At 64.5% G+C, this 107,813-nt stretch carries 111 protein-coding genes, 5 tRNA genes and 1 pseudogene (1 of these 117 only partly in view); 69 read left to right on the top strand and 48 right to left on the bottom strand.

The window, feature by feature from the left end; all coding sequences use genetic code 11:
* Positions 1-239: 239 nt before the first annotated feature.
* Genes tauA through FB597_RS16790 form a run of 3 tightly spaced genes read left to right on the top strand, consistent with a single transcriptional unit; the run spans position 240 to position 2,919 of the window.
* Positions 240-1,235: a taurine ABC transporter substrate-binding protein gene (tauA, locus tag FB597_RS16800; RefSeq protein ID WP_144770146.1), complete on the top strand. Its 996-nt coding sequence runs from the start codon at positions 240-242 to the stop codon at positions 1,233-1,235.
* On the top strand, positions 1,211-2,050 hold the full coding sequence (locus FB597_RS16795) for a taurine ABC transporter ATP-binding protein (protein ID WP_144770145.1): 840 nt from the start codon (positions 1,211-1,213) through the stop codon (positions 2,048-2,050). The genes tauA and FB597_RS16795 overlap by 25 nt, the downstream gene beginning before the upstream one ends.
* Positions 2,047-2,919, top strand: a complete 873-nt coding sequence (locus FB597_RS16790) for an ABC transporter permease subunit (RefSeq protein ID WP_144770144.1) — start codon at positions 2,047-2,049, stop codon at positions 2,917-2,919. Before FB597_RS16795 ends, FB597_RS16790 begins: the two co-directional genes overlap by 4 nt.
* Here the strand turns inward: FB597_RS16790 and FB597_RS16785 are convergent.
* Entirely contained in the window at positions 2,894-3,778 is an 885-nt protein-coding gene (locus FB597_RS16785; protein WP_144770143.1) for a LysR substrate-binding domain-containing protein, read from the bottom strand. The two genes, FB597_RS16790 and FB597_RS16785, sit on opposite strands and share 26 nt — an antisense overlap.
* Before the next feature lie 76 nt (positions 3,779-3,854).
* Here FB597_RS16785 and FB597_RS16780 point away from each other — a divergent pair, with 76 nt between their 5' ends.
* Together FB597_RS16780 and FB597_RS20330 are read left to right on the top strand one after the other, a co-directional pair.
* Positions 3,855-5,000 carry an MFS transporter gene (locus tag FB597_RS16780; protein WP_144770142.1) on the top strand — a complete coding sequence of 382 codons (1,146 nt, stop codon included), beginning with the start codon at positions 3,855-3,857 and terminating at the stop codon, positions 4,998-5,000.
* 156 nt (positions 5,001-5,156) lie between these two features.
* A complete protein-coding gene (locus tag FB597_RS20330) occupies positions 5,157-5,312 on the top strand; it encodes a hypothetical protein (protein ID WP_183405753.1) in 156 nt (51 codons plus the stop codon).
* Positions 5,313-5,333: 21 nt separating this feature from the next.
* Here the strand turns inward: FB597_RS20330 and epsC are convergent, their stop codons facing one another.
* On the bottom strand, positions 5,334-6,272 hold the full coding sequence (epsC, locus tag FB597_RS16775) for a serine O-acetyltransferase EpsC (RefSeq protein ID WP_141914891.1): 939 nt from the start codon (positions 6,270-6,272) through the stop codon (positions 5,334-5,336).
* Between the two features lie 367 nt (positions 6,273-6,639).
* On the opposite strand from epsC, the gene FB597_RS16770 reads away from it, so the two are divergent.
* Positions 6,640-6,876 (top strand): hypothetical protein, encoded by a 237-nt coding sequence (locus FB597_RS16770; protein ID WP_141914888.1) that lies wholly within the window; start codon positions 6,640-6,642, stop codon positions 6,874-6,876.
* 35 nt (positions 6,877-6,911) lie between these two features.
* Here FB597_RS16770 and FB597_RS16765 read toward each other — a convergent pair whose 3' ends face one another.
* Positions 6,912-8,642, bottom strand: coding sequence for a chloride channel protein (locus FB597_RS16765; protein ID WP_144770141.1), 1,731 nt, complete (start codon positions 8,640-8,642; stop codon positions 6,912-6,914).
* A gap of 209 nt (positions 8,643-8,851) precedes the next feature.
* A complete protein-coding gene (locus FB597_RS16760; protein ID WP_144770140.1) occupies positions 8,852-10,597 on the bottom strand; it encodes an acid phosphatase in 1,746 nt (581 codons plus the stop codon).
* Between FB597_RS16760 and FB597_RS16755 the strand changes: the two genes are divergently transcribed.
* A complete protein-coding gene (locus FB597_RS16755) occupies positions 10,596-10,802 on the top strand; it encodes a hypothetical protein (protein WP_144770139.1) in 207 nt (68 codons plus the stop codon). The two genes, FB597_RS16760 and FB597_RS16755, sit on opposite strands and share 2 nt — an antisense overlap.
* 271 nt (positions 10,803-11,073) lie before the next feature.
* Here FB597_RS16755 and FB597_RS16750 read toward each other — a convergent pair whose 3' ends face one another.
* The 3 genes from FB597_RS16750 to FB597_RS20390 all read right to left on the bottom strand — a co-directional run bounded on the left by FB597_RS16750 (position 11,074) and on the right by FB597_RS20390 (position 12,649).
* Positions 11,074-11,817: a Pr6Pr family membrane protein gene (locus FB597_RS16750; RefSeq protein ID WP_144770138.1), complete on the bottom strand. Its 744-nt coding sequence runs from the start codon at positions 11,815-11,817 to the stop codon at positions 11,074-11,076.
* Positions 11,818-11,955: 138 nt separating this feature from the next.
* A complete protein-coding gene (locus tag FB597_RS16745; protein WP_144770137.1) occupies positions 11,956-12,342 on the bottom strand; it encodes a hypothetical protein in 387 nt (128 codons plus the stop codon).
* On the bottom strand, positions 12,329-12,649 hold the full coding sequence (locus tag FB597_RS20390; protein WP_144770136.1) for a hypothetical protein: 321 nt from the start codon (positions 12,647-12,649) through the stop codon (positions 12,329-12,331). Before FB597_RS20390 ends, FB597_RS16745 begins: the two co-directional genes overlap by 14 nt.
* Positions 12,650-12,663: 14 nt before the next feature.
* Here FB597_RS20390 and FB597_RS16735 point away from each other — a divergent pair, with 14 nt between their 5' ends.
* Both FB597_RS16735 and purU read left to right on the top strand, forming a co-directional pair.
* A complete protein-coding gene (locus tag FB597_RS16735; protein WP_144770135.1) occupies positions 12,664-13,191 on the top strand; it encodes a polymer-forming cytoskeletal protein in 528 nt (175 codons plus the stop codon).
* Between the two features lie 280 nt (positions 13,192-13,471).
* On the top strand, positions 13,472-14,341 hold the full coding sequence (gene purU / locus FB597_RS16730) for a formyltetrahydrofolate deformylase (protein WP_141914870.1): 870 nt from the start codon (positions 13,472-13,474) through the stop codon (positions 14,339-14,341).
* A 174-nt stretch (positions 14,342-14,515) separates the two neighbouring features.
* Here the strand turns inward: purU and FB597_RS16725 are convergent, their stop codons facing one another.
* From FB597_RS16725 to FB597_RS16690, 8 genes are all read right to left on the bottom strand, one after another.
* Positions 14,516-16,156, bottom strand: coding sequence for a fatty acid--CoA ligase (locus FB597_RS16725; protein WP_144770134.1), 1,641 nt, complete (start codon positions 16,154-16,156; stop codon positions 14,516-14,518).
* Between the two features lie 157 nt (positions 16,157-16,313).
* Positions 16,314-16,622, bottom strand: a complete 309-nt coding sequence (locus FB597_RS16720) for a copper-binding protein (RefSeq protein ID WP_183405752.1) — start codon at positions 16,620-16,622, stop codon at positions 16,314-16,316.
* Between the two features lie 27 nt (positions 16,623-16,649).
* Entirely contained in the window at positions 16,650-17,120 is a 471-nt protein-coding gene (locus FB597_RS16715; RefSeq protein WP_144770133.1) for a DUF411 domain-containing protein, read from the bottom strand.
* Positions 17,121-17,182: 62 nt separating this feature from the next.
* Complete coding sequence (locus tag FB597_RS16710) at positions 17,183-17,695, bottom strand: plastocyanin/azurin family copper-binding protein (RefSeq protein ID WP_183405751.1); 513 nt, start codon at positions 17,693-17,695, stop codon at positions 17,183-17,185.
* 50 nt (positions 17,696-17,745) lie between these two features.
* On the bottom strand, positions 17,746-19,098 hold the full coding sequence (locus FB597_RS16705; protein WP_144770132.1) for a multicopper oxidase family protein: 1,353 nt from the start codon (positions 19,096-19,098) through the stop codon (positions 17,746-17,748).
* Positions 19,095-20,480, bottom strand: a complete 1,386-nt coding sequence (locus FB597_RS16700) for a TolC family protein (RefSeq protein ID WP_144770131.1) — start codon at positions 20,478-20,480, stop codon at positions 19,095-19,097. The genes FB597_RS16705 and FB597_RS16700 overlap by 4 nt, the downstream gene beginning before the upstream one ends.
* Before the next feature lie 92 nt (positions 20,481-20,572).
* On the bottom strand, positions 20,573-21,025 hold the full coding sequence (locus FB597_RS16695) for a hypothetical protein (RefSeq protein WP_141914860.1): 453 nt from the start codon (positions 21,023-21,025) through the stop codon (positions 20,573-20,575).
* Positions 21,026-21,049: 24 nt separating this feature from the next.
* Entirely contained in the window at positions 21,050-23,392 is a 2,343-nt protein-coding gene (locus tag FB597_RS16690) for a heavy metal translocating P-type ATPase (RefSeq protein ID WP_144770130.1), read from the bottom strand.
* 83 nt (positions 23,393-23,475) lie between these two features.
* On the opposite strand from FB597_RS16690, the gene cadR reads away from it, so the two are divergent.
* The gene (gene cadR, locus FB597_RS16685; protein ID WP_141914857.1) at positions 23,476-23,928 is read left to right on the top strand and encodes a Cd(II)/Pb(II)-responsive transcriptional regulator; all 453 of its coding nucleotides are present in this window, start codon (positions 23,476-23,478) and stop codon (positions 23,926-23,928) included.
* Positions 23,929-23,992: 64 nt separating this feature from the next.
* Here cadR and FB597_RS16680 read toward each other — a convergent pair whose 3' ends face one another.
* From FB597_RS16680 to FB597_RS16665, 4 genes are all read right to left on the bottom strand, one after another.
* On the bottom strand, positions 23,993-24,889 hold the full coding sequence (locus tag FB597_RS16680; RefSeq protein WP_141914856.1) for an alpha/beta fold hydrolase: 897 nt from the start codon (positions 24,887-24,889) through the stop codon (positions 23,993-23,995).
* Positions 24,890-25,041: 152 nt separating this feature from the next.
* Entirely contained in the window at positions 25,042-26,019 is a 978-nt protein-coding gene (locus tag FB597_RS16675) for a Gfo/Idh/MocA family protein (protein ID WP_141914855.1), read from the bottom strand.
* Positions 26,016-26,441: a Cu(I)-responsive transcriptional regulator gene (gene cueR, locus FB597_RS16670; RefSeq protein ID WP_141914854.1), complete on the bottom strand. Its 426-nt coding sequence runs from the start codon at positions 26,439-26,441 to the stop codon at positions 26,016-26,018. Before cueR ends, FB597_RS16675 begins: the two co-directional genes overlap by 4 nt.
* A gap of 4 nt (positions 26,442-26,445) precedes the next feature.
* Positions 26,446-28,887 carry a heavy metal translocating P-type ATPase gene (locus FB597_RS16665; protein WP_144770129.1) on the bottom strand — a complete coding sequence of 814 codons (2,442 nt, stop codon included), beginning with the start codon at positions 28,885-28,887 and terminating at the stop codon, positions 26,446-26,448.
* Between the two features lie 167 nt (positions 28,888-29,054).
* Between FB597_RS16665 and FB597_RS16660 the strand changes: the two genes are divergently transcribed.
* A complete protein-coding gene (locus FB597_RS16660) occupies positions 29,055-29,255 on the top strand; it encodes a heavy-metal-associated domain-containing protein (protein WP_141914850.1) in 201 nt (66 codons plus the stop codon).
* Between the two features lie 168 nt (positions 29,256-29,423).
* Here the strand turns inward: FB597_RS16660 and FB597_RS16655 are convergent, their stop codons facing one another.
* The 3 genes from FB597_RS16655 to FB597_RS16645 are packed head-to-tail and all read right to left on the bottom strand — an operon-like array spanning position 29,424 to position 32,091.
* Positions 29,424-30,593: a VWA domain-containing protein gene (locus tag FB597_RS16655; protein ID WP_144770128.1), complete on the bottom strand. Its 1,170-nt coding sequence runs from the start codon at positions 30,591-30,593 to the stop codon at positions 29,424-29,426.
* 19 nt (positions 30,594-30,612) lie between these two features.
* A complete protein-coding gene (locus FB597_RS16650) occupies positions 30,613-31,200 on the bottom strand; it encodes a GNAT family N-acetyltransferase (protein ID WP_141914845.1) in 588 nt (195 codons plus the stop codon).
* A gap of 24 nt (positions 31,201-31,224) precedes the next feature.
* Positions 31,225-32,091, bottom strand: coding sequence for a MoxR family ATPase (locus tag FB597_RS16645; protein ID WP_141914843.1), 867 nt, complete (start codon positions 32,089-32,091; stop codon positions 31,225-31,227).
* 243 nt (positions 32,092-32,334) lie between these two features.
* Here FB597_RS16645 and FB597_RS16640 point away from each other — a divergent pair, with 243 nt between their 5' ends.
* The 3 genes from FB597_RS16640 to FB597_RS16630 all read left to right on the top strand — a co-directional run bounded on the left by FB597_RS16640 (position 32,335) and on the right by FB597_RS16630 (position 35,610).
* Complete coding sequence (locus tag FB597_RS16640) at positions 32,335-34,584, top strand: site-specific recombinase (protein ID WP_144770127.1); 2,250 nt, start codon at positions 32,335-32,337, stop codon at positions 34,582-34,584.
* A gap of 334 nt (positions 34,585-34,918) precedes the next feature.
* Positions 34,919-35,239, top strand: a complete 321-nt coding sequence (locus FB597_RS16635; protein WP_144770126.1) for a cytochrome c — start codon at positions 34,919-34,921, stop codon at positions 35,237-35,239.
* A gap of 14 nt (positions 35,240-35,253) precedes the next feature.
* Positions 35,254-35,610: a cytochrome c gene (locus tag FB597_RS16630; RefSeq protein ID WP_141914835.1), complete on the top strand. Its 357-nt coding sequence runs from the start codon at positions 35,254-35,256 to the stop codon at positions 35,608-35,610.
* Between the two features lie 84 nt (positions 35,611-35,694).
* On the opposite strand, the gene FB597_RS16625 is transcribed toward FB597_RS16630, so the two are convergent.
* Together FB597_RS16625 and FB597_RS16620 are read right to left on the bottom strand one after the other, a co-directional pair.
* Positions 35,695-36,126 (bottom strand): DUF1841 family protein, encoded by a 432-nt coding sequence (locus FB597_RS16625; protein ID WP_141914832.1) that lies wholly within the window; start codon positions 36,124-36,126, stop codon positions 35,695-35,697.
* Positions 36,127-36,158: 32 nt separating this feature from the next.
* Positions 36,159-36,392 (bottom strand): hypothetical protein, encoded by a 234-nt coding sequence (locus FB597_RS16620; RefSeq protein ID WP_141914830.1) that lies wholly within the window; start codon positions 36,390-36,392, stop codon positions 36,159-36,161.
* Positions 36,393-36,465: 73 nt separating this feature from the next.
* Here FB597_RS16620 and FB597_RS16615 point away from each other — a divergent pair, with 73 nt between their 5' ends.
* Positions 36,466-37,662 (top strand): branched-chain amino acid ABC transporter substrate-binding protein, encoded by a 1,197-nt coding sequence (locus FB597_RS16615; protein ID WP_255517201.1) that lies wholly within the window; start codon positions 36,466-36,468, stop codon positions 37,660-37,662.
* Positions 37,663-37,698: 36 nt separating this feature from the next.
* Here the strand turns inward: FB597_RS16615 and nth are convergent, their stop codons facing one another.
* Both nth and rsxB read right to left on the bottom strand, forming a co-directional pair.
* Positions 37,699-38,349, bottom strand: coding sequence for an endonuclease III (gene nth / locus FB597_RS16610; protein WP_141914825.1), 651 nt, complete (start codon positions 38,347-38,349; stop codon positions 37,699-37,701).
* Positions 38,350-38,418: 69 nt separating this feature from the next.
* Positions 38,419-39,135 carry an electron transport complex subunit RsxB gene (gene rsxB, locus FB597_RS16605; RefSeq protein WP_144770155.1) on the bottom strand — a complete coding sequence of 239 codons (717 nt, stop codon included), beginning with the start codon at positions 39,133-39,135 and terminating at the stop codon, positions 38,419-38,421.
* 301 nt (positions 39,136-39,436) lie between these two features.
* Here rsxB and FB597_RS16600 point away from each other — a divergent pair, with 301 nt between their 5' ends.
* Entirely contained in the window at positions 39,437-40,573 is a 1,137-nt protein-coding gene (locus FB597_RS16600; protein ID WP_144770124.1) for an OpgC domain-containing protein, read from the top strand.
* A 79-nt stretch (positions 40,574-40,652) separates the two neighbouring features.
* Here the strand turns inward: FB597_RS16600 and FB597_RS16595 are convergent, their stop codons facing one another.
* The 4 genes from FB597_RS16595 to fdxA form a co-directional block, all read right to left on the bottom strand.
* Entirely contained in the window at positions 40,653-41,888 is a 1,236-nt protein-coding gene (locus FB597_RS16595) for a polyhydroxyalkanoate depolymerase (RefSeq protein ID WP_144770123.1), read from the bottom strand.
* Positions 41,849-42,052 (bottom strand): hypothetical protein, encoded by a 204-nt coding sequence (locus FB597_RS16590; RefSeq protein WP_144770122.1) that lies wholly within the window; start codon positions 42,050-42,052, stop codon positions 41,849-41,851. The genes FB597_RS16595 and FB597_RS16590 overlap by 40 nt, the downstream gene beginning before the upstream one ends.
* A 198-nt stretch (positions 42,053-42,250) precedes the next feature.
* Positions 42,251-43,324, bottom strand: a complete 1,074-nt coding sequence (locus tag FB597_RS16585) for an NAD(P)/FAD-dependent oxidoreductase (protein ID WP_141914817.1) — start codon at positions 43,322-43,324, stop codon at positions 42,251-42,253.
* Positions 43,325-43,472: 148 nt separating this feature from the next.
* Positions 43,473-43,796 (bottom strand): ferredoxin FdxA, encoded by a 324-nt coding sequence (gene fdxA / locus FB597_RS16580; RefSeq protein WP_050467130.1) that lies wholly within the window; start codon positions 43,794-43,796, stop codon positions 43,473-43,475.
* Between the two features lie 390 nt (positions 43,797-44,186).
* Here fdxA and FB597_RS16575 point away from each other — a divergent pair, with 390 nt between their 5' ends.
* The 4 genes from FB597_RS16575 (at position 44,187) to FB597_RS16560 (ending at position 49,407) form a co-directional block, all read left to right on the top strand.
* On the top strand, positions 44,187-45,431 hold the full coding sequence (locus FB597_RS16575) for an ABC transporter substrate-binding protein (protein ID WP_255515760.1): 1,245 nt from the start codon (positions 44,187-44,189) through the stop codon (positions 45,429-45,431).
* Between the two features lie 180 nt (positions 45,432-45,611).
* Entirely contained in the window at positions 45,612-46,787 is a 1,176-nt protein-coding gene (pncB, locus tag FB597_RS16570; protein WP_141914816.1) for a nicotinate phosphoribosyltransferase, read from the top strand.
* A 169-nt stretch (positions 46,788-46,956) separates the two neighbouring features.
* Positions 46,957-48,369, top strand: coding sequence for a sodium:proton antiporter (locus FB597_RS16565; RefSeq protein WP_144770121.1), 1,413 nt, complete (start codon positions 46,957-46,959; stop codon positions 48,367-48,369).
* Positions 48,370-48,426: 57 nt separating this feature from the next.
* Positions 48,427-49,407, top strand: coding sequence for a D-glycerate dehydrogenase (locus FB597_RS16560; RefSeq protein ID WP_144770120.1), 981 nt, complete (start codon positions 48,427-48,429; stop codon positions 49,405-49,407).
* 110 nt (positions 49,408-49,517) lie between these two features.
* Here the strand turns inward: FB597_RS16560 and FB597_RS16555 are convergent, their stop codons facing one another.
* Positions 49,518-49,775: an acyl-CoA-binding protein gene (locus FB597_RS16555; protein ID WP_141914813.1), complete on the bottom strand. Its 258-nt coding sequence runs from the start codon at positions 49,773-49,775 to the stop codon at positions 49,518-49,520.
* A 20-nt stretch (positions 49,776-49,795) separates the two neighbouring features.
* Positions 49,796-50,152, bottom strand: coding sequence for an FKBP-type peptidyl-prolyl cis-trans isomerase (locus FB597_RS16550; RefSeq protein WP_141914812.1), 357 nt, complete (start codon positions 50,150-50,152; stop codon positions 49,796-49,798).
* A gap of 253 nt (positions 50,153-50,405) precedes the next feature.
* Between FB597_RS16550 and FB597_RS16545 the strand changes: the two genes are divergently transcribed.
* From FB597_RS16545 to FB597_RS16525, 5 genes and pseudogenes are all read left to right on the top strand, one after another.
* Positions 50,406-51,389, top strand: a complete 984-nt coding sequence (locus FB597_RS16545; protein WP_141914811.1) for a cytochrome D1 domain-containing protein — start codon at positions 50,406-50,408, stop codon at positions 51,387-51,389.
* A 26-nt stretch (positions 51,390-51,415) separates the two neighbouring features.
* The gene (locus FB597_RS16540; protein WP_144770119.1) at positions 51,416-52,264 is read left to right on the top strand and encodes a polysaccharide deacetylase family protein; all 849 of its coding nucleotides are present in this window, start codon (positions 51,416-51,418) and stop codon (positions 52,262-52,264) included.
* Between the two features lie 47 nt (positions 52,265-52,311).
* Positions 52,312-53,298 carry a sterol desaturase family protein gene (locus FB597_RS16535; RefSeq protein ID WP_144770118.1) on the top strand — a complete coding sequence of 329 codons (987 nt, stop codon included), beginning with the start codon at positions 52,312-52,314 and terminating at the stop codon, positions 53,296-53,298.
* A pseudogene (locus FB597_RS16530) lies at positions 53,298-54,144 on the top strand (EI24 domain-containing protein). Before FB597_RS16535 ends, FB597_RS16530 begins: the two are co-directional and overlap by 1 nt.
* 100 nt (positions 54,145-54,244) lie before the next feature.
* On the top strand, positions 54,245-55,051 hold the full coding sequence (locus tag FB597_RS16525; RefSeq protein ID WP_144770117.1) for a molybdopterin-binding protein: 807 nt from the start codon (positions 54,245-54,247) through the stop codon (positions 55,049-55,051).
* Between the two features lie 441 nt (positions 55,052-55,492).
* On the opposite strand, the gene FB597_RS16520 is transcribed toward FB597_RS16525, so the two are convergent.
* A complete protein-coding gene (locus FB597_RS16520) occupies positions 55,493-56,056 on the bottom strand; it encodes a phasin family protein (protein WP_144770116.1) in 564 nt (187 codons plus the stop codon).
* Positions 56,057-56,565: 509 nt separating this feature from the next.
* Between FB597_RS16520 and FB597_RS16515 the strand changes: the two genes are divergently transcribed.
* Positions 56,566-57,423: a histone deacetylase gene (locus tag FB597_RS16515; protein WP_186442805.1), complete on the top strand. Its 858-nt coding sequence runs from the start codon at positions 56,566-56,568 to the stop codon at positions 57,421-57,423.
* A gap of 36 nt (positions 57,424-57,459) precedes the next feature.
* On the top strand, positions 57,460-58,359 hold the full coding sequence (locus FB597_RS16510) for a DMT family transporter (protein ID WP_141914805.1): 900 nt from the start codon (positions 57,460-57,462) through the stop codon (positions 58,357-58,359).
* Positions 58,360-58,364: 5 nt separating this feature from the next.
* On the opposite strand, the gene FB597_RS16505 is transcribed toward FB597_RS16510, so the two are convergent.
* A complete protein-coding gene (locus tag FB597_RS16505) occupies positions 58,365-59,186 on the bottom strand; it encodes a helix-turn-helix transcriptional regulator (protein WP_141914804.1) in 822 nt (273 codons plus the stop codon).
* Between the two features lie 155 nt (positions 59,187-59,341).
* Between FB597_RS16505 and FB597_RS16500 the strand changes: the two genes are divergently transcribed.
* Together FB597_RS16500 and pbpG are read left to right on the top strand one after the other, a co-directional pair.
* Positions 59,342-60,103, top strand: coding sequence for a class I SAM-dependent methyltransferase (locus tag FB597_RS16500; protein WP_144770114.1), 762 nt, complete (start codon positions 59,342-59,344; stop codon positions 60,101-60,103).
* Between the two features lie 365 nt (positions 60,104-60,468).
* The gene (gene pbpG, locus FB597_RS16495; RefSeq protein WP_141914802.1) at positions 60,469-61,590 is read left to right on the top strand and encodes a D-alanyl-D-alanine endopeptidase; all 1,122 of its coding nucleotides are present in this window, start codon (positions 60,469-60,471) and stop codon (positions 61,588-61,590) included.
* A 130-nt stretch (positions 61,591-61,720) separates the two neighbouring features.
* Here pbpG and FB597_RS16490 read toward each other — a convergent pair whose 3' ends face one another.
* Entirely contained in the window at positions 61,721-62,512 is a 792-nt protein-coding gene (locus tag FB597_RS16490) for an IclR family transcriptional regulator (protein ID WP_141914801.1), read from the bottom strand.
* Between the two features lie 426 nt (positions 62,513-62,938).
* On the opposite strand from FB597_RS16490, the gene FB597_RS16485 reads away from it, so the two are divergent.
* The 13 genes from FB597_RS16485 (at position 62,939) to FB597_RS16425 (ending at position 74,801) form a co-directional block, all read left to right on the top strand.
* A complete protein-coding gene (locus tag FB597_RS16485) occupies positions 62,939-63,955 on the top strand; it encodes a sulfate ABC transporter substrate-binding protein (protein ID WP_144770113.1) in 1,017 nt (338 codons plus the stop codon).
* A gap of 99 nt (positions 63,956-64,054) precedes the next feature.
* Complete coding sequence (ssuE, locus tag FB597_RS16480; protein ID WP_141914799.1) at positions 64,055-64,645, top strand: NADPH-dependent FMN reductase; 591 nt, start codon at positions 64,055-64,057, stop codon at positions 64,643-64,645.
* Positions 64,646-64,768: 123 nt separating this feature from the next.
* Positions 64,769-65,755, top strand: a complete 987-nt coding sequence (locus FB597_RS16475; RefSeq protein WP_144770112.1) for a sulfonate ABC transporter substrate-binding protein — start codon at positions 64,769-64,771, stop codon at positions 65,753-65,755.
* Between the two features lie 59 nt (positions 65,756-65,814).
* Positions 65,815-66,981, top strand: coding sequence for an FMNH2-dependent alkanesulfonate monooxygenase (gene ssuD / locus FB597_RS16470; RefSeq protein WP_144770111.1), 1,167 nt, complete (start codon positions 65,815-65,817; stop codon positions 66,979-66,981).
* Positions 66,982-66,988: 7 nt separating this feature from the next.
* Positions 66,989-67,846, top strand: a complete 858-nt coding sequence (gene ssuC / locus FB597_RS16465; protein ID WP_144770110.1) for an aliphatic sulfonate ABC transporter permease SsuC — start codon at positions 66,989-66,991, stop codon at positions 67,844-67,846.
* 202 nt (positions 67,847-68,048) lie between these two features.
* A complete protein-coding gene (locus tag FB597_RS16460; RefSeq protein WP_141914795.1) occupies positions 68,049-68,888 on the top strand; it encodes an ATP-binding cassette domain-containing protein in 840 nt (279 codons plus the stop codon).
* Between the two features lie 100 nt (positions 68,889-68,988).
* On the top strand, positions 68,989-69,204 hold the full coding sequence (locus FB597_RS16455) for a molybdopterin-binding protein (protein ID WP_006464491.1): 216 nt from the start codon (positions 68,989-68,991) through the stop codon (positions 69,202-69,204).
* An 86-nt stretch (positions 69,205-69,290) separates the two neighbouring features.
* Positions 69,291-70,121, top strand: coding sequence for an EAL domain-containing protein (locus FB597_RS16450; RefSeq protein ID WP_141914794.1), 831 nt, complete (start codon positions 69,291-69,293; stop codon positions 70,119-70,121).
* Positions 70,122-70,189: 68 nt separating this feature from the next.
* Positions 70,190-70,798, top strand: a complete 609-nt coding sequence (locus tag FB597_RS16445) for an alpha/beta hydrolase (protein ID WP_144770109.1) — start codon at positions 70,190-70,192, stop codon at positions 70,796-70,798.
* Positions 70,799-70,991: 193 nt separating this feature from the next.
* Complete coding sequence (gene cysT / locus FB597_RS16440; protein ID WP_141914792.1) at positions 70,992-71,882, top strand: sulfate ABC transporter permease subunit CysT; 891 nt, start codon at positions 70,992-70,994, stop codon at positions 71,880-71,882.
* Between the two features lies 1 nt (position 71,883).
* Complete coding sequence (gene cysW, locus FB597_RS16435) at positions 71,884-72,783, top strand: sulfate ABC transporter permease subunit CysW (protein WP_141914791.1); 900 nt, start codon at positions 71,884-71,886, stop codon at positions 72,781-72,783.
* 12 nt (positions 72,784-72,795) lie between these two features.
* A complete protein-coding gene (locus FB597_RS16430) occupies positions 72,796-73,875 on the top strand; it encodes a sulfate/molybdate ABC transporter ATP-binding protein (RefSeq protein WP_144770108.1) in 1,080 nt (359 codons plus the stop codon).
* Positions 73,872-74,801, top strand: a complete 930-nt coding sequence (locus FB597_RS16425) for a CysB family HTH-type transcriptional regulator (protein WP_141914789.1) — start codon at positions 73,872-73,874, stop codon at positions 74,799-74,801. The genes FB597_RS16430 and FB597_RS16425 overlap by 4 nt, the downstream gene beginning before the upstream one ends.
* A gap of 98 nt (positions 74,802-74,899) precedes the next feature.
* On the opposite strand, the gene FB597_RS16420 is transcribed toward FB597_RS16425, so the two are convergent.
* The 3 genes from FB597_RS16420 to FB597_RS16415 form a co-directional block, all read right to left on the bottom strand.
* Positions 74,900-75,382 carry a GNAT family N-acetyltransferase gene (locus tag FB597_RS16420; protein ID WP_144770107.1) on the bottom strand — a complete coding sequence of 161 codons (483 nt, stop codon included), beginning with the start codon at positions 75,380-75,382 and terminating at the stop codon, positions 74,900-74,902.
* A 133-nt stretch (positions 75,383-75,515) separates the two neighbouring features.
* The gene (locus FB597_RS20320; RefSeq protein ID WP_183405749.1) at positions 75,516-75,692 is read right to left on the bottom strand and encodes a hypothetical protein; all 177 of its coding nucleotides are present in this window, start codon (positions 75,690-75,692) and stop codon (positions 75,516-75,518) included.
* 276 nt (positions 75,693-75,968) lie between these two features.
* Positions 75,969-76,814 carry a M15 family metallopeptidase gene (locus tag FB597_RS16415; RefSeq protein ID WP_255517200.1) on the bottom strand — a complete coding sequence of 282 codons (846 nt, stop codon included), beginning with the start codon at positions 76,812-76,814 and terminating at the stop codon, positions 75,969-75,971.
* 104 nt (positions 76,815-76,918) lie between these two features.
* Here FB597_RS16415 and FB597_RS20535 point away from each other — a divergent pair, with 104 nt between their 5' ends.
* Positions 76,919-77,302 carry a hypothetical protein gene (locus tag FB597_RS20535; protein ID WP_255517199.1) on the top strand — a complete coding sequence of 128 codons (384 nt, stop codon included), beginning with the start codon at positions 76,919-76,921 and terminating at the stop codon, positions 77,300-77,302.
* 373 nt (positions 77,303-77,675) lie between these two features.
* Here FB597_RS20535 and FB597_RS16405 read toward each other — a convergent pair whose 3' ends face one another.
* On the bottom strand, positions 77,676-78,488 hold the full coding sequence (locus FB597_RS16405) for a phosphodiester glycosidase family protein (RefSeq protein ID WP_144770106.1): 813 nt from the start codon (positions 78,486-78,488) through the stop codon (positions 77,676-77,678).
* 422 nt (positions 78,489-78,910) lie between these two features.
* Here FB597_RS16405 and FB597_RS16400 point away from each other — a divergent pair, with 422 nt between their 5' ends.
* The 7 genes from FB597_RS16400 to FB597_RS16370 all read left to right on the top strand — a co-directional run bounded on the left by FB597_RS16400 (position 78,911) and on the right by FB597_RS16370 (position 85,154).
* Positions 78,911-80,032 (top strand): branched-chain amino acid ABC transporter substrate-binding protein, encoded by a 1,122-nt coding sequence (locus FB597_RS16400; protein ID WP_141914786.1) that lies wholly within the window; start codon positions 78,911-78,913, stop codon positions 80,030-80,032.
* Between the two features lie 98 nt (positions 80,033-80,130).
* Complete coding sequence (gene livH / locus FB597_RS16395; protein ID WP_144770105.1) at positions 80,131-81,057, top strand: high-affinity branched-chain amino acid ABC transporter permease LivH; 927 nt, start codon at positions 80,131-80,133, stop codon at positions 81,055-81,057.
* Positions 81,058-81,088: 31 nt separating this feature from the next.
* Positions 81,089-82,315 carry a high-affinity branched-chain amino acid ABC transporter permease LivM gene (locus FB597_RS16390; protein ID WP_141915010.1) on the top strand — a complete coding sequence of 409 codons (1,227 nt, stop codon included), beginning with the start codon at positions 81,089-81,091 and terminating at the stop codon, positions 82,313-82,315.
* Between the two features lie 8 nt (positions 82,316-82,323).
* A complete protein-coding gene (gene livG, locus FB597_RS16385) occupies positions 82,324-83,100 on the top strand; it encodes a high-affinity branched-chain amino acid ABC transporter ATP-binding protein LivG (RefSeq protein ID WP_141914784.1) in 777 nt (258 codons plus the stop codon).
* Complete coding sequence (locus FB597_RS16380; RefSeq protein WP_144770104.1) at positions 83,100-83,804, top strand: ABC transporter ATP-binding protein; 705 nt, start codon at positions 83,100-83,102, stop codon at positions 83,802-83,804. The genes livG and FB597_RS16380 overlap by 1 nt, the downstream gene beginning before the upstream one ends.
* Positions 83,805-83,958: 154 nt before the next feature.
* Complete coding sequence (locus FB597_RS16375) at positions 83,959-84,792, top strand: transporter substrate-binding domain-containing protein (RefSeq protein ID WP_255463901.1); 834 nt, start codon at positions 83,959-83,961, stop codon at positions 84,790-84,792.
* Positions 84,793-84,908: 116 nt separating this feature from the next.
* Positions 84,909-85,154: a hypothetical protein gene (locus FB597_RS16370; protein ID WP_144770103.1), complete on the top strand. Its 246-nt coding sequence runs from the start codon at positions 84,909-84,911 to the stop codon at positions 85,152-85,154.
* A gap of 137 nt (positions 85,155-85,291) precedes the next feature.
* Here FB597_RS16370 and FB597_RS16365 read toward each other — a convergent pair whose 3' ends face one another.
* Positions 85,292-86,068 (bottom strand): IclR family transcriptional regulator, encoded by a 777-nt coding sequence (locus FB597_RS16365; protein WP_144770102.1) that lies wholly within the window; start codon positions 86,066-86,068, stop codon positions 85,292-85,294.
* 258 nt (positions 86,069-86,326) lie between these two features.
* Between FB597_RS16365 and FB597_RS16360 the strand changes: the two genes are divergently transcribed.
* The 8 genes from FB597_RS16360 (at position 86,327) to FB597_RS16325 (ending at position 93,863) form a co-directional block, all read left to right on the top strand.
* Positions 86,327-87,160, top strand: a complete 834-nt coding sequence (locus tag FB597_RS16360) for an ABC transporter substrate-binding protein (RefSeq protein WP_186442802.1) — start codon at positions 86,327-86,329, stop codon at positions 87,158-87,160.
* Between the two features lie 110 nt (positions 87,161-87,270).
* Positions 87,271-87,969 (top strand): amino acid ABC transporter permease, encoded by a 699-nt coding sequence (locus FB597_RS16355; RefSeq protein ID WP_141915004.1) that lies wholly within the window; start codon positions 87,271-87,273, stop codon positions 87,967-87,969.
* Position 87,970: 1 nt separating this feature from the next.
* Complete coding sequence (locus FB597_RS16350) at positions 87,971-88,675, top strand: amino acid ABC transporter permease (RefSeq protein ID WP_144770101.1); 705 nt, start codon at positions 87,971-87,973, stop codon at positions 88,673-88,675.
* Positions 88,675-89,403 (top strand): amino acid ABC transporter ATP-binding protein, encoded by a 729-nt coding sequence (locus FB597_RS16345; RefSeq protein WP_144770100.1) that lies wholly within the window; start codon positions 88,675-88,677, stop codon positions 89,401-89,403. Before FB597_RS16350 ends, FB597_RS16345 begins: the two co-directional genes overlap by 1 nt.
* Positions 89,404-89,462: 59 nt before the next feature.
* Positions 89,463-90,665 carry a pyridoxal phosphate-dependent aminotransferase gene (locus tag FB597_RS16340; RefSeq protein ID WP_144770099.1) on the top strand — a complete coding sequence of 401 codons (1,203 nt, stop codon included), beginning with the start codon at positions 89,463-89,465 and terminating at the stop codon, positions 90,663-90,665.
* Between the two features lie 27 nt (positions 90,666-90,692).
* Positions 90,693-91,379, top strand: a complete 687-nt coding sequence (locus FB597_RS16335) for an RraA family protein (RefSeq protein ID WP_144770098.1) — start codon at positions 90,693-90,695, stop codon at positions 91,377-91,379.
* Positions 91,380-91,382: 3 nt separating this feature from the next.
* On the top strand, positions 91,383-92,420 hold the full coding sequence (locus tag FB597_RS16330; RefSeq protein WP_144770097.1) for an amidohydrolase: 1,038 nt from the start codon (positions 91,383-91,385) through the stop codon (positions 92,418-92,420).
* A gap of 66 nt (positions 92,421-92,486) precedes the next feature.
* Positions 92,487-93,863, top strand: a complete 1,377-nt coding sequence (locus FB597_RS16325) for an MFS transporter (protein ID WP_144770096.1) — start codon at positions 92,487-92,489, stop codon at positions 93,861-93,863.
* A 70-nt stretch (positions 93,864-93,933) separates the two neighbouring features.
* Here FB597_RS16325 and FB597_RS16320 read toward each other — a convergent pair whose 3' ends face one another.
* Positions 93,934-94,413: a GNAT family N-acetyltransferase gene (locus FB597_RS16320; RefSeq protein ID WP_141914775.1), complete on the bottom strand. Its 480-nt coding sequence runs from the start codon at positions 94,411-94,413 to the stop codon at positions 93,934-93,936.
* A 39-nt stretch (positions 94,414-94,452) separates the two neighbouring features.
* Positions 94,453-96,516, bottom strand: coding sequence for a methionine--tRNA ligase (gene metG, locus FB597_RS16315; RefSeq protein ID WP_144770095.1), 2,064 nt, complete (start codon positions 96,514-96,516; stop codon positions 94,453-94,455).
* Between the two features lie 174 nt (positions 96,517-96,690).
* Between metG and apbC the strand changes: the two genes are divergently transcribed.
* The 9 genes from apbC to FB597_RS16270 all read left to right on the top strand — a co-directional run bounded on the left by apbC (position 96,691) and on the right by FB597_RS16270 (position 101,746).
* Positions 96,691-97,779 carry an iron-sulfur cluster carrier protein ApbC gene (gene apbC, locus FB597_RS16310; protein ID WP_144770094.1) on the top strand — a complete coding sequence of 363 codons (1,089 nt, stop codon included), beginning with the start codon at positions 96,691-96,693 and terminating at the stop codon, positions 97,777-97,779.
* A gap of 83 nt (positions 97,780-97,862) precedes the next feature.
* Entirely contained in the window at positions 97,863-98,288 is a 426-nt protein-coding gene (locus tag FB597_RS16305; RefSeq protein ID WP_183405746.1) for a DUF4399 domain-containing protein, read from the top strand.
* A 150-nt stretch (positions 98,289-98,438) separates the two neighbouring features.
* On the top strand, positions 98,439-99,839 hold the full coding sequence (gltX, locus tag FB597_RS16300; RefSeq protein WP_144770093.1) for a glutamate--tRNA ligase: 1,401 nt from the start codon (positions 98,439-98,441) through the stop codon (positions 99,837-99,839).
* A gap of 94 nt (positions 99,840-99,933) precedes the next feature.
* A tRNA-Ala gene (locus FB597_RS16295) sits at positions 99,934-100,009 on the top strand.
* 70 nt (positions 100,010-100,079) lie between these two features.
* Positions 100,080-100,155 (top strand) — tRNA-Glu (locus tag FB597_RS16290).
* A gap of 61 nt (positions 100,156-100,216) precedes the next feature.
* A tRNA-Glu gene (locus tag FB597_RS16285) sits at positions 100,217-100,292 on the top strand.
* A 257-nt stretch (positions 100,293-100,549) separates the two neighbouring features.
* Positions 100,550-100,625, top strand: a tRNA-Ala gene (locus FB597_RS16280).
* Positions 100,626-100,695: 70 nt separating this feature from the next.
* Positions 100,696-100,771, top strand: a tRNA-Glu gene (locus tag FB597_RS16275).
* Positions 100,772-100,954: 183 nt separating this feature from the next.
* Positions 100,955-101,746: an enoyl-CoA hydratase-related protein gene (locus FB597_RS16270; RefSeq protein WP_144770092.1), complete on the top strand. Its 792-nt coding sequence runs from the start codon at positions 100,955-100,957 to the stop codon at positions 101,744-101,746.
* Positions 101,747-101,793: 47 nt separating this feature from the next.
* On the opposite strand, the gene FB597_RS16265 is transcribed toward FB597_RS16270, so the two are convergent.
* From FB597_RS16265 to FB597_RS16240, 6 genes are all read right to left on the bottom strand, one after another.
* Positions 101,794-102,663: an SDR family oxidoreductase gene (locus tag FB597_RS16265; protein ID WP_144770091.1), complete on the bottom strand. Its 870-nt coding sequence runs from the start codon at positions 102,661-102,663 to the stop codon at positions 101,794-101,796.
* Positions 102,664-102,714: 51 nt separating this feature from the next.
* Positions 102,715-103,017, bottom strand: a complete 303-nt coding sequence (locus FB597_RS16260) for a 4Fe-4S binding protein (RefSeq protein WP_255463900.1) — start codon at positions 103,015-103,017, stop codon at positions 102,715-102,717.
* 2 nt (positions 103,018-103,019) lie between these two features.
* Positions 103,020-103,361 (bottom strand): hypothetical protein, encoded by a 342-nt coding sequence (locus tag FB597_RS16255; RefSeq protein ID WP_370454707.1) that lies wholly within the window; start codon positions 103,359-103,361, stop codon positions 103,020-103,022.
* Positions 103,361-103,921 (bottom strand): RNA polymerase sigma factor, encoded by a 561-nt coding sequence (locus tag FB597_RS16250; protein WP_144770090.1) that lies wholly within the window; start codon positions 103,919-103,921, stop codon positions 103,361-103,363. Before FB597_RS16250 ends, FB597_RS16255 begins: the two co-directional genes overlap by 1 nt.
* Before the next feature lie 190 nt (positions 103,922-104,111).
* The gene (locus tag FB597_RS16245) at positions 104,112-104,693 is read right to left on the bottom strand and encodes a DJ-1/PfpI family protein (RefSeq protein WP_141914768.1); all 582 of its coding nucleotides are present in this window, start codon (positions 104,691-104,693) and stop codon (positions 104,112-104,114) included.
* Positions 104,694-104,787: 94 nt separating this feature from the next.
* Positions 104,788-105,705, bottom strand: a complete 918-nt coding sequence (locus tag FB597_RS16240) for a LysR family transcriptional regulator (RefSeq protein ID WP_144770089.1) — start codon at positions 105,703-105,705, stop codon at positions 104,788-104,790.
* Between the two features lie 227 nt (positions 105,706-105,932).
* Between FB597_RS16240 and FB597_RS16235 the strand changes: the two genes are divergently transcribed.
* Together FB597_RS16235 and FB597_RS16230 are read left to right on the top strand one after the other, a co-directional pair.
* Positions 105,933-107,162, top strand: coding sequence for an ABC transporter substrate-binding protein (locus FB597_RS16235; RefSeq protein WP_144770088.1), 1,230 nt, complete (start codon positions 105,933-105,935; stop codon positions 107,160-107,162).
* A 79-nt stretch (positions 107,163-107,241) separates the two neighbouring features.
* Positions 107,242-107,813: the start of a CoA-acylating methylmalonate-semialdehyde dehydrogenase gene (locus FB597_RS16230; RefSeq protein ID WP_144770087.1), read on the top strand. 937 nt of this gene lie beyond the right edge of the window; 572 of the gene's 1,509 nt are visible here — the first part of the coding sequence; the start codon lies at positions 107,242-107,244; its stop codon lies beyond the right edge, outside the window.

Below are 107,813 nucleotides of genomic sequence, written 5' to 3'. Positions count from 1 at the left end.
GCCTTCTTTTGCTTACTTTTCTTGGCGAGACAAGAAAAGTGAGCGGCTGCCGGGCCGCCCCCGGCGCTCCGCTGCGACCGGAGAAAGATAAGCATAGAGCCAGTACATCTGCACGCAGCAAGACCAGACTACCCAGCCCCCCCCCCTCAAAAAAACGCATAAGCATCCACAGAAATATTCGTGTCTCCAGAAAAGCCGCCTTCCTATACTGGAATCCCCAAAATCCACCAGAACAAAAAATGAAGAAATTCCTGAAGACCCTGGCAATCTCAGCCACGCTGCTGGCAGCGACCAACGCACTGGCCCAATCGAAAGAGGTCGTCATCGCCTACCAGGACATGGTGGTGCCATGGCGCTATGCCCAGGATGCGCAGGCGCTGGAAAAGAAGACCGGCTACAAGGTGAGCTTCCGCAAGCTGGCCAGCGGCGCCGACGTCATCCGCGCGCTGGCTTCGGGTTCGGTGCAGATTGGCGAGGCCGGTTCGGCGCCGATCGCTTCCGGCTTGTCGCAAGGGCTGGATATCCAGCTGTTCTGGATCCTCGACAACATCAACGACGCCGAGGCGCTGGTGGCGCGCAACGGCAGCGGCGTCAATTCGCTGGCCGATCTGAAGGGCAAGCGCCTGGCGGTGCCGTTCGTGTCGACCTCGCACTTTCACACCTTGCTGGCGCTGGAAAACGCCAAGGTCGATCCGCGCGGCGTGAAGATCGTCAACCTGCGTCCGCCCGAGATCGCGGCGGCTTGGGAACGCGGCGACATCGACGCCACCTTCATCTGGGATCCGGTGCTGGCCAAGGCCAAGAAGAATGGCGCCGTGCTGACCACCTCCGGCAAGATTGCCCGTGAAACCGGCAAGGCCACCTTCGACGGCATCGTCGTCTCCAGGGCATTCGCCAAGGACAACGACGCTTTCCTGACCGAACTGGTCAAGGTGCTGGCCGAGACCGACGACAACTACCGCAAGAACAAGGCTGCCTGGAGCGCCGACTCGCAGCAGGTGAAGGCTGTCGCCAAGTGGTCCGGCGCGGAAGCCGCCGAAGTGCCGGCCAGCCTGGCGCTGTATGAATTCCCGACCTTGCAGCAGCAGGCGTCGGCCGAGTGGCTGGGCGGCGGCGCGGCCAAGTCGCTGGCGGCTACCGCGGCGTTCCTGAAGGGCCAGGGCACGATCCAGAACGTGTTGCCGGATTATTCGGCTGGCGTCAATGCCACATGGGTACGCAAGGCGGCGCAGTGAGCCATTGCGCTCCCTTGAACGCCGGCCAACCCGCCGGCGGACGGATCGAAGCGCACCGCTTGTCGGTGCGTTTTGCGTCTGCGCGGGCGGACGATCCGCTGGCGTTGGCCGGTGTCGACTTGTCCATCGCGCCGGGCGAATTCGTGGTGGCGCTGGGGCCGTCCGGCTGCGGCAAGACCACCTTGCTCAATTGCCTGGCCGGCTTCATCGGGCCTTCGCAGGGCGAGGTGCTGCTGGATGGCGTCCCGGTTACCGGGCCGGGCCCGGCGCTGGGCGTGGTGTTCCAGAAGCATGCGCTGATGCCGTGGCTGAATGTGGCGGATAACGTCGCGCTGGGTTTGCGCTTTCGCGGCCTGGGGCGCGCCCAGCGGCTGGCGGTGGCGCACGAGAAGCTGAAGCTGGTCGGGCTGGAGCGCCATGCGGCGTCGCCGGTGTACCAGCTCTCGGGCGGCATGCAGCAGCGCGTGGGCATCGTCCGCGCATTGGCCAACGATGCGCGCGTGCTGCTGATGGACGAGCCGATGGGCGCGCTCGATGCGCTCACCCGCGAATCGGTGCAGGAGTTGTTGGCGCAGTTGTGGGCGCGGACCGGCAAGACGGTTTTTTTCATCACCCACAGCGTCGAAGAGGCGCTGTTCCTCGGCAGCCGCGTGATCGTGATGTCGCCGCGGCCGGGCCGCATCGAACATGATTTCGCATTGCCTTTCCTGCGCCGCTATGTCGAGAGCGGCGACGCGCGCGCGGTCAAGTCGTCGCCGGAGTTCATCGCCTGGCGCGAGCGGCTGCTGCAACTGGTCCAGGGAGGCAAGCCATGAGCAATGCCAATATTGTCGCCCGGGATATCGCCGTCGCGGACGATAGCCGGCAGGCCATCCCCGCGGCATTGCCGCCGGCGCGCACCTATCCGCGCCCCGGCAGCGGGCCGACGACTGCGATCACCGCGGTTACCGTGATCGCATTGCTGCTGGGCTGGTGGGGTGTGACGGCCGCCGGCCTGATCGCACCGCTGTTCCTGCCGCCGCCGTCGGCGGTGTGGCAGGCGGCGGTGCAGGCATGGGAAGGCAACGTGCAGGGCGGTTTGCCGCTGCTGCAGCATATTGCCTGGAGCTTGTGGCGGGTGTTCGGCGCCTTCCTGCTGGCGGCCGTGACGGCGGTGCCGGTGGGCTTGCTGATGGGCAGCAGCCGGGTGGCGCGCGGCATCGTCGATCCCTTGCTGGAGTTCTACCGGCCGCTGCCGCCGCTGGCTTACCTGCCGCTGATCGTGATCTGGTTCGGCATCGACGAGACCGCCAAGCTGCTGCTGATCTACCTGGCCTGCTTCGCCCCCATCGCGGTCTCCACCCGCGCCGGCGTGGCCGGGGTGCCGGGCGAGCAATTGCATGCCGCGCTGTCGATGGGGGCCAGCCGCTGGCAACTGCTGCGCCACGTGATCCTGCCGGCGGCATTGCCGGACATCCTGACCGGCTTGCGCATTGCCATCGGTTTCGGTTGGACCACGCTGGTGGCGGCAGAGATGGTGGCGGCCACGGCGGGCCTGGGCCAACTGGTGCTCAATGCGTCGAACTTCCTGCGCACCGACGTGGTGGTGATGGGGATCGTGCTGATCGGTTTGATCGCCTACCTGTTCGACCTGGCGATGCGGCGCTTGTCGGATGCGCTTACCCCGTGGCGGCAGCACCGCTGAGCCACTTGGCGAACAGTTGCGCTTCGGCGCCGGCCTGCTGGCTGATGCCGAGATAATAGGGCGCCAGCGGCATGCGCATCTCCGGCAGCGGGCAGACCAGCCGTCCGGAGCGCAGGTCGTTGTCGGCCAGCGAGAGCGGCGACAGCGCCAGCCCCAGGCCATCCACCGCCGCCTGCAACACGAAGTGCAGATGGTCGAAATGCAGCATGGCCTGCGCGCGCGAGCGCTTCAGGCCGGCATGCTTTTTCCAGTCGTCCCAGTCGCGGCTCCTGCTGCGCGAGAGCAGCAGCGTATGGCCGGCGATGGCGCGCACGTCGGGCAGCGGGGCGTTCTTCAGCAACGCGGGCGAGGCCACCAGCAGCAGTTCGTCTTCGAGGAAGCGTTGCATCTTCAGCGTTTCCGGCCAGTTGGTCTCGCCGCGCCGGATGGCGATGTCGAACGGCGAAGGCGCGCGGCTTACGGCGGCCACGCTGGTGACCACCTGCGGTTCGATGCCGGGATAGCGTTCGACGAAGCCCGAGAGGTGCGGGATCAGCCAGCGCACCGCGAAGGAGGGGCGCACGTTGATGCTCACCGAGCGCGTCGGCGCATCTCGCATCACGCGGCGCGCGGCGGTGGCCAGCATCTCCAGCGCCGGGCTGGCTTCTTCGAAGAACTGGCGGCCGCGCTCGGTCAGCGCCACCTGGCGGATGCGGCGTTCGAACAGCGGCATGCCGAGGTAGTCTTCGAGGTTCTTGATCTGGCGGCTGACGGCGCCGTGGGTGACGTTGAGTTCCTGCGCCGCCAGCGTGAAGCTCTGGTGGCGCGCGGCCGAGAGGAAGGCGCGGATGGCGTTGAGCGGGAGGGTGAGGTCGGCCATGCGTCAGATTTTATCACGCATGGATGGAATTAATATCGTTTGTCAGGCTGCCGTCGCGCCCCGCATGATGGCGTCCATGACTTCTCCCGAACTTCGCCAGGCCGACCTCGATTCGCGCCATGCTGCGTTCTCGCTGTCGGCCGCCTTGCCCTGCGATATCGTGCTCTACCTGCTGCTGCCGATGTATGCGGAGCAGTTCCATGTAACGCTGGCCGAAGTCGGGTTGCTGCTGGCGGCCAACCGCCTGGTGCGCATCGCCGGCTATCGCTGGGTGGCGCGTTTCTATGCCCAACGCGGCGACCGGCCGACCTGCACGCTGGCGGTGTGCGCCGCCATCCTGTGCGCATTCGGTTACACCGTGGCCAGCGGCTTTTGGGCCTTGCTGCCGCTGCGCCTGTTGTGGGGCATGGCGTTCGCCGGGCTCAACCTGTCGACCCAGGCCATGTCGACCGCCAACCCGATCGGCGCGGCGCGCCGTTCCGGCCGTTCGCGCGGCGTCATCGCCATCGGCCCGATGCTGTGGCTGCCGCTGGCGGCGCTGCTGGCCAGCCATTACGGACCGCGCATGGTGTTCGCGCTGGTGGCGCTGACCGCCACGCTTGGCTTGCTGGCCGCGCGCCGCCTGCCGGCCCACGCCTATCCGGAACCGCCGGCGCGGCGCTGGAAGCTGCCCAATGCGCTGGACTGGTGGTCTTTCCTCGAAGGCTTGACGCTGGACGGCTTGTTCATCGTCGGCCTGTCCTACATGAGCAAGCAATCGTTTTCCGAACATGCCGAGCTGATCGCCGGCGTGCTGATGGCCTTGCGCTATTTCGGCGAGATCGTGTTGAGCCCGCTGGGCGGCTGGCTGGCCGAACGCTTCGGCGCGGTGCGGGTGCTGGTGGCGCTGTCGCTGGCGACTTGCGCGGCGCTGGTCGGTTTCGGCGGCGGTGCGCTGTGGCTGTTCGCCGGGCTGATCGTGGTGCTGCGCGCCTTGCAGTTGCCGCTGCTGCCGCCCATCGTCGCGGCGCGCACGCCGCCGGCCGAGCGGGTCCATGCATTGGCCGGCCGGGCCATCTGGCGCGATATCGGCGCCGGGCTGGGGCCGATCCTGGCCGGCCTGCTGCTGCCTGTGATGTCGTCGCTGTGGATCTACAGCCTGGCGGCATCCGCGCTGGCGCTGGCGGCCTTGGCTTGCGCCCGCGAACCGGCGCCGGCCAAGGCGCAGGTCGCTACCGAATAGTCGGGTCTGATACGCAGGTGTTATACGCACGGCGGATATGCATGTGCGGATTGCTTCGTTCCGGCCGGAGCGGGGCTTGGCTAGGATGGCGCACATAGCCTGCCGCATTCCTGTTCCCATTCCCCGGCGGCGGGCCCCACGACATCCGGAGCCAGCATGACCGACCATTACCTTCACCAGGAACTCGGCCCTATCGCCATCGAACCGCTGCAGCCGACCGAGCGGAAGCTTATCGGCGCGGTCTTCTTCCTCGGGCTGGCATTGCTGGGCGGCCTGTTCTTCCTGCAGCGCTGCTTGCCGCTGGCCGGCTGAGCGCCGGCCGCGATTGTATTTTTACAGTTTGCTGCACTCGCTGAGCATTTCCGCCTGCGAGACATTGCTGCCCGGCGGCACGCTGTGCGTGAGCCAGACATTGCCGCCGATGACCGAGCCCCGGCCGATGGTGATGCGGCCCAGCACGGTGGCGCCGGCATACACCACCACATCGTCCTCGACGATGGGATGGCGCGGGATGCCCTTTACCAGGGAGCCGTCGGGCTCCGACGGGAAGCGCTTGGCGCCCAGCGTGACAGCCTGGTACAGGCGCACGTTGCGGCCGATGATGGTGGTCTCGCCGATCACCACGCCGGTGCCGTGGTCGATGAAGAAACTGGGGCCGATCTGCGCGGCCGGGTGGATGTCGATGCCGGTCGCCGAATGCGCGATGTCGGCCACCAGGCGCGCCAGCAGCGGCGCGCCCAGCTGGTGCAGCGCATGCGCCAGGCGGTGGTAGATGATGGCGGTGGTGCCGGGATAGCACAGCAGGATTTCCGAAATGCTGGAGGCGGCCGGGTCGCCATGGTAGGCGGCCTGGATGTCGCTGACCAAAAGGTCGCGGATGGCCGGCAGCTGGTGCGCGAAATCGCGCGTGATGACGGCCGCGCGGCTGCGCAGCTCGGCTTCATCCTGCGGCTCGTCGGAGGCGAAATAGAGTCCGCGGCGCACCTGTTCCTTCAAGACACACAGCGCGGCATTGAGCTGGCTGCCGACGAAATAGTCGATGGTCTCGTCGGACAGGTCGGTGTGGCCGTAATGCGTGGGGAACAGCGCCGCCTGCAGGTTCTGCAGCAGCTTTTGCATCGCTTCGCGCGAAGGCAGTTCGCGGATTTCGCCGCGGTAGCGGATCTTGTTGGTGACTTCGCGCGAAGTGCGCAGGCCGGCGACGACAGCCGACAGGCCCAGCCCCGCGGTATCGGCCAGGGCGCTCAGTTCGGGGGTGTTCGAGGTATCCATGCCGGCATGCTATCAAAAATGCGCAAGCAGTGTCGGCGGCCGCAAAAAAACCGCCGGCAATGGAGGGCGGGAGCGGGGCGCAGGGGGCAAGGGAAGATGGGGAGCGATTCGCGGCGCCCAGTCCTATCTGGAAAGTGGCGCCGCTCTGTGAATCAACTCTGGGACGACTATACCGGGTAGCGCAAAGTTACGCCAATGCCATTTGGAAATATCCATATGCGGCCGATGTTTTTGCCCTGACAACTTCCCCCTGGCGGTTTCGATGCCTGCCTGACAAGGGCGCGGAAATTATCGCCCCGATCGCGTTTGCGCCCTCTGTTCGTTCGCGATTTTTGCGCCGTATAATGCAAGGTCGCGAAAGTTGCCCATGGAAAACAAGAAAATACATTCGCTTACCTACGCCGCGCAGTATCGGGATTTCGATATCAGTATCGTTGGCCTCCAACTGGCCGACGGCTGGCGCTTGTCCGTGCAGATCAATAAATGGGGGCGCCCGCCGATGGCGCTCTGGCGCGACCGCGACAATGTCTATCCCGATTTCAATTGCGCACGCACCGCGGGCCTGCAGTGGTCCAAGGAATTCATCGACGGCAGCATGCGCTGAACGCGGGGATCGGTCATCGACCGTGTCCCTCCCGCTCAGAATCCCAGCAGTTTTTCCCTTACCGACTCTTCTTCGGCATGTGCGCTGCTGGCGCGCGCCAGGTCCGACAGCGAGAGGATGCCGACCAGTTTCATGTGCTTGCGGTCGGCCACCACCGGCAGGCGTCCGACCCGCAGGCGGGCCATCGCGCCGGCAGCGGTGCGCGCGCTCATTTGCGGCAGCAGGAACGGTTCGCCGGCGGTTGCCGGCGGCGCCAGCAGTTCGCGGCAAGGTTGTGCCGGGTCGGCCTGTTCCAGGACGCGCAAGGCCAGCATGCCGGCCAGCCGGCCCTTGTCGATAACCGGGTAGTAGCGGTGCGCATGGCCGCCGCTGCGGCACAGCGCCAGCGCATCGGCTGCGTTCATGCCGATGTCGATGCCTTGCGGCGCGCGCGTCATCAGGTCATCCACATGCTGGCGTTCGAGCGGATCGATGCCGTATTCGCGGTGCACGTGCAGGCCGCGGCGCGCGATCTTCTCGGTCATGATGGAGCGCTTCATCAGCAGCACGTTCACGCCGTAGGCGACGGCCACGGTGGTCATCAGCGGCAGCAGCGCTTCGCCGGCATGCGTGAGGCCGAAGGCGAACACGATGGCCGTCAGCGGCGCGCCCAGCACGCTGCCCAGCACGCCGGCCATGCATACCAGGGCCCACAGCTCGGGCGAGCCTCCCGGCAGCCAGGGGGAGAGCACCAGGCCGAGGCCGGCGCCCATCATCAGCAACGGCGCCAGCACGCCGCCGGAGGTGCCCGAGCCGAGCGCGATGAGCCAGATGACGGCTTTGACCGCCAGCAGCGCCAGGGCGGCCGACAGCAGCATATGGTGGTGCAGCAGGTCGGCGATCACGTCATAGCCGACGCCCAGCGCGCGCGGCTGCAGCCAGCCGCCGATGCCGACTGCCGCGCCGCCGATGGCCGGCCACCACATCCAGTGCAGCGTGAGCCGGTGGAACCAGTCTTCCACCCGATACAAGGCCAGCGTCAGCGCCGCGGCCAGCACGCCGCTGGCCAGCCCGGCGGCGATGCAGGAGGCGAAGGCGAGGGCGCCCGGCGCGGCGACCTGCATGGCGAACAGCGGGCCGGCATCGAGCGCCAGCGGCCGCAGGAAACCGGCCACCGCGCAGGCCAGCGCCACCGGCAGCAGGCTGCGCGGCTTGAGTTCGAACAGCAGCAACTCGACCGCCAGCAGGACCGCCGCCACCGGCGTGCCGAAGATGGCCGTCATGCCGGCGCAGGCGCCAGCCACCAGCAGGGTTTTGCGTTCGGCCGCGGTCAGGTGCAGGAACTGCGCCAGCAGCGAGCCGATCGAGCCGCCGGTCATGATGATCGGCCCTTCGGCGCCGAACGGGCCGCCGCTGCCGATGACGATGCCGGAAGACAGCGGTTTCAATACGGCGACCCTGGGCGACATGAGGCTCTTGCCGAACAGGATGGCCTCGATCGCTTCGGGGATGCCGTGGCCGCGGATCTTTTCGCTGCCGTAGCGCGCCATCAGGCCGACGATCAGGCCGCCGGCGATCGGCAGGAAAATGGCGGCCCAGCCCAGCGTATGCATGGCCGGAGAGGCGCCGACGAAGGAGAAACGCTGGAAGTAGAACAGGTTGGTGAACAGCGCGATCAGCTTGAGCAGCATCCATGCCGCGCCGGTGCTGAGCGCGCCGATGCACAGCGCGATCGCGGAAATATAGAGCAGGCGGTTATCCGCCGTGTAGTCGCGTTTGTGTTTCATGGCGGGTTGGGGGGCTTGCCCATTCATTTTTCAAATGGGTAGCCTGTGGATTGGGATAAACGGAGAATATATCATAATGTGATATAAATTGAGAGGCGCCAGGATGCAGGTGTTGCGCGAAGCCGCGCCAGCCAGGTTTGGGCCAGGGCAATGAAAAACGCCGCCGCGATATTCTCGGGGCGGCGTTTTTCATGGAGGCGGCGTATCGATCAGGACTTGAACTGCAGCGCGTTGGTCAGGTCGCCTATGGGTTTCTGGCCGCGCGCGATCATGGCGTCGTCGCGCTGTTTCAGCCCATCCAGTCTTTCCAGGCCGAAGGTGCGGGTGATCAGGCGCAGGATGGAGGCGGTGTCGTACACGGTATGGTCGACGCTGCCCTTGCGGGCGAACGGCGACACCACCAGCGCCGGCACGCGCGTGCCGGGACCCCAGCGGTCGCCCTTGGGCGGCGCCACGTGATCCCACCAGCCGCCGTTTTCATCGACGGTGATGACCACCACCATGTTTTTCCATTGCGGGCTGGCTTGCAGGCTCTTGACGATGTGCGCGATGTGGCGGTCGCCGGAGGCGACGTCGGCATAGCCGGCGTGCATATTGAGGTTGCCCTGCGGCTTGTAGAAGGTCACCGGTGGCAGGCGGCCGGCTTCGGCGTCGGCCAGGAAGCGGTTGGTGCGCGCTTCGTCGCCCAGGCCGCCGTCGCGCAGGCGCTTGTTGCGTTCGGCCGGGTTTTCCGGGCCCAGGTTCTTGAAGTAGTTGAACGGCTGGTGGTGGTACTGGAAGTTGGGGATCTTGGGAATGCCCTTGGAGTCCTTGAACTCATCCAGCGTGGCCTGCCAGGCGCCGGCGTACCAGGCCCAGTCGATGCCTTTCTTGCTGAGCTTGTCGCCGATGTGTTCGTGCGTCTGCGGCACCAGCACGCTGGGCTGGTTGGGTTCGGCGTAGGCCGGGTTGTTGCGGTCGCGGGTCCAGGTCGGCCAGTACGGCGGGGCCATGGTGTTGACCGCGTAGCCGTCGGGCGTGAGCGCGCTCGGGCCGAACTTGGGAGCGCCTTGCAGGGCGCTGGCCGGGCTGCCTTCGGCGGGCGCCAGCTCGGTGCCCAGCGGATCGTTGTTGACGGTCTTGGCCACCTGGGTGCGTGCGACCGAGCTCATCACATTCGGATAGTAAGGGGCGGTCGCGGCGATCAGGTAGTGGTGGTTCAGGAAGGAGCCGCCGAAGGCGCCCTGGAAGAAGTTGTCGCACAGCACGAATTCGCGCGCGATATCCCACAGGCGCAGGTTGTATCTGGTGTCGGCGTAATGGCCCATCACCAGGCCGCCGGAGTCGGCCCAGGCGGCGAAGCCGTCGTTCTTGCCGCCGTTGATCTGCATCTGGTTCTGATAGAACACATGCCACAGGTCGCGCGTGACCAAGCCCAGCGGCAACGCTTCGCCTTGCGGCCCCTTGAGCGCGAAGGGCGCGTTGGGCAGGTTTTCCTGGTACTGCTTGCCGGCTGCATAGGTCACGCCTTCGACGACCTGCTCCTGGGCCAGCACGCCGTTCCAGACCGGCGGCAACTGCTTCAATATGCTGCCGTCGCGGTCGCGCTGGGTATAGTCGGCGGGCTTGAGGCCGGATAAGGGCCTTTCGACGCCGGGGAAGTCGCCGAACAGGTTGTTGAAGCTGCGGTTTTCGGCGTAGATCACGACGATGGTCCTGACGTTGTCGCGCAGGGCCCGGTCCAGCGCGGCGGTGTCGGCCGGATTGCCGTTCGGGTATGGCGCGCCGCCGCTTTGGCCATCGGTGGCGCAGGCGCCCAGGGCGCCGCCGGCGCCGAGGGCGGCCATACCGCCCATGCTGCCCAGGAAGCGGCGGCGGCTGTTGTTTGGCGGGGTGGTGGATGCCGTGGCGGCGTCCTGCTGTTCGGGAATGGGCGGATTGCTGCCGCCACGGGCGGACTCGTCGTGGATGCTCATGGGTGCTTCCTATTGGATATTGTTGTGGATGATGGCGCGGAACGGGAGGAGGATAGCGCGGCCGTATGACAGGAATGTGTCTTTTCAGGGCCGCGCCTTGGGAGACCTCGGGCGGGACGGCGGGGAGGGGCTCTGGGAGGGCGGCGCCAAGGCGCGCGGAGCCGAAGAAAAAAAAGGTAAATACGGCGGCGTTGCCATCATTTGATGGGACAGGGCAATTACAATCGCCCCACTTGCATAGGCATTAACGGACGCCGATTGGACAAGGCCGCGTGGGAATGCAGTCTTGTTGCGTGAGCCGCCCGGCTCGCGCTTGCGCCGCCGCTACTGATGGCAAGCATCGATTTCAAGGAGAATCCATGCTGCTCAAGACTTTTCAATATATCGTCATTGCCGCCGGTTTCGGCGCCTGCATGCTGTTCATGCTGCTGCTGGCGCTGACCGAACCGCTGGTCTGAGCGCCGGCCGGGCTTTCTTCATTTGCGCAGGAAGGCCGGCTTGCCGGAACGGTTGACCACGATGAACAAGGCCATCAACGCCAGGAACCCTGCGAACAGCAGGCTGGAGTTGAGGATCACGCGCGGGTATCCCAAGGTATTGACGTTGATGAAGGGATAGGGATAAAAGCCCGACAGGGCGCCGCGCCACAGCGTGATGAGCAGGTAGCCCAACGGATAGGCCAGCCACAGCAGGGATTTCTTCAGCGAAGCCTGGAACACCGGCACAAAGAAAATCCAATAGACGATCGCCAGCAGCGGCACCACCGTGTGCAGGCTTTCGTTGACCAGCGAGCGGAACCCGGTGGGTGCCCATAGCTGGCGCAGCAGCAGGTTATAGGCGATGCCGACGAAGGTCAGGTAGGCCACCACGGCCGAGATCACCGAGGGCTGGCGAAAGAAGCGGCTGATGGGCGTCTTCAGCGACAGCGCCAGCGAGGTGAAGCACAGCGCCCCCAGCAGGATGGTGAGGTTGGTCAGGTACATGGTGAGCCGGTCCAGCCCGTCGAGCACCCCGCCGCCGTGCGCCAGCAGGCGGCCGAAGGTGATGTCGGTCTGCGCTACGAAGGCGAACCAGCTGATGGCGGCGATGACCGCCGCCAGGACGCGGGCGGCATTGGAGGTGCCTGCGGCGGGGAAGATGTTGGAGCCGAAGGAGTCCAGCGACTCCTGCGATTGCTGCGATTGCTGCGAGTGCTGCGAAGGGATCTGGCGATGGTTCATGGCATGGTCCGGGAGATGGCGTTGGCGTTGCGGTGCAGCCGATGCCGGGCAAATGGCGGTGGCACGATCGCTGCATCATAAAGCGGTTTGGCCGCGCGCGCAGGCCGCATGACATTCATTTTCATCGCTTACAACGTGTCACAGAATCCGGTGCGCCCGGTCTTGCTCCACGGCCGGCGGCCGGCATGCAAATCGCGCCGCAGGGATATCTTCGGCCATGCCGGATCGAAGCCAGTTTTTTGGGGCGCGCAGATGCCGCGGGCCCGGCCGGGGATTGCCGCCCGCATGCGCCGCCGGAGAAACCCGGATCGTCCGCAACGCCGCTGGAGATGCGTGTCCGCAGGCATGGCGTGTCGCCTGCAGGCGACGGTTTTTCCCTTCAACTGTTACATCTTTTTTAGTTACAAGCGACGCGGAAATATAAATAATTTGCGGTGCGCCCATCGCGCAGATTTCGGCAGTGTCGCCTTCGTGAAGCGTCTGGACTTCACTCCATTTCTTACCTTCCCGTTCATCGTGCGACACCGGCGAGGATGGCGTTCGCGATGCGCTTCTGCGCGAATGTGGAACAGCGTTTTGCTGTTACAAAATTCTCGTGAACTTTCGAAAAGGTACTTTGCCGAACCGCACAGGTTTCTTGCATGGCAAGCATTTCCGGCATACCGCCGGCGCCCTGCAAATTCATGAACCTGTTTGTGCCGCGACGCGCATCTGTTATCCGGACCCGGGCAGAAGGTCTTTCGAATCCGCACGGCATCTGCATGCGAACCACTCGATCCACATGCGCGCCGCCTTGTTTCTTTCGTGCTTCCCGTTTTGCACGCTCTTTCAATTTCAGGAGATCACATGCTTCGCTCAGAATCCCTCTTCGGCAAACGTGAAACCAATTCGACCAATTCCCCTTTCAGCAATGCCGGCAGCACCGTCTCCCATCCTTCGGGCAGCGCCGTCTCCAGCGTGCAAAAACCTGGCCAATATCCTGCCTCGGCCAGCACCGCGGCGCCCGCCGGCGAAGAAGCCGGCAGCAAGCTTACCGTCGGCCCCAACATCAAGGTCAAGGGCGAGATCGAAGACTGCGACACGCTGGTCGTCGAGGGCCGCGTGCAGGCCACCATCAATTGCCGCGTGGTGCAAATCGCCGAGCGCGGCGCCTTCAAGGGCTCGGCCGAAATCGACCTGGCCGAGATCCGCGGCGAATTCGATGGCGACCTGACGGTGCGCCAGAAGCTGGTGATCTACGCCAGCGGCAAGGTCACCGGCAAGATCCGCTATGGCAAGCTGGTCATCGAAGAGGGCGGCCAGCTGTCGGGCGACCTCCAGGTCGGCGGCCAGGAACAGAAGGAATTGCTGCAGGCGGCCGTCAAGACTGCCTGAGCGCGCCAGTTGGTGCTGGGCTGAGCGCTTTTGCCGGCGCGAGGCCGGGCGTCGCCCAGGCGGCGTCATTTTTGTTTCCTGTTTGAAATATTTGGCGCGAATGGCCCGGGAAACCGGGGCATTCGCCCTTGCATTGCCATAAAAGAGGGTGGAATTTTGTCTGTATGGGCTCGCCATGCGACAATAGCGCCTTTCGTCTTTTTGCCGGCAAAGGAAGCGCCGGCAGCGGCTTGCCGGATCATCCGCGCGGCTGGACGTTGGCGTCTTTCAGTTCATTCTCATGGCTCACCCGGAATACATCCTCACCCTGTCCTGCCTGGACCAGCGCGGCATCGTGCATCGCGTCTCGGGCTTTTTGGCCGACCACGGCTGCAACATCATCGACTCCGCCCAGTTCGGCGACGGCCAGTCCAAGCTGTTTTTCATGCGCGTGCATTTCGCATCGGAAGACGCGGCGATGAGCGATGCCCAGCTGCGCACCGATTTCGGCGTGCTGGGCGACGCCTTGCAGATGAACTGGCAACTGCACGACGCCGCCAAGAAACCGCGCGTCATGCTGATGGTGTCCAAGATCGGCCATTGCCTCAACGACCTGCTGTTCCGCTACAAGAGCGGCCTGCTGCCGGTGGAGATCCCGGCCATCGTGTCCAACCACACCGATTTCTACCAGCTGGCCGCCAGCTACAACATTCCCTTCCACCACCTGCCGCTGGCCACCGGCGCCTCGGCGCAGGCCAAGCGCGCGCAGGAAGAGCGCATCATGGAAATCGTCAACGCCAACCAGATCGACCTGGTGGTGCTGGCGCGTTACATGCAGATCCTGTCGCCCGAGATGTGCGAAGCCCTGCGCGGCCGCGCCATCAACATCCACCATTCCTTCCTGCCCAGCTTCAAGGGCGCCAAGCCGTATTACCAGGCGCATGACCGCGGCGTGAAGCTGATCGGCGCCACTGCCCACTTCGTCACCAGCGACCTGGACGAAGGCCCGATCATCGAGCAGGGCGTCGAGCGCGTGGACCATTCCATGGGCCCGGACACGCTGACGGCGATCGGCCGCGATATCGAGTCGGTGGTGCTGGCGCGCGCGGTGAAGTGGTTCACCGAACATCGCATCCTGTTGAACGGGCATAAGACGGTGATCTTCAACTGATCGCCTGAACCGTCTTGCCACGCAAAAACGCCGTCCGGCCCGCAAGCCGAACGGCGTTTTTATTTGCGGCTATTTTCTCCGTCGTCCTGACGAAAGTCAGGACCCAGCGTGGTTCAACCGCCGTCGCGGCATCACAAACGCCGCTGGATCCCGGGCTTCGCCGGGATGACGCATTCAGGAAGCAGGATATTGTTCCCGCATCGCCCGCTTGTTGAGCTTGCCCACGCTGGTGCGTGCCAATTCCGTAACGAACTGCACCCGGTCCGGCACTCCGTAGCGCGAAATCTGGCCGCTGTCGGCGGCGGCCAGCACGTGGTTGCGGATGTCGTCGGCCGTCACCTTGCCGGCCGCCTCCGGCTTGAGCACCACCAGCGCCACCGGGCGCTCGCCCCATTTGCCGTCCTGGATGCCGATCACCGCGGTTTCCGCCACGCCCGGATGGCGCGCGATGATCTCTTCGATCTGCAATGACGACACCCATTCGCCGCCGGTCTTGATCTCGTCCTTGATGCGGTCGGTCACCTGCAGGTAGCCGCGCCGGTCGATGTGGCCGATGTCCTGCGTGTGCAGCCAGCCGCCGCGCCACAGCTCTTCTGAGGCTTCCGGCTGGTGCAGGTAGCCTTGCGTGAGCCAGGGCGCGCGCACCACCACTTCGCCGGTGCTGCGGCCATCGCGCGGGCAGTCGCGCATGTCTTCGTCGACCGTGCGGATCGCCACCAGCGGCAGCGGCCGGCCGGTCTTGACGCGCAACGCGGCATCGGTCTCGCCGCCGAGCTCATCGGTGGGCACATGGGCCAGCGTCAGGATCGGGCAGGTTTCCGACATGCCGTAGCCGGTGAAGACATCGATGCCGCGCTCGCGCGCGGCCTGGGCCAGGCTGCTGGTCATGGCCGAACCGCCGATGATCATCTTCCAGCCGGACAGGTCGGCTTCCTGCGCCGCCTCGCAGCCCAGCACCATCTGCAGGATGGTCGGCACGCAGTGCGAGAAGGTGACTTTCTCGCGCACGATCAGGCGGCAGATGGTGTCGGGCACATAACGGCCCGGATAGACCTGCTTGAGCCCGGCCATGGTCGCCACGTAGGGCAGGCCCCAGGCATGCACGTGGAACATCGGCGTCAGCGGCATGTAGACGTCGTCGCGGTGCAGGCGGCCCTGCTGCGGCGCCAGCGCCAGGCCGGCGGTCGCGCCCAGCGTGTGCAGCACCAGCTGGCGGTGGCTGAAGTAGACGCCCTTGGGCAGGCCGGTGGTGCCGGTGGTGTAGAAGGTGGTGGCGCGCGCGTTCTCGTCGAAGTCCGGGAAATCGTAGGCGGCTTCGGCTTGCGCCAGCAACGCCTCGTATTCGCCGGCGAAGCCCGGGCCATTGGGCGGCGGGGCGCCGTCGTCGGTGATCAGCACGCAGCGGGTAAGCGTGTTGAGTTCGCCGCGGATCTGCTTCAACACCGGCATGAAGTCGGAATTGACCAGCAGCACGTCGGCCTGGGCGTGGTTGAGCGTATAGGCGATCTGCTCCGGCGACAGGCGCACGTTCACCGTCTGCAGCACGCAGCCCATCATGGGGATGGCGAAGAAGCATTCCAGGTAGCGGTGGCTGTCCCAGTCCATGACGGCCACGGTATCGCCCGGTTGCAGGCCGATTTCCTTCAAGGCATTGGCCAGGCGCTGCACGCGGCGGTAGAACTCGGCATAGCTGTGGCGGCGCTCGCCGTACACGATTTCCTGGTCGGCGGCGGTAGCCAATGCGCTGTGCAGCAATTGCTTGATCAGCAGCGGATAGCCGTAGGCCGATGGGGTGGTGCCGATGGGGTGGGTCATGCCGTTCTCCTTTGGTTTCCCTGGCGCCGGGCCGGGACCTGTTCTTGGAATATAAGCGTCAGATGATAACGCCAACGGCAGCCCCGGATTGTCAGGCCGGCGACGAAATTTGCGGGCGGCAACGGTTCCCGGCCCGGCCGGGAACCGTTGCCGCGGGTCATTCCCGCGGCGCCAGCGAGGTCACGGTCAGCGCGCCATCCACGCGCTGCGCGGTGAAGTTGACCTTGTCCCCTTCGCGGGCCTTGGCCAGCAGTTCCGGCGCGGCGCGAAACACCATGGTCATCGGCGGCATCTCCAGGTTGGGAATCTCGGCGTGGCGGATGGTCAGCTTGCCGGCGCCGGCGTCGACCTTGCGGATCTCGCCCTGCACTTGCGGCGCGGCGTCCTGCGCCAGGGCGCCAAACGCGGGCAGCGCGAGCGCCGCGGCCAGCAGCAGGCGGGAGATGGTGGGGATAGCGGTAGGCATGGGATCCTTTCGTTGATATCCGGACGATCAGCCGGGGATGGCTGGGTAACGGCGATAGGTGGATGTCGAGCCGTCGGCGGCCACCAGCAGCACGTCATACGCGGCGCGCGCCTGCGGGTTGCGCGGGTCTTCCATGCCGGGCGAGCCGGCCGGCATGCCCGCCACGGCCAGGCCGGTGGCGCGCGGCTGGTCCTTGAGCAGGCGCAGGATGTCGGCGGCCGGCACATGGCCTTCGATCGCATAGCCTGCCACCTGCGCGCTGTGGCAGGAAGCCAGCCTATCGGGCATGCCGAAACGGCGGCGGTAGACGCCGGTATCGTCGACGTCGTGGCTGGCGACATCGAAGCCGGATGCCTGCAGGTGCGCCACCCACTGGCTGCAGCAACCGCAGTTGGCGTCCTTGTAGACGGCGATGCGCGGCCGGGATTGCTGCGCATGCGCCAGGGCGGGCAGCGCCAGGGCCGCCAGTGCGGCCAGGTTGAAGTGTCGTCGTTGCATGTGGTTCTCCTTTGGATTGGGGGGATTAGGGCCTGTTAACATTTAATTTGCGAGAACAGGCCCTAGTGCTGGCGGGCAGCGGCAACCGTCACGCTGCCTTTCATGCCGGCATCGTAATGGCCGGGTTGCAGGCAGCCGAATGGCACGGCGCCGGCACGGTCGAACTGCCATACAAGCTCGCCGCGCTGGCCGCCGTCCAGCGTGACCTGGTTGGCGTCGGCATGCTCCATGTCGGGGTTCTTCAGCATCGCCGCGTAATGGGCCTTGAGGTCGTCGGCGCTTCCCAGCACCAGTTCGTGCCGCAGCTTGCCGCTGTTGGTGACCACGAAGCGGATGGTTTCGCCTTGTTTCACCTGCACGCTGGCAGGCGAGAAGCGCATGCCGTCGGTCATGTCGACCTTGACGGTGCGCGCGGCGGCGCCGGGCTTGCCGGGGCGGCCGATGGCGGCATCCCCGGCCTCATGCCGGTGCGGGGCGTGCTCCATACCTTGCATGCCGGCGGCCAGCGAGGGCAGGGTTGCCGTTGCCAGCAGGGTTGCGGCCAGCAGGCGAGTGGTGGGGGTCAGGCGTTTCATCATGTTTCCTTTCTGTGATTATCGGTTCAATGCATGTCATGGGGAGGCATTCAGTGCCCGTGGCCGGGTTTCGTTGCCGGCGCGTGGTCTGGCGCGTGATGCGGAGGCGGCGCGCCGCCTTTCCATTCGTAAGCCACGCTGCCGGCCGGCGCCCGGTACCAGCCGGGATCGCGGTAATCGCCGCGCGCCAGGTTCTTGCGTACCTTGACAGTGCTGAACATGCCGCCCATCTCGATGGCGCCGTAGGGGCCGTTGCCGGCCATCATCGGCAGCGTGTTGTCGGGCAGCGGCATTTCCATGCCATCCATCGAGCCGCCCTTGTCGCCCATGGTCATGTAGTCGGGGATCAGCTTGGCTATCCTGGCGGCGAGTCCGGACTGGTCGACCCCGATCATGGTCGGCACGCCGTGGCCCATGGCGTTCATCGTGTGGTGCGCCTTGTGGCAATGCAAGGCCCAGTCGCCTTCCTCGGTGGCGTCGAACTCGATGGCGCGCATCTGGCCCACCGCGATGTCGGCCGACACCTCCGGCCAGCGCGCGGCCGGCGGCGTCCAGCCGCCGTCGGTGCCGGTGACGGTGAACTCGTGGCCGTGCAGGTGGATCGGGTGGTTGGTCATGGTCAGGTTGCCCACGCGGATGCGCACGCGGTCATTTTGCCGCACCACCAGCGGGTCGATGCCGGGGAAGGCGCGGCTGTTCCAGGTCCACAGGTTGAAGTCGAGCATGGTGCTGACCTTGGGCGTGGCCGCGCCCGGCTCGATGTCGTAGGCGTTGAGCAGGAACACGAAGTCGCGGTCCACGCGCATGAAGTCGGGATCCTTCGGATGCGTGACCCAGAAGCCCATCATGCCCATGGCCATCTGCACCATCTCATCGGCGTGCGGGTGGTACATGAAGGTGCCGGCGCGGCGCGCGGTGAACTCATAGACGAAGGTCTTGCCCGGCGGGATGCCGGGCTGGGTCAGGCCGGACACGCCATCCATGCCGTTGGGCAGGCGCTGGCCGTGCCAGTGCACCGAGGTCGCCTCGGGCAGCTTGTTGGTGACGAAGATGCGCACCCGGTCGCCCTCGACCACTTCGATGGTGGGGCCGGGGCTCTGGCCGTTGTAGCCCCACAGGTTGGCCTTCATGCCGGGGGCGATCTCGCGCACCACCGGCTCGGCCACCAGGTGGAATTCCTTGACGCCGTTCTTCATGCGCCAGGGCAGGCTCCAGCCGTTCAGGGTCACCACCGGCTGGTAGGGGCGGCCGCCGGTGGGCGCCAGCGGCGGCTGGGTCTGCGCGCTTTGTTGCAGCGGCGCTTCGGGCAGGCTGGCCGCGCCGGCGCGGCTGACGGCCGATGCCGTCACCGCCAGGGCCGAGCCTTGCAGGAAGGCGCGGCGGCTGATGTTGGTATCGTTCATGGTTGCTTTCCTTGTTGTGGAGCGGCGGTAGCGGCGGGGCCGCCCAGCGCCAGTTGCAGGCCGGCGTCGGCGATCCAGAAATCGCGCTCGGCCTCGATGGCGGCATTGACCGTGGCGGCCTGTTCGCGGGCATCGGCCAGCAGCTCGAACACGCTGATGAGCATGCCGTTGTAGCGCAGCAGGGTTTCATCGGAGACCTGGCGGCGCAGCGGCACGATGGCGTCGCGGTAACGGCGCGCCAGCGCGAAGGCATCCTGCCGTTCGCGCCAGGCCAGGCGCACCTGCGAGCGGGCGTCGAGCGCGGCGGCGGCCAGCTTGTGGGCGCTTTGCATATAGATCGCCTCGGCCCGGGCCACGCGCGCCTGGCCCCAGTCGAACAGCGGAATCTCGATATCGACCTGGTAGCCGATCTCGGGCGCCTTGCCGCTCTCCGAGGTGCGCAGTGCGCCCAGGTCGAGCACGTTGATGAAGCGGGTGGCGCGCGTCAGTCCCAGCGAATCCTGCAGGCCGGCCACTTCCAGCCGGGCGGCCTGCACATCGAGACGCTGTTCCATGGCCCGGCGTTCGATATCGGCCGCCGTCTCGATCTGCGCAGGCAAGTCGGGCAGCCGCTGCGGCAACGCGAAAGCGGGGGCGATGCCCAACAGGCGCGCCAGCGCTTCCTTGTCCTGCAGCGCCTCGCGCCGCGTGCGCGCCAGGCGGGTCTGGGCGTCGGCGTAGAACAACTGCTCGCGCGCGGCATCGAGCTTGCTGAGATTGCCGCGTCCGGCCATCCTGGCGGCCAGCTCATGTGCGGCTTCGGCGGCCTGGTTGACTTGCTCCTGATAGGCCAGGCCCTGTTGCGCAGCCAGCGCCCGGTAATAGGCCTGGCGCGTTTGCGCGGCGGTACGCAGCAGCTTGTCGGCCAGCAGCAGGCGCACCTGGTCGAAGCGGCGCGCCTCGATGCGGGAGGCGGCCGGCATGGTGAAGAGCTTCATCAGCGCCAGCGACAGGCTGCGTTCGATCTTGATGTCGCCGCCGGCATGCGTGCGGGCGAACGAGAAGCCCGGATTGGGCAGGCGTCCGGCTTGCACCAGGTCGGCTTCGGCGATGCCGAGTTCGGCGAAGGCGGCCTGCAGGTCGGGGTTGTTGATGAGCGCGATCTGCACCGCGTCGTCGGCGCTGGCCAATTGCCCGGCTTGCAATAGCCGGGCGATGCGCGTTTCGCTGCGCCGGGTATCGTCGTCCGTGCGGTTCCAGGCGGGCGTGGCGCCGAGCTTTTGCGCGGCGATGTCCTGCACCCGGCCGAAGCCGCCGTCCGGAGACAATTGCGCACAGCCGGCCAGCAGCGCGCACGCCGCCAGCACACCCGTGCGCAGGGGGAAGGAAACCAAGGGGATCATGTAATCCTCGTCTGATGATGAACGTCATCCGCCGCGCGGCGGGCGCGGCGGGCGCGGCGGGGCAGGCGTACCCGCGGGCACGCGTTCAGCGATCAGATCGAAGCAGGAGGGCGGTCGGGATTTTCCGGCAGGTAGCCGACGAAGCCGGTGGCCGGCAGCGCGATGAATTCGCGCGAGGGAAGATCGGGGGCGGGCGGCGCGTCCAGCGCCAGCGGCAGTACCGCGCCGGTGGTGCAGGCGGCGCAGTAGCTGCAGGAAGCGTTCTTGTGCTGGGCGTGGGGCGCGTCGTGCGCGGGCGCCGTATTGGCGACTGCATCGGCAACCGCATCGACAACCAGCTCGGCTTGCGCATGCTGGCCATGCCGGTGCGCCGTCGCCTGCGCATGCTCGCCCTGTTTCATGGCGTGCGCCGCATGCGCGCCGTGCCCGGCGGCAGCCGTTTGCAGCATGACCGGCGCGCAGGCTTGCAGCACGGCGGCGAACCCCTGGACGGGGATCGCCAGCGCCAGCAGCCACAGCAGGAAGATTTTCGCGCGCAGGATCATGGCGGCAAGTATAGCACCGGGCGCTTACGCGACCCGCGACGGCACCCCGCGCACCAGCCGCAGGCCGTTGAACACCACGATCAGGCTGGCGCCCATGTCGGCGAACACCGCCATCCACAGCGAGCTCATGCCGGCCAGCGCGAGCGCCAGGAACACCGCCTTGATGCCCAGCGCGATGGCGATGTTCTGCACCAGTACCGCATGCGCCTTGTTGCTCAAGCGGATGAAGTCGGGGATCTTGCGCAGGTCGTCGTCCATCAGCGCGACATCGGCGGTTTCCAGCGCCGTGTCGGTGCCGGCCGCGCCCATGGCGAAACCGATCCGGGCGCGCGCCAGCGCCGGCGCATCGTTGATGCCGTCGCCTACCATGCCGACCTCGCCATATTGCGTATCCAGCGCTTCGACAGCCTTGAGCTTGTCATCCGGCAGTTGGTCGCCGCGGGCGTCGTCGATGCCGGTCTGGGCGGCGATGGCTTGCGCGGTATGCGGGTTGTCGCCGGTCAGCATGACCACGTGCACGCCCAGTTGCTGCAGGTCGGCGACCGCCTCGCGGCTGCTCGGGCGTACCGTGTCGGCCACCGCCACCAGCAGTTGGGGCTTGGCGCCACGGCACAGCAGGGTGGTGGTCTTGCCCTGCTTCTCGAAGGCTTGCAGGCGCGCTTCCAGTGCCGGGCTGCACATGCCCAGTTCATGCACCAGGCGATGGTTGCCAAGATGGTAGAGCTCGCCGCCGATGCGCCCCCGTACGCCGCGTCCGGCCAGCGCTTCGAAGTCGCTTACCTCCAGCGCGGCGGCGCCTTCCCGGGCGGCGATGGCGCGCGAGACCGGATGGTCTGAGCGCGCGGCCAGCGAGACGGCCAGTTGCAGCAGCGCGTCCTGGTCGGCGGAAGGGGCGAGCGACACCACGTCGGTCACCGCCGGCTTGCCGAAGGTGATGGTGCCGGTCTTGTCCAGCGCCAGCGCGCGCAGCTTGCGGCCCTGTTCCAGATAGACCCCGCCCTTGACCAGGATGCCGTGGCGCGCCGCCGCCGCCAGCCCGCTGACGATGGTGACCGGGGTCGAGATCACCAGCGCGCAGGGGCAGGCGATTACCAGCAGCACCAGTGCCTTGTACAGCCAGGGATGGAAGTCGGCGCCCAGCAGCAGCGGCGGCAGTACCGCCACCAGCACCGCCATGGCGACCACGGCCGGGATATAGACTTGCGCGAAGCGGTCGACGAAGCGCTGGGTCGGCGCGCGCTGGCCTTGCGCCTGCTGCACGCTCTTGACGATGCGCGACAGCGTGGAATCGCCCTGGGCGGCGGTGACGCGCAGTACGAACGCGCCGTGCTCGTTGATGGTGCCGGCGAACACCGTGTCGCCCGGCTGCTTGGCGACCGGGATGCTTTCGCCGGTGATCGGCGCCTGGTTGATGCTGGTTGCGCCTTCGGTGATTACGCCATCGAGCGGCACGCGTTCGCCCGGCGCCACGCGCACGATGGCATCTATCGCCACCTCGCGCGCCGGCGCGCTGGCCCAGCTGCCGTCGGCGCCGCGCACGGTGGCGAGGTCGGGCGACATCGCCATCAGGCCGGCGATGGCGTTGCGCGCGCGCTCCAGCGACAGCGCCTCGATCATCTCGGCCAGCGTGAACAGCACGATCACCACCGCCGCCTCCGGCCACTGGCCGATCACGGCCGCGCCGATGACCGCCAGCGACATCAGGAAATTCATGTTGAGCGAGAAGTTGCGCAAGGCGATCCAGCCCTTCTTCAGCGTACCCAGCCCGCCCAGCGCAATGCCCAGCAGGGCCAGCGCGATCACCGGCAGCGAACGTTCGTCGCCGCTGGTCCAGGCCACGATCTCGGAACCCAGCGCGGCGATGCCGGCCAGCCCCAGCAGGACCCAGCGGCGCGCCGGGATGCGGTAGGCCGCGGCCTGCTCGATGGCGCCGGCCTGCGCGGCGGAGGCGTCCAGCGAGTCGGACTTGACCGCCGGCAGCATGTCCAATGCCTTCAGGGTGGCGACGATGGGCGCAATGGACGGCAACTGGTGCTGCACCGTCAGTTCGCGCTGGATCAGGTTGAATTCCAGCGCGCCGACGCCGTTCATCTGCCCCAGCCGCTCGCGGATCAGCTTTTCCTCGGTGGGGCAGTCCATCTTCTGGATGAAGAACACTGCCTCTTCGGTGCCGCCCGCCAGGCGCCGGGCCGCCGGCATTGCCGTTTGCAGCGCCGCGTGCGCGTGGCCGCCGCAACAGCTGCCGCCATCGGCATGCGCCTGGCTTGGCCGGGCATCATGGGAATGCTGGTCGTGGGCATGGCTGTGGTCATGATGCGCGTGATCATGGTCATGACTGTGGCGGTGTCCATGCTGGTGTGCGGCCATCGGGTTTTCCTTTTCTCCAGTGCAGCGGATTGGTTGACGGGTTATATTAGAAACCCTGGAGTAACTACAAGGTCAAGCGCACCATGGATACACTGAAAATTGGCGAACTGGCAACGCTGGCCGATTGCCCGGTCGACACCATCCGCTATTACGAGAAGGAAACCCTGCTGCCCGAGCCGACCCGCTCGCAGGCCAATTACCGGTTGTATGGCGCGCGCCATGTGGAGCGGCTGCAATTCATCCGCCACTGCCGTTCGCTGGACATGACGCTGGATGAGGTGCGCGAGCTGCTGCGCCTGCGCGATGCGCCCGAGCAGAATTGCGGCGAGGTCAATGCCTTGCTGGACAAGCACATCGGCCACGTGGCCCAGCGCATCGAACAATTGAAAGCCTTGCAGGGGCAATTGCACATGTTGCGCGCGCAATGCGACGCCGACCAGCCGGCGCGCGACTGCGGCATCCTGCAGGGATTGGCGAATCTGCCCGACGATGTGAAGCCGGCCAATCTCGGCAGCCACGGCGGCGGCTGCCACTGACCGGCGGGCATGGCGGGCCGGGGGCGGCGTTGCGCCTGCTTGCCGTACCTTGGTACTGTCTGCGTCAGCGCGCCAGCCAGGCCATCACTTCCGCGATCACTTCGTCCGGCTTTTCCCGCTGCGGAAAATGGCCGGCGCCATCGATCACCACGCGGCGATAACCGTTCCCGAACAGCTTGTCCTTGCCTTCCGAGGTCGAGGGATGGTTGGCGCCATCCTCGCCGCCATGCAGCATCAGGGTCGGCACCATGATCACGGGTGTTTGCGCCAGCGCGGCCTCCAGCCCGGCATAGGCCGGATCGCCTTCAGCGAAGCCCCAGCGGTGGCGGTAGGAGTGCAGGCAGATATCGGCCCAGTCGGGATTGTCGAAAGAAGCCGCAGTGTTGGCGAACTCGCTGTCGGCGAACGACCACGACGGCGACCAGGTCGTCCACATGAAGCGGGTGAAGGCGCGGCGGTCCTGTTTCAGTTCGTCGGCCCCGCGCGGCGTGGCGAAGAACCAGTGGTACCAGTAGTTGCGCGACTGTTGCAGCGACAGTTTCTGGCCGGCGGTATTGGTGCCCCAGCCGACCGAGAGGGTGATGCAATGGCTGATGCGCTCCGGCGTCTGCGACGCGGCAATGTAGGCGGCGCGTGCGCCCCAGTCGTGGCCGATCAGCGCGTAGCGCTGCAGCCCCAGGGCGTCGGCGAAGGCCATCAGGTCGGCGCCCAGCGCGGCCAGCTGGCCGCTGCGCGGAGTGGCGTCGGACAGGAAGCGGGTCGGCCCATAGCCGCGCAGGAACGGACGGATCACCCGATAGCCCGCCGCGCGCAAGGGGTGCAGGAGGTGGTCCCAGGTGCGCACATCGTCCGGCCAGCCATGCACCAGCACCACGGCGGGCGCATCGGCCGGGCCGCTCTCTTCAAAGGCGATGCGCAATGTGTCGGTGTCGATGAAACTCAGGTGATTGCTTTGCGGCATGGCAGGCGTTCTCCGATGGATGCAGCGATATTCGCTGTAGTGGCCGAGGATCTCAGGTAAATCATCGCAGCAGTGCCGCACCGGGACAATGTAAAAAAACCGGGCCAGGATGAAATTTCCTCATGCCAGGCGCGGCATGTCAGTCATTGCCGTCAGCCTGCAATCTTGCCCAGGATGCGATCCATCATCCATGCCGTCTGTGCGGCGCTGTCGCCGCAGGAAGGATGGCGCGCGCCGCCGGCGAGGTGCGCGCGCATGTTGGCGACGTGGTGCAACTGGATGTTTTCCGGATGGGGGATCTCCAGGCGTTCGATGCCGTCGGCAGTGGTCAATTGCAGCGCCTGCTCTTCAAATACCGAGAACGCGATCTTGCCCGCGCTGCCGGTGATTTCCACCCGGTCGGCGCGCTCGAAGCTGCCGAAGTGCCAGCTCCCGCTGCCGGTCACCCCCGACGCGTAGCGCCAGCTGGCGACGACGGCATCGCATGCGCTGTACAGGCCCTGCTGGTTGGCGCTGTTGCCGCAAGCCTGTGCGACTTCGCCGAAGAAGTGGGAAAACAGGTTCAGGCCGTGGCTGGCCAGGTCGTCGAAATAACCGCCGGGCGCAATGCGCGCGTCGGTGCGCCAGCGGTAAGTGCGGTTGAGGTCGTCCGCGGCCGGGGGCCGCGCCAGTTGCCAGTGGAGATGGCGCGGCGTGCCGATGCGGCCATCTGCAAGCCATTTCCGGACCTGTTCGAAGCGCGGCAGCGAGCGCCGGTAGTAGGCCACGAACAACGGCAATCCGGCCTGCCCGAATGCCTCGACCATGGCCAGGCATTCGGCGTGGCTGGGCGCCATCGGCTTTTCGACGCAACAGGGTTTGCCGGCGGCGGCCACCTTCAGCGCGTAATGCAAATGCGTGTCGGGCGGCGTGGCGATGTAGACGGCATCGATATCGGCATCGGCGATCAGCGCATCGGCGTCGTCGAACCAGCGCGGCACGCCGTGGCGGCGCGCATAGTCGGCCGCCAGCGCCGCGTCGCGCCGCATGACTGCGGCCAGTTCGAAGCCGGCTGTCTTCTGGTAGGCCGGGCCGCTCTTGCGTTCGGTGACGGCGCCGCAGCCGATGATGCCCCAGCGTAGCGGCTTCATGCGGCGGCCTTGGGCGCGTGTGCGCAGGAGCCGTCCCCGGCGCCCAGCGCATCGAGGATGGGGCAGTCGGGCCGGTGGTCGCCGTGGCAATTGCGCGCCAGCGTTTCCAGTGTCGATTTCATCGCCTGCAGTTCGCGGATGCGCTGGTCGAGTTCGCCGATATGCGCCTCGGCCAGTTGCTTGACCTTGCGGCTGGAACGCGACTGGTCCAGCCACAGGCCGATCAGGTCGGCGATCTGCTTCATCGAAAAGCCGAGCAGGCGCGACTGGCGGATGAAGCGCAGCAGGTGCACGTCGCGCTCGCGGTAGACGCGGTAGCCGGCATCGGTGCGCCCGGCCTTGGGGATCAGGCCGGTCTCTTCGTAATGGCGGATCATCTTGGCGCTCACGCCCGAGGCGTTGGCGGCTTCTCCGATATTCATGATGTCATTCCTGATGAGGTTTCCAGCGGCGCAGCAGCAGCGCGTTGCTCACCACGCTGACGCTGGAGAAGGCCATGGCAGCGCCGGCCAGCATCGGGTTGAGCAGCCCGAAGGCCGCCAGCGGGATGCCGACCAGGTTGTAGATGAAGGCCCAGAACAGGTTCTGGCGGATCTTGCCGTAGGTGCGGCGCGAGATGTCGATGGCGTCGGCCGCCAGGCCGGGGTCGCCGTGCATCAGCGTGATGCCGGCCGCCTGCATGGCGACATCGGTGCCGGTGGACATGGCGATGCCGACATCGGCCGCCGCCAGCGCCGGGGCGTCGTTGATGCCGTCGCCGACCATCGCCACCACGGCGGGCTTGCCGCCGATGCAGTGTTGCGCGCGCAGCGCGTCGACGGCCTGCGCCTTGTCGGCCGGGAGTACCTCGGCGCGGAAGTCGTCGATGCCGACCTGCGCCGCCACTTGCTGCGCGGCGCCGCGGTTGTCGCCGCTCAGCATGACGGTGGCGATGCCCAGTTGCTGCAAGGCGTGTACGGCGGCGGCCGCCCCCGGCTTGATCTCGTCGCCGAAGGCCAGCAGGCCGAGTACCTCGGCGCGGTCGCCATCCTTGCGCGCCAGCCAGGACAGCGTGCGGCCTTGCTGCTGGAGCGCGTCGGCGCGTGCTTGCAGCGCTTGCGTGGAGACCTGCAGTTCCTGCATCCAGCGGCTGCTGCCCAGGTAATAGGGCACGCCATCGATGTTGCCTTCGATGCCGCGTCCGGCCACGCTGCGCACTTCGGCCGCCTGCAGATGCGGCAGGCCGGGTTGCGCCGCCGCAGCGTCGACGACTGCGCGGCCCAGCGGGTGCTCGCTGCCGGACTGCAGCGCCGCCGCCAGCGCCAGCAGTTGCGCATCGTCCTGCAGCGCCTGCCATTCGGTCAGGCGCGGGCGGCCCACGGTCAGCGTGCCGGTCTTGTCGAAGGCGACGACATTGATGCGGTGCGCGATCTCCAGCGCCTGCGCATCCTTGATCAGGATGCCGTGGCGCGCGGCCACGCCGGTGCCGGCCATGATCGCGGTCGGCGTAGCCAGACCGAGCGCGCAGGGGCAGGCGATTACCAGCACCGCCACGGCATTGAGCAGCGCCTGTTCCCAGTCGCCGCCATACAGGCCCCAGCCGATCAATGTGATCAATGCCAGCACCAGCACGGCCGGCACGAAGACGGCGCTGACCCGATCCACCAGCCGCTGGATCGGCGCCTTGGCCGCCTGCGCTTGTTCCACCATGCGCACGATCTGCGCCAGCACGGTCTCGGCGCCGATGGCGCTGGTCTCGACCAGCAGCAGGCCATCGGCATTGATGGCGCCGGCCGATACCTTGTCGCCGGGTTGCTTGTCTTGCGGGCGGCTTTCGCCGGTCAGCATGGATTCATCCAGGTGGCTGCGGCCTTCGCGTACCACGCCATCGACCGGCACGCGCTCGCCGGCGCGCAGCACCACCAGGTCGCCGACCCGTACTTCGGCCAGCGGCACGTCGACATCGCGTCCGTCGCGGCGCACGCGGGCACTGTCCGGGCGCAAGGCGTTCAGGGCGGCGATGGCGTCGGCGGTCTGGCGCTTGGCGCGGGTTTCCAGCCATTTGCCCAGCAGCACCAGCGTGATCACCACCGCCGCGCTTTCGAAGTAGAGATGGGGCGCGGCCATCGCGTGGCCGGGCATGGCTTGCGCGCCCAGCCATTGGTACAGCGACAGGCCGTAGGCGGCGCTGGTGCCCAGCGCCACCAGCAGGTCCATGTTGCCCGTGAACGCGCGCAGCGCGCCCCAGCCGGCGCGGTAGAAGCGCCAGCCCAGCCAGAACTGCACCGGCGTGGCCAGCAGCCATTGCCACAGCGGCGGCAGTTCCAGCCGGATGCCGAACGGCATCAGCAGCATCGGCAGCACCAGCGGCAGCGACAGGGCGGCCGACAGCGCCACCGGCCACCAGGAGGGCAGGGCGGCCTTGGGAGCGGGTTGTGTACTTGCGGCGCCGGCCGGTGCATGGGCCTTGGCCTGGTAGCCGGCTTTTTCGACGGCGGCGATCAGGGCCGGCAGCGCGACCGCGCCCAGCGTGGCGACGCTGGCGCGCTCGGTGGCCAGGTTGACGCTGACCCCGGCCACGCCCGGTACTTTCTTCAAGGCCTTTTCCACACGCGTGACGCAGGAAGCGCAGCTCATGCCGCCGATCTCGAGCTCGGCATGGCCGGCCTTGACGCGGTAGCCGGCCTTTTCGACCGCCGCCGCCAGTTGGGCCGCATCGACATCCGTAGTGGCTTGCGCGGTGGCGCGTTCGGTGGCCAGGTTGACGGCGGCATCGGTCACGCCGGGGACGGCGCGCAGGGCTTTCTCGACGCGGTTGACGCAGGAAGCGCAGCTCATGCCTTCGATGTCGAGGCTGAACTCGCGGGCAGGGGCGGTGGTGCTTGTCATGGCGAAGGCTCCGGAAGGATGGTGGTCATGACGCCATCATCATCCTTCCCATGATGGGAAGGTCAAGCGGGATTGTCGCACGGATGCGAAAATCGGTGCTTGACCTTGCCATGGCGGGAAGGTTTAAGCTTGTGGACATACCATCCACCGATTGAAAGGAGTTCGCCATGAGTACCGTTTTCACCGTCAACGACATGACCTGCAACCACTGCGCGAGTGTCATTACCAAGGCCGTCAAGGATGTCGATGCCAACGCCAGGATCGACATCGCCGTGGCAGAAAAGCGCGTGGCCATCGACAGCGCGCTGCCGGCGCAGGAGTTTGCGGAAGCGATTGCGGAGGCGGGCTATACGCCGGTTGCTGCTTGATTGCAGTTGGCGGGAAGAGACATTTTGCTTAAACAAGCCGTCATCCCGGCGCAGGCCGGGATCCAGCGGCGTTTGCCGTATTTCTCCAGCCATTGGCACGACACTGGATCCTGACTTTCGTCAGGATGACGGCGCGAGAGGGATTGAGGTCGGCGGATACGACAGAGCTTACTTGCTCAACAACCGCATCGCCCGCTCCAGCCCGTCGATGGTGAGCGGGAACATGCGCTCGTTCATCAACTGGCGGATCAGTGTAATCGACTGCCGGTATTGCCATAGCCCTTCCGGTTCCGGATTGAGCCAGGCGAAGTGCGGGAAGGTGGCCGTGAAGCGTTGCAGCCAGACCGCTCCCGCCTCGGCGTTGTTGTATTCCACCGAGCCGCCGGGTTGCGCCACTTCGTAAGGGCTCATGGTGGCGTCGCCGACGAAAATCAGCTTGGTATCCGGCGTGTACTTGCGCAGCACGTCCCAGGTCGGGAAGCGTTCGGCGTGGCGGCGCCGGTTGTTCTTCCACAGGTAGTCGTAGACGCAGTTGTGGAAGTAGAAGAACTCCATGTTCTTGAACTCGGCGCGCGCGGCCGAGAACAGTTCCTCGGTACGCGCGATGTGGTCGTCCATCGAGCCGCCGACGTCGAACAGCATCAGCACCTTGATGTTGTTCTTGCGCTCGGGCTGCATGCGGATGTCGAGATAGCCGGCATTGCTGGCGGTGGCGCGGATGGTGTCGTCCAGCGCCAGTTCTTCTTCCAGCCCTTCGCGGGCGAACTTGCGCAGGCGGCGCAAGGCCACCTTGATGTTGCGCGTGCCCAGTTCGCGTTCGCCGTCGTAGTCCTTGTACTCGCGCGCATCCCATACCTTGACCGCGCTGCGGTTCTTGCCGACCCCGCCGATGCGGATGCCTTCCGGGTTGTAGCCGCCATGGCCGAAGGGCGAGACGCCGCCGGTGCCGATCCACTTGCTGCCGCCTTCGTGGCGCTCCTTCTGTTCATCCAGCAATTGCTTCAGGCGTTCCATCAGCTTGTCGTAGCCGAACTTCTCGATGGCCGCTTTCTGTTCCGGCGTCAGTTCGCGCTCCAGTTTTTTGAGCAGCCATTCCAGCGGGATCTCGGGCTTCTTCTCGAACAGGGTTTCGACGCCCTTGAAGTAGGCGCCGAAGGCGCGGTCGAACTTGTCGAAGTTGGCTTCGTCCTTGACCAGGGTGAGGCGGGAAAGATAGTAGAACTCATCCATCGACGGCGCGATGACCTGCTTGTCCATCGCTTCGAGCAGGGTGAGGAATTCCTTGATCGAAGCCGGCACGCCGGCGTCTTTCACGGTAAAGAAGAAATCGATCAGCATCGACGTCGGCCGCGGGCGTTCAGCGCCCCAGCTTGTACTGCAAGTGGCGCCGCACGGAGGGCCACTCGGATTCGATGATGGAAAACACCACGGTATCGCGCAGCGAGCCATCCGGCATGCGCATGTGGTTGCGCAAGATGCCGTCCTGCTTGGCCCCCAGGCGGGCGATGGCGGCGCGCGACTGCTGGTTCATCCAGTGGGTGCGGAATTCGACGGCGATGCAGTGCATGTCTTCGAAGGCGTGCGTGAGCATCATCAGCTTGCATTCGGTATTGATGCCGGTGCGCTGGGCGCTGGCGGCGTACCAGGTGGAGCCGATTTCGACGCGGCGGTTGGCGGCGTCCGCATTCATGTAGGTGGTCATGCCGCACAGCGCGCCGGTGTCGTTGCGCCGGATCACGAAGGGCAGCATGCTGCCTTGCTGCTGCAGGAGCAGGCGGCGCTCGATCTCGGCGCGCATGTTTTCCGGCTTGGGGACGGAGGTGTACCAGAGCTTCCACAGCTTGCCGTCGGAGACCGCGGCGATCAGGGCGTCGTGGTGTTCGAGGGAAAGCGGTTCGACATTGGCGAAATGGCCTTTGAGCGTGATCGGCGAGAGGAATTGCATGGCGTCTCCGGGGCGGGTGGCAAGCTAGCGGTTGTTGCGCGACATGAACACCAGGCGCTCGAACAGGTGGACGTCCTGTTCGTTCTTGAGCAGCGCGCCGTGCAGCGGCGGCACGGCGGCCTTGCCATCCTGGCTGTGCAGCGCCTCGGGCGGGATATCTTCTGCCATCAGCAGCTTGAGCCAGTCGATCAGTTCCGAGGTCGACGGCTTCTTCTTCAGGCCGGGCACGTCGCGCACTTCATAGAAGCTCTGCAGCGCCTGCGCCAGCAACTCGCGCTTGAGGTGCGGGAAGTGCACGTCGACGATCTGCTGCATGGTGTCCTTGTCGGGGAACTTGATGTAGTGAAAAAAGCAGCGGCGCAGGAAGGCGTCGGGCAATTCCTTCTCGTTGTTGGAGGTGATCACCACCAGCGGCCGGTGCCTGGCCTTGACCATTTCGCGCGTTTCGTAGACGTAGAACTCCATCCGGTCGATTTCGCGCAGCAGGTCGTTGGGGAACTCTATGTCGGCTTTGTCGATCTCGTCGATGAGCAGCACCACCGGTTCCGGCGAAGTGAACGCCTGCCACAGCACGCCCTTGACGATGTAGTTGTGGATGTCCTTGACCCGTTCGTCGCCCAGTTGCGAATCGCGCAGGCGCGAGACCGCGTCGTATTCATACAAGCCTTGCTGCGCCTTGGTGGTGGACTTGATGTGCCATTGCAGCAGCGGGCGATCCAGCGCCGCCGCCACTTCCTCGGCCAGCATGGTCTTGCCGGTGCCGGGTTCGCCCTTGATGAGCAGCGGGCGCTGCAGCGTCAGCGCGGCATTGACGGCCAGCTTGAGGTCGTCGGTGGCGACGTAGGTGGCGGAGCCGGCAAAGCGTTGCGGGCGTGCGGAATGGTCGTGCATGGGCGCGGTCCTTGGCGAGGTCTCGATTGTCGGGCAGCGCCGTCCTGTGCATGATGGGATGCAGGCAGGCGGCGCGATGATGTGGTTCTGTGCGGCCAATTTCCTGCACAGGGTGCTGCAGCGCAAGACATCGGCTTGTCAATTTGAACGAGTATAAGGGAAAACCCCGCTTGGCTTCGCGGGTTGAAATTTGCGGATTCGCCCTTATTTATGGGTTCCGCATGCATAACGCTGACAAGACACATGAAATTCCTGTTCTTCAAAATGCTGGTGGTGTGGAGACGCCTGCGGCACGGCATGCAGGCACGCTACATGGCCCGCCATGATGCCGGGTTGCAACTCGACAGCTTGATGCGCCGCGCCGATCCCGCATCGGCCTGGCATGAGCGCGCCAACTGGCTGATCGATGTTGCCGAGTGGCTGCGCCACCGGCCCGCGGTGTCGCTGCTGGATCGCCAGGCCTGGAGCCAGGTCCGCAGCCAGCGGCTGGCCTTCATGCTGGACTGGCTCGACCAGCACCGCGAGGTGCGCCGCAACGTGCAGAATGCGATGCAAAAGACCCTGCGCGAGGCCAACGGGCCGGAGCTGTTTTCCACCACCGGCCTGCCGCATGAGCCAGGCTTCTTCGGCGAACTGGCCGAACGGCTGGCGCGCATGGTACTGCCGCGCCATCTGTCCCCGACCGACCTGTCTTCGCTTTTCACCGCGCTGTTTCCCGATCCGGACGATGCCAACTGGCTGCTGGAACTGGACAATGAACTGCTGGTGCGGCTATGGAAGCTGCTTGCCGACGACGGCATTTCGCACATGTACTGGCAGCAGATCGAAGAGGCCATTACCTACCTGACCACGACGGTGATCGCCGATGGCATCAGCCCGGCCTTCCGCCAGCGCCTGGAACCCAAGATGCCGATGCGCGCCACGCCTTTCCTGGCGCTGCGGCGCGAGATCGAGGCATGGCTGCGCGCCAACCCCTACGACCCGGCCGCGCTGCGCAGCGTGCGCATGCTGGTGGCGGTGTGCCATGCGCAGACCGACCGCATCTATGCCCACCTGGACGAATACGGCGTCTCGGTCAGCCTGGTGTACCGCATCGAGCGCATGCGCGCGCACCTGCAGCGCATCGGCCGCCTCATCGATGTGCGCGCGGCCGTGCCCGGCGAACCGGGGGCGGGGCGCGTGCAGCTGTTGCTGGCCGACCTGATTTCGGCGCACCACAACCGCGGTTCGGTGCGCGGCCTGATGCGCCGCAGTTTCGCGCTGCTGGCGCGCAAGATGGTCGAGCGCAACGCCAACCACGGCGAACATGCCATCGCGCGCGACGCTGCCGGCTACCGCAAGGTGCTCAGGGGCGGCCTGCTGGGCGGCGCGGTATTGGCCGGCACGGCGCTGCTGCAGATCGGGGTAGCCAGGCTGGGCACCGCGCATTTCTTCGAGGGCGCGCTGGCGTCGCTCAACTACGCGGTGAGCTTCCTGCTGATTGCCGCCGCAGGCGGTGTGCTGGCTACGCGCCAGCCGGCCGTGACGGCGCCGGCGCTGGCCTCGCGCATGGGCGAACTGGATGCCGATGGCATGCGTAGCCTGATCGCCGAAGCGGGCTTGCTGCTGCGTTCGCAATCGGCGGCCATCTTCGGCAACCTGTTGGCGGTGGCGCCGGTGGCGGCCCTGGTTTGCGCGGCCGGCTGGTTCCTGTTCGGCGTGGTGCCGATGAGAACCGGGCAGGCGCATGCCGAGCTGGCTTCCCTGTCGCTGGTCGGCCCCACGCCGCTCTATGCCGCGCTGACCGGCGTGCTGCTGTGGCTGTCGAGCCTGGCGGCGGGGTTTGCCGACAACTGGTTCGCCTTGCGCCGCGTGCGCGAAATCATGTCCCACCAGCGCCGCCTGGTGCATGCGCTCGGCCACTTGCGCGCCGAGCGTTGCGCGGCCTGGCTGGAACGCAATGTCGCCACCATTTCCGGCAGCGTGGTGCTGGGTTTGCTGCTGGGAATGACGCCGGTGCTGGCGGAATTCTTCGGCCTGCCGCTGGAGGTGCGCCAGGTGACGCTGGCCGCCGGCACCTTGGCGGCGGCGGCATTCAGCCTCGGCTGGCAAGCGTTGGTCACGCCGGAATTCTGGCTGGCCGCCGGCGGTGTGGCCATCAGTGCGTTCTTGAGCGTGGGCGTGGCGTTTGGCTGCGCATTGGCGCTGGCCTTGCGCGCGCGCGACGTGCCGCGCCGCATGCGGCGTTTGGTCCAGAGGGCGGTGTTGCGCCGCTTCGTCACTGCGCCGGCATTCTTCATCTTTCCCGAACGCGCCGGGGCGGGCGCCGATGCGGCGGTGCACGATGAGGAAGACAGTGGCGAGGATGAGGATGGAAGCAACGGTGCAGACGATGGCGGCGGGGCCACGGCCGATATCGCCGACGGCGCGCAAACACTGGCCGAATGGCCTGGCGAGAGCGCTCGCGACAGCGAACGCAGCGTCCATCCCGAGGGGTTGCGGCGGCACGGATGAGTATTGATTGATTGCCAAGAATATACCCGTCATATTGCAGTGCATATATTGGGGTATTTCCTGCAAGTCCGCTCCAGGCGGGCTGTTGCGCCGATTTGCAGGGCGCCCGGGCGACGCCTATTGATGAAATGAGTTCTAGGTTAGAATCGAACGGTTTTTTGCGTAAGCAGGGGGAGTGGAGAGACACGCTTAAGCCGAAAGAACGGTTGAGCCACAGTAAAACAGCCAAACCTGCCGAACCAGTGTGCAAATGAACCTGTAAGACAAATTGCCGCCGGTTGCAAAAGATTCGTTTCGGAACCAGCTCTAAGTCCAATTTACTTACCCTGCGAACATGAAAAAACACCTCGTGCTTCTTGCCTTCCTTGGCGTTGTCGGCAGTGCGTCTGCGGCGGACATCGTCGGTAATGCCAAGGCTGCTGAAAATAAAGTGTCCATGTGTATCGGATGCCACGGCATCCCCGGCTACAAAGCCTCCTTCCCCGAGGTCTACCAGGTGCCCATGCTGGGCGGCCAATCCCCCAAATACATCGAAAACGCGCTGCGCGCCTACCAGAAGGGCGAACGCAGGCATCCATCGATGCAAGGCATTGCCGGCAGCCTGTCGGACCAGGATATTGCCGACCTGGCCGCCTATTATTCGCAGCAGAAGTGAGGGGGACGCACAAGATGAAAAACATTCTTACCCAGATGGCTGCGGCGTTGGCCGTATTGTCCGCCGTTGCCTTGCCGGCCCGGGCCGCCGACCTTGTTGCCGGCCGCGCGCTGGTCGAGAAGTACAACTGCGCTTCTTGCCACGGCAAGGACTACAACTCGCCGATCGATCCTTCCTATCCGAAGCTGGCCGGCCAGCATGAGGATTACCTCAAGCATGCGCTGATGGCGTACCGCCGCGGCGACACCGCCATGAACGGACGCACCAACGCCATCATGGCGGCGCAGGCCAAGCCGCTGACCGATCGGGATATCCAGAATATCGCCGCCTACCTGCATAGCCTGCCGGGTACGCTGGTGCTGCGCAAGTAAGCGGGCAATTGCCGGCGCCCCATGAAAAAGCCACGCGATACAGCGTGGCTTTTTCGTCTGATGGCGATGGCGCCGGCAGTCAAGTCAGGTTTGCGCGCGGCGCCTGATGCTGTCGATATAGGCTGCGCCATCGGGAGGCAGGCCGTTGCGCTGGGAATTCCAGATCATCTGGCCCAGGCATTCCATGATCTCGTGATGCGCCTCATGTTCGGAACCGCGGCGCTGCGCCAGCATCTGGAAGGCGGCGCGGATGCCGGGCGGCTGGTCGATGGAAATCTGTTCGGTAATCGAGAGATGCATCGACAGGTGCAGGAAAGGGTTGGACTGGCCGCGCTCGACCGAATAGTCGGTGGCGATGGCCTGTTCGACGTCGCCCAGCGCCTCTTCATATTCCGGATGCTGGATGATCCAGTCGCGTGCGATCGCTTCGAGCGGGGTCAGGACTTCGTGGCTGCGGTGCTTGCGGTAAGCGTCGCAGAAAAAGCGGCGGACATCGTGCTGGGAGGGGGTGAACATGATGCGGGGAAACGAAAATTCAAACCTCTATTTTACGCCGCATCGCGCCGGGCTTCAGGATCGCCATGCGCAGGCGGGCGCATGAGGCGATCATCGCCGGCCACCACGGCGGGATTGTCTTGAAGTAATATTGTTGCCGGGAACCAAAAGAGCGCATTGCGCCAAACATCGCGGGCATCAACGCCCCATGCTTCATCGGTGAAATGCGTCCTGCTTGTCAGCAGAACCCGGCCGGCTGGGCCGGGCACAAAGAGGGGAAATCGCATGCGTCCTGCAGGCAGTTTTTTACCGTACCTCCGTTTTCCGGGCCGTTTTCATTTTCGTCGTGTCGCGCTTGTCGTGCTGGTTGCGGCAGGGGCATTGGCCGCAGGCGCCGGGCAGGCCAAGCCGGCCGCGGCAAAGAAGGCCGCTGAGCAGCGCGAGGCGCCGGCGGCAACGGCGCAAGCCGCCGACGACGAGGGCGCGATACTGCCGGTCGGCTTTGCCGGGCCGTTGTCGGGCCCATCCGCGGGCGTGGGCAAAAGCATGCTCAACGCGGTGCGGCTGGCGCTGGACGAGGCCAACCGCCGCGGCGTGCGCATCGCCGGCAAGAATTACCGTTTCAAGCTGTTGGCGCAGGACGACCGCGCCGATGCCGCCACCGCCGAATACGTCGCGCGTTATCTGGTGAGCCAGCATGTGGTGGGCGTGGTCGGCCACTGGAACAGCGGCGCCAGCCTGGCGGCGGCGCCGGTATACCACGCGGCGGGCGTGGCCCAGATATCGCCCGCGACCATGAGCCGCAAGTTCACGGCCCAGGCCTATCCGGGCGTGTTCCGCACGATTGCCAACAACGACGCGGTGGGCCGGTTCTCCGCCGAATACGCGGTGCAAAAGCTGGGGGTGAAGACGCTGGCCACCATCGACGACCGCACGCCGTTCGGCCAGGGGCTGGCCGAACAGGTCGCCCGGACTGCGCGCGACCTGGGCATCAAGGTGATCGGCAGCTATTCGGTGAGCGACAAGACCTCGGATTTCAACGCGCCGCTGATCGAAATGCGCAAGCGCAATCCCGACCTGATCTTCTTCGGCGGCCTGGACTGGCAGGCCGGGCTACTGGCCAAGGCCATCAAGCGCCTGAAGATCGATAGCCGGCTCATGGCCTCGGCCGGCACGGTAGGCCTGCCTTTCCTGATGCAGGCCGGCGCCGATGGCAATGGCGTGCTGGTGCTGGAGCCGGGGTCGTCGCTGGAGAAGATGCCGGGCTGGAAATCGTTCCGCCAGCGCTACGGGCAGAACTTCGATACCGATATCGACCTGTATGCCACCTTCGCCTATGACGCCGCGCAGGCGCTGGTCAATGCCATCGGCCAGGCCGGCAGCGCCGAGCCGTCCGCCATCGTGCAAGCGCTGCATAAGCTGCGCTTCAATGGCGTGAGCGGCGCCATCGCCTTCAACGAGGAAGGCGACCTGCTCAACCCGATATTGACCATGTATGAGGTGCGGGAGATGCGCTGGGTGCCGGTGCTGCAGATCAATGGCGAGGCGGCGCGCTGAGGCGCGGCATTTGTCCGCCGCGCCTGATATGGCGGCCTATACGCCCTTTTGCGGCAGCGGCGTCTTCTGCTTGAACTCGCACAGGTCGGCGATCACGCAGTTCCAGCATTGCGGCTTGCGCGCGATGCAGGTGTAGCGGCCATGCAGGATCAGCCAGTGGTGGGCATCCTGCAGGAACTCCGGCGCCACGAACTTCATCAATTTGCGTTCCACCTCATCCACATCCTTGCCCGGCGCCAGGCCGGTGCGGTTGGAGACGCGGAAGATATGCGTATCGACCGCAATGGTCGGATGGCCGAAGGCGGTGTTCAAGACCACATTAGCGGTTTTGCGGCCTACGCCCGGCAAGGCTTCCAGCTCCTCGCGCGTTTGCGGCACCGCGCCGCCGTGCTGCTCGATCAGGATGCGGCAGGTTTCGATCACGTTCTTGGCCTTGGTGCGGAACAGGCCGATGGTCTGGATATAGGGGATCAGCTTGTCCACGCCAAGCTTGTAGATTTTCTGGGGCGTGTTGGCCACCGGGTAGAGCTTGCGCGTGGCCTTGTTGACCGAGACATCGGTGGCCTGGGCCGACAGCAGTACCGCGATCAGCAGCTCGAACGGTGTGGTGTATTCCAGCTCGGTGGTCGGCGTCGGATTGGCCAGGCGCAGGCGTTCGAAGATTTCGCGGCGTTTGCTCGGGTTCATGGATGTCGTTTTTCTTGTGGCGTTGGTCGGCGGTAAAAAACGGGAAAAGGGAAAGCGAGCCGCAAGGGCTCAGGACTTGCCTGCCTGCTCCTGTTCGGCTTGCAGTTTTTTCAGGCGGGCGCGCTCCAGCGCCGCCTGGATGATGGCCTTTTTGCGCGCCTGCTCGGCTTGCTGTTCGGGCGTGCCGGTTTCGGCGGCTGCCACTTCCTTGAGTTTGGCGGCGGCCTTGGCTGCGAGGCGGGCGTCATTCTCTGCCTTGTCGCGCTCGAGACGGATGCCGCGCCAATCGTGGCGCGCGCGTGCGGCGTTCGCCTGCGCTTGCGTCCAGGCCTGCCAGCCGGTGCGCCCCGGTGTGGCCTCTTCCATGACGATGCAGTCGACCGGACAGGGCGCCACGCACAGTTCGCAGCCGCTGCAGAGGTCGTCGACCACGGTATGCATCTGCTTGGCGGCGCCGACGATGGCATCTACCGGGCAGGCCTGGATGCACAGCGTGCAGCCGATGCAGGCCTGCTCATCGATCACCGCCAGCAAGCGCGGCTGTTCCCGGCCATTGGCCGGATTCAGCGGGAGGAGCGGTTGGTCCAGCAATTGCGCCAGCCGGGCAATGCCCTCGGCGCCGCCGGGCGGGCACTGGTTATAGGCGGCGCGGCCATCGGCGATCGCTTCGGCGTAGGGGCGGCAGGCCGGATAGCCGCACTTGGTGCACTGGGTTTGCGGCAGCAGGTCTTCGATCCGGTCGGCAAGATCGGGCAGGGCAGGCGGTGTGGTGGCGGATGGCGGCACGGCGAGGCAGTTTGGCAAACAACGCAAAGGCCACATTATCCGGGGAAACCGGCGTGAAGTCATGCCGTCCGACAGTCGTTTCCTGTGCCGCAGCAATCCATTTGCCCGACAAGCCGTTTTGCCGCCTTGCAGGAGGGGAAGGCGAAATGCCTTGCAGGCGCCCGCGGCTCTTAGAACGGCTTGTTATTAGGGCGAATTTCGGCTGAACTTCGACGCGCCGCAGGTATCCATTTTCCGTACCCGGATGCGCGGCACGGCATCCGTTCTCCAACCACATCGGCATGGCCGGCCAGAGCGCATCATGATCAGGTTCCCACATCCGACGGCAGGCGGACGCTCCCTCGAAGTCGACTTCTTCCGCGGCGTGGTGCTGCTGATGATCGTGGTGGACCACATTTCGGGCAGCATGCTGGGCCAGTTCACCTTGCAGCGCTTCGCCATCTTCGATGCCACCGAGGTATTCGTCTTCCTGGCCGGCTACGCCACTGCCGCCGCCTATACCGCCATCGCCGCCGAGAAGGGCGATGGGGCCGCGCGCTGGCGCTTCCTGCGGCGCGGCTGGCAGCTCTACCGTTCCTTCCTGCTGACGGTGGCGCTGATGCTGGCCATGGGCCTGCTGTTCACCGCCTTGCGGCTGCATGCGCCCACGGTCGAGTACACCGATATCGGCACCTTCATCGACGAACCGCTGCAGATCGGCATGGAGATGATCCGGCTGGCGCGCCAGCCTTACCTGTCGAGCATCCTGCCGATGTACATGCTGTTTGCGCTGGCTTCCCCGGTGATCGTGCCGTCGGTGCGCCGCCGGCCCTGGCTGGCGGTGGCGGCCAGCCTGGCGTTGTGGGGCGTGGCGCCGCTGCTGGCGCCATTGCTGCCGGCGGTGTCGCCCACCGGCTGGACGTTCAATCCCTTCGCCTGGCAATTGCTGTTCGTGATCGGCACGGTATGCCGCCTGCATCCGCTGAAGAGCTACCAGCGCGAAGATGCCGACGCCGTGCTGCGCCGGCGCAAGCTGACCCGGATTGCCGCGGCGGTGGCGGTGGTTTTCCTGTGCGTGCGCATGTTCGTGGAGTTCGATCCGGGGCCGGTCTTCAAGCAGAACCTGTCGTCGCTGCGCGTGGGCAGTTTCATGGCGGTGCTGTGGCTGGTGGCGATGATGGTGCGCCAGGGCTGGATCCTGCAATTGGCCCAGCGCCTGCCGCTGGTGGTCACGGTCGGCCGCAACGGGCTGGCGTGCTTTGTCTCGGGGACGATGGTTTCGCTGCTGGCCGATATCCTCCTGTATCTCGCCACCGGCGGCCAGCCGGGTAATTGGTCGGGACTGATGGCCGATCTGGCGGCCATCGCCGCGATGCTGGCCATCGGCGTGCTGGCGCAGGCCTGGAAGGATTACCGCCGCGCCAGGCAACGCCGAGCGCATGGCCTGCACGCGCATTGAAGCGGGTGTGCAAGAAAAGAGCCGGCGCCGCCATGACAGCGGAGGCCGGCTCTTTTGCCGTACTTGCGGATCTGCCGGATCAGGCCTTGCTGCGGATGAACTCGGCGATCTTGGGACAGACGATTTCGCGCCAGCGGCGGCCCGAGAAAATCCCGTAGTGGCCGGCCTTGGGCACGGTGAAGTGCTGCTTGCTGGCCTTGGGGATGCCGCTGCACAGTTCGTGCGCCACTTCGGTCTGGCCGGAGCCGGAGATGTCGTCCAGCTCGCCCTCGATGGTAAACAGGGCCACCGACTTGATGTCCTGCGGCCGCACCGACTTGCCTTCGATCTTCCAGGCGCCGCGCGCCAGGTCGAAATCCTGGAACACGATCTTGATGGTTTCGAGGTAGAACTCGGCCGGCATGTCCAGCACGGCGTTGTACTCGTCATAGAACTTGCGGTGCTCCTCGGCCGAGGCGTCGTCGCCGTCGCGCAGGTGCATATAGAAGTCCCAGTGGCTTTGGGCGTGGCGGCGCGGGTTCATCGCCACGAAGCCGGCATGCTGCAGGAAGCCCGGATAGACCTTGCGGCCGAAACCGGGGTAGTTGGCCGGCACACTGTAGATGACGGTGTTTTCAAACCACGCATAGGGCTTTTCGGTGGCCAGGTCGTTGACGGCGGTAGGCGATTTGCGGGCATCGATCGGGCCGCCCATCATGGTCATGCTCTTGGGCAGCTTGGGATCGTTGTCGCTGGCCATGAGCGCAATGGCCGCCAGCACCGGCACGGTCGGCTGGCACACCGAGATCACGTGCACGTCCGGGCCCAGCAGGCGGATGAAGTCCTGCACATAGTAGACGTAGTCGTGCAGGTGGAAGTCGCCTTGTTCGACCGGGACCATGCGGGCGTCGGTCCAGTCGGTGATGTAGACGTCATGCTGCTGCAGCAGTGCGCGCACGGTTTCGCGCAGCAGGGTGGCATGGTGGCCGGACAGCGGCGCCACCAGCAGCACGGTCGGCTGCTTGAGCGCGGCGATCTGGCGTGCGCCCAGATCCTTCCTGAAATGGATCAGGCGGCAGAAAGGCTTGGTCTCGACCACTTCCTCGACGATGCCGGTGGGCTTGCCGTTGACTTCCACTTCATGGATGTTGAACTGCGGTTTTTCGTATTCCTTGGACAGGCGGTACAGCAGCTCGTAGCCGGCGGCGATGCGCTGCGAGAAGGGCGTGTGGGCGAGCGGGGAAACCGGATCGGAAAACAGTTTTGCAGAGGTTTCCGCCCATTGCATCATCGGGTTCAGAAACGCGCGGTTGAATTCATGCAATTGATAAAGCATAGCTGACCTTTATACAAGCGCTGGCTGGCCTCGCCGCCCGGCAGACGGAGCGCATGGCGCCCCTGGTGGCGGATTGGCGCGGGAGCAAGCATGTGCAACAAACGTTTGGCGATGGTTTTGCGATGACGAAATGCATGAGATTGCATTTTGTCAACATTGTCCATGTTGCGACGCAGTAGCATAGCACGCTTTATTCAGGGGTCTTTATGCTGGTAAGACCAAATACAGAAAACCCGAATGAAAGTCTGGCGGGCAGTGAAAGATTCGCGGCGCGGAAATGAAAAAAGCCCCCGCATGGCGGGGGCTTGGGAGGTTCCTTGCCCTGGACAACGATCGGAAAGGCCTGGCGCGGCCGCTCCGGTTCAGTCGAATACCGGGGTTTCCACGCCCAGGATCTTGTGCAGCTTGGGCGAGGTGGTGGTGTACTGCATGTGGATCTTCTTTTCCGGGAAGATGTAGGGCGCGGCGCCGAAGGCGGCCAGCGCGGCTTCGTGGAAGCCCGACAGGATCAGCTTCTTCTTGCCCGGATAGGTGTTGATGTCGCCCACGGCGAAGATGCCCGGCACGTTGGTCTCGAACTTCTCGGTATCGACTACCTTCAACTGCTTGCGCTCGATGTCCAGGCCCCACTCGGCGATCGGGCCCAGCTTGGGCGACAGGCCGAAGAACACCAGCAGCATGTCCAGCGGCAGGCGGCGGGTGACGCCGTCGGCGCCGGTGACCTTGACCTCGGCCAGCTTGCCGTCCTTGATCTCGGTGCCGGTGACCTGGCCGACCAGGAACTGCATCTCATACTGTTCGCACAGTTCCTTCATCTTGGCCACCGATGCCGGCGCGGCGCGGAATTCTTCGCGACGGTGCAGCAGGATCACCGACTCGGCCTTGCCGACGAAGTTCAGCGCCCAGTCCAGCGCGGAGTCGCCGCCGCCGCAGATGACGATGTTCTTGCCTTCGAACTTCGCGGGGTCCTTGACGCGGTAGAACACCTGCGAGCCCTCGAACTGCTCGATGCCTTCGACCTTCAGCGTGCGCGGCTGGAACGAGCCGACGCCGGCGGCGATGAAGATGGTCTTGGTGATGAATCGGGTGCCGGTGGAGGTCTCGACGTCGAAACGGCCGTCTTCGCGCTTTTGCACCACGGTCACTTCCTGGCCCAGGTGGAAGGTCGGCTCGAACGGTTCGATCTGCTTCAACAGGTTGTCGGTCAGTTCCTGGCCGGTGCAAACGGGCACGGCCGGGATGTCATAGATCGGCTTGTCCGGATACAGCTCAACGCACTGGCCGCCCACCACCGGCAGCGAATCGATCACATGCGCCTTGATTTCCAGCAAACCGAGTTCGAACACCTGAAAGAGGCCGACAGGGCCGGCGCCGATGATGATGGCATCGGTTTCGATGGGGCCTTGGGCAACCGCACCCTTGACGTTGTTTTCCATGATTTTCCTGATATTCCTGTTCAATTATCTGAAAGCAAAATGCAAGCGGTTGCGCATCTGGCTGGCGGTGAAGAGCCTGGCTGGATGCGCAACCGCATGCTGGAGCTACTAAAGGCGCTGCTGTTCTATCCTGAAGCGTCGCGAACGATCAGCGTTGCAGGTATTGCAGCTTGTCGGTCTTGTCCTTCCATTCCTCGGCCTCGGCCAGCGGGGCCTTGGTCTTGGTGATGGACGGCCAGTTGCGGGAGAGGTCGGCGTTGAGCGCGATGAATTGCTGCTGGTCGGCGGGCACGTCTTCTTCCGCGTAAATCGCGTTGACCGGGCATTCTGCGACGCATACCGCGCAGTCGATGCATTCGTCCGGATCAATCGCGAGGAAATTGGGGCCTTCGCGGAAGCAATCCACCGGGCAAACATCCACGCAATCCGTGTAGCGGCAACGGATGCAGGAATCGGTGACAACGTGGGTCATAACTGTCCTATCTGTAAATATTCTTAAAACCGATGGCTAACTGCGCCGCAATTGATGGCAATATGGCACGGTTAAAATCATTCTGCGGCTGGTTGGCGCCATACCGGTCCTCGCTGTTTCCGATGCCGTTTCCGGCGGCCGAAAATCCCGTGCACAGCCTGCTGCAAAGCCTTGTATTTTAAGGTAATTCGATTTTTCCCACAAATGAGGCTTATACAGATTACGTATAAGTAAATAAACAATGCAGCGATAGCAAAAGCCGCCGCCAATGCCGGTCGCACGCCGCCGTAAGCAGGTTCCCGGGCCGTTTTGGCCGGGTTGCCGGAGGGTGCGGGCAGGGCGGGGCAGCACGCTGATGAACCGCCCGATTCAAGAAAAGGATGTCCCGGCGTGAACGCTGAACAGCCCAAACAAGCATATCGTTTCCGATTTTCCTCCCGGCTGGCCGGCCTGGCCGCGGCCGTCGCCTTGCTCCTGGCCCCGGCCGCAGGCGCCGCCGAGGCTATCCGCATTGGCGAAATCAACAGCCACAACAGCCTGTCGCCGGTCGGCCAGGCCTACCGCAACGGCCTGGCGCTGGCGCTGGAAGAAATCAATGCCGGCGGCGGCGTGCTCGGCCGGCCGCTGGAACTGGTGGCGCGCGACGACGACGGCGATGCCGACCAGGCCGCCCGCAACGCCCGCGAGCTGGCGCGCGACCAGCATGTCGCGGTGCTGACCGGCACCATGCTGTCCAATGTCGCGCTGGCGGTCGCGCGCGAGGCCGCGCGCAGCAAGACCGTGCTGGTGGTCGGCGATGCCTTGTCGGACGCCATCACGCTCGACAAGGGCAATCGTTACACCTTCCGGGTACGGCCTTCCACCTACATGCAGGCCGCCATGCTGGCCGAACAGGCGGCGCGCCTGCCGGGCCGCCGCTGGGCGGTGGTGGCGCCCAACTATGAATACGGCCAAAGCGCCGTGGCCAGCTTCAAGCTGTTGCTCAAGCAGGCGCGCCCGGATGTCGAGTTCGTCAACGACCAGTGGCCGGCGCTGGGCAAGATCAAGGCCGACGATGTGGTGCGGGCGATCCGCCAGGCCCGGCCGGACGCCATCTTCAACGCCACTTTCGGCGACGACCTGCAAAAGTTCGTCCAGGCCGGCAACCGCCAGCAGTTGTTTGCCGGCACGCGCGTGGTCTCCATGATGTCGGCCGGCGCCCAGAGCCTGGATCCGGCGCAAAGCGAAGCCATCCGCGACTGGATCGCCATCGGCTATCCCTGGGACCAGATCGCCACGCCCGAGCACCAGCGCTTCCTCGAGGCTTACCTGAAGAAGTTCAACCAGCGTCCGCAACTGTCGTCGGTGTTCGGCTACACCACCATGATGGCCATCGCCGCCGGCCTGAAGAAGTCCGGCGCCGCCGACGGCGATGCGCTGGTCGATGCGCTGCGCGGCCTGCAGCTGGAGTCGCCGCTGGGGCCGATCGCCTTCCGCGCGCTCGACCAGCAGGCCACGATGGGCGCCTTCGTCGGCCAGGTATCCCAGAAGGACGGCCGCGGCAGCATGAGCAACTGGCGCTATCTCGATGGCGCCGCCTACATGCCCAATGCCGTCTATGTGCGCAGCCGCCGTCCCGGCGCGGCCATGAAATAGGATTCGGGCAGGCAGGATCCGGGCAGGCAAAAGCCCCCATGCGCTGCGGGGATTCGGTTCTTTCGATCCGGGTTAAGATAGCGGCCACGGCGCAATCCGGCCCATGCAGGGTTGGAAACCTGTCCAGGTTCCGCCGGTCATCAACACATCAGCATGCGGCCGCGGCCGCATCGGAATTTCATGATCATCACTTCCTTACTCGATACCGATCTGTACAAATTCACGATGATGCAGGTGGTGCTGCATCATTTTCCCGGCGCCCAGGTCGAGTACCGTTTCAAGTGCCGCAACGAAGGCATCGACCTGACCCCCTACGTCGACGAGATCCGCGCCGAGATTGCCGCCATGTGCCGGCTGCGTTTCAAGGAAGAGGAACTGAACTACCTGCGCAGCCTGCGCTTCATCAAGAGCGACTTCGTCGATTTCCTCGACCTGTTCCACCTCAACGAGAAATACATCACGGTGCAGCCGGCCGCGTCCGGCAACGGCGAGATCGAGATCAGCGTCAAGGGGCCGTGGCTGCACACCATCATGTTCGAAGTGCCGGTGCTGGCCATTGTCAACGAAGTCTATTTCCGCGATACCCAGCGCTCGCCCGACCTGGCCGAAGGCCGCGAGCGGCTGCGCAAGAAGATCGCGCTGATCACCGGCGACAGCGAACTGGCCGGCTGCAACATCGCCGACTACGGCACGCGCCGCCGCTTCTCGCGCAGCTGGCATGCCGAAGTCATCGCTGAGATGAAGCAGACCATGGGCGCCCACTTCGCCGGCACCTCCAACGTCATGTTCGCCATGCAGCACGACCTGACGCCGCTGGGCACCATGGCGCATGAATACCTGCAAGCCTGCCAGGCGCTGGGCCCGCGCCTGCGCGACTCGCAGACCTTCGCCTTCGAGATATGGGCGCGCGAATACCGCGGCGACCTCGGCATCACGCTGTCCGACGTGTATGGCATGGACGCCTTCCTGCGCGACTATGACATGTATTTCTGCAAGCTCTTCGACGGCGCCCGCCACGACTCGGGCGACCCGTTCGAATGGGGCGAGCGCCTGATCCAGCACTACCGCGACAACCGCGTCGACCCCGCCGGCAAGGTGCTGGTGTTTTCCGACAGCCTGGATTTCGACAAGGTGCGCGCGCTCTACCTGCGCTTCAAGGACCGCGCGCGCGTGGCCTTCGGCGTCGGCACCAACCTCACCAACGACCTCGGTTACACGCCGCTGCAGGTGGTCATGAAAATGGTCCGCTGCAACGGCCAGCCGGTGGCCAAGCTGTCCGATACGCCTTCCAAGAACATGTGCGACGACCTGGCCTATGTGAATTACCTGCGGCAGGTGTTCGAGATCAAGGGCTGAAACCGGGGCAGGGCATCCGCCCCGCGGCAACCACACTTGAAAGTTTTTTGATCCAGCCCCGGTTCGCCCGCGGCCATCGGTTCGGCTGCTATAGTGTGGCTCCGCCGGTCGCGGTCGAATCCGTCCGTCCCGGCGCCAGAACCTGTTCACTACACTGCCGGGACGACATTTGCAGACCAGAGCCTTTGCGATCGCCGCTGCCGCTTTCGCCACGCCATCGTTGACGTTCGCCGCCGACCTCGACGGCGCCGCCTTGTCCGTCGCCTGGGCATTGCCGTTTGCCGGCGTGCTGCTGTCGATCGCATTGCTGCCGCTGTTGGCGCCGGCATTGTGGCACCACCATTTCGGCAAGATCGCGGCCGGCTGGGCGCTGGCCTTCTTGCTGCCTTTTGCCGCCGCGGCGGGCGCGCATGCGGCGCTGGCGGTGACAATGCATGCGCTGCTGGCCGAGTATCTTCCCTTCATCATCCTGTTGACCGCCTTGTTCACCGTGGCCGGCGGCATCTGCGTGCGCGGCAACCTGCGCGGCACTCCCGCGCTCAATACCGGGCTGCTGGCCTTGGGCACGCTGCTGGCCAGCGTGATGGGCACCACCGGCGCCGCGATGCTGCTGATCCGGCCGTTGATCCGCGCCAATGACAATCGCAGGCATGTGGTGCATGTGATCGTATTTTTCATCTTCCTGGTGGCCAATGCCGGCGGTTCGCTCACGCCGCTGGGCGACCCGCCGCTGTTCCTGGGTTTCCTCAAGGGTGTCGATTTCTTCTGGACCGCGCGCCATGTTTTCCCGCACATGGTGTTGCTGTGCGTGGCGCTGCTGGTTATCTTTTACTTCCTTGACCGCCATTACTTCCTGAACCGGGAAGAATGCAAGCCGGCCGACGCCGATCCGACGCCGGATTCGCCGATCCGTTTCGAAGGCAAGTTCAATTTCGTGCTGCTAGCCGTTATCGTGGCGCTGGTGCTGATGAGCGGAATCTGGGCGCCGGGCGTGGCCTTCGAGGTGCTGGGCACGCCGCTGGAATGGCAGAACCTGGCGCGCGACGCGGCGCTGGTCGGGGTGATCTTGCTGTCGCTGAAACTGACGCCGGCGGCGGCCCGCGCCGGCAACGAATTCAGCTGGGGGCCGATGCTGGAGGTGGCCAAGCTGTTCGCCGCCATCTTCCTGACCATCGTGCCGGTCATCGCCATGCTGCGCGCCGGCGAGCAGGGCGCCTTCGCGGCGGTGGTGCGCGCGGTGACCGGCCCCGACGGCCGGCCCAACGACGCCATGTATTTCTGGATGACGGGCCTGCTCTCGTCCTTCCTCGACAACGCGCCGACCTACCTGGTGTTCTTCAACACCGCCTCCGGCGATGCGCGCGAGCTGATGGGGGCGATGGCGTCGACGCTGGCGGCGATTTCCGCCGGAGCCGTCTTCATGGGCGCCAACAGCTACATCGGCAATGCGCCCAACATGATGGTCAAGGCCATCGCCGAAGAGCGCGGCATCCGCATGCCGTCCTTCTTCGGCTACATGGCGTGGTCTTGCGGCATCCTGGTGCCGTTGTTTATCGTCATGACCTTTATCTTTTTCATTTAGGGCCCGGCATGCCATCCGCAGCGGGCTGAACCACCACGAACAAGCAGGGAGACTGCCATGAAACAAAAGATTTTCGTATCCCGCGCCATTTCCCCCGAAGTCCTGGCGCGCCTGGAGCAGCATTTCGATGTCGAATCGAACCAGGAAGACCGCATCTTCGGCGCCGACGAACTGCTGGCCAAGGCCAAGGGCAAAGATGGCTTGTTCACCACGCCCAGCGAGCCGGTGACGGCCGCGCTGTTCGCCGCCAATCCGCAGTTGAAGGCCGTGTGCAACATGGCGGTGGGCTACAACAACATCGACATCGCTGCCGCCACCCAGGCCGGCGTGATGGCGACCAATACCCCCGACGTGCTCAATGAAACCACCGCCGACTTCGGCTGGGCGCTGATGATGGCGACCGCGCGCCGCATTACCGAGTCCGAGCATTTCCTGCGTGCCGGGCAATGGAAGAAGTGGAGCTATGACAGCTTCGTCGGCCCCGATGTGCATGGCGCGACGCTGGGCATCATCGGCATGGGCCGCATCGGCCAGGCCATCGCGCGCCGCTCGCTGGGATTCGACATGCAGGTGCTGTACCACAACCGTTCGCGCCTGAAGCCCGAGCAGGAAGCGCATGCCAACAACGCGCAATATGTCGGCAAGGAGGAACTGTTGAAACGCGCCGACCATGTGGTGCTGGTGCTGCCGTATTCCAGGGAAACCCACCACACCATCGGCGCGGCGGAGCTGGCGCTGATGAAGCCCACCGCGACCCTGACCAATATCGCCCGCGGCGGCATCGTCGACGATGCGGCGCTGATCGAGGCGCTGCGCGCCGGGCGCATCGCCGCCGCCGGCGTCGACGTGTTCGAGAACGAACCGGCCTTCAAGCCGGAATTCCTGTCGCTGACCAACGTGGTGCTCACGCCCCATATCGCCAGCGCATCGACGCCGACCCGCCTGGCCATGGCCAATTGCGCGGCGGATAACCTGATCGCCGCCTTGTCGGGCCGCACGCCGCCCAACCTGCTCAATCCTGATGTCGCCAAGTCCTGATACGCATTGAATCGGACCGGCATGGAAAACGGGCGCGCTTGCATGACAGGCGCGCCCGTTTCGTTTGCTTCGCTTTACGCACTCCGGCCGTGATGGCGGGACTGCGGAAATCAACCCTTCAAGTCATTGAACAGGTCGATGTATTGCTGTTGCGCATCGGCTTGCGCGGTGCCCTTGAGCGCGGCCCACGCATCGTATTTGGCGCGCGCCACGAAGTCGGTCATGCCGGGGCGTTCGCCGCTCACATCGCCGTTGCTGCCTTGCTTGTACAGGCCGTACATCTTCAGCAGCGTCATGTTGTCGGGACGTTCGGGCAGGCTCTTGGACTGCGCGACCGCGGCTTCGAATTGCTCTTGCAGGGTGCTCATCGCCGTCTCCTCCGGGCCGTTCAGACGGCCAGCAGTTCGACTTCGAAGATCAGCGTGGCGTTGGGCGGAATCACGCCGCCCGCGCCGCGCGCGCCATAGCCCAGCTCGGCCGGGATGATCAGCTTGCGCACGCCGCCGACCTTCATGCCTTGCACGCCTTCGTCCCAGCCCTTGATCACGTGGCCGGCGCCCAGCGGGAACGCGAACGGGTCGTTGCGATCCTTGCTGGAGTCGAATTTGCTGCCGGCGCTGCCGTCGGCGTTTTGCAGCCAACCGGTGTAGTGCACGGTGACGTGGCTGCCGGCCTTGGCTTCATCGCCCGAACCGGCGGTGATTTCTTCGTATTGCAGCCCGGAAGCTGTGGTGACTGTAGACATCGTGTTCCTTTCTGGATGGAGGGGATTGCGGTCGATTCGGTCGCAGCGGGCAGCCCTTTTTCCTTGGTCTGGTGGGGGCTGCCAGCCGCTCCGGCTGCGGGAGTCGACCGGAACGGCAGGCAGTGTAAACCAAAACCGGGATTTTTTTCAGAATGCGTCAGCCCGCTGTCAGCCGGATCGTATTTGCATGCGTTAAGGTGGCTGGACGTGCCTTCCGCACGATGAGATCAGGCTTTTTTGTGTAAAGTTCGTCATGTTGCGTCGATTTAGTCAACTTTTTTCTGTTTTTCTCCGCGCAGCATGCCTTTCGGCCATCCTGGCGGCTTCCGCCCAGGCGAACGTGGTCGTGGTGCTCAATTCCGGCGATGCTTCGGTTTCGCTGCTGGATCAGACGACTCACAAGGAAATCTCCACCTTCTCGGTCGGCAAGGAGCCGCACCACCTGATGGCCACGCCGGACAACAAGTCCCTGATCGTCGCCAGCGCCACCGGCAACCAGTTGCTGTTCCTCGATCCCAGGACCGGCGAAGTCCAGCGCCGCCTGCGCAATATCGTCGATCCTTACCAGATCGGTTTCTCGCCCGACCAGAAATGGTTCGTCGCCACCGGCCTGCGCCTGGATCGCGTCGACGTCTACAGCTATGACGGCACCGACCTCAAGCTGTCCAGGCGCATCCCGCTGGCCAGGACGCCCAGCCACATCGCCTTCGACAGCGGCAGCACCACCGCCTTCATCACCCAGCAGGGCAGCGACCAGGTCAGCGCCATCGACCTGGCCACCCAGCAGGTGAAATGGACCCTCCCGGTCGGCAAGCTGCCGGCCGGCATCATGATGACGCCCGACAACAAATACCTGCTGGTGGGCATCATGGGCAGCGATTATGTGCAGGTGATCGACTGGCGCACCCAGAAACTGGTCAAGCAGATCAAGACCGGCGCCGGCGCCCACAACTTCCGCGCCCAGGGCGACAAGCGCTTTGTCTATGTCTCCAACCGCGTCGCCAACAGCATCAATGTGATCGACATGCAGACGCTGGAAAACGTCGGCGTCATCAAGGTGCCGGGCGGCCCCGACTGCATGGAAGTGACCGACGACGGCAAGACCATGTGGGTTACCCTGCGCTGGATCAAGAAGGTGGCGGTGATCGACCTGGCCAGCCGTTCGGTCACCAAGGTGATCCCGGTCGGACGCTCGCCGCATGGCATCTACCTGTATAACCGTGCGCCGGATGTCTGAGCGCATGGCCTGAGTGTGACGGCCCGATGAAATATTCTTTTTCCCAAAGACAACTCAACGGCCTGGTCCTGGGCGCCATCCTGGCGGCCGGCCAGGCCTTTGCACAAGCGCAGCAAGCGACCCAGGCACCGGCCACGGCCGCCGCTTGCAAAGGCACGATTTACCTGACCTTCGATACCGGCAGCCAGTCGCAGGCCGAACTGATCGAGCAGACGCTGCTGCGCCACCATATCAAGGCCACCTTTTTCCTGGCCAACGAGAAGACCATCCGCGGCGACTATTCCCTGGATCCCGGCTGGCAACCGCTCTGGAAGCGCCTGGCCGAAGAGGGGCATGCTTTCGGCACGCATACCTTCGACCATGTTTATGTAGTACGCGACTTGCCGGGCGGTAAAATCGAAGTGCGCCCGCAGTTCGGCGCCCAGGCAGGCCGCAAAGAGCAGTGGACGCCGGCGCAGTACTGTGAAGAAATGCAGCGCGTGGACAAGCGCTTCGAGGCGCTGACCGGCCGCAAGCTTGATCCGCTGTGGCGGGCGCCGGGCGGCAAGCTCACGCCGAATTTGCTCAAGGCCGGCCAGGCTTGCGGCTATGCGCACGTGGCATGGGCGCCGGCCGGTTTTTCCGGCGATGAACTGCCCAGCGACAAGTTTCCCAATGAGATGCTGCTGAAGAAGGCGCTCAACGGGCTGAAGGATGGCGATATCTTCCTGGCGCACATGGGCATCTGGTCGCGCCGGGATGCCTGGGCGCCGGCCGTGCTGGAGCCGCTGGTCACGGGGCTGGAGCAGAAGGGGTTTTGCTTTGCCACGCTGCGCGACCATCCGGCTTACCGGCATTTGTTTGCCGGGGCAGGGAACGCGCCACGGCGTCCCTGATCGAAACGGGGCCGCAGGATACGATACCTATCGGATAAGACAGATTCATGATCCAGACCATTGCAGACCTCTTTGCCGCCGTCCAGGGCTGGCTGTTCGAAACCATCGTGCAGCCGCTGGTGTTTTTCATCGGCATGGGGGAGTTCGTCGAAGACGCCTTTGCCGGCACCGAGTGGGTGCTGGTGGGCATCTGCGAACTGGTGATCCTCTTTCTCATCCTGCGTCCGCTGGAATCGATGATCCCGGTGCACAAGATCACCGATCCCTACGCGCGCTGGAACGATTTCATCTACACCGTGCTGCAGCGCCTGGGCGTGATCCCCATCCTCGCCTTCCTGCTGCTCGACCCGACGCTGTCGTACGCGGCCGAGATGCTGCACCTGGAGGGCTGGGGCACCTTCAACCTCGACCAGATCTGGCCGGGCGTGACCGACCGCGCGCTGGTCAGCTTCCTGCTTTATCTGGTGGCGCTGGACCTGTGCGAATACGCGTATCACTGGGCCCAGCACAACGTACGCTGGATGTGGGCGCTGCATAGCCTGCACCACAGCCAGCAGAACATGAACCTGTGGAGCGACGACCGCAACCACGTGCTGGACGACCTGGTGCATGACATCTTCCTCGGCCTGGTGGCGCTGCTGATCGGCGTCGAACCTTCGCAATACATCCTGCTGGTGTCGCTGTCGCGCATGCTGCAAAGCCTGCAGCATGCCAACGTGCGCATCCATTTCGGCCGCATCGGCGACCGCCTGCTGGTGTCGCCGCGGTTTCACCGGCTGCACCACGCCATCGGCATCGGCCACGAAAGCCGCGGCCGCAACTCGCTGGGCGGGCATAATTTCGCCGTGCTGTTTCCGGTGTGGGACATGTTGTTTCGCACCGCGCATTTCGGCGAGGGCTTTGCCCATACCGGCGTGCGCGACCAGTTGCCGCCGCCCGCCGGGAAAGGCTGCGACTACGGACGCGGCTTCTGGATGCAGCAATGGCTGGGCATCAAGCGCCTGGTCGAATTCTCGCGCAGGAAGGCGCGCTGATGCGGCTGCTGCTGTCCTCCTTCGGGCGCGCGCTGCTGTCGCAGCTGCACATCCGCATGCTGCTGCTGACGGTGCTGCCGTTCGTGTTCTCGGTTTGCATCTGGGCGGTCGGCCTGTGGCTGGCGCTGCAGCCGATGATCGACTGGCTGCAGGACTACTTCGTGGTCCACAGCATGTTCGGCATCGCCGGCTCCGTGCTGAGCTGGTTCGGCATGGGCGCCCTCAAGACGGTGATCGTGCCCATGCTGGCGATGTGGGCGCTGCTGCCGCTGATGATCCTGACGGCGCTGGTCTTCGTCGGCCTGTTCACCATTCCCGCCATCGCCCGCCATATCGGCTCCCGTCATTACCCGCAGCTGGAAATGCGCCGGGGCGGCAGCTGGTGGGGCAGCCTGTGGACTTCGCTGTGGTGCTTCGCGGTGTTCGTGGTCGGCTGGCTGGTGACGTTGCCGGTGTCGCTGATCCCGCCGCTGGCCTTCGTCATCCATCCTTTGCTGTGGGGCTGGCTGACCTATCGCGTGATGGCTTACGACACGCTGGCCGACTATGCCAGCGCCGACGAGCGCCGCACGGTGTTGCGCCTGCATCGCTGGCCGTTGCTGGTGATCGGCACCATCGCCGGCGCCATGGGCGCCGCGCCCACGCTGCTGTGGCTGGGCGGGGCGTTGTCGGTGATCTTCTTTCCGCTGCTGGCCGCCGGCGCGATCTGGCTGTACGTGCTGGTGTTCGTGTTCACCGGGCTGTGGTTCCAGTACTACTGCCTGGAAGCATTGCAGCGTTATCGCAGCGGCCAGCCGCCGGACGATCCGGCCGGCGGCGGACGTCATCGATGCCGGGCCGCGCTGAGCGGCGCATCCTTGTCCCGATGCCCGTCCCCGTCGGCGTGCATCGGGGGAATCGGGCATAATCCCCGGAGTTTGATCAACCCCACTGGCAGAGCGGACTCATGGCATTCGGACTCATCATCATCGGCGACGAAATCCTTTCCGGCCGCCGCATCGACAAGCATTTCCCCAAGGTGCTCGAACTGTTGTCCGAGCGCGGCCTGCAATTGGGCTGGGCGGAATACGTGGGCGACGAACCGGAGCGCATCACGGCCACCCTGAAGCGCACGCTTGCCACCCGCGACATCGTGTTTTGCACCGGCGGCATCGGCGCTACGCCGGACGACCATACGCGCCAATGCGTGGCGGCGGCCCTGGGCGTGCCGCTGTCCCTGCATCCGGAGGCCAAGGAAAAGATCCAGGAGCGCATCGCCGACATGTCGCGTGAAACCGGCATCGCGCCCGACTACGACGCGCCGGAAAACCTGCACCGCCTGAAGATGGGAGAATTCCCGCAGGGCGCCTCCATCATTCCCAATCCTTACAACAAGATCCCGGGATTCTCGGTGCGCAACACCAGCGGCGAAGGGGCGCATTATTTTGCCCCCGGCTTCCCGGTGATGGCCTGGCCGATGTTCGAATGGGTGCTGGAGAGCAATTACGCCGACCTGTTCCACCGCCGCGCCTGGGCCGAACGGTCGATGCTGGTGTTCGAGTCGGCCGAATCGACGCTGACGCCGCTGATGGAACTGATCGAGGCGCAATTCCCGCTGGTCAAGGTGTTCAGCCTGCCGCACGTGGGCGACGAGAAGACGCGCCGCCACATCGACCTTGGCGTCAAGGGCGACCCGCAACAGGTTGAACCGGCGTTTGAGAAGATGCAAGAAGGCTTGCGCCAGTTGAAGGCGGAATTCCAGTTGAACAGCTAAACACTTGTCCACGCCCTCATTCGGGGGCGTTCAATTGCCAGGCCCGGTTGGCAGGAAGGCGGGGCCGATTCATCTCCCGGCCGCGGTTTGGCATGGGCGCTCATCCCGCACCACGGATAAAAAAATGCCCCGGCGGCGCCGAGGCATTTAACGGTATCGTAGGAGGAATCGGATACCGAGGAGACAATCTTTTCACGCCGGCCCGGCGCGGTTTGCCATGCGGGCCATTCACTGCCGCCGGTTGGCGCATGCACGCGGAATCGACTGGTTTGTCGTATCGGCCATTCCCTAGCCACGGCGCGCAGTTTTTCTCGCAGGCGATGAACCTGGGAGGCAACTGCGCAAATCGGGTAAAAGAACTAAAAAGCGAACCGGCCAAGCTTCATCATAGACAAAAACTTCTTGTTCGGCTCGCGTTTTTGGCGCGCCGGCTCGCAGGGCTTATTTCCTGGTGGCCTTGGTTGCTTTGGTGGTGGCCTGCGACAGTTGGTCTACGGCATTGGCGACGTTGGCTTCGACCACTTCGGCGGCCTGCTTGGCGCTTTTGGTGAACTGTTCGTAACCGGCATTGAGATTGCCGATCGTCGATTTCAGCAGGGAAATGGCTTGTTCGGAGCCGGCCGGCGCGTTCTTGGCAGCCTCGTCGATCAGCGAGATGACTTTGCGGTTGACTTCGGCGATCTGGGCCTCGGCGGTCTTGGTCAGCTCGGCCTGGGTGCTGGAGAAGATGCTGCTCAGGTGGCGGCCGTAGGCGACGGATTTTTCGACCGCCGGCTGGGCCTGGGCGGAAGACAACGAGAAGAACTCCTGCGGATCCTTGGCGGCAAACAGTTTCTGCGCGGTGGCCTGGCCTTCTTCCAGCGAAGATTTTGCCGCTTTCAGGTTCAGATCAACCAGTTTTTCCACGCCTTCAAAGGTCTTGCTCGCCAATTGGCTGAACAGCGCGATCTGTGCTTCGACATTGGCCTTGGCTGCGGCAGAAAATTGCTCGGTGTAGGTGGTCATGTTGGTACATCCTTTGGTTTGATGGGTTGATGAAAAGGGCTGTGACGAAAGGACTCTGACTACAGTGATTGCTTACGGACCGATCTGAACTGGGGGGAAGGGTTCTCCGATGTAATTTCTTATTTGAATATGATGCGTTGCACAAAACGATTCTAGTTTAAAAGGACGCAAAGTCAATGATTTTCATGTCGTGGGAAACATGATTGTTGGCATGTGATGACTCACGTTTCTTCAGTGGTGTTACCAGTGAGGAAGAGCTCAAAAAAATTAGATTCCGGCGCCGAATATTTGAGTGGCCGGAATCCATCTTTTGCTCGACTTGGAGGCATTTGCTCATCGGTGGAGGTGCTACCATCCTGCATCGCATCATTGGCGCATCCGGGGCTTCGCTTCCTTGGCATTGCTTGCGCCTTTGTTTTTCTGCCTAACTGTTTTCCTGGAAATCCGGTTTGAAAGCTTTCTACAGCGACCACTTCGTCCTGCCATTGCCGCCCGGCCACCGCTTCCCCATGATCAAGTACCGCATGATCCGCGAAGGCGCGGCGCGGGCGGTGCCGGGGCTCGAGTTTCATGAAGCCATGCCGGCTTCCGACGGCGAACTGGCGTTGGCGCACCATCCCGATTACGTCGCGCGCGCCAGCCGCGGCGAGCTGAGCGCCGCCGAGCAGCGCGATATCGGTTTTCCCTGGACGCCGCAGATGGTGGAGCGCTCGCGTCGTTCGTCGGGCGCCACCATCGCCGCTTGCCGCGCCGCCTTCAGCGAGGGCATTGCGGTCAACCTGGCCGGCGGCACCCACCATGCCTATGCCGACCGCGGCGCCGGCTTTTGCGTGTTCAACGACTCGGCCATCGCCGCACGGCTGATGCAGGCCGAACGGCGCGCTGCGCGGGTGGCCATCGTCGATCTCGATGTGCACCAGGGCAACGGCACGGCATCGATCCTGGCGCGTGACGATTCGGTATTTACGCTGTCCCTGCACGGGGAAAACAACTACCCCTTCGAGAAGGAGCGCAGCGACCTCGACGTGGCCTTGCCGGACGGGGTGGGGGATGACGACTATCTGGCCGCGCTGGCGACGGCGCTGCACAGGCTGCAGGCGGAGTTCGCGCCGCAGTTGCTGATCTACCTGGCCGGGGCCGATCCCCATGAGGGCGACCGGCTGGGCAAGATGAAGTTGAGCATGGCCGGCTTGGCGGCGCGCGACCGGGCGGTGTTTTCGTTCGCCCGCCAGCACAAAATCCCGGTTGCGGTTACGATGGCGGGCGGTTACGGCCGAGACATAGAACAGACAGTGGCCGTCCACATACAAACGATAAAACTCGCCAAGCTCCATGCCATTGACTGGAACAATGGACGCGGCGACTGAGACCGCGCACAGGCGCGGCCGATCCTGGAAGAAGAAATGACGCACTCCGCCGCCGGCAGCAGCCGGCAGAAGCAGGTCTTGCTGAGCCTGGTCCCCCTGGTGTTCGTATTGATCTGGAGCACCGGCTTCATCGTGGCCAAATTCGGCTTGCCATACGCGCCGCCGCTGACTTTCCTGCTGCTGCGTTTTGTCGGCGTGCTGGCGGTGCTGTTGCCGCTGGTGTGGTTGTTCCGCGCGCCCTGGCCGCACGGCCGCATCCGCCATGTGGCGGTGGCGGGCGTGCTGCTGCAGGCAGGCTACCTGGCGGGAGTGTGGTGCGCGATCAAGATCGGCATGCCGGCGGGATTGTCGGCCCTCATCGTCGGGCTGCAACCGATCCTCACCGCGTTCGCCGCGCCCTTGCTGGGCGAGTCGGTGCGCAAGCGGCAATGGCTGGGCCTGCTGCTGGGCCTGTGCGGGGTCGGGCTGGTGGTCGCCAACAAGATTTCGCTGATCGGGCTGTCGGGCGCCAGCATCGCGCTGTGCGTATTCGCGCTGGTCTGTATCACGGCGGGCACCTTGTACCAGAAACGCTACTGTTCCCATTTCGATCTGCGTACCGGCACCGCGATCCAGTTCCTGGCCTCGGCGCTGGTGGTGCTGCCGTTCGCCGTTGCCGTCGAAGGGCTGGACTGGCGGCTTAGCCAGGTGTCGTGGACGCCGCAATTCGTCGGCGCCTTGCTGTGGTCGATATTGGCGCTGTCGATCGGCGCCATCTTCCTGCTGTTCGCGCTGATCCGCCGCAGCGCCGCCACCAGCGTCACCAGCCTGCTGTACCTGACGCCGCCGACCACCGCCGTGATGGCCTGGCTGATGTTCGGCGAAGCCTTCAGCCTGGTCGGCGCGCTGGGCATGCTGATCGGCGTGATTGGGGTTGCCTTCGTGGTGCGCAAGTAGGGCAGTCAGTCGGCGCCGGCGCTGTCTGTCATCAGCGGCATCAGCGTCACCAGTTTCAGGTCCGGCCGGTTGGCCACGCGGAAGTTGACCTGGCGATAGCTCAGTTCGCCCAGTTGCGGATGGTGGAAGCGGCGTTCTCCGCCTTCGCGTTCGACCACGTCCTGCAGGCGCCAGGCGCGCTTGAAAAGCGCATTGTGCGCCGACAGTTCTTCCACCATCGCCGCCACTTGCGGGTCGTCCAGCAACTGCGCGCAATCGGCGCGGAATTCGGCCACCACGCGGCGCGCGCGTTGTTCCCAGTCGGCGGTCAACTGGCGCGCCTGTTCCGTGCAGAACATGAAGTGCAGCAGGTTGCGGTTGCCCGCGCGGGTATCTAGCCAGCCGGTGAACAGCTTGCGCGCCGCCGGGTTCCAGGCGACCGCGTTCCAGTAACGGTCCATCAGATAAGCGGGCGCGCGGACATTGCGCACCACCTCAAGTATTTCGGGGGCGATCACCGATTCGTCGCCATGCTCCGGCAAGACCGGATCCTTTTTTCCCGCCAGTTCGAACAGGTAGGCGCGCTTGGCGCGCGGCAGGTGCAGCGCTTCGGCCAGGCGCGACAGCGCCTGCGGCGACACCGAGTCGGTGCGGCCCTGTTCGATCCAGGTGTACCAGGTCACGCTGATGCCGCACAACTGGGCCACTTCCTCGCGCCGCAGGCCGGGCGTGCGGCGCCGTCCGCCCAGCGAGATTTGCGGCAGGCCGGCTTGCGCAGGCAGCGTCTGTTCGCGTTGGGTCTTGATGAATTCGCCAAGGGCGCGGCGTCTGGCGAGGTCGTTATCCATGCGGGTTTACGGTCGATGAAGGCGTGGAAGGATTGTTGCGCAGCGGCGAAACTATTGCTTTGGGTAATAGTATAAATGCCTAACTTGTAACAGGATAAAAAAAGTTTAGACTGGCTCATCTCATCCCACCACCGCAACAACAGGAGCCAAAGCAAATGCGTAGCCATCAGGAAGTCGTGACAGAACAATTCGGATCCACCGCCGCCGCCTATCTCACCAGCGCGGTCCACGCGCAGGGCGCAGACCTGCAGGAGCTGGCGCAGATCGCCGCCGCCATTCCTGATGCGCGCGTGCTGGACCTGGGCTGCGGCGGCGGCCACGCGAGCTTCGCGGTGGCGCCGGTGGTGCAAAAGGTGATTGCCTACGACTTGTCGGCGCAAATGCTGGACGTGGTCGCCTCGGCCGCGCAAGAGCGCGGGCTGGACAATCTGGCCGTGCGCCAGGGCAGCGCCGACAAGCTCGATTTTCCCGACGCCAGCTTCGATCTCGTGTGTACCCGCTTCAGCGTGCATCACTGGCGCAACGTGCCGCAGGCCCTGCGCGAGGTGCTGCGCGTGCTCAAGCCGGGCGGCCGCTTCATCGTCATCGATACGGCCGCGCCGGCCGACGTGCTGGCCGATACCTATGTGCAGGCCATCGAGCTGCTGCGCGACACTTCGCACGTGCGCAACATCAGCCTGAATTCGTGGCGCAAACTGCTCGGGCAGGCGGGTTTTGCGATTGCCTCGGACAAGACCTGGAAGCTGCGCCTGGAATTCGACAGCTGGGTGGCGCGCATGCGCACGCCGGCCGGCAATGTGGCCGCCATCAAGGCGCTGTGGGACAGCGCGCCGCAAGAGGTGAAAGACTATTTCGCGCTGGATGGCGCCTATTCGTTTTCCATCGATGTCGCCATGCTGCAGGCGCGCAAGCCCTGATCGCCATCCGGCGCGGGTTTTTCCTGGGCTGCTCGTCAACGGCGCAGCCCATTTTGCCGTTATTGATCTGCCTTTTTGATGGGGATAGCGGTGCCCGGCAAAGTTTTACGCTGGTATGATGTCTCGGTTTTGGTACCGGTGCTGGCAAGCCTGCGAGTCAAAGGGGCGCAAAGAATCGTTGTAAATTCGCCGTAACCATCAGAAAAACATGGGGCTGCTCAGGGGAGAGGAGCCAGGCGACAAGTAGAAAGTCGTTTAATTATCGACGCTAACTACTTAATTCTCTTGCGGAATTTCTGCTTTTTGCTACACTGCCAACGTTTCTCTTATGTATTATCCGGGTTAATTTGGGGGGAGATCCACCTATGTTCAAATCAGCGCTGGCCGTTCTTACAACCTTATTATTCATCCACGCTGGTCTGGCTCCCGCCCATGCCCAGACAACCTCCGCCGCCAAAAAAACCGTCGTCAAGAAGGCCGCCGCCAAAAAAGTGGCCGCCAAACGCACGGTAACGCCCACCAAGACTGTCAAAACCGTCGCCCGAGGCTCGCTGAACAACCGCGAGAAACTGGTGCGGAAGGTCTCCACGGTCAAAGGCCGTCGCCATGTGAGCTACCAGCGCGTATCGGCTGCGCCGTCGATCCCGGCCGTGCCGCCGGTGATGACCGCGGGCGACCTGGCTGGACTGAACATGACGCAGGACCCGCTGGCGCTGCGTTCCAACGTCGCGCTGGTGATCGACCAGGCCAGTTCGCAGGTTCTGTTTGAAAAGAATTCCAACGTGGCGCTGCCGATCGCTTCGGTCACCAAGCTGATGACCGCATTGGTCGTGGTGGAAGCGCACATGAACATGGAAGAAGTGCTCACCGTCACCGACGACGATGTCGACCGCGAAAAGCACAGCAGCTCGCGCTTGCGCGTAGGCGCGCAACTGAGCCGCGACGACATGCTGCACATCGCCCTGATGAGTTCGGAAAACCGCGCCGCTTCCGCGCTTGGCCGCAACTACCCGGGCGGCCTGCCGGCCTTCGTGGCGGCGATGAACGCCAAGGCCCGTTCGCTGGGCATGCAGGATACGCACTATGTCGATTCGACCGGCCTGTCCAGCCAGAACGTCGCCAGCGCGCGCGACCTGGCCAAGCTGGTCGTGGCGGCCTACCAATATCCGGTGATCCGCCAGTATTCGACCGATTCCAAATACATGGTCGAGCCGAGCGGCCACGCGCTGCAGTACAACAGCTCCAACCGGCTGACGTCGAACAAGGACTGGGACATCGGCCTGCAAAAGACCGGCTTCATCAACGAAGCGGGCCATTGCCTGGTGATGCTGACTCGTATCGAAGGCCGTCCTATCGTGATGGTGTTCCTCGATTCCAAGGGGCGCCTGTCGCACGTGGGCGACGCCACCCGCATGCGCAAGTGGCTGGTGGAAGATGCGCCGAAGAACCTGACTCGCGTGAAGATGGTGCGTGCCGACCAGGGTTGATGCCCCCAGGTCTTGCCGCCGGCGCCCGGGCGCCAATAAAAAAGCGAACCGTATTAAATGGTTCGCTTTTTTTATGCCCGCGTTTATACCCGCACGATGGAGGAGGGAAGCGGCGAAAGGATTGTTTCCCTCAGGCCCGGCCCCGACTGCTGTCGAATCCCAGCGCCGCGGAAATCTGGTTGGCGGTGCTGACCAGGTCTTCCACCCATTCCTCCTGCAGGCGATCGGCCGGGGCCGAAATCGACAGTCCCGCCACCAGCTTGCCGGAGTCGTCGCAGATGCCGGCCGCCATGCAGCGCACCCCCAGTTCCAACTCCTCGTTGTCGCGCGCATAGCCGAGCGCGCGCACCATGGACAATTCGCGCTCCAGCTTGGAGAGGTCGGTAATCGAATTCTTGTTGTGGCCGGCCAGCCCGGTGCGGGTCGCATAGGCGCGCACCGCCTTGGGGTCGTCCACCGACAGGAACAGCTTGCCGGTCGAGGTCAGGTGCAGCGGCGCGCGGCCACCGATGGCGCGCACCACCTGCATGCCGGAGCGCTCGGAGAAGGAACGGTCGATGTAGACGATCTCGTCGCTCTGGCGTACCGACAGGTTGATGGTCTGGTGGGTCTTGCGATGCAGGGCGCGCATGAAGTCGAGCGCGGCTTCGCGCACCGACAGGCGGCTCTTGACGATATTGCCCAGCTCCAGCAGGCGCATGCCCAGGCGGTAGGTGCCCGGTTCCACGCGGTCGACGAAACGCTTGACCACCAGGTCGTTGAGGATGCGGTGGGCCGTCGATGGATGCAGCTTGGTGGCGGCGGACAGCTCCTTGAGGCTGACCGGGTCGGGATAGGCCGCCAGCGCGTCGAGCAGCGATACCATGCGCTCGATGACCTGGATGGAAATGTTGTCCGTCTCGCCTGCCGCTTCTTTTTTCATGGTGCAGTCTGATGCGTTGCAATAGGACAGTTATACCACATTGTGAAAACAACAAAAAGTTCGGTCGTGCTTTTATAGGGGCGATTCACTCACCTGCCCCCGTGCAGGAGACATCTACGCTGGGCCAAGCCGGTCCGGCACCACCGTTCGCTCGCTCTCCGCTTTGACCTGGCCATCCGTTGCCCGTCGATGGGGGGGGCATCAAACGCCGCAACGGCGAAGTGTTTTCAGCCTGACATCATCATCGTCAGCGCTTGCTATCCGATTTGATATAAAGACGCCGCTCTTTATTCGGCGCTCCTGATCTTGCATATCTGTTTTTTGCATAACTAGAGAAGAAAGTATTCGTTCTTTTTTGGGAGGGCGCTCATTAACCTGTGCTCTCCAAACAAAAACGCATGAAGACAACACTCATTGGGAACGGATATGAAGCTCAAGAACATCATCAAGACGATTGCGGCCGCACTGGTGCTGGCGCAGGTTGCACATGTGGCCCAGGCGGCCGACATCTCGTTGCTCAACGTCTCTTACGACCCGACGCGCGAACTCTATGCCGACTACAACAAGGCCTTTTCCAAATACTGGAAGGAAAAGAGCGGCGACAACGTAACCATCAAGGCTTCGCACGGCGGTTCCGGCAAGCAGGGACGTTCGGTGATCGACGGCATCGATGCCGACGTGGTGACCCTGGCGCTGGCCTACGACATCGATGAAATCTCGGAAAAGGCCAAGCTGCTGCCGGCCGACTGGCAAAAGCGCCTGCCGCACAACAGCTCGCCCTATACCTCGACCATCGTGTTTCTGGTGCGCAAGGGCAACCCCAAGCAGATCAAGGACTGGGACGACCTGGTCAAGCCGGGCGTCTCCGTCATCACGCCCAATCCCAAGACCTCCGGCGGCGCGCGCTGGAACTACCTGGCGGCCTGGGCCTACGGCCAGAAGAAGGGGGGCAATGAAGCCGCTGCGCGCGACTATATCTCCAAGTTGTTCAAGAACGTGCCGGTGCTGGATTCCGGCGCGCGCGGCGCCACCATCACCTTCGTCGAGCGCGGCATCGGCGACGTCCTGCTGGCGTGGGAAAACGAGGCGCTGATCTCGCTCAAGGAGTGGGGCCCGGACAAGTTCGACATCGTCGTGCCCTCGGTTTCGATCCTGGCCGAACCGCCGGTGGCCCTGGTCGACAAGGTGGCGGACCGTCGCGGCACCCGCAAGGTGGCTGAAGAATACCTGAAGCACCTGTACTCGGAAGAAGGCCAGGAAATCATCGCCAAGAACTACTACCGTCCGATCGACCCGAAGATCGCCGCCAAGTATGCGTCGCAGTTCCCCAAGCTGAACCTGGTCACCATCGACAAGGATTTCGGCGGCTGGCAGAAGGCCCAGAAGGCGCACTTCGCCGATGGCGGCACCTTCGACCAGTTGTACGTGCCGAGCAAGAAGTGATTTGAGCGCAAGCACATGCAGGCCGGCTGAGCCGGCCTGCCTGCCGAAGCAAGAAAGCAAAGCAAGCAAAGCAAAGCAAAGCAAATAAAGCAGACCGACATGACCATCCTGTTGCTGGCCGGCAGCCCCTCGGCACCATCCCGTTCCACCCGCCTGTTGAACCACGTCGGCGATAAGCTGGTGCAGCTCGGCCATCGGTATGCGCGCCTGGAAGTGCGCGACCTGCCGGGCCAGGCCATCCTGCGCGCCGACTGGAACGACGCCCAGATCAAGGCCGCGCTGTCGACGGTGGAAGAGGCTTCCGCGGTCGTGATCGCCACGCCGGTCTACAAGGCCGCCTACAGCGGCATCCTGAAAGCCTTTCTCGACCTGCTGCCGCAGTTCGGCCTGACCGACAAGCTGGTGCTGCCGCTGGCCACCGGCGGCAGCCAGTCGCACATGCTGGCGCTGGACTATGCGTTGCGCCCGGTGCTGTCCTCGCTCAATCCCAAGCACGTGTTGCCCAGCATTTACGCCACCGAAGCCCAGGTCACCTGGAGCGAGGAAAGCGGACTGGCCCTCGACGCTCCCATCGCCGCGCGCGTGGAAGAAGGCGTGGCGCAGCTCTCGGCCAGCCTCCTGGCGCTGCACAAGGCGGCGCCGCAAGAATTCCGCGAAGTCCCGTTCTCGCAAGTGCGATGTAGCATTTGAGCGGCGCCCGAGGCGCGCCAACAGCAGGCGGCGAAGCAGCCGCACCGCAATCTCTTGACCCGATCAAACAACCGGCTGGTGTGGCGGAAGGCCGCCTGCACGCCCAAGCACTGGAGAGCACCCTTGAAAGCCTATAGCGACAAGAACACATCCCAACAACGCCGCGCCGCCCTGGCGCGTTTGTCGGCCGCCGCGTTGGGGGCGCTGGCGATTGCCGCCGGCGCCGTGACGAGCGCGCAGGCGCAGGAAGCCAAAGTGCTGCGCATCGGCTACCAGAAGGCCGCCAATACGTTGGTGCTGTTGAAGACGCACGGCACGCTGGAAAAACGCCTGCAGCCGCTGGGGGTGGAAGTGAAATGGGCTGAATTCGCCGCCGGCCCGCAACTGCTGGAAGCCTTGAATGTCGGCTCGGTCGACTTCGGCTATGTCGGCGAAGCGCCGCCGGTGTTCGCGCAAGCTGCCGGCGCCGATTTTGTCTACACCGCGTATGAGATCCCGACGCCTGACGCCGAGGGCTTGCTGGTGCCCAAGAATTCGCCGCTCAAGAGCGTGGCCGAGCTCAAGGGCAAGAAAGTCGCCTTCAACAAGGGTTCCGACGTGCACTGGCTGGTGGTGGCGTTGTTGAAGAAGGCCGGCCTGGCGTATAGCGACATCCAGCCGGTCTACCTGGCGCCGGCCGATGCCCGCGCCGCCTTCGAGAAAGGCGCGGTCGATGCCTGGGCCATCTGGGATCCGTTCCAGGCCGCCGCCGAGAAGCAAGTGGGCGCGCGTCGCCTGGCCACCGGCGTGGGCGCGGTGAACCACCACCAGTTCTTCCTGAGCGCGCGCGCCTTCGCCGCGAAGAATGCGCAGATAGAAAAAATCCTGCTGGAAGAAATTACCCGCGAAGGCCAGTGGGTGCGCGCCAATACCGCCCAGGCCGCGGCCCAGCTGGCGCCGATCCAGGGCCTGGATGCCGACATCATCGAAACCGGCCTGAAGCGCTACGCCCACATCTACAAGCCGGTCGATGCCGGCGTGCTGGCCGAGCAGCAGAAGATCGCCGATGCCTTCTTCGAACTCAAGCTGATCCCCAAGCCGCTCAAGGTCAGCGACGCCGTACTGAAATAAACGCAATCAATGAAATAAACAACGCGAGGCGGCGCAGGTCCGTCTCACAGGAGTCCCGCATGAACGTATTCTGGTTTATTCCCACCCACGGCGACAGCCGCTACCTCGGCATCTCCGAGGGCGCGCGTCCGGTCAGCCACGACTACATGAAACAGGTCGCGGTGGCGGCCGACACGCTGGGTTACGACGGCGTGCTGCTGCCTACCGGACGTTCCTGCGAGGACGCCTGGGTGGCGGCCGCCAGCCTGATCGACGCGACCCGCCGCCTCAAATTCCTGGTCGCGGTGCGCCCCGGCCTGACCGCGCCGACGCTGTCGGCGCGCATGGCCGCCACCTTCGACCGCCTGTCCAACGGCCGCCTGCTGATCAACGTCGTCACCGGCGGCGATCCGGTCGAGCAGGAGAGCGATGGCGTGTTCGGCAGCCATGCCGAGCGCTATGAAATCTCCGACGAGTTCCTGAAGATCTGGCGCGATGTGCTGGCCAAGACGCATACCGGCGGCGCCACCGATTTCGACGGCAAGCACCTTAAAGTCAAAGGCGCCAAGGCGCTTTATCCGCCGCTGCAAACACCTTATCCGCCACTGTATTTCGGCGGATCTTCCGATGAGGCGATCGACCTCGCGGCGGAACAGGTGGATGTCTACCTGACCTGGGGCGAGCCGCCGGCGGCGGTGGCCGAGAAGATCGCCCGCGTGCGCGCACGCGCTGCCAGGGCGGGCCGCACATTGCGCTTCGGCATCCGCCTGCATGTGATCGTGCGCGAGACCAACGAAGCCGCATGGCAGGCCGCCGATGAGCTGATCAGCCGCCTCGACGATGAAACGATTGCCAAGGCGCAGGCCAACTTCGCGCGCATGGACTCCGAAGGGCAGCGCCGCATGGCGGCCCTGCACGGCGGCCGCCGCGACCAGCTGGAAGTCAGCCCCAACCTGTGGGCCGGCGTCGGCCTGGTGCGCGGCGGCGCCGGCACCGCACTGGTGGGCGACGGGGCGACCGTGGCGGCGCGCATGAAGGAATACGCCGACCTTGGCATCGATACCTTCATCCTGTCCGGTTATCCGCACCTGGAAGAGTCTTACCGGTTTGCCGAACTGGTGTTCCCGCTGCTGCCGCGCAACCAGCGCGCAGGGCTGCCGGGATTCAACCTGACCGGCCCCTTCGGCGAGATCGTCGGCAATACCGAAGTACCCAAGTCCGCGCCGGTGCGCGTGTCGGCCAGCTGAGGCAGCCATGACGAGCGCAACCTCCAATTCCGTGGTCGATGTCTCCGGCGTGCCGGCCGAACGCGCGGGCAAATCCAAGGGCCAGGCCAGCAGAGGCCAGGGCTGGCAGAACGCTGGCTGGATAGGCTGGCTGCTGCCGCTGGCGCTGGTGATCTGGTGGGAAATCGCGGCCCAGGCCGGCTGGCTGTCGAGCCGCATCCTGCCCGAACCGTGGGCGGTGCTCAAGGCGGTCTGGAACCTGTCGGCGTCCGGCGAACTGTGGCGCCACCTGGCCGTGAGCAGCGGCCGCGCGGCTTCCGGCTTTGCCGTGGGCGCCGGGCTGGGCCTGGTGTTGGGGCTGCTGTCCGGCAGCCTGCGCTGGGCCGAACTGCTGCTCGACACTACCTTGCAGATGGTGCGCAACATACCGGCGCTGGCGCTGATCCCGCTGGTGATCCTGTGGTTCGGCATCGACGAGACGGCCAAGCTGTTCCTGGTGTCGGTGGGCGTGTTCTTCCCGGTCTACCTCAATACCTTCCACGGCATCCGTTCGGTCGACAAGGGGCTCATCGAGATGGCCAGGAGCTACGGCCTGTCGGGCTGGGCGCTGTACCGCGACGTGATCCTGCCGGGCGCCTTGCCGTCCATCCTGGTCGGGCTGCGCTTCGCGCTGGGGCTGGTGTGGGTGCTGCTGATCGTGGCCGAGACCATTTCCGCCCAGGCCGGCATCGGCTACATGACCATGAATGCCCGGGAATTCCTGCAGACCGACGTGGTGCTGGTGGGCATCCTGCTGTATGCCTTGCTGGGCAAGCTGGCCGACAGTGCGGCGCGTGCGCTGGAACGTTTCTGGCTGCGCTGGCATCCGGGCTATCAATCAACCTAGGCCCGGCAGTCGACCGCTTGCCATTTTCTGAGGATGAGCATGAAAACAATCTTTGGCAGTATCAATACAGTTAATACAGTTCTCTCCGGTGGTGAGAGCGCTATGCATGCGCCGCGTCGTCGCGCCTTGCCTGGCACGCCGATCACGGCGCCGGCGAATCCATTCAACTGCCGGATCTAGGTTGAACCCACAGGAGAACCCGATGCATATCCATGCGCAGGAAAATCAAGCAGTCAGCCGCACCGCCGCCGGCAACCGGGGCATCGGCATCCGCCTGCAGGCCTTGTCGAAGTCGTTCGGCGGACGCGAAGTCCTGCACGGCATCGACCTGTCGATCGAGCCGGGCGAGTTCGTCGCCATCGTCGGCCGCAGCGGCTGCGGCAAGAGCACGCTGTTGCGCCTGGTGGCGCAACTGGACGCCGCCAGCCAGGGCGAGGTGATCTACGGGCAAGGCCAGGGCGATCCGGAGATCCGCATCATGTTCCAGGACTCGCGCCTGTTGCCGTGGAAGCGGGTGCTGGCCAACGTGGCCCTGGGCTTGCCCAGGCAGGCCGCGCCGCAAGCCCTGCAGTCGCTGCGCCAGGTCGGTCTGGAGCAGCGCGCCGGCGAATGGCCGGCGGTGCTCTCGGGCGGGCAACGGCAGCGCGTAGCACTGGCGCGCGCCCTGGTGCACGATCCACAACTGCTGCTGCTGGACGAGCCATTGGGCGCGCTGGATGCCTTGACCCGCATCGAGATGCAGCAACTGATCGAATCGATCTGGCAGGAGCGCGGCTTCACCGCCTTGCTGGTCACGCACGATGTGCAGGAAGCGATTGCCCTGGCCGACCGCGTGCTGCTGATCGAAGACGGCCATGTCGCGCTGGACCAGCGCATCGAACTGGCGCGTCCGCGTTCGCGCGGCCAGGCGCAGTTCGCGCTGCTGGAAGAAGCCATTCTGGCGCGTGTGCTGCGCCATCCCGGCAGCGAGCAGCCGGCCGCCGGGCAAGAGTTGGAACTGTTCGCGCCGCGCGGCGTGCAGCAGGTGCAATGGGCAGTGTAAGCGTTATCTGATCAACCGCATATCAAGCGAATATCAAGCGAATTTCAACCATCGCGGCGAGGCAGGTGCCGGCGCCGCATCATCCACCAAGGAGCACAGCATGACCATCCAAGCCATCAACGTACGCAACCAGTTCAAGGGCAAAGTCAAAGCCATCATCGAAGGTTCGGTCGTGTCCGAAGTCGATGTCGAAACCCCGGCCGGCATCGTCACCTCGGTCATCACCACCCGTTCGGTGAAAGACCTGGGCCTGACCATCGGCAGCGAAGTCGTCGCCCTGGTGAAGGCGACCGAAGTCTCGATCGCCAAGCTGTAAGAGGTTCTCAGGTTCAACGGCGGCCGGCAGCCGCCGCATGCCGCTCCTTTGGCGGGGGCGGCGCATCTTTTCATGGAGCTGCCCGGATGACATCTCAGGCACTGGACGCTTATCTGGAGCGCCTCAACAAGGCGTCGCACACCGCGTCGAACGTATGGCTGGACGAGCAGCAGCGCGCGGTCGGACGCTATTTCAACACCTCGCTGACGTCGGCCTTCCAGCCGGTGCGGGCATTCGGCGACGGCGGCATCATCGCGTACGAGGCTTTCGCGCGCAGTTATTCCGGGTTCGATGACGGGCTGCATCTGTGGAAGCTGCTCGACCACGCCGCCAGCGATGACGAATCGGTGGAGCTGGACCGGCTGTGCCGCATGCTGCATGCGATCAATTATTACCGCCAGGCCAGTCCGGGCGGCGCTGCGCCCGAGCTGCACCTGTCGGTGCACGCGCGCCTGCTGGCGGCGGTCAACAGCAACCACGGCGTCGCCTACCGGCGCATCCTGTCGGTGCTGGAGCTGCCGCATGAGCGCATCGTGCTGCAACTGCCGGTGGTCACCCCCAACCAGCGCTGGTTGCTCAACTATGTGCTGGACAACTACCGCCGCAACGGTTTTCGTCTCGGGGTCTCGGCCAACAGCCCGCTGGAGGCGCTGGGGCTGCTGGACAAGGTGCGGCCCGACCTGATCAAGGTCGATGCCCGCGAATTGCCCGATCCCGACAGCGTCGGCCTGCTGTTGTTGCGCGCGGCGGAGCAGGGCGTGCGCGTCTTCTTCAAGCGCGTTGAAAACCGTGAGGTGTTCGACAAGCTGGAGCAATATGGCAGTGCGCTGGCCCAATCCATCCATGCGCAAGGCTACCTGTGGGATACCCCGGGAGCGCGCCTGCTGCCGCCGGGGGAAGGCGCACAGGCGGCCTGACCCAGGTTGCGGCTGTGGCATAGTGGACAGCCGCACTTCCATGTCCGCGACCCTTGCGCGAGGATTCCATGAACACATCGTTTTCCCGGCCCGCCACAGCTCCCGCCCCCGCCCATTTGGCGCGGCTGGCCGATTATCGCGTGCTGGTGGCGCCCGGCCTGCACGGCAGCGGGCCGGAGCACTGGCAATCGCGCTGGCAGCGGCTTTACCCAAACTTCGAGCGCGTCGAGCAAACCGACTGGAGCCAACCCGACCTGCCGCGCTGGTCGCAGCGACTGGGCGAGGTGCTGGCGCAATCCGGGCGGCCGGCGGTGATCGTGGCGCACAGTTTCGGCTGCCTGGCCACGGTGCATCGCGCCGCCGCCTTGCAGGCGGAAGCCGGCTCCGCCTTTCCCATCGCGGCAGCGCTGCTGGTGGCGCCTGCCGACCCCGGCAAGTTCGAGGTCGGCGACGAGGTCAGCTATCGCCTGAGGTTTCCCGCCCTGGTGGTCGGCAGCGAAAACGATCCGTGGATGAGTGCGCCGCGGGCCCGGCAATGGGCCAAGACCTGGGGCGCGTCTTTCCATCAGGCCGGGGCCCTGGGGCATATCAATGCCGAATCGGGGCTGGACGACTGGCTGGCGGGGCAGGAGCTGCTGCTGGGCTTGCTGGAGCAGGTAAGGCCGTCAGGCTGGTGATCTGCGCCGATATTCCGGCATCATCGTTTCCTTGCGGCAACTGCAATTCTCCTCGCGCATTCCTTTGTTCTTCCCCTTTGTCTTTATGCGGTTTTCGTCTAAAGGAATGCGAAAAATTTCGTTCTCTTTATAACTATCGGGTGCGATTATCGGCTCCCTATAGTCGCATTTGTAATAAAAAGAGAACGTCCCCATGACCGCTTCAACTGTACCCATTCCGGCGCCGCAGGCTGTTGGCGGGGCTTTCAAGCCCGCCCGGCCCACCCGCGTACTACCGGGATTTCGCCTGTCGCTGGGTTTCACCATCTTCTACTTGGCGCTGATCGTCCTGATCCCGCTGTCCGCGATTTTCCTCAAGACCTTCACCCTCACCTGGGACGGCTTCGTGCAAGCGGTGACATCGCCGCGCGTGATGGCTTCCTACCGCCTGACCTTTGGCGCCTCGCTGCTGGGCGCGGTGCTCAACGTGATATTCGGCGGCATCGTGGCCTGGGTGCTGGTGCGTTACCGCTTTCCGGGCAAGCGCATCATCGACGCCCTGGTCGACCTGCCGTTCGCGCTGCCGACCGCCGTGGCCGGCATCGCGCTGACCACGCTGTATGCGCCGAACGGCTGGCTGGGCAGCCTGCTGGCGCCGCTGGGCATCAAGGTGGCGTTCACGCCGCTGGGCGTGCTGGTGGCGCTGACCTTCATCGGTTTGCCGTTCGTGGTGCGCACCGTACAGCCGGTGCTGGAAGAGGCCGAGCGCGAGCTGGAAGAAGCCGCCGCCAGCCTGGGCGCCAACCGCTGGCAGACCTTCACGCGGGTGATCTTCCCGACGGTGCTGCCGGCGCTGTTGACCGGCTTCGCGCTGGCTTTTGCGCGCGCCACCGGCGAATACGGTTCGGTGGTCTTCATCGCCGGCAACATGCCGATGGTGTCGGAGATCACGCCGCTGTTCATCGTGACCAAGCTGGAGCAGTACGACTACGCCGGCGCCACGGCCATCGCGATGGTGATGCTGATCGTGTCGTTCCTGCTGCTGCTGACCATCAACCTGTTGCAAGCCTGGACCCGCAAGCGCGGCCAGGCGGAAAGGTCCTGACATGAGCGGAGCTGCAACTTCCATTGCCGCCGGCGCGATCAACCGCGGCGAGCCGCCGCTGACGCCGGGCGCCACGCTGGAGCCGTGGTGGGTACGCGCCCTGCTGATCGGCATCGCGCTGGTGTTCCTGACGCTGTTCCTGTTCGTGCCGCTGGTGTCGGTGTTCTACGAGGCCCTGAAAAAGGGTTGGGATGTCTATGTCGCTTCCATCGTCGAGCCCGACGCCTGGTCGGCCATCAAGCTCACGCTGCTGACGGCGGCCATCGCCGTGCCGCTGAACCTGGTGTTCGGCGTGGCCGCGGCCTGGGCCATCGCCAAGTTCGAGTTCCGCGGCAAGAACCTGTTGCTGACGCTGATCGACCTGCCGTTTTCGGTCTCGCCGGTGATCTCGGGCCTGATCTATGTGCTGCTGTTCGGTATGCAGGGCTATTTCGGCCCGTGGCTGCGCGAGCATGACATCAAGATCCTGTTCGCCGTGCCCGGCATCGTGCTGGCCACCGTGTTCGTGACCTTTCCGTTCGTGGCGCGCGAGCTGATCCCGCTGATGCAGTCGCAAGGCAACGAGGAAGAAGAGGCGGCGCTGGTGCTGGGCGCTTCCGGCTGGCGCACCTTCTGGCACGTGACCCTGCCCAACATCAAATGGGGTTTGCTGTACGGCGTGATCCTGTGCAATGCGCGCGCCATGGGCGAGTTCGGCGCGGTGTCGGTGGTCTCGGGGCATATCCGCGGCGAGACCAACACCATCCCGCTGCAGGTCGAGATCCTTTACAACGAATTCAACATCACCGGCGCCTTTGCGGTGGCTTCGCTGCTGGCCTTCCTGGCCCTGGTGACGCTGGCGATCAAGAGCGTGGTCGAGTGGCGCATCCATCATCAACTGGCCGCCGGCAACCGCGAATAAGAGGAGCAGGACATGAGCATCGAAGTCAAACAGATCAACAAGCGTTTCGGCAATTTCATCGCGCTGGACAACGTCTCGCTGAATTTCCCCGCGGGCGAACTGACTGCGTTGCTGGGGCCGTCCGGCTGCGGCAAGACCACGCTGCTGCGCATCATCGCCGGGCTGGAATCGCTCGACTCCGGGCAGGTGCTGCTGGATGGCGAAGACGCCTCGGCGCGCCATGTGCGCGAGCGCCAGGTCGGGTTCGTGTTCCAGCACTACGCGCTGTTCAAGCACATGACGGTGTTCGAGAACATCGCCTTCGGCCTGCGCGTGAAGCCGCGCAGCCAGCGGCCCTCGGAAGCGGCCATCCGCGAGAAGGTCAAGAGCCTGCTGGAGCTGGTGCAGCTGGACTGGCTGGCCGACCGTTATCCGCCGCAACTCTCCGGCGGCCAGCGCCAGCGCATCGCCCTGGCGCGCGCGCTGGCGGTGGAGCCGCGCGTGCTGCTGCTGGATGAACCGTTCGGCGCGCTCGATGCCAAGGTGCGCAAGGAGCTGCGCCGCTGGCTGCGGCGCCTGCATGACGAACTGCATGTCACCAGCATCTTTGTCACGCACGACCAGGAAGAGGCGCTGGAAGTGGCCGACCAGGTGGTGCTGATGAACAAGGGGCGGGTCGAGCAGATCGGCGCGCCGGCCGAGGTGTACAACCAGCCGGCCTCGCCCTTCGTCTATGGTTTCCTGGGCAACGTCAACCTGTTCCACGGCCGCCTGCATGAAGGCGTGCTCGACACCGGCGCGGCGCGTTTCGAGGCGCCCGGCCACGGCGACGCGCGCGATGTGGCCGGCATCGGCTTCGTGCGTCCGCACGATATCGAGGTGGAGCGTTATTCGCCCGGCGCCGAAGGCATCGTGGTGCAGCTGCGCCGTTCGCACGCCATCGGCCCGCTGGCCCAGTTGGAACTGGAGCGCGACGATAACGCGCAACTGATCGAGGCGGTGATTTCCAACGAACGTTTTTCCCAGTTGAACCTGAAGAGCGGCGAGACCCTGGTGGTCAAGCCGCGCCGCTTGCGGGTGTTTGCCGACCAGGACGGAGGGCAGGCGCAATGAATTTCCAGCAACTGCGATCCATCCGGGAAGCCGCGCGCTGCGGCTTCAACCTGACCGAAGTGGCCAACGTGCTGTTCACCTCGCAGCCCGGCGTGTCGCGCCAGATCCGCGAGCTGGAAGAGGAACTGGGGGTCGAGATCTTCGAGCGCAACGGCAAGCGCCTGACCGGTTTGACCGAGCCCGGCAAGGGCATCCTGGGCATCGTCGAGCGCCTGCTGCTGGAAGCCGAGAACCTGCGCCGCGCCAGCAAGGAATACTCCGGCGAACAGAGCGGCACGCTGTCGATCGCCACCACCCACACCCAGGCGCGCTATGTGCTGCCGCGCGTGGTGCAGGCGTTCCGCACGGCCTTCCCGCAGGTGCGCATCGCGCTCCAGCAAAGCGCGCCCGAGCATATCGCCGAATGGGTGATTTCGGGCAAGGCTGACATCGGCATTGCCACCGAAGGCCTGTCGCAGTTCAAGGAGCTGGTGTCTTTCCCCTGTTATACCTGGAGCCACGTGATCGTGGTGCCGCAGGGCCATCCGCTGCTGGGACTGGAGCGGGTCGCGCTGGAAGACCTGTCGACCTGGCCGCTGATCACCTATGACGTCGGTTTCACCGGCCGCGGCCATATCGACGAGGCATTCCGCCAGGCCGGCATCGAGCCCGATATCGTGCTGACGGCGATGGACTCCGACGTGATCCAGCATTACGTGGCGCTCGGGCTGGGCGTGGGCATCGTGGCGTCGATGGCGGTGGACCAGGCGAAGCACCAGGATCTGCTGCCCATCAGCGCCTCCCACCTGTTCAAGCCGAACATCGCGCGGCTGGCGGTGCGCCGCGGCGCCTACCTGCGCGGCTATGCCTTCGACTTCATCCAGGAGTTTGCTCCGGAACTCAAGCGGGCCGACATCGTCAGCGCGCTCAACGAAGCCAGCGCATAGTATGACGAGCCGCTGAAAAAACGCCGCTGGCCGCGTTGCGCCTCCTTGCCGTACCTTCGTACTGTCTGCGTCGGCGCGCCTTGCCAGCGGCGTTTTTTTCAGCGGCTCTGAATAGATTTGCGATAGACGATGAAGCCGGAATCAACCGCCACCGTATCGTACAGGCGGCGTGCCGCGGCGTTGGTGTGGTGGGTGTGCCAGTAGACGCGCTCGGCGCCGGCTGTGGCGGCGCGCCGGTATAGCTCTTCGATCAGCGCCCGGCCCACGCCTTTGCCGCGCGCGGCTTCGGCTGTGAACAGGTCCTGCAGGTAGCAGGTTGGGCCGATCAGGATGGTGTTGCGGTGGTAAAGGTAGTGGGCAAGGCCCAGCAGGCGGCCTTGGCTTTCGGCCACCAGCGCGTGCACCGGCTCGGCCTCGTCGTGGATGCGGGCCCAGGTGGTATTGGTGATGTCCAGCGGCAGGGCGGTCGGGCCGGAACGTCCGTAGAAGGCGTTGTAGTCGTCCCAGAGTATTTTCCATTGCGCGAAGTCTTCGCGCTGCGCTTGCCTGATCAAGACGCCTGCGGCCCCGGCTTGTTCCATGTCTTCTCCTGTCCCGTGGAAGGCACAGTATATAGACACGCGCCAGACACGCGCAGCACGTGAAAAAACCCGGGGGCGATCGCCTCCGGGCTTTTTTGCATCCGGCGGATGCCGCAGGGACTGAGCTTGCGACTTAAGCCTTGTTGACCTGGGAGGTCGAGGCGCTGCTGGCAACGGTATTGGTCGGCTGGGCCACCGGCTGGCTGGCCACCATCAGGTCGGCGAACGATACGCCGGACTTTTTCGCCGGCTGGGGCTGGGCCGCGTGAGCGCTTGCGTTATGGCTGGAAGAGACGGAATTGATCGGCATGGTGTTCATCCTCAGGAAAGCGTGTGCCACCGGGCCGCAAGAACCTGTTCATGATCTCATCGGGCCGTCCAAATGGCCTGAAATTCCATTTGGCTGATTCCCGCGGAGATGATGAACCGGTGCTAAGGCCCAGACTCGAATGTTGCCGGGAAAGTATAGGCGGGCCGGAGGCGGGCGTGACGCGCCCGCCGCGCTTTTTAACCCAAACTTACACGCCTTTACGCTGGCGCGATGAGGCAAGGCAGGCGGCGCCCCGATGACAGCGGCGCGGCGTGCTCATTTACGCAGGCGCGCTGCGCAGTTGTCGCGCAGCGCGATGTCTTCCGGCGCATCGTCATCGGCATCGCCGGCGTGGGCCGGCGCGCCTTGGCGTACGCAACTGCGGTAGCGCGCCACGTAGCGTTCGAACTCGGCGCGCGCCTGGGCGCGCGGCATGGCGGCCAGCTTGCGGATGAATTCGCGGCTGCCGATCTCGAAGTGCTGGTAGTCGATCGGCTCTTTCCAGTTGCCGCCCCAGACCAGGAAGCCGTGGTCGTAGAACACGCCGACCAGATCCTCCGCCTGGCCGGGGCGCAGCGGCGCGCGCTGCAGGGAGTCCGCGCCGGCTTGCGTCGGCAGCACTTGTTGTTGCGGGCTGCCGGCCTTGCCCACATAAGGGTTTTGCAGGGGATTGATGTCGATCGCGGCGCCGTAGGCATGCTTGGACCAGGCGCCGCCGCCGGTCATGGGCCGGCCGTTGAAGGCGGAGGTGTTGTTGGCCGCCATCGACTTTTCATCGTCGCCGTCGAAATTCTCCAGCGGCATGGCGCTGGCCAGCGGCGTCGAGCGCAGCAGCAGTTCGCCGAACAGCGATTCGACCTGCGGGGCGACGGCGTCGAGTACCACCACCGAGCCGCTGCGCGTGGCGCCGTCGAAGTCGGTGTAGTCGAAGCTGACCGTCGACAGGCGCGCGCAGGGCACGGGATTGGCCGGCGTGATCACATGGCGCGCTTTCATGGCGGCGCATTGCGCAGCGGAAACCGGGACGATATCGGCGTGCGCGGCCGGCGCGAAGGCGAGGCCGGCCAGCATGGCGGTCCACGCGCCGGCTCGGCTGATACGGGAGGCGATGATTGAGATCATAAGTCGCGATGATACGGGGTTTTTACGCCGATTTGAGCGGCCATGACGGTAAATTCCCCCTTGGATGGCTGACATGAATATGCGTCGTTCTCTGACAGGCGGGTATGGCTGAAACGGGAATAATTAAACCGTATTCGCTGATTGATGAAATGCGTTCCAAGATCAGGTTCCCAGATCAGAAGGAGTCGAATGTCGGCAAACCGATGAACTTCGGCAAATCCATCATTAACAACCTTTGGAGGCAAAATATGCTGATTCGCCACACACTCTTGGCTGCTGCCGTATTCACCACCGTTCTGGCCGGTTGCAACAAGCGCGACGAAGCGCCGGCCACGCCGCCGGCGGCAACTTCCCCGGCCGAGCCGTCCCCTCCACCGGCCAGCCCGGCGGCTCCAGCCGCTCCGGCTGCGCCATCTGCAGCGCCGCCGACTGACACGCCGCCAGCCCCGGCGGCCCCGGCGGCCGGCGATAGCGGCGAAAAGAAGTAGGCCTGGAACGGCGCTTAGCGCCGCAGGGCAAGTCCCATGCAGCGGGAACAGCGCTGCATACGCCGCGACGGCATGCCGTCGCGGCGTTTTTCATTGGCCAAGAGAAAGCGCGGCGCCAGGTCGCGCGTGTCCGGCATGGCCGGGCCTGACAGGGAGCGGCCATGCGGCGATGGCTGGCCGCAGAAGAGGCTCTGGCATCCGGCAAGCGCCGAAAATATCGCCGAACTTTTTTTTCAGGCCTTGACTCCTAGAGATGGTTGAACTGTTCCTTCAACCTCCCTCTTGCGAGGGAACTTGCCCGCGGTCATTTGCTGCGGGCTTTTTTTGTCGGATCGCGCTCGCATGCAGGCCCAGCCTGGCCCGGCCTGCGGCTTCATTGGGATGGCGGCTTTTTCATGACCGCGATCATCGCGCTGAAAGCCGGCCCTATATTCGCCTCCAGCGTGGGATACATGCGCGAGATGCTGCCGTCGAGATACAACGCATCGCTGCATTTGAGCTCGTCGCGCAGGAACACGGCGAAGTCGTAGAAGCTGATCGGGTTGCGCGCGATGGCCAGCGTCACCATTCCCTGCGCATCCAGGCACACGGCGTTGCGCACGACCGCGTTGGGCGAATTGGGATCGAAGCGCGGATTGATCTGGCCGGCCATGATCATCAGCGGCCCGGATTGCGTGGCGTAGCGGCTCAGCGCGCTCCAGCGCTCGGCCTCGGCTGAGAATGCCGAGGTTTCCACGATGTACGCCTTGTCTTCTCCCAGGATGAATACGCCATTGGGCTGCATGTAAAAGTTGCCGTAGGCATTCTGGCGCGTGTTGAGCTTGCGCAGTACGTTGCCGTTCTCGATGTACAGGCCCAGCGGTTGCAACTGCTTGTCGTAGATGCCGGCGTTGGTGGCGCACAGCATTTCCTGGTTTTGCGCGCGCAACAGGGTATCGAGCCGCGCGAAGGTGCCTAATGGCACGCCGGCCTCGTCCTTCCAGTAGGTGCGGATGACATCGGTGCGCGGGTCGGCGCGGCAGGCGCTGATGAAGGTTTGCCGGTATTGGTACTGTTTCAGGTCGGCCCCATGCGCCGGGTCCGGGCCGGCCAGGGCGAGGAGGGCGACGGCCAGCGGCAGGGCGAAAGGCAGGCTTGGGCGCAGACGGGGGCGGCGCAAGGTAAAGGGGAAAAAGGGAAAGCGCATCTGGTTGTGCAGGTCTGCCGGTTTTGCTCCCGGCTTGAACATTCACGGAAAGGGGCGGGGCCTCATTGTAAATGCCTCAGGAGAGGGGATGCCATAGGAAAAGTTCTGCCTTCGGCAACGTGCGGTGGGGCGGGCGTTTGCGGCGCAGGGCCGGCACGCCGATGTTGCGGTGCGGAGAGTGCCGTGATTTTCAAATCCAAATAAATAACGAACAAAACGTGTGAAAAATCAAATTTAAAGGGGTGGGAATGATGGGTTATGGCGATTTCTCAAAAAAAAGTTGTCGTATATGACGGCAGTGTTACACTCTGCCCCCATGTGCCGACCGGGGCCCGAAATAATAAGGGTCAGAGAATCGGCGCCCAATGTGCGCAAGCGTTTGCTGCCGCCCCTTGAAACGAAAATATCTGGAGGAAACGTCAATGAAATCCGCAAACCGTCTCACCAAGATCGCTCTGGCCGTCTCCGCAGTTGCCGCCTTTTCGGGCGTCGCGCACGCTGAAACCGTCAAGATCGCCATCGCCGGCCCGATGACCGGCGCCGTCGCCCAATATGGCGACATGGTCAAGGCCGGCGCGCTGACCGCCGTGGAGCAGATCAACGCCGCCGGCGGCGCCAACGGCAACAAGTTCGAAGTGGTGCTGATGGACGACGCCTGCGAACCGAAGCAAGCCGTGGCCGTGGCCAACAAGATCGTCAGCCAGGGCATCAAGTATGTGATCGGCCACGTGTGCTCGGGCTCGACCATCCCGGCTTCCGACATCTATGAAAACGAAGGCGTGGTGATGATCACCCCGTCGGCCACCGCGCCGCAGTTGACCGAAGCCAAGCCGCACAAGTACATCTTTCGCACCATCGGCCGCGACGACCAGCAAGGTCCCGCTGCCGCCCGCTACGTGATCGAGAAGTTGAAGCCCAAGAAGGTCGCCGTGCTGCACGACAAGCAGTCCTACGGCCAGGGCGTGGCGACTTCGGTCAAGACCGCGCTGGATGCCGCGAAGGTGCCTGTGGTGCTGTTTGAAGGCATCAATGCCGGCGACAGCGATTATTCCGCCATCGTCACCAAGCTCAAGTCGCAAGGCGTGGACTTCGTCTACTTCGGCGGCTACCACCCGGAAATGGGCCTGATCATGCGCCAGGCGCGCGAGCAGGGCGTCAAGGCCGTGTTCATGGGCCCTGAAGGCGTGGGCAACAAGGACATCACCGCCATCGCCGGCCCCGCTTCGGAAGGCATGCTGGTGACCCTGCCGGCCGACTTTGCCGCCGATCCGGCCAACGCCGCGCTGGTCAAGGCCTTCACCGCGCAAAAGCGCGACCCGAACGGCCCGTTCCAGATGCCGGCCTACTCGGGCGTGAAGATCATCGCCGACGCCATCGCCGGTTCCAAGTCGACCGATCCGACCAAGGTGGCTGCCTATATCCACGCCAACAGCTTCAAGACCCCGATCGGCACCGTGGAATACGACAAGAAGGGCGACCTGAAGTCGTTCAACTTCGTCGTCTACACCTGGCACAAGGATGCCACCAAGACCGAGGCGAAGTAATTTAGCGCTCTCGTTGGCGCGATCGTCCGACTTGACGTCAAACCGCGAAATGCCCCATTGCTGTCTGGATGGGGCATTTCCACATTTGGTCCCTTCCTATGAATGAATTGCTCCCACAACTGACCCAGCAGCTCGTCAACGGGCTCTCGCTGGGCGCGATCTATGCGCTGATCGCCATCGGCTACACGATGGTCTACGGGATCATCGGCATGATCAACTTCGCCCACGGCGAAATCTACATGATCGCGTCCTACGTCGGCCTGGTCACGCTGACGGCCATCGGCGTGCAAAGCGGCTATCCCTTGCCGCTGCTGCTGGGCGGCGCGCTGATCGTGTCGGTGCTGGTCACCGGCCTGTACGGCTGGGCCGTCGAGCGCGTGGCCTACCGGCCCTTGCGCGGCGGGCCGCGCCTGGTGCCGCTGATCTCGGCCATCGGCATGTCGATCTTCCTGCAGAACTACGTGCAGATCGGCCAGGGCGCGCGCGACATGTCGGTGCCGGTGCTGATCTCCGGCGCCTTCGAGTTCCAGATGGGCAGCGACTTCACCGTCACCGTGCCTTACTCGCGCATGGTCATCGTCGGCGTCACGCTGGTGCTGATGGCGGCGCTGACCCTGTTCATCGCGCGTTCGCGCATGGGCCGCGCCTGCCGCGCCTGCGCCGAGGACATGGGCATGGCCAACCTGCTGGGCATCGACACCAACCGCGTGATCTCCTTCACTTTCGTGCTGGGCGCGATGCTGGCGGCGGTCGGCGGCGTGCTGATCGCGCTGACCATCGGCAAGCTCAATCCCTACATCGGCTTCATCGCCGGCATCAAGGCCTTCACCGCCGCGGTGCTGGGCGGCATCGGCAGCATCCCCGGCGCCATGCTGGGCGGCGTGCTGCTGGGCCTGGCCGAGACTTTCGCCGCGGGTTACCTGCCATCGGAATACAAGGACGTGGTGTCTTTCGGCCTGTTGGTGCTGATTCTCCTGTTCCGTCCCACCGGCCTGCTCGGCAAGCCGGATATCGAGAAGGTCTGAACCCATGGGCCGTAATCTCCAAGGAGGCATGATGCCTGTCACTTTCAAGAACGCCGTGGCGGCGGCGCTGGTTACCGCCATATTGACGATCCCGTTGCTGGGCATGCAATTGCGCTTCGAAGGCTATCGCGTGGTGTTGAATACCCACTGGACGCCGGTGCTGCTGGCCATGCTGGCGGTATTCCTGTTCCAGCTGGCCAAGCCGGCGCTGGCGCGCGGGCGTGCCGGCATCAAGCTGCCGGCCTTGCCGCGCATGCAGCCGCGCAGCCAGCGCATGGCCGTGTCGCTGTTGCTGCTGGTGGCGCTGGTGTGGCCGTTCTTCGGCTCGCGCGGCTATGTCGACGTGATGACGCTGGCGCTGATTTATGTGGTGCTGGGGCTGGGCTTGAATATCGTGGTCGGTTTCGCCGGCCTGCTGGACCTTGGGTACGTCGGCTTCTACGCGGTCGGCGCGTATACCTACGCGCTGCTGAACCAGTATTTCGGCTTGAGCTTCTGGGAATGCGTGCCGTTGGCGGCTGCCGCTTCGGCGACGTTCGGCTTCTTGCTCGGTTTCCCGGTGCTGCGCCTGCGCGGCGACTACCTGGCCATCGTGACGCTGGGCTTCGGCGAGATCATCCGCCTGCTGCTCAATAACATGACCAGCCTGACCGGCGGCCCGGACGGCGTTTCCGGCATCCCCAAGCCGACCGTGTTCGGGGTGGTGATGGCGCGCAATCCGGTGACCGAGGGCGGCACGACTTTCCACGAACTGCTGGGGCTGACCTACCAGGGCGGCCACATGGTGATCTTCCTGTATTTCCTGGCGCTCTTGATGGTGCTGTTCACCTATTTCGTCACCGGCCGCCTGTTGCGCATGCCGATGGGCCGCGCCTGGGAAGCCTTGCGCGAAGACGAGATCGCCTGCCGTTCGCTGGGCATCAACCCGACCAAGGTCAAGCTCTCGGCCTTCACGCTGGGCGCGGCCTTCGCCGGCTTGGCCGGTTCCTTCTTCGCGGCGCGCCAGGGGCTGGTGACGCCGGAGTCCTTCACCTTCATCGAGTCGGCGCTGATCCTGGCCATCGTGGTGCTGGGCGGCATGGGTTCGCAACTGGGCGTGATCCTGGCCGCCATCCTGCTGACCGTGCTGCCGGAACTGGCGCGCAGCTTCGCCGAATACCGCATGCTGATCTTCGGTCTGGTGATGGTGCTGATGATGATGTGGCGTCCGCAAGGGCTGCTGCCTGCCACCCGTCCGCATGTGGAGTTACCACAATGAATCAGGCAATGAACCAACCAGCCAACACCCTGCTGGACGTTGCCGGCCTGTCGATGCGCTTCGGCGGCCTGCTGGCCGTGGACGGCGTGTCGCTGTCGGTGATGGACAAGGAAGTCTTCGCCATCATCGGCCCCAACGGCGCCGGCAAGACCACCGTCTTCAACTGCATCAGCGGTTTCTACCAGCCGACCTCGGGCGACATCCGCCTGGCGGGCGCATCGATTGCCCGCCAGCCCAGTCACCAGGTGGCGCAGCAGGGGCTGGTGCGCACCTTCCAGAACATCCGCCTGTTCAAATCGATGACGGTGGTGGAAAACCTGCTGGTGGCGCAGCATCACCAGGTCAACACCAACCTGCTGTGGGGGTTGCTGAAGACGCCGTCGTATCGCAAATCGGAGAAGGAAGCGCTGCAGCGGGCGGCCTACTGGCTCGACCAGCTGGGCCTGACCGCGCTGGCCAACCGCGAGGCCGGCACCTTGTCCTATGGCTTGCAGCGGCGCGTTGAAATCGCCCGTTGCATGATCACCAAGCCGCGCCTGCTGCTGCTGGACGAGCCTGCTGCCGGCCTCAACCCCCAGGAGAAGCAGGAGCTGAGCCAACTGATCGACCGCCTGCGCCGCGAGCATGGCGTGGCGGTGCTGCTGATTGAACACGACATGAGCCTGATCATGGGCATTTCCGACCGTATCCTGGTGATGGAACACGGCAAGCCCATCGTCACCGGCACGCCGGAGCAGGTGCGCAGCGACGAGCGCGTGATCAAGGCTTACCTGGGAGAAGAATGATGCTGCAGTTTGAACAGGTGCATACGCACTACGGCGCCATCGAGGCGCTGCATGGCGTGTCGCTCAACGTCGACAAGGGGGAGATCGTCACCCTGATCGGCGCCAACGGCGCCGGCAAGACCACGCTGCTGATGACGTTGTGCGGCCGCCCGCGCGCCTCCAGCGGCCGTATCCTTTTCGAAGGACGCGACATCACGCAATTGCCCACGCACGAGATCATGCGGCTGGGCATGGCGATCTCGCCGGAGGGGCGCCGCGTGTTCCCCAGCCTGACGGTGCTGGAGAACCTCAAGATGGGCGCGTTCTTCGCCAAGGACAGCGAAATCGGAGAGGGCATCGACTATGTCTTCGGCCTGTTTCCGCGCCTCAAGGAGCGGGCCGCGCAGCGCGCCGGCACCATGTCCGGCGGCGAGCAGCAGATGCTGGCCATCGGCCGCGCGCTGATGAGCCGTCCGCGCCTGCTGCTGCTGGACGAGCCGACGCTGGGCCTGGCGCCGCTGGTGATTGCGCAGATCTTCGAGATCATCCGCACCATCCGCGCAAGCGGGGTGACGGTGTTCCTGGTCGAGCAGAACGCCAACAAGGCGCTGGGCGTGGCCGACCGCGGCTATGTACTGGAAAACGGCCACGTGGTGCTGCACGACAGCGGCGCCAACCTGCTGGCCAACAGCGACGTGCGCAAGGCTTACCTCGGGCACGGCTGAGCGTCTCACCCGCGACAGCAAAAAAGCGCATCTCCGGATGCGCTTTTTTGCTGCCGGGCAATCCGCGCGATGGCCGGCTTGTTCTTTGCTGGAGGAATGGCATCCGGGTTTGTTTCACGCTATGCTCTCGGTTCATTTCAGGGAGAAGCAGGCAATGATTTCGGGGCGCATCAAGAAACCTGGCATGGGCGCGGCGGCATTGGCTGCCTTGCTGGTTTTTTCCGCTGCGGCGCATGCCGATCGCCTGGCCGACATCAAGGCGCGCGGTTCGCTGATCTGCGCCACGTTGCCCAACAATGAGCCGCTTGCCTTTACCGATCCTTGGACGCACCAGGTGGTCGGCTTCGACGTCGACATGTGCAGCGCCGTCGCGCGCGAACTGGGCGTGAAGATGTCGCAAAAGAGCGTAACAGTGGCAGAGCGCCTGCCGGTGCTGATCCAGGGCGATGTCGACCTGGTGGTGGCGGCGCTGGGCTATACGCGCGAGCGTGCCCGCCAGATCGATTTCACCGCCGCCCACTACCAGAATCCGATCCGCGTGATCGTGCACAGCGACTCCGGCATCTCCAAGATGGCCGACCTGGCCGACAAGCGCATCAGCGCCAACCGCGATTCCACGCCGGAGCAGGCGGCGCGGCGCATGCTGCCCAAGGCCACTGTCCAGGTCTATCCGGATACGTCTTCGGCTTTCCTCGCGCTGGCGCAGAACAAGGTCGACGGCCTGGCCTTGTCGCAGCCGTCCGGGATCCGTTTCGTCAGCGAGTCCGACGGCAAGTTCCGGTTCGTCGATGGGACGCTGCTATGGGAGCCGACCGCAATGGGCGTGAAGAAGGGCGAGCCGGCCTTGCTGGCCGCGGTCAATGCCGCGCTGGTCACGCTGGAGAAATCGGGCGAGATCGATGCCTTGTGGAACAAGTGGTATGGCCCCAAGAGTAAATTCAACATCCCGCGCGAGAAGAAGCTCACGCCCATCTCCGCCTTTCAGTGACGGCATCCGCGCGGGCGCGGGATGGCGGCAGGCTGTCCAGTGCAATTTCATATCGACGAACTATGATGTAAGGAGCCGGTAACCCGCAATGTTCGTCGTTCGACGAGATGGAGGCCATGATGACCGCGCACGAAGCCTTGACGTTGCAGATGCTCGAATGGATACAGGCGCAGCCGCATCTTTATGCGGACGTCCTGGAGGTATGGCGAACCACTTGTCCGCGGCTTTCCATCTGGGAAGATGCCTGTGCCGATGGCCTCATTGAATGCCCGCAAGGATATGCCGGGCCCGTGGCCGTATCGGCGAAAGGCCGGACATTGTTGTCGGCAAGCCGTCTCGGGCAAACCTGTCTGGCGCGCTAGCCGGGCAGGCAGCTTGCGTATTGGCGACCAGCGGCGACCAGCGCGTCTCGCCCCCCGGCCAGCACCGGCTTGGGGAAATATTCCTCAGCGCAGCGGGGCGCTTTGCCCATCCGCGCAACCGTCCCGCCCCGCCAACCTTATTGCACAGCCGCTTCGTTGAAGATGTCCGGAGACGGGTTATGGTAGACCTGCGGCGTTGCGCCCAGGCGCACGGACAATTCCTGCGCCAGCACCAGCAGCTTGCCGCGCAGCACCTCGCTGGCGGCCGGATCGAAGCGCAAGGACAGGCCGAAGATGGTCATCGCTCCCACCAGCGTATTGCCGGGGCCGAACACCGGCACCGACATGGAAGAGGAGAGCGGGTTGTTGATTCCCACCGAGATGCACACATAGCGCCCGCCCGAGCGCGCCGCATTGCCCGGCACCGAAAAGAAGCGCAGCACCTGGGCGCTGGAAGTCTGGTCGATGGCAAACAGCGAACCGGCCTTGACCGTGGCCTTGACCGACTCCGGCGATTCGGCCGCGTACATGCATAGCCGCTGGTCTTGCTGGCGGATGTAGAAGGCGGTGCTTTCGCCGGTTTCGCGCACCAGCTTTTCCAGTGCGGGCACGATGAAGTCGGCGTAGTTGAAGCGGGCCTCGAAGGCTTTGCCCAACTGGTAGGCGCGCGGCCCCAGCTGGTAGGTGCTGTCGGCGCGCTGCACGACGTAGCCGGCCTTGATGAAGGACATCATGTAGCGGTGGATCACGCTCTTGAACAGGCCCGTGTGCTGTTCCAGTTCGGTCAGCCCGAGCGGGCCGGAGGCGTCGATGAAGGCGTTGAGGATCGCCAGGCTGCGCTCGGCGCCAAGCACGGTACGGTCGGGGGCGACCTCTTTTTCCTTCTTCGTCGCTGTCTCTTTCTCTTTTTTCATAAAACGTTTTCGATTTTCCGTGATGCGGCGAGGGTATCACCTTTTTTTGCATTGATGCGTCGCACCAAAAAATATCTCGCCGCAGGTTTTCCTTGCACCGGAAACAGGCCTTTCCCACCCTCCGATACGATTTTTGCACTGCCGCGAAGCATTTTTAAGTGCATGAAAAATAAGGAGAAATTATCCTTGTTTTAAAATCATAACGACATTATGATTTATTTTAATCGAATTCGTTGTTCAACCCGGAAAGGATAGAAAATGACTTTGGCGCACATCAAGAAGACCGGCCTGGCCATTGCGGCAGCCGCTGTGACACTGGTTTTCTCCAGCGCGGCGCATGCCGATCGCCTGGCCGACATCAAGGCGCGCGGTTCGCTGATCTGCGCCACGCTGACCAGCAGCGAGCCGCTGGGCTATCCCGATCCCGCCACCCGCCAGGTGGTCGGCTTCGACGTCGACATGTGCGCCGCCGTGGCCAGGCAGTTGGGCGTGAAGCTGGAGCACAAGGGCATCTCGGTCGAGGCCCGCATTCCGGAACTGACGCTGGGCCGCGTGGACCTGGTGGTGGCCGCGCTGGGCTACACCAAGGAGCGCGCGCAGCAGATCGATTTCACCTCGATTCACTACCAGACCCCGATCAAGCTGATCGCGCACAGCAACGCCGGCTTCAGCAAGATCGAAGACCTGGCCGAAAAGCGCATCAGCGCCAACAAGGGCTCCACTCCCGAGCTGTATGCGCGGCGCATGTTTCCCAAGGCCACCATCCTGACTTTCCAGGACACCCCGGCGGCCTTCCTGGCGCTGGCGCAGAACAAGGTGCAGGGCCTGGCGTTGTCGCAGCCGTCCGGCATCCGCTTCGTCAACGAATCCGATGGCAAGTACAAGTTCCTGGACGGCGCGCTGGCCTGGGAGCCGACCGGCATGGGCGTGAAGAAGGATGAGCCGGCCTTGCTGGCAGCGGTCAACGACGCGCTCGACAAGCTGGAGAAATCCGGCGAGACCGATGCCCTGTGGAGCAAGTGGTTCGGCCCGAAAACCAAGTTCAACATCCCGCGCGAGAAGAAGCTCACGCCGGTCTCCGCTTTCCAGTAAGCCCTCACCGTTTCGCATGCGCCCCGACAGATGCCTGCCGATGGCATCGGCGGGGACGGCTCCGCCCCTTTTTCCGGGGCGGCAAGATGCATCAGCAAGAAAGCGACCTCATGCTCAATCTGGATTTCAGTACGGTATTGCACGGCCAATACCTGGACTGGCTCATCAGCGGCGCGCTGACCTCGCTGTGGCTGTTCGCCGTGGCCTGGATCTGCGCCTTCGCGCTGGCCGTCATCCTGGTGGGACTGCGCGCCCTGGCGCTGCCGCCGCTGGAGTGGCTGATCTCGGCCTACGTCAATTACCACCGCAACGTGCCCGGCCTGGTGCAGATCTTCGTGTGGTACTTCGGCATCCCGGAGCTGCTGCCTGAATCGGTGACCGGTTTCATCAACGACCACAACGGCGAGTTCATCTTCGCGCTGATCGCGCTGGCGCTCAATTCAGCGGCCTACATGTCGGAAGACCTGCGCAGCGGGTTGCGCTCGGTGGCGGCCACGCAGATGGAGGCCGCGCGCGCGCTCGGCCTGTCCTACCTGCAGGCGATGCGCGACGTGCTGCTGCCGCAGGCGATCCGCGTTTCGGTGCCGCCGCTGGTGAACCAGTCGCTGTCGTTGTTCAAGTCGACCAGCCTGGCCATGGCCATCGGGGTGGCCGAAATGACCTATTCCAGCCGCCAGATCGAGAACGAGACCTATCGTACCTTCGAGACCTTCGCGCTGGCGTCCGCGTTCTACCTGCTCGTGTCGTGGGCCATCATGGCGTTCGGCGCGTATTGCAACAGCAGGCATCTGCAAGCCAAGGAGCGCTGACATGGGCGACCTCTACAACATCATCGCCACCTACGGCGTGCAACTGTTGATCGGCGAGTTCCCGCACGGGCCGCTGGGCGGCCTGGCGCTGACGCTGATCCTGGCCGTATCCGGCCTGGTGTGCGCCTTCCCGCTGGCCGTGCTGTTCGGCATCGCCCGCACCAGTGCGATCCGGGCGGTCGCGCTGCCGGCCGCGGCCATCGTGCACACGCTGCGCGGCCTGCCGGTGCTGATGCTGATCTTCTGGGCCTACTTCATCGTGCCGCTGCTGACCGGCAAGTCGATCTCCGGCACCACCACCGTGATCTGCGCCCTGGTGGCCTACGAGGTGGCATTCCTGGGCGAAGTGGTCAAGGCCGGCATCCAGGCAATACCGAAAGGGCAGGTCGAGGCCTCGCGCTCGCTGGGCATGGGGTACTTCAGGACGCTGCAGGAGGTGGTGCTGCCGCAGGCGCTGTTCAACATGATCCCGAGCATCCTTAACCAGTTGATTTCGCTGATCAAGAACACTTCGCTGGCCTACATCATCAGCGTCAACGAGCTGACCTACGCGGCCTACCAGGTCAATGCGCAGTTGCTGACCAAACCGTTCCAGGTCTACTTCCTGCTGGCCATGACCTATTTCGTCCTCTGCTACTGCCTGAGCGCGGCGGTCGGCTTGGCCGAGCGCCGCATCAAGCAAAAACGTCAATTCAGGAGCGTGTGATGATCCGTTTCAACAATGTGAACAAGTGGTATGGCGACTATCACGCCCTGCGCAACATCAACGAGGAAATCCGGCGCGGCGAAGTGGTCATCGTGTGCGGTCCCTCGGGCTCGGGCAAGTCGACCCTGATCCGCACCCTCAACCGGCTTGAGCCGATCGACGACGGCCAGATCTATATCGACGGCCAGGACGTGCACGCCGGCGGGGTCGACATCAACCAGTTGCGCAGCCGCATCGGCTTCGTGTTCCAGTCGTTCAACCTGTTCCCGCACATGAGCGTGGCGCGCAATGTGATGCTGGCCACCATGCGGGTGCTGAAGCTGTCCGAAAGGCAAGCGCGCGAGCGCGCTATGGGCCTGCTCGACAAGGTCGGCCTGGCAGGCAAGGCCGATGCCTATCCCGGCCAGCTGTCGGGCGGCCAGCAGCAGCGCGTGGCGATCGCCCGCGCGCTGGCGATGAAGCCGCCGGTGATGCTGTTCGACGAGCCGACCTCGGCGCTCGACCCCGAAATGGTGGGCGAAGTGCTGCAGGTGATGAAGGGGCTGGCATCCGAAGGCATGACCATGGTGTGCGTGACGCACGAGATGGGGTTTGCCCGCGAGGTGGCCGACCGCATCGTCTTCATGGCCGAAGGCCAGGTGCTGGAGCGCGCCAGGCCGCAAGACTTCTTCGAGCGCGCGCAGCATCCGCGGGCGCAGAAATTCGTGGCCGATATCCGCCACGCCTGATTTCCGACTTTCCCGACCAGGACGGCACGCCGTCCGCACGACAATACGCGAGACCACACATGGCATTCATTTCCGATTCACTTTCCCGCATCAAGGCTTCGGCCACCATCGCCATCAGCCAGAAGGCGCGCGACCTGGCCGCGCAAGGCCGCAACGTGATCGCCCTGAGTTCCGGCCAGCCGGACTTCGACACGCCCGACAACATCAAGCAGGCCGCCTATGCCGCCATCGCCCGCGGCGAGACCAAGTACACCGCCGTGGCCGGCATCACCGAACTGCGCGAGGCCATCGTCGCCAAGTTCAAGCGCGAGAACGGGCTGGACTACAGCGTGGCGCAGACCATCGTCTGCAACGGCGGCAAGCAGGTCATCGCCAATGCGCTCATGGCCACCATCAATCCCGGCGACGAAGTGATCGTGCCGGCGCCTTACTGGGTGTCGTATCCGGAACTGGTGGCGCTGTGCGGCGGCGTGGTGACATATGCGCGCACCACGCGTGCGGCCGGCTACAAGCTGCGCCCGCAAGATCTGGAAGCGGCCATCACCCCGCGCACCAAGTGGCTCATGTTCAACTCGCCCTGCAATCCCAGCGGCGCCGCCTACACGCGTGCCGAGCTGGAGGCGCTGGCCGGGGTGCTCAAGCGCCATCCGCATGTGTGGATCCTGTCCGACGACATCTATGAACACCTGGTCTACGACGGCTTCGAATTCACCACCCCGGCCCAGATCGCGCCCGAGTTGTACGAGCGCACGCTGACCATGAACGGCGTCTCCAAGGCCTACGCCATGACCGGCTGGCGCATCGGCTACGCCGCCGGTCCGCAGCAACTGGTCAAGGCGATGGAAAAGATCCAGGGACAGACGACCTCGGGGCCGGGTTCGGTCTCGCAATGGGCGGCGCTGGAGGCGCTCAATGGCCCCCAGGACTACATCCGCGACAGCCGCAAGGTGTTCCAGGAACGGCGCGACCTGGTGGTGTCCATGCTCAACCAGGCCGAGGGCATCGATTGCCCGGTGCCGGAAGGAGCGTTCTACGTCTTCCCTTCGTGCGAACGCGTGATCGGCAAGCGCACCGAAGGCGGCAAGACCATCGCTACCGACGAGGATTTCGTCTCGGCGTTATTGGAAGCCGAGGGAGTAGCCCTGGTGCATGGCAGCGCCTTCGGCCAGGGACCCAATTTCCGCCTGTCGTACGCCGACGCCACCGAGCGCCTGCGCGAGGCCTGCAGCCGCGTGCAGCGTTTTTGCGCGAGCCTGCGCTGAACCGTCCATCGAAACAGGAGCAACGACATGACCGCAGGATTCCGTATCTTCGAACGCACCCGCAAGGCGGCTGCCGCCGACGTCGAGAAATTCGCCGCCATCCCGGTGGCCAACATCAGCGACTCGATGTCGCGCCTGACGGCTGCCGGCGCGCGCCTGCGTCCGCTGCATAGGGGCAGCAAGCTGGCCGGCGCCGCCATCACGGTCAGGTCGCGCCCCGGCGATAACCTGATGGTGCACAAGGCGCTGGACCTGGCCGAGCCGGGCGACATCGTGGTGGTCGACGCCGGCGGCGACATGAGCAATGCCATCATCGGCGAGCTGATGGTGGCGCATGCCATCCAGCGCAAGCTGGGCGGTATCGTCATCGATGGCGCCGTGCGCGACCTGGATGCGATCCGGGCCGGCAGTTTTCCGGTGTTCGCTGCCGGCGTCACCCACCGCGGCCCCTACAAGGACGGCCCGGGCGAGATCAACGTGCCCATCGCCATCGATGGCATGGTGGTCCGGCCCGGCGACCTGATGGTGGGCGACAGCGACGGCCTGTTGTGCGTGCCGTTGGAGGACCTGGCCGAGGTCTATGCCGCGGCCAAGGCCAAGAACGATGCCGAGGCCGCGCAGATGGCCGCCATCGCCGCCGGCCGCAGCGACCGCGCCTGGGTCGACGCCGCGCTGGTTCGCCTCCAGTGCGAGTTCGTCAAGGCGCGGGCTTGATCCATGGACGCACAGGAAACGACCGTCTCTCCCCACCTGCGCGTGCGCCAGGACTGGCTGGCGCGTACCGCGGAAGAGGCGCTGGAACCGGCGCTGCCCATCGTCGACGCCCACCATCATCTGTGGGACCGGCCTGGCGGCCGTTACCTGTTCGACGAACTGATGGCCGACATCGGCGCCGGCCACAACGTGGTCGCCACCGTTTTCGTGCAATGCCGCTCGATGTACCGCGCGCACGGCCCCGATGCGATGAAGCCGGTGGGCGAGGTGGAGTTCATCAACGGCGTGGCGGCGCAGTCGGCCTCCGGCATGTATGGACCGGCGCGGGCTTGCGCGGCCATCGTCGGCTTTGCCGACCTGATGCTGGGCGAGGGCGTGCAACCGGTGCTGGAGGCCTTGCTGCACGCCGGCAACGGCCGCCTGCGCGGCATCCGCAACACCACCGCCTGGCATGCCGACCCCGCCATCCGCAGCAACCCGCTGCCGCCGCCGCCGGGCATGCTGGCCGATGCGCGCTTTCGCCAGGGCGCGCGGCTGCTGGCGAAATACGATCTGCCGCTGGATGTCTGGGCCTACCATACCCAGCTCGATGAAGTGCTGGCGCTGGCGCAGGCCTGCCCGGAGACGCGCATCGTGCTCGACCATGCCGGCGGGCCGCTGGGCGCCGGGCCTTACGCCGGCCGGCGCGAGGAAGTGCGGCGCGAATGGGAGGCCGCGATGCGGCGCATCGCTGCACAGCCCAATGTCTGGCTCAAGCTGGGCGGATTGGGCATGCCGGTAGGCGGCTGGGATTTCCACTTGCAGGAAGCGCCGCCGGCGTCGCAACAGTTGGCCGCGGCATGGCGGCCTTATATCGAGACATGCATCGGCCTGTTCGGCGCCTCGCGTTGCATGTTCGAGAGCAACTCCCCGGTGGACAAGGGCATGTTCGGCTACGTCAGCCTGTGGAATGCGTTCAAGCGGCTCACGCAAGGCCTCGGGGCGGCGGAGCGGGACTCGCTTTTCGCGGGGACGGCGCGCGAGGTGTACCGCATCGGCTGAACCGTCCGGTGATAGGATGGCGGCCTTTCGTCGCGCCTGCGGGCGCAGCCATACAGGAAACAAGACGTGCAAGCACAGAACGATACCCGTGCATGGCAGGATGCCGACGGCTTACCCGGCAGGCAACGCATCCTGGCCATCGCCACCGTGGTGCTGGCGGTGGCCATTGCGGTGATGGACGGTTCCATCGCCAACCTGGCATTGCCGGCCATCGCGCATGACCTGCGGGCCACCGATGCCGATGCCATCTGGATCATCAACAGTTACCAGATCGCCATGGCGGTGTGCCTGCTGCCGCTGGCGTCGCTGGGCGAAGTGGCCGGTTACCGCCGGGTCTACCTGAGCGGGCTGGTGCTGTTTACCGCCGCCTCGCTGGCGTGCGCCTTGGCCGGCGATATGCTGCAGTTAAGCCTGGCGCGGGTGCTGCAGGGCATTGGCGCGGCCGGCATCCTGAGCGTGAACACCGCGCTGATCCGCTTCATCTACCCGGCCCGGCTGCTGGGCCGCGCGATCGGCTACAACGCGCTGGTCGCCGGCACCGCCACCGCGCTGGGGCCGAGCGTGGCGGGTCTGATCCTGCATTGGGCGTCCTGGCACTGGCTGTTCCTGATCAATATCCCGCTGGGCATCGCCGCGCTGGCCATCGGCTGGAAGGCGCTGCCGTTCAATCCGCTGTCCAGGCGCAAATACGACCTGAGCAGCGCATTGGTGTGCATGGTGTTCGTCGGTTTGCTGCTGTATACGGTCGATGCCGTCGGTCATGTGCAAGGCTGGGGCGTGGTGGCGCTGTGCGCGCTGCTGACCGCGGCCAGCCTGGCGTTGCTGCTCAAACTGCAGTCCGCGGCGGCGCCCATGCTGCCGCTGGACTTGCTGCGCATCCCGCTGTTTGCGCTGTCGATCGGCACCTCGTTCTGCTCGTTCGCGGCTCAGATGGCTACCTTCGTGATGTTGCCTTTCATGCTGCAGAATCATCTCGGCATGAGCGCGGCGCATGCCGGCCTGCTGCTGACGGCGTGGCCGATCGCGGTGGCGCTGACCGGGGCGCTGGCGGGCAAGCTGTCGGACCGCATGTCGGCGGGATGGCTGGGAGGCGTGGGCATGGCCATCATGTGCGTCGGCTTGCTGTCGCTGCTGGCAGTGGAGCGCACGACATCGGATCTCGCGATCGTGTTGCTGTTCGCGCTCTGCGGTTTCGGCTTCGGCCTGTTCCAGTCGCCCAACAACCGCACCCTGATCAGTGCGGCCCCGCGTTCGCGCACCGGCGGCGCCAGCGGCATGCTCGGCACCGCGCGCCTGACCGGCCAGACGGTCGGCGCATCGCTGGTGGCGCTGATGCTGACGCTGTCATCCGCGCCGTATGCGCTGGTGTTATGGAGTGCGGCCTTGTTGGCCGGGATGGCTTGTGTGGTGAGCGTGTCGCGTATCCGCTATCACACGCGGTGAGGGCGCCGCGTCAAGCAAACGATCCTGCCAACGAACGATCCTGCGGATCCGGCGCCGTTCCAGTGTTGCCTCAGTAGCGCATGACCCGGCGCATCACGATGGGCGGCGCATCGTTCGGATTGGCGCGGGTATATTCGAGCTCGGGGGCGATTTCGAAGCCGAAGGCGGCATACAGGTCGACCAGTTGCGCCTGGTCGGTGCGCACCGCCAGCCGCAGTTCGCGAACATCGGCGGACTGGGCGCGGTGGATCAGCGCTTCCATCAAGTGTTGCGAGAGGCGCTCGCCGCGGAAGGCGGGCGAGATGCCCATGCGGCGGATTTCCCAGACATCCCGTTCGGTGTCCAGCGGCAGCCAGCGCACCGAGCCGGCGGGGACTTCCCCGCGCAGCAGGATGAAGGCGCCGCCATGCTGCAGGTCTTCGATGACGTGGTCCGGTTCCTCGCGGTGGCCGGATGAGCTTGGGGCCACCTTGTTGGCCCAGCTGGTGCGGGTCAGTTCCGCGATCAGCAGGGCGTCTTCGGCGGTGGCTTCGCGTATCAGCAGTTCCATGGCGTGGTCCGGTCTTCCCGTATCGCAGACACTTGCCGGTCAGCGCACGCGCATGCCAGGTTCGGCGCCCGGCCACGGGTTGAGCACGTAGATGCCCGGATTGGCCTTTTCATCCTTGGCCGACGCCGCCAGCACCATGCCTTCGGAAATGCCGAACTTCATCTTGCGCGGCGCCAGGTTGGCCACCATCACGGTCAGCTTGCCGACCAGTTCTTCCGGCTTGTAGGCCGAAGCGATGCCGGAGAACACGTTGCGCGTCTTGCCTTCGCCGGCGTCCAGCGTCAGGCGCAGCAGCTTGGTCGAGCCTTCCACGGCTTCGCAGTTGACGATCCTGGCGATGCGCAGGTCGACCTTGGCGAAGTCGTCGATGGAGATTTCCGGGGCCAGCTCTTCGATGGCGCTTTCTGCTGCGGCCGGCGCGGCGGCGGCCGGCTCGGGCGCGTCGAACAGCGCATCCAGCATCTTGGGGTCGACGCGCTGCATCAGGTGCGCGTAGGCGTTGACGGCGTGGCCGTCGGCCAGCGGCGCATTGGCGTCGCTCCATTGGAAAGGCTGCACGTTGAGGAAGGACTCCACCTGCGCGGCCAGTTGCGGCAGCACCGGTTTCAGGTAGACGGTCAGGATGCGGAAGGCTTCCAGCAGGCGGCTGCAGACTTCGTGCAACTGCGCGTCGCGGGCGCTGTCCTTGGCCAGTTCCCACGGCTTGTTGGCGTCCACATAGGCGTTGATGGCGTCGGCCTGTTCCATTACCAGGCGCAGGGCCTTGCCGTATTCGCGTTGCTCGTACAGCGTGCGGATTTCAGCGGCCACGCCGCGCAGCCTGGCGAGGAAGGCGTCGTCGGCGGTGGCCCACTTGGTGGTTACCTTGTCGTCGAAGCGCTTGGCGATGAAGCCGGCCGCGCGGCTGGCGATGTTGACGTACTTGCCGATCAGGTCGGCGTTGACGCGCGCCACGAAGTCGTCCGGGTTGAAGTCGACGTCTTCCACCTTGGCGTTGAGCTTGGCGGCGATGTAGTAGCGCAGCCATTCCGGGTTCATGCCGATGTCGAGGTAGCGCAGCGGCGAGATGCCGGTGCCGCGCGACTTGGACATCTTCTCGCCGCTGACCGTGATGAAGCCGTGGGCGAACACGTTGGTCGGCGTCTTGCGGCCGGCGAACTTGAGCATGGCGGGCCAGAACAGCGTGTGGAAATAGGTGATGTCCTTGCCGATGAAGTGGTACTGCTCGGTCTTGTCGTCGGCCATGAAGGCGTCGAAGTCGCGGCCGGTCTTGGCGAAGTAGTTCTTCAGCGAGGCCAGGTAGCCGATCGGCGCGTCCAGCCAGACGTAGAAGTACTTGCCCGGCGCGTCCGGGATCTCGATGCCGAAGTAGGGGGCGTCGCGCGAAATGTCCCAGTCGCCCAGGCCGCCTTCGCCGTCCAGCCATTCGCGGCACTTGTTGGCCACTTCCGGTTGCAGGCGGTTATTGTCCAGCGCCCATTCGCGCAGGAAGGCCACGCACTTGGGATCGGACAGCTTGAAGAAGAAGTGCTCCGACGACTTCATCACCGGCGTCGCGCCCGACAGGGTCGAATACGGGTTCTTCAGGTCGGTCGGCGAGTACACCGCGCTGCAGTTCTCGCAGGAGTCGCCGTACTGGTCCTTGGTGCCGCACTTGGGGCACTCGCCCTTGATGTAGCGGTCCGGCAGGAACATGTTCTTGACCGGGTCATAGAACTGGTCGATGGTCTTGGTCGAGATCAGCTTGGCTTCGTCGCGCAGGGCGCGGTAGATCTCTTGCGACAACTGGTGGTTTTCCGGGCTGTCGGTCGAGCTCCAGTTGTCGAAGGCGATGTGGAAGCCGTCCAGGTATTGCTTGCGGCCGGCGGCGATATTGGCCACGAACTGCTGCGGCGTGACGCCGGCCTTTTCGGCCGCGATCATGATGGGCGCGCCGTGCGCGTCGTCGGCGCCGACGAAATGGACTTCATTGCCCTGCATTCGCTGGAACCGGACCCAGATGTCGGCCTGGATGTACTCCATGATGTGGCCGATGTGGAACGCGCCGTTGGCGTAGGGGAGTGCGGTCGTGACGAAGAGTTGGCGGGGTGCTGAAGTGCTCATTGGCAATGCTGGCTGTGCGGAAGTGAAAGGGGAAAAACGACCATTCTATCAGCCGCGGCGCCATGAGCGCAGAAGTTGCTTCTTTGGAAATGGGAATCGCCGGTTTGGCGGGCCGGGGGCAAGGCGTCCCGGGGCCGATTGGTTTAGACTTGCGGCATTCATGAAGGAGAATCAATGAGCATCACCGTGGAAGAAGTCAAGGCGGCCCTGTTGCAGGTGATCGATCCCAACACCGGGCGCGACCTCATCAGCGGCAAGGAAGCCAAGAACATCCGCGTCGAGGGCGGCCGCGTGCTGCTGGACGTGGAGCTGGGCTATCCGGCCAGGAGCCAGGTCGAGCCGATCCGCCGGCTGGTGGCCGATGCGCTGGGCAAGCTGCCGGGCGTGGCCGGGGTCGAGGCCAACGTCTATTTCAAGATCGTCGCCCATGCGGTGCAGCGCGGCATCAAGCTGAAGAGCAACGTCAAGAACATCATCGCCGTGGCCTCCGGCAAGGGCGGCGTGGGCAAATCCACCACCGCGGTCAACCTGGCGCTGGCGCTGGCGGCCGAGGGCGCGCAGGTCGGCATCCTGGACGCCGACATCTACGGCCCCTCGCAGCCGATGATGATGGGCATTTCCGGCCAGCCGGAAACCAAGGACGGCGAGACCATGGAGCCGCTGGAGAACCATGGCCTGCAGGTTTCCTCGATCGGTTTCATGATCGATCCCGACGAGCCGATGGTGTGGCGCGGCCCGATCGTCACCCAGGCGCTGCAGCAGTTGCTGGACCAGACCAACTGGCGCGAGCTGGATTACCTCATCGTCGACATGCCGCCCGGCACCGGCGACGTGCAACTGACCCTGTCGCAAAAGGTGCCGGTGACCGGCGCGGTGATCGTCACCACGCCGCAGGACATCGCGCTGCTGGATGCGCGCAAGGGCTTGCGCATGTTCGAGAAGGTCGGCATCCCGATCCTGGGCATCGTCGAGAACATGAGCATGCACGTGTGTTCCAACTGCGGCCATGCCGAGCCGATCTTCGGCGTGGGCGGCGGCGAGCGGATGTGCGCCGATTTCGGCGTCGATTTCCTGGGCGCCTTGCCGCTGACCATGGAGATCCGCCAGCAGACCGATTCCGGCACGCCGACCGTGGTGGCCGACCCGGACGGCAAGGTGGCGGAAATTTACAAGAACATTGCGCGCCGTGTCGCGGTCAAAGTGGCCGAGAAGGCCCGTGACATGACCAGCAAGTTCCCCAGCATCGTGATCCAGAACGACTGATACGGCGGATGGCAAGACGGCGGTGCGGGCCATGGGAGGGAAACGTTGTTTCATCCATTTGAAAATGAAAAGGAGATTGCCCCATGATTACCCATCGCCATCCACGCCTGCTCAAGAACGCATTTGCGGCTGCGCTGCTCATGGCCGGCTTGCTGTCGTCAGCCGCGCATGCCGCCGACAAATCGGTGTCCATCCTTGAGCCCAAGGATGGCGCCACCGTTTCCAGCCCGTTCAAGGTGAAGTTCGGCGTCACCGGAATGACCGTGCATCCCGCCAACGAAATCATCGAAGGCACCGGCCATCATCATCTGCTGATCAATCACGGGCCGATCAAGGAGGGCGAAGCCATTCCCATGGACGATACCCATTTGCACTACGGCAAGGGCCAGACCGAGGCCGACGTGACGCTGCCGCCCGGCCAATACAAGCTGACCGCCCAGTTCGCCAACGGCGCACACCAGTCCTATGGGCCGGCCATGGCCAAGACCATCAGTATCACGGTCAAGTGAGCGCGGGCAGGTTCGGCTGCATCCGGGCGGCCCGGCCGGCATGGCGTGGCCGCCTTCAAAGGCGGTAAAATACCGCTTTTCCGATTGACCACCTTTTACCGTTCGACGGCTTTGGCGTGCCAAGGCCGTTTTGGTTTTTACCTTCCGATCATGACCGCAACTACTGTCCGTACCCGTTTCGCGCCCAGCCCCACCGGCTACCTGCACCTGGGCGGCGCCCGCACCGCGCTGTTTTCGTGGGCCTATGCCCGCCGTTTCGGCGGCACCTTCGTGCTGCGCATCGAAGACACCGACCTGGAGCGTTCGACCCCGGAAGCGGTGCAGGCCATCATCGAAGGCATGCAATGGCTCGGCCTGGCGCATGACGAAGGCCCGTTCTACCAGATGAAGCGCATGGACCGCTACCGCGAGGTGGTGGCGCAGATGCTGGAGCAGGGCAGCGCCTATTACTGCTATTGCTCGCCGGAAGAAGTCGAAGCCATGCGCGAGCGCCAGCGCGCCGCCGGCGAAAAGCCGCGCTACGATGGCACCTGGCGCCCGGAGCCGGGCAAGACCCTGCCGGCCATCCCCGAAGGCCGCAAGCCGGTGGTGCGTTTCAAGAACCCGCTCGATGGCGAGGTCACCTGGAACGACGTGGTCAAGGGCCCGATCACGATTTCCAACCGCGAAATGGACGACCTGGTCATCGCCCGCCCGGACGGCACCCCGACCTATAACTTCTGCGTGGTGGTGGACGACTGGGACATGAAGATCACCCACGTCATCCGCGGCGACGACCACGTCAACAACACCCCGCGCCAGATCAACATCTTGAAGGCGCTGGGCGGCACGCTGCCGGAATACGGCCACGTGCCGATGATCCTGGGCGCCGATGGCGAGAAGCTGTCCAAGCGCCACGGCGCGGTCAGCGTGATGGACTATCCGGCGCAAGGCTACCTGCCGGAAGCGATGCTGAACTATCTGGCCCGCCTGGGCTGGAGCCACGGCGACGACGAGATCTTCTCGATGCAGCAGTTCTGCGAATGGTTCGACCTGGATCACCTGACCAAGGCGCCGGCGCAGTTCAACCCGGAAAAGCTGAACTGGCTCAACAACCACTACATCAAGCTGGCCGACAACGCGCGCCTGGCAACGCTGGCGCGGCCGCTGCTGGAAAAGGACGGCGCCTCCTTCGACGGCGCGCCCGACCTGGAAGCGGTGATCGGATTGCTGAAAGACCGCGCCCATACCGTCAACGAGATCGCGGCCGCAGCCCTGATGTTCTACCGCCAGCCGGCGCCGGAAGCGGCGCTGGTCGAGCAGCACATCACCGACGCCATCAAGCCGGCGCTGGCCGAATTTGCACAGCGTTGCGCCACCGTCGAGTGGACCAAGGAAGCGATCGCGCCGATGATCAAGGAAGTGCTGGCCGCGCACAAGCTGAAGATGCCGCAACTGGCCATGCCGCTGCGCCTGATCGTGGCCGGGCAGTTGCAGACGCCGGCGATCGATGCCGTGCTGCAGCTATTCGGTCGGGAAACGGTGCTGGCGCGCCTGAAAGGCTATTTTTGAGGCCTTTGAGGTCTGAAAGATAAACTCTTGGCCTATTTTTTAAAAAGATATTGTCTTTTGAAAACAGGTATTGCATAATCTCGCTTCTTCGCAAGGGGGTATAGCTCAGCTGGGAGAGCGCTTGCATGGCATGCAAGAGGTCAGCGGTTCGATCCCGCTTACCTCCACCAGCGACCCGCGGCAGTTTGGCGGTGATATTTCAAGCGAAGCTTGATTGAAGAAAAAATGCAGTACCGGAATGTCCCCATCGTCTAGAGGCCTAGGACATCACCCTTTCACGGTGAGTACCGGGGTTCGAATCCCCGTGGGGACGCCAGATTTCATATCGGCGTTGCAATCGTTGTCACTCATGGCAACGCAGATAATTAGCAGTGTATGTCCCCATCGTCTAGAGGCCTAGGACATCACCCTTTCACGGTGAGTACCGGGGTTCGAATCCCCGTGGGGACGCCAGGTAAAAAAATAGTCCGCCGATGTGTGAGCTATTAGGTGCCTAGCGATGTACTGAGTACATCGCGTGGGGATTCGAAGGGATTCGCTTGCAAGCGAATCCGCGGCCTGCAGAATGTAGGCGAATCCCCGTGGGGACGCCAGGTAAAAAAATAGCCCACCGATGTGTGAGTTATTAGGTGCCTAGCGATGTACTGAGTGCATCGCGTGGGGACGCAAAGATAGTAGGAGCCCGCACCCAGCGGGCTTTTTACTTCGCCGGGGGTATAGCTCAGCTGGGAGAGCGCTTGCATGGCATGCAAGAGGTCAGCGGTTCGATCCCGCTTACCTCCACCAGCGACCCGCAGCAGTTTGGCGGTGATATTTCAAGCGAAGCTTGATTGAAGAAAAAATGCAGTACCGGAATGTCCCCATCGTCTAGAGGCCTAGGACATCACCCTTTCACGGTGAGTACCGGGGTTCGAATCCCCGTGGGGACGCCAGTAAAAAATAGTCCACACGATGTGTGAGCTATGAAAGACAAGCCCGCATCGCGGGCTATTTTTTTGTCCTCACCCCACTGTCTCTACTGTCGCCGGCCCAACATTCTCCCCACAATTTTTGCGCTATCCTGCATAACACTTCACGCCCCTCCACAAGCGGCGCAACAAGAACCAGGAGCGCAAATGACAGAAGCAGCCAATCTCGCCATCGACAACCACGGCATCGCCACCATCACGCTGAACCGCCCCGATGTCCACAACGCCTTCGACGACAAGCTGATCGCGCACCTGATCGCCTTGATCGGTCAGGCGAAGGAAGATGCGCGTACCCGGGTATTGTTGCTGGCCTCGACCGGCAAGTCTTTTTCCGCCGGCGCCGACCTGGCATGGATGCGGCGCATGGCCGACGCCTCGCGCGAGGATAACCTGCGCGATGCGCGCAACCTGGCGCTGCTGATGGAAACCATCAACAGCTTTCCAGCGCCCACCGTGGCCAAGGTGCAAGGGGCGGTGATGGGCGGGGGCGTGGGGCTGGTGTCGTGCTGCGATATCGTGATCGCCTCCGAAGCGGCCTTCTTCGCGCTGTCCGAAGTCAAGCTCGGACTGGCGCCGGCGGCCATCAGCCCGTATGTGGTAGCCAAGATGGGCGTGTCGCAGGCGCGCCGCTACTTTGTATCGGGAGAACGCTTTTCGGCCATCCGCGCGGCCGCCATCGGCCTGGTGCATGAGGTGGTGCTGGCCGCCGAGCTCGACGCCAAGGTCGAGCATACCCTCGATGTCTTGCTGGGCAACGGCCCGCAAGCCATGCGTGCGGCCAAGCAACTGGCGCAGGTGGCCAATCCGCTGAAGGTCTCTCCTGAGCTGGCGCAATACACCGCCGGCGTGATCGCCGACTTGCGGGCTTCCGATGAGGGGAAAGAGGGCTTGCGCGCCTTCCTGGAAAAGGGCAGTCCGGCCTGGGCCATCAAGCGCTGAGAAAAGCTGAAAAGCTGAAAAGCTGAAAAGCTGAGAAAGAGCAGGCCCTAGGCTTCGGCCGCATCCAGCGGCCAGGCCAGCGACAGCGGCGTGAGCCGCAAACCGAATTCGGCAGCGGTGGCCGCCAGCGCCTGCGCGTCGCGCGGAGCGGCGATGCGCGCCAGCAAGTCGCGCACGGTGCATTGCAGGGATGAGCTGGCCAGCGTCTGCAACGACGCCGTGCGGATGGCCACTTCGGTGCCATTGGCCAGCTTCGCCAATTGCGCCAGGCTGTGCTCTTCCGGGCCGCCCAATTCATAGATGCCGGGTTTTCCCGCGCCCAGCGCCGCCGATTCTGCCACCGTGGCGACATCGCCCAGGTTGATCGGGCGGCTGGTGCGCTCTTCGTCGCCGTACAGCACCACCGGCGCATCCGGCGTCTGTTGCAGCAAGGCCTGTTCGAAGGGCAGCGGCTGCGGACTGCCGCGCACCACCGGGCCCAGGCGGAAGATCACGCTGCCGGACAATTGCTGCAGCACCTGTTCGGCCATGCCTTTGGCCTTGAGATACCAGTTGTCGGAGGCGGCATCGGCCAGCAGCGACGAGAAATACACCACCCGCGTGCCGCGTGCGCCGACCGCCTGTGCGATGCGCCGGGCGGTGCCGACCATGCCGCTTTCATAGGCGTTCCAGTCATCGGCCCCGAATACCCCGGCCAGCAGCACCACCGCATCGGCCGCGGCGATGGCGTCGGCGCTGCGCGGATTGCAGGTCCAGTCGGAAACGACCTCGTCGGCCACCAGCGCGGCCGGCGTGCGCACCAGCGCGGTGGCATGGGCGCCCGAATCGCGCAGCAGCAACAGCAGCAGGCGGCCGGTCGGGCTGTTGGCGCCGGCGACGACAATGCGCGGGCGGCGCGCAGGTTGAGGCTCAAGCATGCTTCCTCCGGTCAGGATGAGGGGGGCGAGGGGGCTCACTGGGGATGCCGTTCAGCGCCGTATCAGCGTGATGGCATGTTCCGGGCAAGCCTTGACGCACAGGCCGCAGGCGCGGCAGGCATCGGCATTGGGCGTGTAGGCCACTTGCATGCCGTGCACCCGCAGTTTCAGGCGGTGGATGAGGCCGAGCGCGCTGAAGTCGGCAGCATCGATGCGGCGCACCTCGAACACGTTCTCCGGGCATACCGGCACGCAATCGGCCTTGCCTTCGCAACGCTTCAGGTTGACCTGCGGCACGATGATGCCGGGCGGCTGCTTGCAATTGGCCGCCTGCATCGGAAATGCGGCGTGCATGTTCATTCGCCCCTGCGGTGGCGGCCGAACATGCAGAAGCGCGATTCCAGCCGTTCGCGTTCTTCCGGCGTCATGGCCTGCCAGCGTGCGCGCATGCGGCGTTTCTTTTCATGCCAGCCGTGGCGGCCGCGAAAACCGCCGAACAGGATGCGGCACAGCACCAGCAATCCCAGCGCGCGCCAGAAACCGATCTCGGCGGCGCCCGGGAAGATGGGCGGCACCACCCAGTTCCACAGCAGCATCACGGCGCCGCCCAGTACGACAACGCATAGCGCCAGGCCGCACAGCTTGCCCAGCCAACCCATCCTGAAACGGCGCGGGGGCCCGATCCGATCCTGATCCATCACATCTCCAATTCATCATAAATTGCCTGCAGCCGCTCGCGCAGATGCAAGACCGCATAGCGCTTGCGCGCCAGCAAAGTGTTAAGGCTGGTGCCGCTTGCGGCCGCCATTTCCTTGAAGCTGATGCCGTCGAGCTCATGCGCGACGAACACTTCGCGTTGTTTTTCAGGCAGCTCGTCGAGCGCCTGTTGCAGGGTTTCCAGCAGCACCGAGCGGGCATACGCCGCTTCCGGGCCATCGCTGTTATCCGGCAAGACCAGGTCCAGCCGCCACGCGCTGTCGGCGGCATCGACATCCTCCGCGTCGCCGGCATCGACCAGCGGCGCTTCCTTCTTCTTGCGGAAGCGGTCGATGATGCGGTTGCGCGCCACCCGGAACAGCCATGCGCTGACCTGCTCGATCGGCTCGGGCAAACGATAGGCCTGGACGAACTCGTGGAACACATCCTGGAGGATGTCCTCGGCTTCGCCGGCGTCGGCGACCCGACGGCGGATGAACCCGCCCAGCCGCGTGCGCTCGCGCAGCACGGTGGCGGTGATCTCGCTGTCTTTGTCGTTCATCGCTTGGTGGTTGGAAATCGACTGCATGCCGGGAAGACGGATCGGCAGCGGGAATATTGTGGCCGGCGCGATGTTTTTGCCGCCGGCCACAGGATTCTAAGACGGGCGCAGGGAAATTGCCTTGGATGCGCCATGTGCCAACAAAAAAGCGCATCCGCCGGGATGCGCTTTTCAGGTCAGGGACGGCAGATCAGAGCTCGATCTTGGTGCCCAGTACCTTGAGGAACTGCGCCAGCCATGCCGGATGCGCCGGCCAGGCGGGGGCGGTCACCAGGTTGCCGTCGGTCACCGCGGCATCCACGGCGATGTCGGCGAACTGGCCGCCGGCCAGCTTCACTTCCGGCGCGCAGGCCGGGTAGGCCGACACTTTCTTGCCTTCCAGCACGCCGGCGGCGGCCAGCACCTGCGGGCCGTGGCAGACGGCGGCGATGGGTTTGTTTGATTTGGCGAAGGCTTGCACCAGTTCGATCACCTTCGGGTTCAGGCGCAGGTATTCCGGCGCGCGGCCGCCGGCCACCACCAGGGCGTCGTAGCCGGCCGCGCTGACTTCGTCGAAGCTGGCGTTGAGGGCGAAGTTGTGGCCTGGCTTTTCGGAATAGGTCTGGTCGCCCTCGAAATCGTGGATGGCGGTCTTGACCTTGTCGCCGGCCTTCTTGCCGGGGCATACCGCATGTACGGTGTGGCCGACCATCTGCAGCGCCTGGAAGGGCACCATGGTTTCGTAGTCCTCGGCAAAATCGCCGGTCAACAACAGGATTTTCTTCGCTGCCATGTTCATCTCCTGAAAGGGGAAGGGGTGAAGGCCGGTTGCCGAGCCTGCGCAAGCTCCCGGGCCGGTGGGAAAACCAATTCGGGGCGGTTGTCGTTCAGGACAGCCACCGCATCTGACGCGAGTCGCCCATCAAAAAATCCCGGTTCATTTCCACGCATTCGCGCAGGTAGCGCCACAAGGCCGAGACGCGCGCCACATGCCGCTGTTCGGCCGATGCTACCAGCCAGAAGGTACGGGTGATGGCAATCTCGTGCTCCAGCACCGGCACCAGCTGTTCCGACTGCTGGGCCAGGAAGCAGGGCAAGATGGCCAGCGAGCGGCCAGCGCAGGCGGCGGTATATTGCGCCACCACGCTGGTGCTGCGGAAGGCGCGGAAGGAATCGGGGGCGACCGTGTCCTTGTAGCGCAATTCCTCGCTGAACACCAGATCGTCAATGTAACCGATGAAGTTGTGCCGCTCCAAGTCGGCAATGCTGGCAATCGGCGCATGCTGCTGCAGGTAATCGCGGGTGGCGTACAGCTTCAGCACATAGTCGGACAGTTTGGTGACCACGTAATTGCCGGACAACGGGCGCTCGATGGAGACGCTGATGTCGGCCTCATGCTTGGACAGGTTGACGAAGCGCGGCATCGGCAGCATGTCCACCGTGATGTGCGGGTTGCGCGCGCAGAAATGGGCGATATGCGGCGCCAGCACAAAGGTGCCGAAGCCTTCGGTGGCGCCCAGCCGCACCTGGCCGGAGAGCTTGCTGTTGTGCCCGCCCAGCTCTTCGGCGGCGGCGTAGACGGTGCTTTCTATCTTTTCGGCATATTCCACCAGCCGATAGCCTTCGGCGGTCAGCTTGTAGCCGTGGTTGTTGCGGTCGAACAATTGGCTGCCGACCTGTTCCTCGAAACGCTTCATGCGGCGCGACACGGTCGAATGGTCGATGCCCAGCTTCTTGGCGGCATCCACCAGCCCCTGGCTGCGCGTGAGTTCGAGGAAGATCCTGAGGTTGTCCCAGTCCAGCATGCGGTCTCCTGGTATGGCTTGCGTCGTTATTGGTTTGGCCATTGCGTTGTGCACTGATGCAAAAGCATTTTGGATTTATGTTTATTGTATCGATATTAACGCACATGCAGAATAGGGCTTGCTGATGAGGAAGCCGGCTTTCCATCGGCAAGGAGGAGTACGGCACGACCCGGCGTCCATGCAACGCCAGGCGCAGCCGATAAAAACGACAACATCAAGGAGACAAAATGCGTAAGAACGTATTGGGCCGTTCTGTCATGGCCGCAGCAGTTGCCTGTGCGATTTCCCTGCTCGGAGTGTCTGTCCCGGCCGCGGCGCAAGACGCCAACACCGTCAAGATCGGCATCCTGACCGACATGTCCGGCCCGTATTCCGCCATGGGCGGCCAGGGCTCGGTAGTGGCCGCCAAGATGGCGGTGGAAGACTGCCTCAAGGCCGAATGCAAGGGGATGAAGATCGACATCCTGGCGGCCGACAACCAGAACAAGCCGGACGTGGGCGTGACCCGCGCCCGCGAATGGCTGGACCGCGACAAGGTCGAAGCCATCGCCGACCTGACCAACTCCTCGGTGGCGCTGGCGGTGCAGAAGCTGGTCAAGGAAAAGGGCGGCATCGCCATGTACAGCGGCCCGGCCACCGGCGCCCTGACCACCGCCGAATGCGCGACCAACGGTTTCCACTGGATGTTCGACACCTATTCGCAGGCGGCCGGTGCGGCGGCTGCGCTGACCAAGCTGGGCAACAAGTCCTGGTACTTCGTCACGGTGGACTACGCCTTCGGCCATTCGCTGGAGAAGGATGCCTCCGACGTGGTCAAGGCCAACGGCGGCACCGTGGTGGGTTCGGTGCGCCATCCGCTCAATGCTTCGGATTTCTCGTCCTTCCTGTTGCAGGCGCAGGCTTCCAAGGCCCAGGTGATCGGCCTGGCCGATGGCGGCACCGACGTGGTCAACGCCATCAAGCAGGCGCGCTCGTTCGCGGTGGGCGGCAAGGACCAGCGCCTGGTGGCATTGCTGGTGTTCCTGTCCGACGTCCACGCGCTGGGCCAGGAAGCGGCCCAGGGCCTGGTCTATACCGACGGCTTCTACTGGGACTACGACGAGCAGACGCGCGCCTTCTCCAAGCGCTTCGAAACCCAGTTCAAGAACAATAAGCCGACCATGGTGCAGGCCGGCGTGTACTCCAGCGTCTATCACTTCCTGAAAGCGCGCGCCGTCGCCAAGACCGCCGACTGGAAAGTGGTGTCGCAAAAGATGCGCGAGATCCCGATCTCCGACGTGGTCATGCGCAATGCCTCGATCCGCCCCGATGGCCGCGTGATCCACGACATGTACCTGTACCAGGTGAAGTCGCCGGCCGAATCCAAGGCACCGTGGGACTACCTGAAGTTGCTGTCGGTGATTCCGGCGCAGCAGGCTTTCCGTCCGATGGACGCGGCTTGCCCGCTGGTCAAGTAACAGTTTTTCCTGCCGGGGTGGCGCCCCCTTCATTGCCGCGCCACCCCGGTTTTTCTTTCTTATCTATGGAAACCGCATCATGAGCCAAGCCAACATCCCCAACGTTCCCCTTTATCTCAACGGCGAGAAGGTGCAGTCGACTTCCAAGGAGTGGCGCGACGTGCTCAACCCTGCAACGCAGGAAGTGGTGGCGCGCGTGCCGTTCGCCACCAGGGAAGAAGTCGACCGCGCCGTCGCCAACGCCAAGGAAACCTTCAAGACCTGGCGCAACACCTCGCTGGCGCAGCGCATGCGCATCATGCTCAAGTTCCAGCAGCTGCTGCGCGACAACATCGCTCCGCTGGCCGAGCTGATCACCCGCGAGCACGGCAAGACCCTGCCCGATGCCGAAGGCGAAGTCATGCGCGGCCTGGAAGTGGTGGAGCACGCCTGCTCGATCACCTCGCTGCAGCTGGGCGAGATGGCCGAGAACGTGGCCGGCGGCGTCGACGTCTACACCCTCTACCAGCCGCTGGGCGTGGGCGCGGGCATCACCGCCTTCAACTTCCCGGTGATGCTGCCTTGCTTCATGTTCCCGATTGCGGTGGCCTGCGGCAACACCTTCGTGCTCAAGCCTTCCGAACAGGATCCGACCTCTTCGCTGTTCCTGGT

The sequence above is a fragment of the Herbaspirillum sp. SJZ099 genome, assembly GCF_007828355.1.
In the GTDB taxonomy this organism is placed as follows: domain Bacteria; phylum Pseudomonadota; class Gammaproteobacteria; order Burkholderiales; family Burkholderiaceae_D; genus Herbaspirillum.
This window is presented reverse-complemented; position numbering and strand designations above follow the sequence as displayed.

What these genes read in the sequence shown, in the direction of transcription:
- tauA (WP_144770146.1), top strand. Translation starts at nt 240, where the DNA reads ATGAAGAAATTCCTGAAGACCCTGGCAATCTCAGCCACGCTGCTGGCA.
- FB597_RS16795 (WP_144770145.1), top strand. Translation starts at nt 1,211, where the DNA reads ATGGGTACGCAAGGCGGCGCAGTGAGCCATTGCGCTCCCTTGAACGCC.
- FB597_RS16790 (WP_144770144.1), top strand. Translation starts at nt 2,047, where the DNA reads ATGAGCAATGCCAATATTGTCGCCCGGGATATCGCCGTCGCGGACGAT.
- FB597_RS16785 (WP_144770143.1), bottom strand. Translation starts at nt 3,778, where the DNA reads ATGGCCGACCTCACCCTCCCGCTCAACGCCATCCGCGCCTTCCTCTCG.
- FB597_RS16780 (WP_144770142.1), top strand. Translation starts at nt 3,855, where the DNA reads ATGACTTCTCCCGAACTTCGCCAGGCCGACCTCGATTCGCGCCATGCT.
- FB597_RS20330 (WP_183405753.1), top strand. Translation starts at nt 5,157, where the DNA reads ATGACCGACCATTACCTTCACCAGGAACTCGGCCCTATCGCCATCGAA.
- epsC (WP_141914891.1), bottom strand. Translation starts at nt 6,272, where the DNA reads ATGGATACCTCGAACACCCCCGAACTGAGCGCCCTGGCCGATACCGCG.
- FB597_RS16770 (WP_141914888.1), top strand. Translation starts at nt 6,640, where the DNA reads ATGGAAAACAAGAAAATACATTCGCTTACCTACGCCGCGCAGTATCGG.
- FB597_RS16765 (WP_144770141.1), bottom strand. Translation starts at nt 8,642, where the DNA reads ATGAAACACAAACGCGACTACACGGCGGATAACCGCCTGCTCTATATT.
- FB597_RS16755 (WP_144770139.1), top strand. Translation starts at nt 10,596, where the DNA reads ATGGGTGCTTCCTATTGGATATTGTTGTGGATGATGGCGCGGAACGGG.
- FB597_RS16760 (WP_144770140.1), bottom strand. Translation starts at nt 10,597, where the DNA reads ATGAGCATCCACGACGAGTCCGCCCGTGGCGGCAGCAATCCGCCCATT.
- FB597_RS16750 (WP_144770138.1), bottom strand. Translation starts at nt 11,817, where the DNA reads ATGAACCATCGCCAGATCCCTTCGCAGCACTCGCAGCAATCGCAGCAA.
- FB597_RS16735 (WP_144770135.1), top strand. Translation starts at nt 12,664, where the DNA reads ATGCTTCGCTCAGAATCCCTCTTCGGCAAACGTGAAACCAATTCGACC.
- purU (WP_141914870.1), top strand. Translation starts at nt 13,472, where the DNA reads ATGGCTCACCCGGAATACATCCTCACCCTGTCCTGCCTGGACCAGCGC.
- FB597_RS16725 (WP_144770134.1), bottom strand. Translation starts at nt 16,156, where the DNA reads ATGACCCACCCCATCGGCACCACCCCATCGGCCTACGGCTATCCGCTG.
- FB597_RS16720 (WP_183405752.1), bottom strand. Translation starts at nt 16,622, where the DNA reads ATGCCTACCGCTATCCCCACCATCTCCCGCCTGCTGCTGGCCGCGGCG.
- FB597_RS16715 (WP_144770133.1), bottom strand. Translation starts at nt 17,120, where the DNA reads ATGCAACGACGACACTTCAACCTGGCCGCACTGGCGGCCCTGGCGCTG.
- FB597_RS16710 (WP_183405751.1), bottom strand. Translation starts at nt 17,695, where the DNA reads ATGAAACGCCTGACCCCCACCACTCGCCTGCTGGCCGCAACCCTGCTG.
- FB597_RS16705 (WP_144770132.1), bottom strand. Translation starts at nt 19,098, where the DNA reads ATGAACGATACCAACATCAGCCGCCGCGCCTTCCTGCAAGGCTCGGCC.
- FB597_RS16700 (WP_144770131.1), bottom strand. Translation starts at nt 20,480, where the DNA reads ATGATCCCCTTGGTTTCCTTCCCCCTGCGCACGGGTGTGCTGGCGGCG.
- FB597_RS16695 (WP_141914860.1), bottom strand. Translation starts at nt 21,025, where the DNA reads ATGATCCTGCGCGCGAAAATCTTCCTGCTGTGGCTGCTGGCGCTGGCG.
- FB597_RS16690 (WP_144770130.1), bottom strand. Translation starts at nt 23,392, where the DNA reads ATGGCCGCACACCAGCATGGACACCGCCACAGTCATGACCATGATCAC.
- cadR (WP_141914857.1), top strand. Translation starts at nt 23,476, where the DNA reads ATGGATACACTGAAAATTGGCGAACTGGCAACGCTGGCCGATTGCCCG.
- FB597_RS16680 (WP_141914856.1), bottom strand. Translation starts at nt 24,889, where the DNA reads ATGCCGCAAAGCAATCACCTGAGTTTCATCGACACCGACACATTGCGC.
- FB597_RS16675 (WP_141914855.1), bottom strand. Translation starts at nt 26,019, where the DNA reads ATGAAGCCGCTACGCTGGGGCATCATCGGCTGCGGCGCCGTCACCGAA.
- cueR (WP_141914854.1), bottom strand. Translation starts at nt 26,441, where the DNA reads ATGAATATCGGAGAAGCCGCCAACGCCTCGGGCGTGAGCGCCAAGATG.
- FB597_RS16665 (WP_144770129.1), bottom strand. Translation starts at nt 28,887, where the DNA reads ATGACAAGCACCACCGCCCCTGCCCGCGAGTTCAGCCTCGACATCGAA.
- FB597_RS16660 (WP_141914850.1), top strand. Translation starts at nt 29,055, where the DNA reads ATGAGTACCGTTTTCACCGTCAACGACATGACCTGCAACCACTGCGCG.
- FB597_RS16655 (WP_144770128.1), bottom strand. Translation starts at nt 30,593, where the DNA reads ATGCTGATCGATTTCTTCTTTACCGTGAAAGACGCCGGCGTGCCGGCT.
- FB597_RS16650 (WP_141914845.1), bottom strand. Translation starts at nt 31,200, where the DNA reads ATGCAATTCCTCTCGCCGATCACGCTCAAAGGCCATTTCGCCAATGTC.
- FB597_RS16645 (WP_141914843.1), bottom strand. Translation starts at nt 32,091, where the DNA reads ATGCACGACCATTCCGCACGCCCGCAACGCTTTGCCGGCTCCGCCACC.
- FB597_RS16640 (WP_144770127.1), top strand. Translation starts at nt 32,335, where the DNA reads ATGAAATTCCTGTTCTTCAAAATGCTGGTGGTGTGGAGACGCCTGCGG.
- FB597_RS16635 (WP_144770126.1), top strand. Translation starts at nt 34,919, where the DNA reads ATGAAAAAACACCTCGTGCTTCTTGCCTTCCTTGGCGTTGTCGGCAGT.
- FB597_RS16630 (WP_141914835.1), top strand. Translation starts at nt 35,254, where the DNA reads ATGAAAAACATTCTTACCCAGATGGCTGCGGCGTTGGCCGTATTGTCC.
- FB597_RS16625 (WP_141914832.1), bottom strand. Translation starts at nt 36,126, where the DNA reads ATGTTCACCCCCTCCCAGCACGATGTCCGCCGCTTTTTCTGCGACGCT.
- FB597_RS16620 (WP_141914830.1), bottom strand. Translation starts at nt 36,392, where the DNA reads ATGCGATTTCCCCTCTTTGTGCCCGGCCCAGCCGGCCGGGTTCTGCTG.
- nth (WP_141914825.1), bottom strand. Translation starts at nt 38,349, where the DNA reads ATGAACCCGAGCAAACGCCGCGAAATCTTCGAACGCCTGCGCCTGGCC.
- FB597_RS16600 (WP_144770124.1), top strand. Translation starts at nt 39,437, where the DNA reads ATGATCAGGTTCCCACATCCGACGGCAGGCGGACGCTCCCTCGAAGTC.
- FB597_RS16595 (WP_144770123.1), bottom strand. Translation starts at nt 41,888, where the DNA reads ATGCTTTATCAATTGCATGAATTCAACCGCGCGTTTCTGAACCCGATG.
- FB597_RS16590 (WP_144770122.1), bottom strand. Translation starts at nt 42,052, where the DNA reads ATGGACAATGTTGACAAAATGCAATCTCATGCATTTCGTCATCGCAAA.
- FB597_RS16585 (WP_141914817.1), bottom strand. Translation starts at nt 43,324, where the DNA reads ATGGAAAACAACGTCAAGGGTGCGGTTGCCCAAGGCCCCATCGAAACC.
- fdxA (WP_050467130.1), bottom strand. Translation starts at nt 43,796, where the DNA reads ATGACCCACGTTGTCACCGATTCCTGCATCCGTTGCCGCTACACGGAT.
- pncB (WP_141914816.1), top strand. Translation starts at nt 45,612, where the DNA reads ATGATCATCACTTCCTTACTCGATACCGATCTGTACAAATTCACGATG.
- FB597_RS16560 (WP_144770120.1), top strand. Translation starts at nt 48,427, where the DNA reads ATGAAACAAAAGATTTTCGTATCCCGCGCCATTTCCCCCGAAGTCCTG.
- FB597_RS16555 (WP_141914813.1), bottom strand. Translation starts at nt 49,775, where the DNA reads ATGAGCACCCTGCAAGAGCAATTCGAAGCCGCGGTCGCGCAGTCCAAG.
- FB597_RS16550 (WP_141914812.1), bottom strand. Translation starts at nt 50,152, where the DNA reads ATGTCTACAGTCACCACAGCTTCCGGGCTGCAATACGAAGAAATCACC.
- FB597_RS16545 (WP_141914811.1), top strand. Translation starts at nt 50,406, where the DNA reads ATGTTGCGTCGATTTAGTCAACTTTTTTCTGTTTTTCTCCGCGCAGCA.
- FB597_RS16540 (WP_144770119.1), top strand. Translation starts at nt 51,416, where the DNA reads ATGAAATATTCTTTTTCCCAAAGACAACTCAACGGCCTGGTCCTGGGC.
- FB597_RS16535 (WP_144770118.1), top strand. Translation starts at nt 52,312, where the DNA reads ATGATCCAGACCATTGCAGACCTCTTTGCCGCCGTCCAGGGCTGGCTG.
- FB597_RS16525 (WP_144770117.1), top strand. Translation starts at nt 54,245, where the DNA reads ATGGCATTCGGACTCATCATCATCGGCGACGAAATCCTTTCCGGCCGC.
- FB597_RS16520 (WP_144770116.1), bottom strand. Translation starts at nt 56,056, where the DNA reads ATGACCACCTACACCGAGCAATTTTCTGCCGCAGCCAAGGCCAATGTC.
- FB597_RS16515 (WP_186442805.1), top strand. Translation starts at nt 56,566, where the DNA reads ATGATCAAGTACCGCATGATCCGCGAAGGCGCGGCGCGGGCGGTGCCG.
- FB597_RS16510 (WP_141914805.1), top strand. Translation starts at nt 57,460, where the DNA reads ATGACGCACTCCGCCGCCGGCAGCAGCCGGCAGAAGCAGGTCTTGCTG.
- FB597_RS16505 (WP_141914804.1), bottom strand. Translation starts at nt 59,186, where the DNA reads ATGGATAACGACCTCGCCAGACGCCGCGCCCTTGGCGAATTCATCAAG.
- FB597_RS16500 (WP_144770114.1), top strand. Translation starts at nt 59,342, where the DNA reads ATGCGTAGCCATCAGGAAGTCGTGACAGAACAATTCGGATCCACCGCC.
- pbpG (WP_141914802.1), top strand. Translation starts at nt 60,469, where the DNA reads ATGTTCAAATCAGCGCTGGCCGTTCTTACAACCTTATTATTCATCCAC.
- FB597_RS16490 (WP_141914801.1), bottom strand. Translation starts at nt 62,512, where the DNA reads ATGAAAAAAGAAGCGGCAGGCGAGACGGACAACATTTCCATCCAGGTC.
- FB597_RS16485 (WP_144770113.1), top strand. Translation starts at nt 62,939, where the DNA reads ATGAAGCTCAAGAACATCATCAAGACGATTGCGGCCGCACTGGTGCTG.
- ssuE (WP_141914799.1), top strand. Translation starts at nt 64,055, where the DNA reads ATGACCATCCTGTTGCTGGCCGGCAGCCCCTCGGCACCATCCCGTTCC.
- ssuD (WP_144770111.1), top strand. Translation starts at nt 65,815, where the DNA reads ATGAACGTATTCTGGTTTATTCCCACCCACGGCGACAGCCGCTACCTC.
- ssuC (WP_144770110.1), top strand. Translation starts at nt 66,989, where the DNA reads ATGACGAGCGCAACCTCCAATTCCGTGGTCGATGTCTCCGGCGTGCCG.
- FB597_RS16460 (WP_141914795.1), top strand. Translation starts at nt 68,049, where the DNA reads ATGCATATCCATGCGCAGGAAAATCAAGCAGTCAGCCGCACCGCCGCC.
- FB597_RS16455 (WP_006464491.1), top strand. Translation starts at nt 68,989, where the DNA reads ATGACCATCCAAGCCATCAACGTACGCAACCAGTTCAAGGGCAAAGTC.
- FB597_RS16450 (WP_141914794.1), top strand. Translation starts at nt 69,291, where the DNA reads ATGACATCTCAGGCACTGGACGCTTATCTGGAGCGCCTCAACAAGGCG.
- FB597_RS16445 (WP_144770109.1), top strand. Translation starts at nt 70,190, where the DNA reads ATGAACACATCGTTTTCCCGGCCCGCCACAGCTCCCGCCCCCGCCCAT.
- cysT (WP_141914792.1), top strand. Translation starts at nt 70,992, where the DNA reads ATGACCGCTTCAACTGTACCCATTCCGGCGCCGCAGGCTGTTGGCGGG.
- cysW (WP_141914791.1), top strand. Translation starts at nt 71,884, where the DNA reads ATGAGCGGAGCTGCAACTTCCATTGCCGCCGGCGCGATCAACCGCGGC.
- FB597_RS16430 (WP_144770108.1), top strand. Translation starts at nt 72,796, where the DNA reads ATGAGCATCGAAGTCAAACAGATCAACAAGCGTTTCGGCAATTTCATC.
- FB597_RS16425 (WP_141914789.1), top strand. Translation starts at nt 73,872, where the DNA reads ATGAATTTCCAGCAACTGCGATCCATCCGGGAAGCCGCGCGCTGCGGC.
- FB597_RS16420 (WP_144770107.1), bottom strand. Translation starts at nt 75,382, where the DNA reads ATGGAACAAGCCGGGGCCGCAGGCGTCTTGATCAGGCAAGCGCAGCGC.
- FB597_RS20320 (WP_183405749.1), bottom strand. Translation starts at nt 75,692, where the DNA reads ATGCCGATCAATTCCGTCTCTTCCAGCCATAACGCAAGCGCTCACGCG.
- FB597_RS16415 (WP_255517200.1), bottom strand. Translation starts at nt 76,814, where the DNA reads ATGATCTCAATCATCGCCTCCCGTATCAGCCGAGCCGGCGCGTGGACC.
- FB597_RS20535 (WP_255517199.1), top strand. Translation starts at nt 76,919, where the DNA reads ATGGCTGAAACGGGAATAATTAAACCGTATTCGCTGATTGATGAAATG.
- FB597_RS16405 (WP_144770106.1), bottom strand. Translation starts at nt 78,488, where the DNA reads ATGCGCTTTCCCTTTTTCCCCTTTACCTTGCGCCGCCCCCGTCTGCGC.
- FB597_RS16400 (WP_141914786.1), top strand. Translation starts at nt 78,911, where the DNA reads ATGAAATCCGCAAACCGTCTCACCAAGATCGCTCTGGCCGTCTCCGCA.
- livH (WP_144770105.1), top strand. Translation starts at nt 80,131, where the DNA reads ATGAATGAATTGCTCCCACAACTGACCCAGCAGCTCGTCAACGGGCTC.
- FB597_RS16390 (WP_141915010.1), top strand. Translation starts at nt 81,089, where the DNA reads ATGCCTGTCACTTTCAAGAACGCCGTGGCGGCGGCGCTGGTTACCGCC.
- livG (WP_141914784.1), top strand. Translation starts at nt 82,324, where the DNA reads ATGAACCAACCAGCCAACACCCTGCTGGACGTTGCCGGCCTGTCGATG.
- FB597_RS16380 (WP_144770104.1), top strand. Translation starts at nt 83,100, where the DNA reads ATGCTGCAGTTTGAACAGGTGCATACGCACTACGGCGCCATCGAGGCG.
- FB597_RS16375 (WP_255463901.1), top strand. Translation starts at nt 83,959, where the DNA reads ATGATTTCGGGGCGCATCAAGAAACCTGGCATGGGCGCGGCGGCATTG.
- FB597_RS16370 (WP_144770103.1), top strand. Translation starts at nt 84,909, where the DNA reads ATGATGACCGCGCACGAAGCCTTGACGTTGCAGATGCTCGAATGGATA.
- FB597_RS16365 (WP_144770102.1), bottom strand. Translation starts at nt 86,068, where the DNA reads ATGAAAAAAGAGAAAGAGACAGCGACGAAGAAGGAAAAAGAGGTCGCC.
- FB597_RS16360 (WP_186442802.1), top strand. Translation starts at nt 86,327, where the DNA reads ATGACTTTGGCGCACATCAAGAAGACCGGCCTGGCCATTGCGGCAGCC.
- FB597_RS16355 (WP_141915004.1), top strand. Translation starts at nt 87,271, where the DNA reads ATGCTCAATCTGGATTTCAGTACGGTATTGCACGGCCAATACCTGGAC.
- FB597_RS16350 (WP_144770101.1), top strand. Translation starts at nt 87,971, where the DNA reads ATGGGCGACCTCTACAACATCATCGCCACCTACGGCGTGCAACTGTTG.
- FB597_RS16345 (WP_144770100.1), top strand. Translation starts at nt 88,675, where the DNA reads ATGATCCGTTTCAACAATGTGAACAAGTGGTATGGCGACTATCACGCC.
- FB597_RS16340 (WP_144770099.1), top strand. Translation starts at nt 89,463, where the DNA reads ATGGCATTCATTTCCGATTCACTTTCCCGCATCAAGGCTTCGGCCACC.
- FB597_RS16335 (WP_144770098.1), top strand. Translation starts at nt 90,693, where the DNA reads ATGACCGCAGGATTCCGTATCTTCGAACGCACCCGCAAGGCGGCTGCC.
- FB597_RS16330 (WP_144770097.1), top strand. Translation starts at nt 91,383, where the DNA reads ATGGACGCACAGGAAACGACCGTCTCTCCCCACCTGCGCGTGCGCCAG.
- FB597_RS16320 (WP_141914775.1), bottom strand. Translation starts at nt 94,413, where the DNA reads ATGGAACTGCTGATACGCGAAGCCACCGCCGAAGACGCCCTGCTGATC.
- metG (WP_144770095.1), bottom strand. Translation starts at nt 96,516, where the DNA reads ATGAGCACTTCAGCACCCCGCCAACTCTTCGTCACGACCGCACTCCCC.
- apbC (WP_144770094.1), top strand. Translation starts at nt 96,691, where the DNA reads ATGAGCATCACCGTGGAAGAAGTCAAGGCGGCCCTGTTGCAGGTGATC.
- FB597_RS16305 (WP_183405746.1), top strand. Translation starts at nt 97,863, where the DNA reads ATGATTACCCATCGCCATCCACGCCTGCTCAAGAACGCATTTGCGGCT.
- gltX (WP_144770093.1), top strand. Translation starts at nt 98,439, where the DNA reads ATGACCGCAACTACTGTCCGTACCCGTTTCGCGCCCAGCCCCACCGGC.
- FB597_RS16270 (WP_144770092.1), top strand. Translation starts at nt 100,955, where the DNA reads ATGACAGAAGCAGCCAATCTCGCCATCGACAACCACGGCATCGCCACC.
- FB597_RS16265 (WP_144770091.1), bottom strand. Translation starts at nt 102,663, where the DNA reads ATGCTTGAGCCTCAACCTGCGCGCCGCCCGCGCATTGTCGTCGCCGGC.
- FB597_RS16260 (WP_255463900.1), bottom strand. Translation starts at nt 103,017, where the DNA reads ATGCACGCCGCATTTCCGATGCAGGCGGCCAATTGCAAGCAGCCGCCC.
- FB597_RS16255 (WP_370454707.1), bottom strand. Translation starts at nt 103,361, where the DNA reads ATGGATCAGGATCGGATCGGGCCCCCGCGCCGTTTCAGGATGGGTTGG.
- FB597_RS16250 (WP_144770090.1), bottom strand. Translation starts at nt 103,921, where the DNA reads ATGAACGACAAAGACAGCGAGATCACCGCCACCGTGCTGCGCGAGCGC.
- FB597_RS16245 (WP_141914768.1), bottom strand. Translation starts at nt 104,693, where the DNA reads ATGGCAGCGAAGAAAATCCTGTTGTTGACCGGCGATTTTGCCGAGGAC.
- FB597_RS16240 (WP_144770089.1), bottom strand. Translation starts at nt 105,705, where the DNA reads ATGCTGGACTGGGACAACCTCAGGATCTTCCTCGAACTCACGCGCAGC.
- FB597_RS16235 (WP_144770088.1), top strand. Translation starts at nt 105,933, where the DNA reads ATGCGTAAGAACGTATTGGGCCGTTCTGTCATGGCCGCAGCAGTTGCC.